110 protein-coding genes, 4 tRNA genes and 1 pseudogene (2 of these 115 only partly in view) are annotated in these 112,092 nt (G+C 67.8%); 58 read left to right on the top strand and 57 right to left on the bottom strand.

Going from position 1 to position 112,092, the window contains the following annotated elements:
- Positions 1 to 846: the 3' portion of an MFS transporter gene (locus tag AB0F17_RS10995; protein WP_358019753.1), read on the top strand. 537 nt of this gene lie to the left of the window's left edge; 846 of the gene's 1,383 nt are visible here — the last part of the coding sequence; the start codon falls outside the window, past its left edge; it ends in the stop codon at positions 844 to 846.
- A gap of 14 nt (positions 847 to 860) precedes the next feature.
- On the opposite strand, the gene AB0F17_RS10990 is transcribed toward AB0F17_RS10995, so the two are convergent.
- From AB0F17_RS10990 to AB0F17_RS10975, 4 genes are all read right to left on the bottom strand, one after another.
- Positions 861 to 2,405: a three-helix bundle dimerization domain-containing protein gene (locus AB0F17_RS10990; protein ID WP_358019750.1), complete on the bottom strand. Its 1,545-nt coding sequence runs from the start codon at positions 2,403 to 2,405 to the stop codon at positions 861 to 863.
- 116 nt (positions 2,406 to 2,521) lie between these two features.
- Complete coding sequence (locus tag AB0F17_RS10985) at positions 2,522 to 3,898, bottom strand: extracellular solute-binding protein (protein WP_358019747.1); 1,377 nt, start codon at positions 3,896 to 3,898, stop codon at positions 2,522 to 2,524.
- Positions 3,899 to 3,941: 43 nt separating this feature from the next.
- On the bottom strand, positions 3,942 to 4,856 hold the full coding sequence (locus AB0F17_RS10980) for a carbohydrate ABC transporter permease (protein ID WP_358019744.1): 915 nt from the start codon (positions 4,854 to 4,856) through the stop codon (positions 3,942 to 3,944).
- Complete coding sequence (locus tag AB0F17_RS10975) at positions 4,853 to 5,764, bottom strand: sugar ABC transporter permease (RefSeq protein WP_358019741.1); 912 nt, start codon at positions 5,762 to 5,764, stop codon at positions 4,853 to 4,855. Before AB0F17_RS10975 ends, AB0F17_RS10980 begins: the two co-directional genes overlap by 4 nt.
- A gap of 393 nt (positions 5,765 to 6,157) precedes the next feature.
- On the opposite strand from AB0F17_RS10975, the gene AB0F17_RS10970 reads away from it, so the two are divergent.
- Together AB0F17_RS10970 and AB0F17_RS10965 are read left to right on the top strand one after the other, a co-directional pair.
- Positions 6,158 to 7,156, top strand: a complete 999-nt coding sequence (locus AB0F17_RS10970; protein ID WP_358019738.1) for a LacI family DNA-binding transcriptional regulator — start codon at positions 6,158 to 6,160, stop codon at positions 7,154 to 7,156.
- Positions 7,157 to 7,226: 70 nt separating this feature from the next.
- The gene (locus AB0F17_RS10965) at positions 7,227 to 9,290 is read left to right on the top strand and encodes a beta-galactosidase (protein ID WP_358019735.1); all 2,064 of its coding nucleotides are present in this window, start codon (positions 7,227 to 7,229) and stop codon (positions 9,288 to 9,290) included.
- Between the two features lie 82 nt (positions 9,291 to 9,372).
- On the opposite strand, the gene AB0F17_RS10960 is transcribed toward AB0F17_RS10965, so the two are convergent.
- Positions 9,373 to 12,942: a hypothetical protein gene (locus AB0F17_RS10960; RefSeq protein ID WP_358019733.1), complete on the bottom strand. Its 3,570-nt coding sequence runs from the start codon at positions 12,940 to 12,942 to the stop codon at positions 9,373 to 9,375.
- A gap of 104 nt (positions 12,943 to 13,046) precedes the next feature.
- Between AB0F17_RS10960 and AB0F17_RS10955 the strand changes: the two genes are divergently transcribed.
- Entirely contained in the window at positions 13,047 to 14,036 is a 990-nt protein-coding gene (locus tag AB0F17_RS10955; RefSeq protein WP_358020860.1) for a S66 peptidase family protein, read from the top strand.
- Between the two features lie 45 nt (positions 14,037 to 14,081).
- On the opposite strand, the gene AB0F17_RS10950 is transcribed toward AB0F17_RS10955, so the two are convergent.
- Both AB0F17_RS10950 and AB0F17_RS10945 read right to left on the bottom strand, forming a co-directional pair.
- Positions 14,082 to 15,524, bottom strand: a complete 1,443-nt coding sequence (locus tag AB0F17_RS10950; RefSeq protein WP_358019730.1) for a sulfatase-like hydrolase/transferase — start codon at positions 15,522 to 15,524, stop codon at positions 14,082 to 14,084.
- Between the two features lie 14 nt (positions 15,525 to 15,538).
- Positions 15,539 to 16,984: an extracellular solute-binding protein gene (locus AB0F17_RS10945; RefSeq protein WP_358019727.1), complete on the bottom strand. Its 1,446-nt coding sequence runs from the start codon at positions 16,982 to 16,984 to the stop codon at positions 15,539 to 15,541.
- 131 nt (positions 16,985 to 17,115) lie between these two features.
- Between AB0F17_RS10945 and AB0F17_RS10940 the strand changes: the two genes are divergently transcribed.
- Genes AB0F17_RS10940 through AB0F17_RS10925 form a run of 4 tightly spaced genes read left to right on the top strand, consistent with a single transcriptional unit; the run spans position 17,116 to position 21,724 of the window.
- Positions 17,116 to 18,153, top strand: a complete 1,038-nt coding sequence (locus AB0F17_RS10940) for a LacI family DNA-binding transcriptional regulator (RefSeq protein WP_358019724.1) — start codon at positions 17,116 to 17,118, stop codon at positions 18,151 to 18,153.
- A complete protein-coding gene (locus AB0F17_RS10935; RefSeq protein ID WP_358019721.1) occupies positions 18,150 to 19,067 on the top strand; it encodes a sugar ABC transporter permease in 918 nt (305 codons plus the stop codon). Before AB0F17_RS10940 ends, AB0F17_RS10935 begins: the two co-directional genes overlap by 4 nt.
- Positions 19,064 to 19,903 (top strand): carbohydrate ABC transporter permease, encoded by an 840-nt coding sequence (locus AB0F17_RS10930; RefSeq protein WP_358019718.1) that lies wholly within the window; start codon positions 19,064 to 19,066, stop codon positions 19,901 to 19,903. The genes AB0F17_RS10935 and AB0F17_RS10930 overlap by 4 nt, the downstream gene beginning before the upstream one ends.
- 18 nt (positions 19,904 to 19,921) lie before the next feature.
- Entirely contained in the window at positions 19,922 to 21,724 is a 1,803-nt protein-coding gene (locus AB0F17_RS10925; protein ID WP_358019715.1) for a sugar-binding domain-containing protein, read from the top strand.
- Positions 21,725 to 21,806: 82 nt separating this feature from the next.
- On the opposite strand, the gene AB0F17_RS10920 is transcribed toward AB0F17_RS10925, so the two are convergent.
- From AB0F17_RS10920 to AB0F17_RS10900, 5 genes are all read right to left on the bottom strand, one after another.
- A complete protein-coding gene (locus AB0F17_RS10920; RefSeq protein WP_358020858.1) occupies positions 21,807 to 25,613 on the bottom strand; it encodes a beta-ketoacyl synthase N-terminal-like domain-containing protein in 3,807 nt (1,268 codons plus the stop codon).
- Positions 25,613 to 26,671, bottom strand: a complete 1,059-nt coding sequence (locus AB0F17_RS10915; protein WP_358019712.1) for a ketoacyl-ACP synthase III family protein — start codon at positions 26,669 to 26,671, stop codon at positions 25,613 to 25,615. Before AB0F17_RS10915 ends, AB0F17_RS10920 begins: the two co-directional genes overlap by 1 nt.
- 37 nt (positions 26,672 to 26,708) lie before the next feature.
- Positions 26,709 to 27,758 carry a ketoacyl-ACP synthase III family protein gene (locus AB0F17_RS10910; protein ID WP_358019709.1) on the bottom strand — a complete coding sequence of 350 codons (1,050 nt, stop codon included), beginning with the start codon at positions 27,756 to 27,758 and terminating at the stop codon, positions 26,709 to 26,711.
- Between the two features lie 69 nt (positions 27,759 to 27,827).
- Entirely contained in the window at positions 27,828 to 28,697 is an 870-nt protein-coding gene (locus tag AB0F17_RS10905) for a phytanoyl-CoA dioxygenase family protein (protein ID WP_358019706.1), read from the bottom strand.
- Positions 28,690 to 30,240: an FAD-dependent monooxygenase gene (locus AB0F17_RS10900; protein ID WP_358019703.1), complete on the bottom strand. Its 1,551-nt coding sequence runs from the start codon at positions 30,238 to 30,240 to the stop codon at positions 28,690 to 28,692. The genes AB0F17_RS10905 and AB0F17_RS10900 overlap by 8 nt, the downstream gene beginning before the upstream one ends.
- Before the next feature lie 268 nt (positions 30,241 to 30,508).
- On the opposite strand from AB0F17_RS10900, the gene AB0F17_RS10895 reads away from it, so the two are divergent.
- Positions 30,509 to 31,723 (top strand): cytochrome P450, encoded by a 1,215-nt coding sequence (locus AB0F17_RS10895; RefSeq protein WP_358019701.1) that lies wholly within the window; start codon positions 30,509 to 30,511, stop codon positions 31,721 to 31,723.
- 9 nt (positions 31,724 to 31,732) lie between these two features.
- Positions 31,733 to 32,686, top strand: a complete 954-nt coding sequence (locus AB0F17_RS10890; protein ID WP_358019698.1) for an aldo/keto reductase — start codon at positions 31,733 to 31,735, stop codon at positions 32,684 to 32,686.
- A 90-nt stretch (positions 32,687 to 32,776) separates the two neighbouring features.
- Here the strand turns inward: AB0F17_RS10890 and AB0F17_RS10885 are convergent, their stop codons facing one another.
- The 4 genes from AB0F17_RS10885 to AB0F17_RS10870 all read right to left on the bottom strand — a co-directional run bounded on the left by AB0F17_RS10885 (position 32,777) and on the right by AB0F17_RS10870 (position 37,239).
- Complete coding sequence (locus AB0F17_RS10885; protein ID WP_358019695.1) at positions 32,777 to 34,192, bottom strand: hypothetical protein; 1,416 nt, start codon at positions 34,190 to 34,192, stop codon at positions 32,777 to 32,779.
- Between the two features lie 208 nt (positions 34,193 to 34,400).
- Positions 34,401 to 35,246 carry an acyl-CoA thioester hydrolase/BAAT C-terminal domain-containing protein gene (locus AB0F17_RS10880; protein ID WP_358019692.1) on the bottom strand — a complete coding sequence of 282 codons (846 nt, stop codon included), beginning with the start codon at positions 35,244 to 35,246 and terminating at the stop codon, positions 34,401 to 34,403.
- 226 nt (positions 35,247 to 35,472) lie between these two features.
- Positions 35,473 to 36,210 (bottom strand): hypothetical protein, encoded by a 738-nt coding sequence (locus AB0F17_RS10875; protein ID WP_358019689.1) that lies wholly within the window; start codon positions 36,208 to 36,210, stop codon positions 35,473 to 35,475.
- 327 nt (positions 36,211 to 36,537) lie between these two features.
- Positions 36,538 to 37,239: a hypothetical protein gene (locus AB0F17_RS10870; protein ID WP_358019686.1), complete on the bottom strand. Its 702-nt coding sequence runs from the start codon at positions 37,237 to 37,239 to the stop codon at positions 36,538 to 36,540.
- 225 nt (positions 37,240 to 37,464) lie between these two features.
- Between AB0F17_RS10870 and AB0F17_RS10865 the strand changes: the two genes are divergently transcribed.
- Positions 37,465 to 38,163: a hypothetical protein gene (locus tag AB0F17_RS10865; protein WP_358019683.1), complete on the top strand. Its 699-nt coding sequence runs from the start codon at positions 37,465 to 37,467 to the stop codon at positions 38,161 to 38,163.
- 224 nt (positions 38,164 to 38,387) lie between these two features.
- On the opposite strand, the gene AB0F17_RS10860 is transcribed toward AB0F17_RS10865, so the two are convergent.
- Entirely contained in the window at positions 38,388 to 38,510 is a 123-nt protein-coding gene (locus tag AB0F17_RS10860) for a hypothetical protein (protein WP_358019680.1), read from the bottom strand.
- Between the two features lie 370 nt (positions 38,511 to 38,880).
- Between AB0F17_RS10860 and AB0F17_RS10855 the strand changes: the two genes are divergently transcribed.
- Together AB0F17_RS10855 and AB0F17_RS10850 are read left to right on the top strand one after the other, a co-directional pair.
- Positions 38,881 to 39,825 (top strand): class 1 isoprenoid biosynthesis enzyme, encoded by a 945-nt coding sequence (locus AB0F17_RS10855; protein WP_358019677.1) that lies wholly within the window; start codon positions 38,881 to 38,883, stop codon positions 39,823 to 39,825.
- Entirely contained in the window at positions 39,826 to 41,781 is a 1,956-nt protein-coding gene (locus AB0F17_RS10850; protein WP_358019674.1) for a hypothetical protein, read from the top strand.
- Here the strand turns inward: AB0F17_RS10850 and AB0F17_RS10845 are convergent.
- The 3 genes from AB0F17_RS10845 to AB0F17_RS10835 form a co-directional block, all read right to left on the bottom strand.
- The gene (locus AB0F17_RS10845; RefSeq protein WP_358019671.1) at positions 41,693 to 42,373 is read right to left on the bottom strand and encodes a hypothetical protein; all 681 of its coding nucleotides are present in this window, start codon (positions 42,371 to 42,373) and stop codon (positions 41,693 to 41,695) included. The genes AB0F17_RS10850 and AB0F17_RS10845 overlap by 89 nt on opposite strands.
- A gap of 137 nt (positions 42,374 to 42,510) precedes the next feature.
- A complete protein-coding gene (locus AB0F17_RS10840) occupies positions 42,511 to 42,939 on the bottom strand; it encodes a type II toxin-antitoxin system VapC family toxin (RefSeq protein ID WP_358019668.1) in 429 nt (142 codons plus the stop codon).
- Positions 42,936 to 43,172 carry a hypothetical protein gene (locus tag AB0F17_RS10835; RefSeq protein ID WP_358019665.1) on the bottom strand — a complete coding sequence of 79 codons (237 nt, stop codon included), beginning with the start codon at positions 43,170 to 43,172 and terminating at the stop codon, positions 42,936 to 42,938. Before AB0F17_RS10835 ends, AB0F17_RS10840 begins: the two co-directional genes overlap by 4 nt.
- 188 nt (positions 43,173 to 43,360) lie before the next feature.
- Here AB0F17_RS10835 and AB0F17_RS10830 point away from each other — a divergent pair, with 188 nt between their 5' ends.
- From AB0F17_RS10830 to AB0F17_RS10800, 7 genes and pseudogenes are all read left to right on the top strand, one after another.
- Positions 43,361 to 43,939 carry a hypothetical protein gene (locus AB0F17_RS10830; RefSeq protein WP_358019662.1) on the top strand — a complete coding sequence of 193 codons (579 nt, stop codon included), beginning with the start codon at positions 43,361 to 43,363 and terminating at the stop codon, positions 43,937 to 43,939.
- 219 nt (positions 43,940 to 44,158) lie between these two features.
- Positions 44,159 to 45,028 carry a DUF1963 domain-containing protein gene (locus AB0F17_RS10825; RefSeq protein WP_358019659.1) on the top strand — a complete coding sequence of 290 codons (870 nt, stop codon included), beginning with the start codon at positions 44,159 to 44,161 and terminating at the stop codon, positions 45,026 to 45,028.
- Between the two features lie 52 nt (positions 45,029 to 45,080).
- Positions 45,081 to 45,542: a hypothetical protein gene (locus tag AB0F17_RS10820; protein ID WP_358019656.1), complete on the top strand. Its 462-nt coding sequence runs from the start codon at positions 45,081 to 45,083 to the stop codon at positions 45,540 to 45,542.
- 179 nt (positions 45,543 to 45,721) lie between these two features.
- A pseudogene (locus tag AB0F17_RS10815) lies at positions 45,722 to 45,952 on the top strand (NUDIX hydrolase); the annotation flags it as partial.
- A gap of 65 nt (positions 45,953 to 46,017) precedes the next feature.
- Positions 46,018 to 46,551: an RICIN domain-containing protein gene (locus AB0F17_RS10810; protein ID WP_358019653.1), complete on the top strand. Its 534-nt coding sequence runs from the start codon at positions 46,018 to 46,020 to the stop codon at positions 46,549 to 46,551.
- Between the two features lie 115 nt (positions 46,552 to 46,666).
- Complete coding sequence (locus AB0F17_RS10805) at positions 46,667 to 47,149, top strand: NUDIX domain-containing protein (RefSeq protein WP_358019650.1); 483 nt, start codon at positions 46,667 to 46,669, stop codon at positions 47,147 to 47,149.
- An 805-nt stretch (positions 47,150 to 47,954) separates the two neighbouring features.
- A complete protein-coding gene (locus AB0F17_RS10800) occupies positions 47,955 to 48,443 on the top strand; it encodes an NBR1-Ig-like domain-containing protein (RefSeq protein WP_358019647.1) in 489 nt (162 codons plus the stop codon).
- Between the two features lie 54 nt (positions 48,444 to 48,497).
- On the opposite strand, the gene AB0F17_RS10795 is transcribed toward AB0F17_RS10800, so the two are convergent.
- From AB0F17_RS10795 to AB0F17_RS10775, 5 genes are all read right to left on the bottom strand, one after another.
- Positions 48,498 to 49,439 carry a SpoIID/LytB domain-containing protein gene (locus tag AB0F17_RS10795; protein WP_358019644.1) on the bottom strand — a complete coding sequence of 314 codons (942 nt, stop codon included), beginning with the start codon at positions 49,437 to 49,439 and terminating at the stop codon, positions 48,498 to 48,500.
- Between the two features lie 35 nt (positions 49,440 to 49,474).
- The gene (locus AB0F17_RS10790) at positions 49,475 to 50,368 is read right to left on the bottom strand and encodes a peptidase inhibitor family I36 protein (RefSeq protein WP_358019641.1); all 894 of its coding nucleotides are present in this window, start codon (positions 50,366 to 50,368) and stop codon (positions 49,475 to 49,477) included.
- 66 nt (positions 50,369 to 50,434) lie between these two features.
- Entirely contained in the window at positions 50,435 to 51,280 is an 846-nt protein-coding gene (locus AB0F17_RS10785) for a peptidoglycan-binding protein (protein WP_358019638.1), read from the bottom strand.
- A gap of 439 nt (positions 51,281 to 51,719) precedes the next feature.
- Positions 51,720 to 52,364 carry a response regulator transcription factor gene (locus tag AB0F17_RS10780; protein WP_358019636.1) on the bottom strand — a complete coding sequence of 215 codons (645 nt, stop codon included), beginning with the start codon at positions 52,362 to 52,364 and terminating at the stop codon, positions 51,720 to 51,722.
- Entirely contained in the window at positions 52,361 to 53,488 is a 1,128-nt protein-coding gene (locus AB0F17_RS10775; RefSeq protein WP_358019633.1) for a sensor histidine kinase, read from the bottom strand. The genes AB0F17_RS10780 and AB0F17_RS10775 overlap by 4 nt, the downstream gene beginning before the upstream one ends.
- A 112-nt stretch (positions 53,489 to 53,600) precedes the next feature.
- Here AB0F17_RS10775 and lgt point away from each other — a divergent pair, with 112 nt between their 5' ends.
- On the top strand, positions 53,601 to 54,419 hold the full coding sequence (gene lgt, locus AB0F17_RS10770) for a prolipoprotein diacylglyceryl transferase (RefSeq protein WP_358019631.1): 819 nt from the start codon (positions 53,601 to 53,603) through the stop codon (positions 54,417 to 54,419).
- A 493-nt stretch (positions 54,420 to 54,912) separates the two neighbouring features.
- On the opposite strand, the gene AB0F17_RS10765 is transcribed toward lgt, so the two are convergent.
- Both AB0F17_RS10765 and AB0F17_RS10760 read right to left on the bottom strand, forming a co-directional pair.
- Entirely contained in the window at positions 54,913 to 55,065 is a 153-nt protein-coding gene (locus tag AB0F17_RS10765; RefSeq protein WP_358019628.1) for a hypothetical protein, read from the bottom strand.
- A 168-nt stretch (positions 55,066 to 55,233) separates the two neighbouring features.
- Complete coding sequence (locus AB0F17_RS10760; RefSeq protein WP_358019625.1) at positions 55,234 to 55,581, bottom strand: hypothetical protein; 348 nt, start codon at positions 55,579 to 55,581, stop codon at positions 55,234 to 55,236.
- A gap of 714 nt (positions 55,582 to 56,295) precedes the next feature.
- Between AB0F17_RS10760 and AB0F17_RS10755 the strand changes: the two genes are divergently transcribed.
- The 5 genes from AB0F17_RS10755 to AB0F17_RS10735 all read left to right on the top strand — a co-directional run bounded on the left by AB0F17_RS10755 (position 56,296) and on the right by AB0F17_RS10735 (position 60,196).
- Positions 56,296 to 56,616, top strand: coding sequence for a hypothetical protein (locus AB0F17_RS10755; protein WP_358019622.1), 321 nt, complete (start codon positions 56,296 to 56,298; stop codon positions 56,614 to 56,616).
- A 50-nt stretch (positions 56,617 to 56,666) separates the two neighbouring features.
- On the top strand, positions 56,667 to 57,914 hold the full coding sequence (locus AB0F17_RS10750) for an FG-GAP-like repeat-containing protein (RefSeq protein ID WP_358019619.1): 1,248 nt from the start codon (positions 56,667 to 56,669) through the stop codon (positions 57,912 to 57,914).
- A gap of 180 nt (positions 57,915 to 58,094) precedes the next feature.
- Positions 58,095 to 58,433 (top strand): hypothetical protein, encoded by a 339-nt coding sequence (locus AB0F17_RS10745; protein ID WP_358019616.1) that lies wholly within the window; start codon positions 58,095 to 58,097, stop codon positions 58,431 to 58,433.
- Between the two features lie 133 nt (positions 58,434 to 58,566).
- A complete protein-coding gene (locus AB0F17_RS10740) occupies positions 58,567 to 59,223 on the top strand; it encodes a siderophore-interacting protein (protein WP_358019613.1) in 657 nt (218 codons plus the stop codon).
- A 34-nt stretch (positions 59,224 to 59,257) separates the two neighbouring features.
- Positions 59,258 to 60,196 carry an alpha/beta hydrolase gene (locus AB0F17_RS10735; protein ID WP_358019610.1) on the top strand — a complete coding sequence of 313 codons (939 nt, stop codon included), beginning with the start codon at positions 59,258 to 59,260 and terminating at the stop codon, positions 60,194 to 60,196.
- On the opposite strand, the gene AB0F17_RS10730 is transcribed toward AB0F17_RS10735, so the two are convergent.
- Complete coding sequence (locus AB0F17_RS10730) at positions 60,180 to 60,713, bottom strand: chorismate-binding protein (RefSeq protein WP_358019607.1); 534 nt, start codon at positions 60,711 to 60,713, stop codon at positions 60,180 to 60,182. The genes AB0F17_RS10735 and AB0F17_RS10730 overlap by 17 nt on opposite strands.
- 116 nt (positions 60,714 to 60,829) lie before the next feature.
- On the opposite strand from AB0F17_RS10730, the gene AB0F17_RS10725 reads away from it, so the two are divergent.
- The gene (locus AB0F17_RS10725; RefSeq protein WP_358019604.1) at positions 60,830 to 61,804 is read left to right on the top strand and encodes a hypothetical protein; all 975 of its coding nucleotides are present in this window, start codon (positions 60,830 to 60,832) and stop codon (positions 61,802 to 61,804) included.
- A gap of 540 nt (positions 61,805 to 62,344) precedes the next feature.
- On the opposite strand, the gene AB0F17_RS10720 is transcribed toward AB0F17_RS10725, so the two are convergent.
- Positions 62,345 to 62,417, bottom strand: a tRNA-Lys gene (locus tag AB0F17_RS10720).
- Between the two features lie 56 nt (positions 62,418 to 62,473).
- Positions 62,474 to 63,628, bottom strand: coding sequence for an acyl-CoA dehydrogenase family protein (locus AB0F17_RS10715; protein WP_358019601.1), 1,155 nt, complete (start codon positions 63,626 to 63,628; stop codon positions 62,474 to 62,476).
- A 99-nt stretch (positions 63,629 to 63,727) separates the two neighbouring features.
- Here AB0F17_RS10715 and AB0F17_RS10710 point away from each other — a divergent pair, with 99 nt between their 5' ends.
- Positions 63,728 to 64,024, top strand: coding sequence for a PspC domain-containing protein (locus AB0F17_RS10710; RefSeq protein WP_358019598.1), 297 nt, complete (start codon positions 63,728 to 63,730; stop codon positions 64,022 to 64,024).
- On the opposite strand, the gene AB0F17_RS10705 is transcribed toward AB0F17_RS10710, so the two are convergent.
- Together AB0F17_RS10705 and AB0F17_RS10700 are read right to left on the bottom strand one after the other, a co-directional pair.
- Entirely contained in the window at positions 64,025 to 65,290 is a 1,266-nt protein-coding gene (locus AB0F17_RS10705; protein ID WP_358019595.1) for an MFS transporter, read from the bottom strand.
- Positions 65,291 to 65,399: 109 nt separating this feature from the next.
- Positions 65,400 to 65,741 carry a metallopeptidase family protein gene (locus AB0F17_RS10700; protein ID WP_358019593.1) on the bottom strand — a complete coding sequence of 114 codons (342 nt, stop codon included), beginning with the start codon at positions 65,739 to 65,741 and terminating at the stop codon, positions 65,400 to 65,402.
- 60 nt (positions 65,742 to 65,801) lie between these two features.
- Between AB0F17_RS10700 and AB0F17_RS10695 the strand changes: the two genes are divergently transcribed.
- The 5 genes from AB0F17_RS10695 to AB0F17_RS10675 all read left to right on the top strand — a co-directional run bounded on the left by AB0F17_RS10695 (position 65,802) and on the right by AB0F17_RS10675 (position 67,888).
- Positions 65,802 to 67,346 carry a metallophosphoesterase gene (locus tag AB0F17_RS10695; protein ID WP_358019590.1) on the top strand — a complete coding sequence of 515 codons (1,545 nt, stop codon included), beginning with the start codon at positions 65,802 to 65,804 and terminating at the stop codon, positions 67,344 to 67,346.
- Positions 67,347 to 67,419, top strand: a tRNA-Glu gene (locus AB0F17_RS10690).
- A gap of 81 nt (positions 67,420 to 67,500) precedes the next feature.
- Positions 67,501 to 67,575, top strand: a tRNA-Asp gene (locus AB0F17_RS10685).
- Between the two features lie 5 nt (positions 67,576 to 67,580).
- Positions 67,581 to 67,654, top strand: a tRNA-Phe gene (locus AB0F17_RS10680).
- A gap of 108 nt (positions 67,655 to 67,762) precedes the next feature.
- Positions 67,763 to 67,888 carry a hypothetical protein gene (locus tag AB0F17_RS10675; RefSeq protein ID WP_358019587.1) on the top strand — a complete coding sequence of 42 codons (126 nt, stop codon included), beginning with the start codon at positions 67,763 to 67,765 and terminating at the stop codon, positions 67,886 to 67,888.
- Between the two features lie 223 nt (positions 67,889 to 68,111).
- On the opposite strand, the gene AB0F17_RS10670 is transcribed toward AB0F17_RS10675, so the two are convergent.
- From AB0F17_RS10670 to AB0F17_RS10655, 4 genes are all read right to left on the bottom strand, one after another.
- On the bottom strand, positions 68,112 to 68,873 hold the full coding sequence (locus AB0F17_RS10670) for an SDR family oxidoreductase (protein ID WP_358019584.1): 762 nt from the start codon (positions 68,871 to 68,873) through the stop codon (positions 68,112 to 68,114).
- 50 nt (positions 68,874 to 68,923) lie between these two features.
- The gene (locus AB0F17_RS10665) at positions 68,924 to 70,261 is read right to left on the bottom strand and encodes an MFS transporter (protein WP_358019581.1); all 1,338 of its coding nucleotides are present in this window, start codon (positions 70,259 to 70,261) and stop codon (positions 68,924 to 68,926) included.
- A 93-nt stretch (positions 70,262 to 70,354) separates the two neighbouring features.
- The gene (locus AB0F17_RS10660; RefSeq protein ID WP_358019578.1) at positions 70,355 to 70,933 is read right to left on the bottom strand and encodes a TetR/AcrR family transcriptional regulator; all 579 of its coding nucleotides are present in this window, start codon (positions 70,931 to 70,933) and stop codon (positions 70,355 to 70,357) included.
- A 44-nt stretch (positions 70,934 to 70,977) separates the two neighbouring features.
- Positions 70,978 to 72,384: a hypothetical protein gene (locus AB0F17_RS10655; RefSeq protein ID WP_358019575.1), complete on the bottom strand. Its 1,407-nt coding sequence runs from the start codon at positions 72,382 to 72,384 to the stop codon at positions 70,978 to 70,980.
- 43 nt (positions 72,385 to 72,427) lie between these two features.
- Here AB0F17_RS10655 and AB0F17_RS10650 point away from each other — a divergent pair, with 43 nt between their 5' ends.
- On the top strand, positions 72,428 to 73,003 hold the full coding sequence (locus AB0F17_RS10650) for a hypothetical protein (protein WP_358019572.1): 576 nt from the start codon (positions 72,428 to 72,430) through the stop codon (positions 73,001 to 73,003).
- A gap of 39 nt (positions 73,004 to 73,042) precedes the next feature.
- Complete coding sequence (locus AB0F17_RS10645; RefSeq protein ID WP_358019569.1) at positions 73,043 to 73,606, top strand: hypothetical protein; 564 nt, start codon at positions 73,043 to 73,045, stop codon at positions 73,604 to 73,606.
- A 9-nt stretch (positions 73,607 to 73,615) separates the two neighbouring features.
- Here AB0F17_RS10645 and AB0F17_RS10640 read toward each other — a convergent pair whose 3' ends face one another.
- A complete protein-coding gene (locus AB0F17_RS10640; RefSeq protein ID WP_358019566.1) occupies positions 73,616 to 75,655 on the bottom strand; it encodes a cellulose binding domain-containing protein in 2,040 nt (679 codons plus the stop codon).
- Between the two features lie 313 nt (positions 75,656 to 75,968).
- Between AB0F17_RS10640 and AB0F17_RS10635 the strand changes: the two genes are divergently transcribed.
- Both AB0F17_RS10635 and AB0F17_RS10630 read left to right on the top strand, forming a co-directional pair.
- Positions 75,969 to 76,346: a hypothetical protein gene (locus AB0F17_RS10635; RefSeq protein WP_358019563.1), complete on the top strand. Its 378-nt coding sequence runs from the start codon at positions 75,969 to 75,971 to the stop codon at positions 76,344 to 76,346.
- Positions 76,347 to 76,555: 209 nt separating this feature from the next.
- Positions 76,556 to 76,831: a hypothetical protein gene (locus AB0F17_RS10630; protein ID WP_358019560.1), complete on the top strand. Its 276-nt coding sequence runs from the start codon at positions 76,556 to 76,558 to the stop codon at positions 76,829 to 76,831.
- Positions 76,832 to 76,889: 58 nt separating this feature from the next.
- Here AB0F17_RS10630 and AB0F17_RS10625 read toward each other — a convergent pair whose 3' ends face one another.
- Both AB0F17_RS10625 and AB0F17_RS10620 read right to left on the bottom strand, forming a co-directional pair.
- On the bottom strand, positions 76,890 to 78,044 hold the full coding sequence (locus AB0F17_RS10625) for a CU044_5270 family protein (protein WP_358019557.1): 1,155 nt from the start codon (positions 78,042 to 78,044) through the stop codon (positions 76,890 to 76,892).
- Positions 78,041 to 78,562, bottom strand: a complete 522-nt coding sequence (locus AB0F17_RS10620; RefSeq protein WP_358019554.1) for an RNA polymerase sigma factor — start codon at positions 78,560 to 78,562, stop codon at positions 78,041 to 78,043. The genes AB0F17_RS10625 and AB0F17_RS10620 overlap by 4 nt, the downstream gene beginning before the upstream one ends.
- Before the next feature lie 158 nt (positions 78,563 to 78,720).
- On the opposite strand from AB0F17_RS10620, the gene AB0F17_RS10615 reads away from it, so the two are divergent.
- Both AB0F17_RS10615 and AB0F17_RS10610 read left to right on the top strand, forming a co-directional pair.
- On the top strand, positions 78,721 to 79,356 hold the full coding sequence (locus tag AB0F17_RS10615; RefSeq protein WP_358019551.1) for a hypothetical protein: 636 nt from the start codon (positions 78,721 to 78,723) through the stop codon (positions 79,354 to 79,356).
- 33 nt (positions 79,357 to 79,389) lie between these two features.
- On the top strand, positions 79,390 to 80,262 hold the full coding sequence (locus AB0F17_RS10610; protein WP_358019548.1) for a hypothetical protein: 873 nt from the start codon (positions 79,390 to 79,392) through the stop codon (positions 80,260 to 80,262).
- Between the two features lie 9 nt (positions 80,263 to 80,271).
- Here AB0F17_RS10610 and AB0F17_RS10605 read toward each other — a convergent pair whose 3' ends face one another.
- Together AB0F17_RS10605 and AB0F17_RS10600 are read right to left on the bottom strand one after the other, a co-directional pair.
- Entirely contained in the window at positions 80,272 to 81,477 is a 1,206-nt protein-coding gene (locus AB0F17_RS10605) for a HAMP domain-containing sensor histidine kinase (protein ID WP_358019545.1), read from the bottom strand.
- A complete protein-coding gene (locus tag AB0F17_RS10600; protein WP_358019542.1) occupies positions 81,474 to 82,118 on the bottom strand; it encodes a response regulator transcription factor in 645 nt (214 codons plus the stop codon). The genes AB0F17_RS10605 and AB0F17_RS10600 overlap by 4 nt, the downstream gene beginning before the upstream one ends.
- A gap of 123 nt (positions 82,119 to 82,241) precedes the next feature.
- Between AB0F17_RS10600 and AB0F17_RS10595 the strand changes: the two genes are divergently transcribed.
- The 11 genes from AB0F17_RS10595 (at position 82,242) to AB0F17_RS10545 (ending at position 89,202) form a co-directional block, all read left to right on the top strand.
- Positions 82,242 to 82,772 (top strand): hypothetical protein, encoded by a 531-nt coding sequence (locus AB0F17_RS10595; RefSeq protein WP_358019539.1) that lies wholly within the window; start codon positions 82,242 to 82,244, stop codon positions 82,770 to 82,772.
- Entirely contained in the window at positions 82,769 to 83,818 is a 1,050-nt protein-coding gene (locus tag AB0F17_RS10590; protein WP_358019536.1) for a peptidoglycan-binding protein, read from the top strand. The genes AB0F17_RS10595 and AB0F17_RS10590 overlap by 4 nt, the downstream gene beginning before the upstream one ends.
- Complete coding sequence (locus tag AB0F17_RS10585) at positions 83,815 to 84,570, top strand: ABC transporter ATP-binding protein (protein WP_358019533.1); 756 nt, start codon at positions 83,815 to 83,817, stop codon at positions 84,568 to 84,570. Before AB0F17_RS10590 ends, AB0F17_RS10585 begins: the two co-directional genes overlap by 4 nt.
- A complete protein-coding gene (locus AB0F17_RS10580) occupies positions 84,567 to 85,763 on the top strand; it encodes an ABC transporter permease (protein ID WP_358019530.1) in 1,197 nt (398 codons plus the stop codon). Before AB0F17_RS10585 ends, AB0F17_RS10580 begins: the two co-directional genes overlap by 4 nt.
- Before the next feature lie 305 nt (positions 85,764 to 86,068).
- Positions 86,069 to 86,320 carry a hypothetical protein gene (locus AB0F17_RS10575; RefSeq protein WP_219532534.1) on the top strand — a complete coding sequence of 84 codons (252 nt, stop codon included), beginning with the start codon at positions 86,069 to 86,071 and terminating at the stop codon, positions 86,318 to 86,320.
- The gene (locus AB0F17_RS10570) at positions 86,286 to 86,786 is read left to right on the top strand and encodes a DUF6879 family protein (protein WP_358019527.1); all 501 of its coding nucleotides are present in this window, start codon (positions 86,286 to 86,288) and stop codon (positions 86,784 to 86,786) included. Before AB0F17_RS10575 ends, AB0F17_RS10570 begins: the two co-directional genes overlap by 35 nt.
- A 31-nt stretch (positions 86,787 to 86,817) precedes the next feature.
- Positions 86,818 to 87,678 carry a helix-turn-helix transcriptional regulator gene (locus AB0F17_RS10565; protein ID WP_358019524.1) on the top strand — a complete coding sequence of 287 codons (861 nt, stop codon included), beginning with the start codon at positions 86,818 to 86,820 and terminating at the stop codon, positions 87,676 to 87,678.
- A gap of 61 nt (positions 87,679 to 87,739) precedes the next feature.
- A complete protein-coding gene (locus AB0F17_RS10560; protein WP_358019521.1) occupies positions 87,740 to 88,144 on the top strand; it encodes a hypothetical protein in 405 nt (134 codons plus the stop codon).
- Positions 88,141 to 88,770, top strand: a complete 630-nt coding sequence (locus AB0F17_RS10555) for a hypothetical protein (protein WP_358019518.1) — start codon at positions 88,141 to 88,143, stop codon at positions 88,768 to 88,770. Before AB0F17_RS10560 ends, AB0F17_RS10555 begins: the two co-directional genes overlap by 4 nt.
- Before the next feature lie 10 nt (positions 88,771 to 88,780).
- Positions 88,781 to 88,921 (top strand): hypothetical protein, encoded by a 141-nt coding sequence (locus tag AB0F17_RS10550; RefSeq protein WP_358019516.1) that lies wholly within the window; start codon positions 88,781 to 88,783, stop codon positions 88,919 to 88,921.
- Positions 88,922 to 89,079: 158 nt separating this feature from the next.
- The gene (locus tag AB0F17_RS10545) at positions 89,080 to 89,202 is read left to right on the top strand and encodes a hypothetical protein (RefSeq protein WP_358019513.1); all 123 of its coding nucleotides are present in this window, start codon (positions 89,080 to 89,082) and stop codon (positions 89,200 to 89,202) included.
- Between the two features lie 175 nt (positions 89,203 to 89,377).
- Here AB0F17_RS10545 and AB0F17_RS10540 read toward each other — a convergent pair whose 3' ends face one another.
- From AB0F17_RS10540 to AB0F17_RS10515, 6 genes are all read right to left on the bottom strand, one after another.
- Complete coding sequence (locus tag AB0F17_RS10540; RefSeq protein ID WP_358019511.1) at positions 89,378 to 91,108, bottom strand: hypothetical protein; 1,731 nt, start codon at positions 91,106 to 91,108, stop codon at positions 89,378 to 89,380.
- 386 nt (positions 91,109 to 91,494) lie between these two features.
- A complete protein-coding gene (locus tag AB0F17_RS10535; protein WP_358019508.1) occupies positions 91,495 to 92,418 on the bottom strand; it encodes a hypothetical protein in 924 nt (307 codons plus the stop codon).
- A 22-nt stretch (positions 92,419 to 92,440) separates the two neighbouring features.
- Positions 92,441 to 92,929: a hypothetical protein gene (locus AB0F17_RS10530; protein WP_358019506.1), complete on the bottom strand. Its 489-nt coding sequence runs from the start codon at positions 92,927 to 92,929 to the stop codon at positions 92,441 to 92,443.
- 44 nt (positions 92,930 to 92,973) lie between these two features.
- Entirely contained in the window at positions 92,974 to 93,159 is a 186-nt protein-coding gene (locus AB0F17_RS10525) for a hypothetical protein (protein ID WP_358019503.1), read from the bottom strand.
- Between the two features lie 527 nt (positions 93,160 to 93,686).
- Entirely contained in the window at positions 93,687 to 93,935 is a 249-nt protein-coding gene (locus AB0F17_RS10520) for an HNH endonuclease signature motif containing protein (protein WP_358020855.1), read from the bottom strand.
- Between the two features lie 887 nt (positions 93,936 to 94,822).
- On the bottom strand, positions 94,823 to 95,026 hold the full coding sequence (locus AB0F17_RS10515; RefSeq protein ID WP_358019500.1) for a helix-turn-helix domain-containing protein: 204 nt from the start codon (positions 95,024 to 95,026) through the stop codon (positions 94,823 to 94,825).
- A gap of 217 nt (positions 95,027 to 95,243) precedes the next feature.
- Here AB0F17_RS10515 and AB0F17_RS10510 point away from each other — a divergent pair, with 217 nt between their 5' ends.
- Both AB0F17_RS10510 and AB0F17_RS10505 read left to right on the top strand, forming a co-directional pair.
- Positions 95,244 to 95,864 (top strand): hypothetical protein, encoded by a 621-nt coding sequence (locus AB0F17_RS10510; RefSeq protein ID WP_358019497.1) that lies wholly within the window; start codon positions 95,244 to 95,246, stop codon positions 95,862 to 95,864.
- Between the two features lie 10 nt (positions 95,865 to 95,874).
- Positions 95,875 to 97,068: a tyrosine-type recombinase/integrase gene (locus tag AB0F17_RS10505; RefSeq protein ID WP_358019494.1), complete on the top strand. Its 1,194-nt coding sequence runs from the start codon at positions 95,875 to 95,877 to the stop codon at positions 97,066 to 97,068.
- A gap of 61 nt (positions 97,069 to 97,129) precedes the next feature.
- Here AB0F17_RS10505 and lpdA read toward each other — a convergent pair whose 3' ends face one another.
- Positions 97,130 to 98,509, bottom strand: a complete 1,380-nt coding sequence (lpdA, locus tag AB0F17_RS10500; protein WP_358019491.1) for a dihydrolipoyl dehydrogenase — start codon at positions 98,507 to 98,509, stop codon at positions 97,130 to 97,132.
- An 89-nt stretch (positions 98,510 to 98,598) separates the two neighbouring features.
- Between lpdA and AB0F17_RS10495 the strand changes: the two genes are divergently transcribed.
- Positions 98,599 to 99,282, top strand: a complete 684-nt coding sequence (locus tag AB0F17_RS10495; RefSeq protein WP_358019488.1) for a hypothetical protein — start codon at positions 98,599 to 98,601, stop codon at positions 99,280 to 99,282.
- Here AB0F17_RS10495 and AB0F17_RS10490 read toward each other — a convergent pair.
- Entirely contained in the window at positions 99,279 to 99,653 is a 375-nt protein-coding gene (locus tag AB0F17_RS10490; protein ID WP_358019485.1) for a tautomerase family protein, read from the bottom strand. The two genes, AB0F17_RS10495 and AB0F17_RS10490, sit on opposite strands and share 4 nt — an antisense overlap.
- A gap of 45 nt (positions 99,654 to 99,698) precedes the next feature.
- On the opposite strand from AB0F17_RS10490, the gene AB0F17_RS10485 reads away from it, so the two are divergent.
- Together AB0F17_RS10485 and AB0F17_RS10480 are read left to right on the top strand one after the other, a co-directional pair.
- The gene (locus AB0F17_RS10485; protein WP_214643540.1) at positions 99,699 to 100,751 is read left to right on the top strand and encodes a quinone-dependent dihydroorotate dehydrogenase; all 1,053 of its coding nucleotides are present in this window, start codon (positions 99,699 to 99,701) and stop codon (positions 100,749 to 100,751) included.
- Positions 100,752 to 100,883: 132 nt separating this feature from the next.
- Entirely contained in the window at positions 100,884 to 101,663 is a 780-nt protein-coding gene (locus AB0F17_RS10480; protein ID WP_358019481.1) for an aminoglycoside adenylyltransferase domain-containing protein, read from the top strand.
- Between the two features lie 7 nt (positions 101,664 to 101,670).
- Here AB0F17_RS10480 and AB0F17_RS10475 read toward each other — a convergent pair whose 3' ends face one another.
- From AB0F17_RS10475 to AB0F17_RS10460, 4 genes are all read right to left on the bottom strand, one after another.
- Positions 101,671 to 103,269 carry a beta-N-acetylhexosaminidase gene (locus tag AB0F17_RS10475; RefSeq protein ID WP_358019478.1) on the bottom strand — a complete coding sequence of 533 codons (1,599 nt, stop codon included), beginning with the start codon at positions 103,267 to 103,269 and terminating at the stop codon, positions 101,671 to 101,673.
- Entirely contained in the window at positions 103,266 to 104,111 is an 846-nt protein-coding gene (locus AB0F17_RS10470) for an N-acetylmuramoyl-L-alanine amidase (RefSeq protein WP_358019475.1), read from the bottom strand. Before AB0F17_RS10470 ends, AB0F17_RS10475 begins: the two co-directional genes overlap by 4 nt.
- An 86-nt stretch (positions 104,112 to 104,197) precedes the next feature.
- On the bottom strand, positions 104,198 to 104,446 hold the full coding sequence (locus AB0F17_RS10465) for a hypothetical protein (RefSeq protein WP_219532555.1): 249 nt from the start codon (positions 104,444 to 104,446) through the stop codon (positions 104,198 to 104,200).
- 127 nt (positions 104,447 to 104,573) lie between these two features.
- Positions 104,574 to 105,566 (bottom strand): LacI family DNA-binding transcriptional regulator, encoded by a 993-nt coding sequence (locus tag AB0F17_RS10460; protein ID WP_358019472.1) that lies wholly within the window; start codon positions 105,564 to 105,566, stop codon positions 104,574 to 104,576.
- Between the two features lie 281 nt (positions 105,567 to 105,847).
- Here AB0F17_RS10460 and AB0F17_RS10455 point away from each other — a divergent pair, with 281 nt between their 5' ends.
- Entirely contained in the window at positions 105,848 to 106,435 is a 588-nt protein-coding gene (locus tag AB0F17_RS10455) for a TetR/AcrR family transcriptional regulator (RefSeq protein WP_214643535.1), read from the top strand.
- Between the two features lie 128 nt (positions 106,436 to 106,563).
- Here the strand turns inward: AB0F17_RS10455 and bldC are convergent, their stop codons facing one another.
- Positions 106,564 to 106,767 (bottom strand): developmental transcriptional regulator BldC, encoded by a 204-nt coding sequence (gene bldC, locus AB0F17_RS10450; protein ID WP_013133571.1) that lies wholly within the window; start codon positions 106,765 to 106,767, stop codon positions 106,564 to 106,566.
- A 322-nt stretch (positions 106,768 to 107,089) separates the two neighbouring features.
- Positions 107,090 to 107,953 carry a hypothetical protein gene (locus AB0F17_RS10445; protein ID WP_358019469.1) on the bottom strand — a complete coding sequence of 288 codons (864 nt, stop codon included), beginning with the start codon at positions 107,951 to 107,953 and terminating at the stop codon, positions 107,090 to 107,092.
- Positions 107,954 to 108,064: 111 nt separating this feature from the next.
- Here AB0F17_RS10445 and AB0F17_RS10440 point away from each other — a divergent pair, with 111 nt between their 5' ends.
- Both AB0F17_RS10440 and AB0F17_RS10435 read left to right on the top strand, forming a co-directional pair.
- Positions 108,065 to 109,144, top strand: coding sequence for a Glu/Leu/Phe/Val dehydrogenase dimerization domain-containing protein (locus AB0F17_RS10440; protein ID WP_358019466.1), 1,080 nt, complete (start codon positions 108,065 to 108,067; stop codon positions 109,142 to 109,144).
- A 151-nt stretch (positions 109,145 to 109,295) separates the two neighbouring features.
- Positions 109,296 to 109,520, top strand: coding sequence for a DUF3073 domain-containing protein (locus AB0F17_RS10435; RefSeq protein ID WP_214643532.1), 225 nt, complete (start codon positions 109,296 to 109,298; stop codon positions 109,518 to 109,520).
- A gap of 263 nt (positions 109,521 to 109,783) precedes the next feature.
- On the opposite strand, the gene purM is transcribed toward AB0F17_RS10435, so the two are convergent.
- Together purM and purF are read right to left on the bottom strand one after the other, a co-directional pair.
- A complete protein-coding gene (gene purM / locus AB0F17_RS10430) occupies positions 109,784 to 110,809 on the bottom strand; it encodes a phosphoribosylformylglycinamidine cyclo-ligase (protein ID WP_358019463.1) in 1,026 nt (341 codons plus the stop codon).
- Positions 110,806 to 112,092: the 3' portion of an amidophosphoribosyltransferase gene (gene purF / locus AB0F17_RS10425; protein ID WP_358019460.1), read on the bottom strand. 150 nt of this gene lie beyond the right edge of the window; the window shows 1,287 of its 1,437 coding nt (coding positions 151-1,437); its start codon lies off the right edge, out of view — the gene reads right to left on this strand; it ends in the stop codon at positions 110,806 to 110,808. The genes purM and purF overlap by 4 nt, the downstream gene beginning before the upstream one ends.

Here is a 112,092-nt window from a genome sequence, read left to right as displayed (position 1 = left end):
CTGGCGGCCTCCTCCACCGGCTGGCGCTTCCTGCTGGGCTTCGGCGGCCTGGTGCTGCTGGTGCTGCCGCTGGTCAACAAGAACGCCCTGGTGGAGTCGCCGCGCTGGCTGGTCGCGATGGGCCGTGCGGAGGAGGCCGACCACATCGTCCGCCAGATGGAGTCCCGCGTCGGCCTGCCGCCTGGGGGCACCGTGCCGCCCGACGACCTCATCGGCCAGGAGAGTGTCCCCGCCGAGGAGGAGGTGTCCGCCCGGGCCCTGTTCAAGGCCCCGTACCTGGGCCGCATGCTCATCGTGCTGGGCTTCTGGTTCATCTTCTACGTGGCCATGTACGGCTACGCCAGCTACCTGCCGCTCATCCTCGAAGGCATCGGCATCTCGACCTCCAAGGCGATCCTGGTCACCGTGCTGGGCCGGGTCATGCCGCTGATCTCTGTCCTCGCGGCCGTGCTGCTGGTGGAGCGGATGGAACGCCGCACCATGATCGTCATCGGCACCCTGGTGTTCGCCGCGTCCCTGCTGCTCATCACCTTGGACCTCGGCGAGGCGGTCGCCACCGCCGGTGCCCTGTTCAGCTCGTTCGGCATCGCCTTCATGGCCACCCCGGCCTACACCTACACCGCCGAGGTCTTCCCCACCCGCGCCCGCGGCACCGCCTCGGCCATCGCCGACGGTGTCGGGCACCTGGGCGGCGCCGTCACACCTTTCGTGGTGCTCCCCATCCTCACGAGCCTCGGCGCGCGACCGGCGTCCTTCGTGATGGTCGCCCTCCTCGTGATCGCCGCCGCCATCATCCGCCTCGGCGTCCGAACCCGCGACCGCTCCCTGACGGACATCGCCGCCTGACCCTGGGCGGTTCGCTAACCGTACGATTTGGCGACACCGCTGAGCAGGTGCTCAAGCGTGTCATAGGACGGGATGTCGACCACGTCGATGAGATCTTTCGCGACGGGCACGTGGTGATCCGCGGCGACCTTGGCGAACTGGGTGGCGTCACCCGAGCGGAACCCGTGCTCGGCGGCGAGCCTCTGCAACTCCGGATCGGTGCTCAGCAGGCGTCCGACGCGGTCGCCGGCCGTGGTGAGCGGCACCAGTGTGTGCCTGGACAGCACGGTCGGCGACGGGTACATCAGCACCATCTCCGGCTTGATGCGCCCGCGCGCGGCGGCGTCCACGAACTGCGCCTCGTAGATCCAGACCATCGGTGTCGGGCCCATGCCCACCGTGAGGTATTGGTCGAACGGGCCCTCGGAGGTGTTGTCGGTGTAGCCCTGGCTGGTGAAGAGCCGAGTCACCAGAGGCAGCACGTTCTTCTCGTCGGTGGCGCCGTGCACGATCTTGCCGCCGTTCGCGACATAACTGGCGATCGCCAGGTACATGGCCGCGGAATTCGACGTGCGAGGGTCCGTCGTGGAGATCAGAATGTTCTTGTCGACGGGATAGACGGTGTTGCCCGTGAGCTGGGCCCACTTGACGTCTGTGGTGAGCAGTTCGAGGTAGCGGTCGACGTTGAAGGTCAGGACGGCGCCCTGTTTCACGACGCCCGCCTTGGTCAGCAGGTCCGCGATCGGCTTGAACGTCGCGATCGCCATCGGCGAGGAGAACGGCGTGTATTTCGCGCTGACATGACGTTGGCGCTGGATCAACTCGCCCGCCGGTGCGCTCGACGGAAAGGCGAAGTCGTACCGTCCGAGGTCGATCGAGGTGGCGATCTGGCGTGAGCCCGCCGGTTCGACTTCGACCTTCACCCCCTTGTCGGCGAAGGCCTTCAGTACTTGTGGATCCTCGAAGAAAGCCTTCTTCTCGGAGCCGATCACACCGCGCACGGTCGTGAGCGGACGCGGTGTCTCCGCCTGCCTGAGATTCACGATCACCACGGCGGCGATCACAGCAAGCGCGACACCCAGGATTAGCAAGAGAAATCCCTTGCCGCGGATTCGCGATTGTCGATCGTTTTCTGGAGTGGGTGAATCAGGAGTGTCCGGCGCCGTCGTGAGGTGGGTGTCCGCGGCGGCCTCCGGCGGGACGTCCACGGACGCCTCTGACGGCGCTTGGGCGGCCGCCGCCGCCTCTGCCACCAGCTCCCCGCGGACGATGCGTTCGACCAGGACAGGGATGAAGTCCCTGACGGGATAGCCGTCGAAGCGGCGATGGACCGCTTCCATCACGTCCTTGACGTGCTCGGCGGAGTGGGTGCCGGCGAAGACCTGGACCAGGCGATCGGTCGCCCGGCGTATCGCCTGGTCTTCGCGGTGGGTTTCGCCACTCACCAGTATCTCCTCGACCCAGATATCGCGGCGAAGCCGCCGTGTCTGCCCGCGCGCCGCGCGCCCAACCTTATAGGGATTTCGGCCGGGCAGATAACCCGAAGTCAACCGCCCATTCAAAGCCGCAGTCGCGTTCACCGGTCAATCATTTTTCATTTATCAAAAGGAGAGTGCGAGTTATTATTCGTTCACAAAAATGCGTGAAGCGGCCCGGCGGGAGAGTGTCTCCCGCCGGGCCGCCGGTCGTCATGGGGTCAGCTGCCGCTCAGCGTGAATCCTTGCTCGGTGCCGAAGGCGGTGATCCGGTCCTGCCAGGTTTTCAGGGCCGCGGACAGGTCGCCGCCACCGTCGACGGCCTGTCCCACGGTGTCCTTGAAGATGCTGTTGGCGTACACCTGGAAGGGGAGGTACTGCCAGTCGGCGCGGACGGCGGCCGAGGCGTCGCCCAGGACCTGGTTGATCTTCTGTCCGCCGAAGAATTCCTGCGGGGTGTCACGGAACGCCGGGTCGTCGAGCAGCGCCTTCGTGGCGGGGAACAGCCCGGCCTCGGTGTTCAGCGACTTGACGGCTTCCGGGTCGGAGTTGAGCCACTCCGCGAAGGCGACGGCGGCCGGGATGTTCTTGCTCTGCGGGATGACCGCCACCGAGGAGCCGCCGTTCTCGGCGTTCATCGGCTTGGCCGCGTCGTACTGGGGCATCGGGGCGACCGCCCACTTGCCCTTCGTCTTGGGAATGGAGTTGATGATGCCGTTCGGGGCCCAGGCGCCGGTCAGCCAGGCCGCGTACTTGCCGGAGCCCATGCCCTTCCACCACTCGTCCGTCCAGCCGGGCTGCGGGTCCACCAGCTTCTCGCTGAGCAGGGTGTTCCAGGTGCCGACCCACTGCTTGACGCCTGGGTCGGAGGCGAGCGTGACGCTGACCGAGCTCTCGCCCGAGGTCTTGAACGGCGCGCCGCCCGCCTGCCAGATCAGGCTGTCCACACCGCCGGCGTCTCCGGGGTCGATGGAGGTGAGGAAGTTGTCCGGGTTGTCAGCCTTGATCTTCTTTGCTGCCTCGGTGAACTCCGCCCACGTCGTCGGCGGCTTGATCTTCAGCTTGTCGAAGATGTCCTTCCGGTAGAACATCGCCATGGGGCCGGTGTCCTGCGGGATGCCGTAGACACCACCGTTGATCGCCACCTGGCCCCATGCCGCGGGGGCGAACTTGTCCTTCAGCGCGGCGGCGCCATGGTCGGCGAGGTTGACCACCTGCTTGGCGAGCGCGAACTGGGGCAGCGCGAAGTATTCGATCTGGGCCACGTCGGGCGCGCCGGAGCCGGCCTTGATCGCGGTCTGCAGCTTGGTGTACTGGTCGGCGGACTGACCCGCGTTCACCACGTTGACCTTGATGTTCGGATATTTCGCCTCGAAGCGAGCGACGGTCTTGTCGACCCCCGTGACCCACGTCCAGAACGTCAGCTCGGCCGGCTTGGACAGCGCGTCCTGGACCGCCGCCGACGCGCTCGGGGCGGCGGCGGCCGGGGCGGTGGTGGCGCCCCCACCGGTGCCGCCGCCGCACGCGGCCAGGGCCACTGAAAGGGCCGCTGCGACCCCGGCGGTCACGACACCGCGCCGCGATGGAAGTGTTCTCATGACGTTTCCTCATTCACAGGGATTCACTGGGATTCACGGAGGGTTACTGCTTGACGCTTCCGGTGGCGAGGCCCGACTGCCAGAACCGCTGGAGCGCCAGGAAGGCGATGATCAACGGCACGATCGACAGCAGGCTGCCGGTCAGGATGAGCGAGTAGGTGGCGTCACCGGCGCCGGAGGTGCCGCTGTTGGCCTGGGCGTTCCACTGGTTGAGCCCGACGGTGAGCGGGAACCAGTCCGGCGAGTTCAGCACGATCAGCGGCAGGAAGTAGTTGTTCCACGTCGCGACCAGCGCGAAGAGCAGGACCGTGACGAATCCCGGGGCGAGCAGCCGCAGGGCGATGGTGCGGAAGATCTTGAACTCGCTCGCTCCGTCGATGCGGGCCGACTCCAGGATCGAGTCGGGCACCGCGTCGGCCGCGTAGACCCGCATCAGATAGAGACCGAACGGGCTGCACAGCGACGGGATGAGCACCGCCCAGGGGGTGTCGACGATGCCGATCTGGCTGAACAGCAAGTACGTCGGCACCGCGAGGGCCGTCCCCGGGATGGAGATCCCGCCGAGCACCACCGCGAACAGCAGCTTGCGGCCCGGGAAGTCGTACTTCGCCAGGGCGTACCCGCCGATGGTGGCCAGCAGGGCGGCCCCGCCCGCGCCCACCACGGAGTAGAGCACGGTGTTGCCGAACCAGCGCACGAAGATGCCGTCGTTGTAGCTCAGGGTGTCGCCGATGTTGGCGAACAGGTGGAAGTCCCCGCCGAACCAGAGTCCGAAGGTCGAGAACAGGTCCCCGCCGCTCTTGCTGGCATTGGCCAGCAGCCAGAACAGCGGCAGGACCGCGTACCCGAACATCACCAGCATGATCACGGTGAGGACGGGGCTCTTCCCCCGTTGCCTCGCCTTGGAGTGCTTGGAGGATGGGTGCGCGACCCGCGGGCGTGCGGCAACGGCCGTCACAGGGTCTTCTCCCTTCTCGCCGTGAGGATCTGCACCGCGTACGCCACGATGACGGTGACCAGGCCGAGCACCACGGCGACGGTCGCCGAGTAGTTGATCTGCTGGCCGTTGAACGCGAGGCTGTAGGCGTACATGTTGGGCGTGTAGCTCGTCGTGACCACCGCGGGTGCGAGCTTCTGGAGGATGTTCGGCTCGTTGAAGAGCTGGAAGCTGCCGATGATCGAGAAGATCGTCGCCACGAGCAGCGCGGGGCGCAGCGCGGGCAGCTTGACGCTCCAGGCGATGCGGATGGCTCCCGCTCCGTCCATCTCGGCGGCCTCGTAGAGCTCTTCCGGTATGGCGCGCAGCGCGGCGTACAGGATGATCATGTTGTAGCCGACGAACTCCCAGGTCACCATGTTGCCGATGGACCCGAGCATCCAGGAGCGCGACATCAGGTCGGGGACGGCGACGTCCAGGGCGTCGCCGATCTGCCCCACCAGGCCGAACTGGTCGCCGTAGATGTAACCCCACATGAGGGCCGACACCACGGCCGGCACCGCGTAGGGCATGAAGATCGTGATGCGGAACAGCGACGGCCAGCGCAGCCTGCCGCTGTCGATCGCCAGCGCGCAGCCCAGGGCGATGAGCAGCATGACGGGCACCTGCACCACCAGGAAGAGCGCGACGCGCAGCAGCCCGGCTCCGAACAGCGCGTCGCCGATGGCGCGGGTGTAGTTGGCCAGGCCGGAGAAGACCGTGCCACCGATCATGCGGTCCTGGAAGAAGCTGAGGTAGATCGCGTACGCCAGCGGCGCGACCACCGTGACCAGGAAGACCACGAAGAACGGCAGGAAGAAGGCGTAGCCGGCGACACGCAGGCGCAGGAAGGGCCGGGGGAGACCCGCGCGTACGGCAGGCGCGGTCATCTCGTGCTCCTGCCGCGCGATGTTCGCGCTGCCACGAAGACGAACACTGAACCCTCCTTGAAGCCACACTCCGACCTGCGCTGCCGTGTTCCGCTCAGGGCCAGGAGGCGGGGTGATTGCGTGTTTGCGTAAACATGTTGGGGACGTTCCGTAGTCTGGAACGGGTCGCGAGACGTGTCAATAGGTAACCCAAAGTTAACAGCGATGCCTGATTTATACATATTTGGGCGCTGCGATCGCCAAGGGCGGGTGCCATTGACGGATGGGTCGTGTTTACGTAAACATCATGCGAGAGTTTGCACGGACAGCAGGCCGATCCGACGACCAGAGGTGACAGTGGACGGGGCGACCCAGGAAACGGCGTCAGGGCGGCGCCCGCGCAGGCGGCCGTCCATGGCTGATGTCGCCTCGATGGCCGGGGTCTCCAGCCAGACGGTCTCCCGAGTGGTCAACAACCGCAGCAACGTCGAGGAAGAGACCCGCCAGCGTGTCCTGTCGGCCATGCGCGTCCTCGGATACCGGCCCAACACGGCCGCGCGTGCCCTGGTCACCGGGCAGTTCCGCACCTTGGGTCTGATCAGCTTCGGGCTCGGCAACTTCGGCAACGCCCGCACCGTCGACGCCATCACGAGGGTGGCGCAGCGGGCCGGCTACACCGTGAACATGATCGCCATCGAGTCGCAGACCGAGCGGGCCGTGCACGAGGCGTTCGACCAGCTCACGATGCAGGCAGTCGACGGCATCGTGCTCATCGAGGCGCAGATCCTCGACACACCGGCACTCCGGCTGCCACCGGGCGTGCCGGTCGTGATGGCCGACGGCGACGCCAGCCACCGCCACCCCATGGTCGACACCGACCAGGCTCTCGGCGCCAGGCTCGTCACCCGTCACCTGCTCGACCTCGGCCACGAGACGGTCTGGCACGTCGCCGGGCCCGAGGACTCCTATGCCGCGCGGCGCAGGGCCGAGGCCTGGCACGCGACGCTCAAGGAGGCGAAAGCCGTGGTCCCCCAGGTCGTGTTCGGCGACTGGAGCGCGGCCAGCGGCTATGAGGCGGGCCGCGTCCTGGCCGAGCGGCCCGGCGTGACGGCCGTCTTCGCGGCCAACGACCAGATGGCACTCGGCGTGATGCGCGCGATGATCAAGGCGGGATGGCGCATCCCCGAGGACGTCAGCATCGCCGGTTTCGACGACATCGACGAGTCGGCGTACCTCTCCCCGCCGCTCACCACCGTCCGCCAGGACTTCGACGTGGTGGCGGAGCGGATCGTCTCGCTCATGATCGGCCAGATCGAGACCGGCACCGCCCCCTCCGCCACCGCTTTCATCACCCCCGAGCTGATCGTCAGAGAGAGCACCGGCGCACCGCCGCCGAAGCCACCAACACCATGAGAAGGGAGGAGCGGCGCCCTCGCCTGCCGAGACCGCCGCGCCCACAATGAACGCCGTACCTCGCGATGTCATGCCGGTCTCCGGGACCGCCGGCGCCCCGTCCCCGGGCGACCGGTTCTGGCGCCGGCTCGGCGGCGTGGCCTTCGGCGGTGACTACAACCCGGAGCAGTGGCCGGCCGAGACCAGGGCGGAGGACCTGCAGCTCATGGCCGAAGCCCGGGTGAACCTCATGACCGTCGGGGTGTTCGCCTGGGCCCGCGTGGAGCCCGCGCGCGGAGCCTACGATTTCTCGTTCTTCGACCAGGTCCTTGATGACCTGCACGCGCACGGCATCACCGCCGACCTCGCCACCATGACGGCGTCACCGCCGCCGTGGCTGGTCCACGAGCACCCGGAGATCCTGCCGGTCACCGCGGACGGGACCGTACTGGGACCCGGCGGGCGCCAGCACTTCTGCCCGTCCAGCCCGGTCTACCGGGAACGGGCCGCGCTGCTGGTGGAGCGGCTGGCCGCGCACTACCGCGACCACCCGGCCCTCGGGCTGTGGCACGTCGGCAACGAGTACGGCTGCCACATCGCGGCCTGCTACTGCGAGGTGTCGGCGGACGATTTCCGCCGCTGGCTGCGGGAGCGGTACGGCGACGACGTCGAGGCGTTGAACGACGCCTGGTCGACGGACTTCTGGTCGCAGCGCTACGCGTCCTTCGACCACATCCGGCCGCCCCGCACGGCTCCTACGTACCCCAACCCGGCCCAGCAGCTCGACTACCTGCGCTTCAGCAACGAGGCGTTGCGCGACTGCTTCGACCTGGAGGCCGGCATCCTGCGGCGGGTCACTCCCGAGGTGCCCATCACCACGAACTTCCTGGGCGGCCTGAAAGCCGTGGACGTCTTCGACTGGGCGCCGAGGCTGGACATCGCGGCGGTCGACTCCTACCCCGACCCCCAGGACGAGCAGCCGCATCTCGCCCCCGGCCTGGTGTACGACACGATGCGCGGCTCCAGGGGCGGGGATCCCTGGATCCTGATGGAGCAGGCGCCGAGCGCGGTCAACTGGCGGACCAGGAACCCGATCAAGCAGCCCGGCCAGATGCGCCTGTGGAGCTGGCAGGCGGTCGCGCACGGCGCCGACGCGATCCTGTACTTCCAGTGGCGGCAGTCACGCGGCGGCGCCGAGAAGTTCCACTCGGGCATGGTGCCGCACGCGGGGGCCGACAGCCGGGTCTACCGCGAGGTCGTGGCGCTCGGCAGGGAACTCGCCTCGGTGCCCGACCTGGCCGGCACCCGGGTCCGCAACCAGGTGGCGATCCTGCTCGACTGGAACAGCTGGTGGGCGCTCGAGCTCGACTCCCATCCCTCGGACGGCGTACGCCAGCAAGACCGCCTGCTGGACCACTACGGCCCGCTGTTCGACCTCGGCGTAGGCGTGGACGTGGTGCCGCCCTCAGCCGACCTGACCGGCTACGCCCTCGTCGTCGTACCGAACCTGTACCTCCTGTCGAACGAGGACGCGGGGCGCGTCTCGACGTACGTCTCCGGCGGCGGCGCGCTGGTCGTCTCCTTCTTCAGCGGGATCGTGGACGAGTACGACCGGGTCCACCTGGGCGGCTATCCCGCGCCGCTCCGCGAGGTCCTCGGGGTGCGGGTGGAGGAGTTCTGCCCGGTGTCGGAGCAGGAGTCGTTCCCCGTCCGCGGCCGCGGGGCGCTTTCGCACCTCGAGGGAGTCGCCGACCTGTGGCGAGAGGACCTGCGGCTCGTCGGCGCCGAGGCCGAGGTCGCCTTCGACACCCACGACTGGGCCGGCCGCCCGGCCGTGACCAGGCACGAGTTCGGCGAGGGGACGGCCCGCTACCTCTCGACCCGCCTCGACCCGCCCAGCATGCGGGCGATCCTCGGCCTCGCCCTCGCCGAAGCGGGAGTGACCCCCGTCGTCGAGAACCTGCCCTCCGGGACTCAGGCGAGCGTCCGCACCGGACCTGGCCGCCGCTTCTTGATCCTGCTGAACCACACTGGCGACAAACACGACATCACCCTCACTGGCGAGTGGGCCGACGCCCTCGACCCATCGGGCGAGACCGTCGGCACCGCCACACTGCCCCCCTTCGGCGTCGCAGTCCTCCGCGCCGCCGGCTAGAACGCGATCGCAGGTCACGCCGGGCAGGCCGACCGCCCTATTAACCTGCCCGGTCCGCACGACGCGGCGTTCCCACGAGCGGTCAGTCGACGACGGAGGTGTCCCAGGCTTCCTGGCGCACCTCCAGGTGCGGCGAGTCGCGTAGGTCACGGAGAATCTCCCGCCACGGGGCCGCCCAGTCGGTACGCCTCCCGCCGACCTGGGTGAGCGTGAGTGCGAACAAGGCCCCGGCCAGGTCACCCCGGGCTGTCAATTGCCGAGCCGAGGGCATTGCGACCGCGATCGGCATGGCCCGCCGTCGGCCGTAGTCGCTGAACAGCTCCGAGATCTCCTGGTCCGCCGTCCGAGCCGCGAGAACCGGCCGGTCCCGGAGCAGGTCGGCCAGCGCGCACAAGGCGTCACCGAACCCCGCAGGCTCGCCGTCTCCGTCCATGTCCGTGGGGAGCAGGGCCACGGCGAGCCGGACCACATGAGGCAGCAGGAGCGGCTGAACGGCGAGCACGCCCATCGCGTCACGGGCGAGCCGCCGCTGCCATGGCTCCGCCTTGTCCTGCATCGCTGCCAGGCTCGCGGTGATGGCGGCCACACGTCCCCGCGCCGGCGTCCGAAAGCCCTCACCGGGTACGGCGGCGGCCAGCCGGGCGAGGACGTCGAGCGTCTGGAACCGGATCGCCCCGGCCCGCAACAGCGCCAGGAACACCTCCATGACCTGCTCGTTCGCCCCCGGATCAGCCGCGGCCTCGATGATCTCTTCGAAGCCGCCGCGGTACCAGTGCGCCCACAAGCCGAACGCCTTCGACCCTCGGAAGCGCACCCCGGGCAGGTCGGCGGCCATGAGCAGCCGACGTACCAGGTCCGCGTAGCGGGGACGGACGCCGGGGGCGTACTCCATCGGGTGGGCCTGGAACAGCGTGCGCAGCATCAGCTCGTCGGCGTGCCGGCCGACGGCCTCCCCGAGCGCGTCCAGGGTCCGTGGGTCCTCGGGCATTCCACGCAACACCGAGGCCACGGCCACCCGTACGTCCTGGTGCAGCCCGGGGTCCGCCCATGCCCGGAGCAGCACGTCCACCGCGCCCGGCGGGCGGTTGTGGCCCAACTGGCGGGCGGCCAGCTTGCGCAGGGTCACCTTGCTGCCGGGGGCGGTCAGCGCTCGCTCCAAGAGCGGGCCGAGCTGGGACGGGGGGACCGCCTGGCAGCATCGATTCAGCGCGGCCACCGCGACACGGGAGGCCTGGCCGCCGGCCTGGTCCAGGAGCGCGGCCACCGCCTGGGCAGGCGCGCCGGTCACCGCCCGGGCAGGACCGCCGGCCTTCGCCATGGCGGTGATGGCGGCTTCGGCCAGCACCGTCTCCTCCCGGTTCGCCCACGCGGTGAGGAGGTCCAGATCGTGGCTGATTCGGCCGGTCGCCTGGACGGCGGCCACTCGGGTGGCGATGGTCAGCTGCTCGTCCTGGACGGTGGCGGCGAGCCTGGCGCGTATCCGGTCGCGCTGGTCGGGGGTCCATCGGCTCGCGTCGCCGACGCCGATCGGCGGCACCCACGCGAGGTCGGCGAACCGGCCGCCGTGGTTCCCGTCCAGCAGGGGCAGCAGGAGGTCGGTGCGGTGGCGGGCCACCGTCCGCCAGACGGCGGGCAGCGTGATGGCAGACGGATCCTCGCGCACAAGCTCGACTACCCGCTCCGTCCGATCGACTACCCGCTCCGTCCGATCGACTACCTGCGCCGTCCGATCGGCTACCCGCTCCGCACGCTCGACCACCTGCGCCGTCCGATCGACCACCCGCTCCGCCCGCTGAGCTGCCGCATTCGCTGGGCGGCGGCCGTGCGGGCGGGTCAGCCAGAGGTCGGCGGCCTCGCGGGCGAGGGGCTCCGGCGCCGTGCGGATGGCGGCGCGCAGGTCGTCCTGGAGTTCGGCCAACGCCCACGAGCGGCGGCCGAGCGCGTGCGCGAGGGCCACGGCCAGGGCGAAATCCGCCCGCTCACGTGCGGCGCGAAGGTGCGGGCGCAGCACCGCGAGCAGGTCGTGCTCCTGACCGGCGCGCAGCACCCGATCCAGACGGTGCGACCCCGCGGGAGCATAACGATGGCGGCGGGCAGGGGAAGGCTCGGGCGGCAGCCCGCCCGCGCCATGCCGGGCCACCAGCTTTCCGTAAGCGCCCAGTGCCCACGCGGTCAGCGCGGGCGCGATGGCCGGGTCGTGGTGCCGCAGAATCCGTCCGGCCAAGCTCCGGAGCGCCTCCTGCGTGGCAGGAGAGGAGTCCGGGGCTTCGACCGCATCAGTGGCGATGCGGTCCAGCGTCCCGGCGCAGGAGTCGTCGAACAGCACCGGCGAGACGTCCCCCAGAGCGATCAGCAGGTCCCGGCGGAGCAGGTCCTGTTCGTTGACGGTGCGCTGGGCCAGGTCGGCCAGAAGCGCATGGAGCGCCGCCCGGTCCCGGGTGCGGGCCGTGCATTGCACCAGCAGCGTCCTGGCCGGCCCGCGCCGCCGCGGGTCCCCGCCCACAGCGGCCGCACGCAGCGGGCCGACGGCCTCCTCGTACGGCAGGTAGGAGGTGAGCTCCAGCGGAATTTCCGGATTGTCCAGGCGGGAGCGGGACGAGTGCCACACCGAGTCGTGCCAGGCGAGCATGCGCCTGGCCTCGGCCGCCGCCGACTCGGCCGGCAGCCACCTGAGCAGCGGCATCGCCCACAGCCCGGTGGAACCGCCTCTCTGCTCGGCGCCCGCCTCGAAGATCGCGGCCCGGCGAGAGGGCGGCAGCCACCGCAGCACCAGGCCGAGCCGATGATCGGCCGAGGCGAGGCGCAGGATCTCCGCGTCCGAGCCCGACCGCAGGTGGCGAAGCAGCGCTTTCGGCGGCCCCGCCCAGCTGTCCGACGAGGCGTCGACGAGCAACCTCATGGCACGTGCGGAGTCCGCCCTGAACAGCGCGTTCAAGACCGTGCCGGGAAACCTGAGGAGGTTGTGGCGCAGGTCGTGCCGTTCCAGCAGGGCCAGCAGGCGAGCCGGCTCGGCGAGCGATGCGAGCTCCACGCCCGCGCCGCGGCGGCGCCACCACGTCCACGCGTGAACGCCCGTGGACAGCTCCTCCTCGGCCACCGCCATGATCGCCCCCGCATGCCGTTTGGCCAGTGCCGTCCAGGACGTCACCGCGTGGGCGAGCTCGGGCAGCCATCGCGCGACGATCCTGACGCCGCAGGCCGGCAGCAGCGCGGCGGCCTCCCGGTCCCCCCACCGAGCATGGACCTCCGGCAGCAGGGACTCGGCCAGCGCCGGCCGGCGGCCCTGCGCCAGCGTTCGGTACAGCGCGAGCCGCAGCTCGGTGGGCGCGTCCTGAAGCGCGGCGGCGACCGCCGGATCCGGCACGGGAAGGGTACGCACCGCGCGCAGGGCCGCGCGTCGCAGCCCCATGTCGGGTCCGGCCAGGACCTCCTGAATGAAATCGAGGTCACGTGCCGCCATGGCCACGTGCAGTGCCGTGCGCTGGTCCTGCGCGGACAGCTCGACCAGGAGGACCCGCAGGTGGGAGGTGCCTGCTAGGCGGCGGGCGTGGAGTGCCAGCGCCCGCATACGCCGTGGGTACGGCAGAGGTTCGAGACGCGCCAGCAACGCGGCGGCGGAGATGTCGGAGGCCGGCTCCTCGGCCGGCTCCATGGGCCTCAACGGCCTGGGCGGAGAACGCCCTTTCCACTAGTCATGCCGACGATGGTGACCGATCATCCCCTTGCCGCGCAAGTCGCGGTTAGGCTTCGGCGGTGATGGATGCGATCTTCCCCCGCAAGCTGACCGCGGGCGACGTCATACGAGTGGTGGCGCCGTCCAGGTCCCGCGCGATGGTGATGGAGCACGACCACACCGACGTCATCAGGTCTCGGTTCGCCGAGCTGGGCCTGACGCTCTCGTACGGCGGCCATGTCGATGAGCGGGACGCGTTCGACTCCTCCAGCATCGCCTCACGGGTCACCGATCTGCACGAGGCCTTCGCCGATCCGTCGGTGGCCGCGATCCTGACGGTCATCGGCGGCTACAACTGCAACGAGCTCCTGCCGTTCCTGGACTGGGAGCTGATCCGGGCCAACCCGAAGATCTTGTGCGGATACTCCGACATCACCGCCCTGCAGAACGCCATCCTCGCCCGAACCGGGCTGGTCACCTACTCCGGTCCCCACTGGTCGACGTTCGGCATGCGAGACCACTTCGAGCAGACCCTGCGCTGGTTCACCTCGGTCATGTTCGACACCGCCCCGATCATCCTGGCCCCGGTGGCGCACTGGAGCGACGATCTCTGGTTCCTCGACCAGGACGAACGCGACCTGACCCCCAACGACGGATGGTGGCCGATCCGGCCCGGCACCGCCGAGGGACACATCGTCGGCGGCAACCTCTGCACACTGAACCTGCTGCAGGGCACCCCCTTCATGCCCTCCCTCGACGGTGCGCTCCTGATCCTCGAGGACGACCTCGAGTCGCACCCGGCGACCTTCGCCCGCGACCTGACCTCACTGCTGCAGCTTCCCGACGCTCCGGGAGTCCGCGGACTGGCGATCGGCCGGTTCCAGCACGCCAGCCGCATGACCCGCCCACTGCTGGAACAGATCATCGACGCCCAACCGGCACTGACCGGCGTCCCCGTCCTGGCCAACATCGACGTCGGCCACACCCACCCGTTGGCCACCTTCCCGATCGGCGGCCAAGGCCGGCTCGCCATCACCGACACCCGGCCAAGCCTGACACTGCTCCACCACTGACCCATCGCGTCGTCGGCTCGCCGGGAGCCCCCGATGACGAGAGCACTAGTGCCAGTTGTGTGGTGCGCGTTTGAGGGTGTAGGCCGCCTCCGGCAGGTCGTCCCGGACGCGGATCATCCAGCGGGCGAGATCGGTGGTGAGGTCGGCACGGATTGTGGCGAGCGCGGGATCGTCGTACCGGTTGTCCAGCTCCGCGGGGTCGGCGTCCAGGTCGTAGAGTTCGCCGGTGCCGCGCTCGTCCAGGAGCAGCTTCCACTGTCCGCGCCGGAGCATCACCGTCGTGCCGGCCTGGGTGACGGTGTTGAGCTCGTCGAAGGTGCGGCCTTCGTACGGAAAATGCAACGAGGGGCGCTCGTCGACGTCGTAGGAGAGCCCGCCGAACCCGCGTTCGCCGTACCCGCTGGCGAACTCCCCGGCCGGATACGGAGCTCCGGTGAGCATGGGCCACAGGCTGCGGCCCTGGACGCCGACCGGGATCTCGACGTCGAGCGCGTCGCAGATCGTCGGGAACAGGTCGGCGAGCGAGACGAAGTCGGTGCGGTTGACCATCGGCCGCACGTCCGGTCCGGCCACGGCGAACGGGATGCGCATCAGGCTCTCGGACATGCCCGCGCCCTTGCGTTGCAGGCCGTAGTCGCCGGCGTAGTCGCCGTGGTCGGCGACGAAGAACACCAGGGTGTCCCGCTGACCCAAGTGTGCGAAGAACCGGCGCAGTTGGTCGTCGATGAGCCGGAGCATCCCGCAGTAGTTGGCGCGATATCGCCGCCACTCGGCGTCGTAGCCGGGCCGTTTCTCCTCGATCAGCCGACGCAGCCAGGTGTAGGTGCCGCCCTTGCGCTCGGCGCCCTCGGGCCCGACCAGCCGCTCGGGCACCTGGTCCGGCGCGAAGAGGCTGAAGTACGGCTCCGGGACCTGGTAGGGGTTGTGCGGTTCGGGGAACGACAGCCAGGTGAAGAACGGCCGGTCGGCAGGCGTCCGGTCGATCGCGTTGATCGCACCGTCGACGATCCGGTACGGGAACTGGCACTCCAGCGGAAACGGCGTCGGCTCACGGCTGACCGAGTGGTCGAGCGAGCCGAGCCACTGCTCGAACAGCGTCTGGTCAGGCGTGGCCATCGGGCCGCGATCGTGCCAGTACGGCGCGGCGAACGTGTCGAAGTCGGCGGGCTGCCGGTAGAAATGCGTCTTGCCCGCCAGGTGCAGCGCGTAGCCGGCGGCACGCAACACGTCCACCAGGTCGGCTCCGCGCAGCACGTGCTCCGCGGCGCTGTTCTGCCGGACTCGGTGCGCGGACGGATATCGTGCGGTGAGCAGGCTGACCCGGGCGGGCACGCACAACGGCGATGTGGTGTACGCCCGCTCGAACCGGGCGCCGGTGCTCATCAGCCCGTCGAGGAAGGGCATGGTGTCCAGGGGGAAGCCGCTCGCGGCCGTCCAGCCGGCCCGCTGCTGGTCGGTCATGATCAGCACGATGTTCGGTCGGTTCACGGGTCGGGCCTCCGCTAGCGCTTCGCGTACATCGGCTTGAGGTAGTCCGCCCGCGGCTTCCAGTTGGGGAAGGCGAAGTCGTCCAGGCCGACCTGCGCGCCCTTGCTCTTGGCCGCCGCGATCGCCAGGTCCCGCTGCTTGGCGCTGTCGCTGGACAGCTTGGTCAACGCCGCGCGGACGTCGGTGACGTCGCCGGTCAGCGCACCCTGGACGATGTCCCCGAGGGTGGGGGTCACCGGCTTGAGCTCGGCTTGCACCCGCTTGATGTCCTTGTTGCCGGCGATCGGTTCGGGGGCGAGGAAGACGCTCTCCTTGAACCAGCCGATCAGTTTCTTGTACGCGGGGTGCGCCTGGGATCGCTCGACGACGGAGATGTCGCGCGGGGGCTGCGACATGGTCCCGGCGATCGTGCGCGAGTACTCCTCGGTGGTGAAGTGGTCGCTCAGCAGCTTGTTCGCCGCCGCGGCCTTCTTGCTCGTCGGCGACAGCCAGTACTCTCCTGGCTGCGGCACATGGTAGGTGGCCACGGCGGTGCCCGCGTCAGGCACCAGAATCGGCCCCACGCCGAGCTTGTCCCCGAAGCCGGGCGTGTCCTTCAGCGCCACGCCGGGGCACCAGGGACCGTCGAAGTAGTACGCCGCGAGTCCGGCGGTCCATCGGGCCCGTGCCACGTCGTCGAGCCAGGAGTTCGCCCCTGGCACGAGCACCTTGTCCTGGCGCAGCGAGACCAGGAACTCGATCACGTCGAGGTATTCGTCGGCGTGGTAGGCGTACTCGCCGGTCTGGTACCTCACTCCGGCGCCCCCGGGGAACCCGGCCGCCTGCGCCAGGTCGTGGACCTGGTCGCCCAGCCGGATCGGCATGCCGATGTTCCACACCCAGCCGTACGTTCCGCCGCCGGCCGAGCGCTGCACCGCGCCGGCCGCGGCCCGGAACTCGTCGTAGGTCTTCGGCGGCGCCTGCGGGTCCAGCCCGGCGCGCGCGACCAGCTCCGTGTTGAACCACGTCACCGTGGAGTAGGTCTGATGGCTGAAGATGGGGAACGCGTAGATCTTGCCGTCGAAGACGTGCAGGCCCTCGATGAGCGAGTCCTGGACCCGGGCCTTCGCCTCATCGCTGAGGTTCAGCGGCTGCGCCCACCCGGCGGCGACGAGCGTCGCGGCAGGAAGGTTGAGCCCGGCGTTGGTGCGGATGTCCGGCAGTTGGCCGCTCTGCTTGGCCAGTTGCAGCGCCTGGCCCATCTTCGCCGGGTTGTAGTAGGTGTACTGCACGGGAACGCCGCCGGGGCTCTTGGCGAACTCGGCGAAGATCTCCGCCTTCGCCTTCTGGAGCTGGTTCTGGTGGTCCCACCAGGTCAGCGAGTTGCCGCCGGCACCGGCACCACCGCCGCCACCGCAAGCCGTCGCGGCGGCCAGAGTGCCCGCTGCGGCGAGGAATCCCCGCCGAGTCATCGCGTCCATCGGTCCTGCCTTCCACCCCGCGGCCGTGTGAAGGTCTCGTTAAGCAATGTTGCCGCGTGGCAAACTCATTCTTGCCACGCGGCATGCCGCGCGGCAAGACTCTTCATAGCAACTAAGGAAGGTGAGCGACCGTGGTGACACAACGTGACGTGGCGCGGCGGGCGGGAGTCTCAGTGCGGACCGTCTCCAACGTCGTGAACAACTTCGCCTACGTGGCCGAGGAGACCCGCGCCCAGGTGCAACAGGCCCTGGACGAGCTCGACTACCGGCCCAACATCGCGGCGCGCAGCCTGAACCGGGGGCGGTCCAACCTGCTGGCCCTCGTCCTGCCGCTGGACGTGCCGTACTTCACCGAACTGGCCGCCCACGTGGTGGACCGGGCCGAGGAGCGCGGATACACGGTGCTCATCGACCGCACCGAAGGCGCGGCGGAACGCGAGCGGCAGATCGTCATGCGGCGGGACCGGTCGGCTCTCTTCGACGGGTTCATCTTCAGCCCGCTCGGTCTGACCGAGGACGAGCTGCGCCGCTGGGCGGGCAAGTGCCCGACGGTGATGCTGGGCGAGGTGCGGGTGGACGGCGTGGACCACGTCGCCATCAACGACACCGCGGCCGCCAAGGCCGCCACGGGGCATCTGATCTCGCTGGGCCGGACCCGTGTCGCCGCCATCGGCGTGCCGCACGTTCCGAAGAAATCGTCCAGCCCGCCCGCGAGGGAGACCGCGGCGCATCGATCGGCCGGATACGAGGAGGCGCTGACCGAGGCGGGCCTGCCCATCCGGCCCGAACTCGCCGTACGGGTACAGCGCTACCAGCGCCAGGACGGCCGGCTCGCGATGGACCGCCTGCTCGATCTGGCCGAGCCGCCGGATGCGGTGTTCTGCTACAACGACCTGCTCGCGCTCGGGGCGATGCGGGCGGTGCTGGCCCGCGGGCTACGGGTGCCGCAGGACGTCGCCGTGGTCGGGTTCGACGGCATCGAGGAGGGCCGGTTCGCCACCCCGCCGCTGACCACCATCGCGCCCGACAAGGAGCGGATCGCCGAGCTCGCCGTGACCCGCCTGCTGGAGCGCGTCGAGGGTGACAAGAGCCCGGCCGTCCAGCTTGAGGCGCCGTGGCGGCTGATGGTCGACGAGAGCACCACGGGCGTCGCCGGAGCGGGCGGATGACGGTCGCGATCCCCGCCGCCCGTTCCCGCACCACCCTGTACATCTGGCTGTTCCTGACCCCGACCGTGCTGCTGTCCGGCGCGTTCACCGTCTACCCGATCGTCGGCAGCTACGTGTACTCGCTCACCGACTGGAACGGGTTCGACGCGAGCCCGTCGTTCATCGGCGTGGCCAACTACCGCGAGGTCCTCGCCGACCCGATGTTCTGGAGCTCGTTCCGGCTGACGCTGACGTTCATGCTCTTAGCGGTGCCCGTCCAGGTGCTGGCCACTCTGCTGCTGGCGATCGTCCTCAACTCGCCCCGCATGCCGCTGCGCAAGCTGTTCCGTACGGCCCTGTTCCTGCCGGTGGTCACCACCACGGCGATCGTCGGCGTGGTCATGCAGTTCGTCTTCGACCCGGCCAGCGGCCCGGTGAACCTCGCGTTGCGCGAGGCCGGTCTGGCGCCGGACGGCATCGACTTCCTCGGGCAGTCCGCGACGGCGCTGGGCACGACGATCGGCGTGTACGTGTGGAAGTGGTTCGGGATCACCCTGATCTACTGGCTGGCCGCGCTGCAGACCGTGCCGAACGAGGTGTACGAGGCGGCGCGCCTCGACGGAGCCGGCGCGCTGGGCACCCTGCGGTACATCACGATGCCCCTGCTCAAGCCCTTCCTGGTCATCATCACCCTGTTGTCGATCGAGGCGTCGTTACAGGTCTTCGACCTGGTCCTGACCATGACCGGGGGCGGTCCGTTCTACTCGACCGAGGTGATCGAGGTGTACATCTACCGCTGGGCCTTCGCCGCGACGATCCCCCGGCTCGGGTACGCGTCCGCGGCCGCCGTCCTGTTCGGCCTGTTCGTCTGCCTTGTCGGGCTGCTGCAACTGCTCGCGATACGCGCCACCCGCCGGGCCAGGAGGGCGGCATGAGGAGCGGACTGTTGCGCCGGCTGCCCTGGTGGCTCGCCGCCGCCGCGCTCGCCATCGGCTGCCTGATCTGGATCTACCCGTTCCTGTGGATGGTCGCCGCGTCGCTGAAGACGTCGGCCGAGGTGTTCACCAAGGGGCTCGACCTGCTGCCGGGCAACCCGCAGTGGGAGAACTACGAACGCGCGTGGGAGGACGCGCGGTTCGGGAAGTACCTGCTCAACACCGTGATCGTCACGGTGTTCACGGTGCTGGTCGTGGTCGTCCGGTGCGCCATGGCCGGCTACGTCATCGCCCGCCACGAGTTCCGCGGCCGCCGGATCGTCATGGGCGTCCTGGTCGCCACGCTGTTCGTCCCGGCCGGATACACCATCATCCCGCTGGTCGACGTCGCCCAGCGGCTCGGCATGCTGAACTCGCTGACCGGCATGATCCTCGCGATGTCGGGCGCCGCGCACGTGGCGGCGATCCTGCTGTACGTCGGGTACTTCCGCGGCATACCCAAGGAGCTGACCGAAAGCGCGCTCCTCGACGGCGCCGGGTTCGCGACCGTCTTCTTCCGCATCATGCTGCCGCTGGCCAAGCCGGTGACGGCCACGGTCACCGTGCTGACCTTCCTGTCCACCTGGAACGCGTTCTTCCTGCCGCTGGTCTTCACCTTCTCCCGGCCCGACCTGCGCACTGTCAGCGTCGGCATGCTCGCGTTCATCGGCGAGAACACCACCGACTGGTCGGGCATGGCCGCCGCGGCGACGATCTCGCTGCTGCCGGTCGTCGCGCTGTTCATCGCCCTGCAGCGGTACTTCGTCGAGGGCATCGCCGGTGCCGTCAAATCCTGAAATTTCCGGAGAAAGCGAGTGTTTGTGCAGACCGTCATTCCCCGCCCGGAGTACCCGCGTCCGCAGTTCGTCCGCACCGCATGGCAGTGCCTGAACGGAGCCTGGCAGTTCGAGCGGGATCCCGGCGACTCCGGGCTTGAGCGTGGCCTGGTCGACCGGGACCTGATCGGCGAGATCGTCGTGCCGTTCTGCCCGGAGTCCGAACTGTCCGGCATCGGGGACCCGGACTTCCATCCGGCCGTCTGGTACCGCCGTACCGTCCGGGTGCCGGAAGACTGGGCCGGGCGGCGGGTGCTGCTGCACTTCCAGGCGGTGGACCACGACACCACGGTGTGGGTGGACGGTGCCGAAGCCGGCAGGCACCGGGGCGGGTTCACCTCGTTCAGCTGTGACCTGGCCGCCGCGGCCGACCCGGCGCGTGCGTACACCGTGGTCGTGCGCGCCAGGGATCCGCGCACCGGGCCACAGGCGCGCGGCAAGCAGGCGACCACCTACCAGGGCCACGGCGCGCTCTACGGACGCACCACCGGCATCTGGCAGACGGTGTGGTGCGAGCCCGTGCCCGACGCGCACCTCGGCCGGCCGAAGATCACGCCGAACGTCGCCGCGTCCGCGTTCCGGGTCACCGTGCCGGTGTCGGCCAACCGCCCGGGGCACCGAGTCCGGGTGACGGTGTCGGACCAGACCGGTGAGGTCGTGCGGGCGCAGGCGCGCGCCGACCTCGACCTCGCCCCCGAAGTGTGGCTGCCGCTGCCGGACGACCGGGTACGGCTGTGGTCCCCCGAGGACCCGCACCTGTACGACCTGCGCATCGACCTGCTCGACGGCGACGACGCCGTGGTCGACACCGCCACGAGCTACGCCGGGCTCCGCTCTGTCACCATCGACGGGCGGGCCGTCCTGCTCAACGGCGAGGTCCGCTTCCAGCGGCTCGTGCTCGACCAGGGCTACTACCCCGACGGCCTGATGACCGCGCCCACGGACGAGGCGCTGCGCCGTGACATCGAGCTGGCCGTGGCCGCGGGGTTCAACGGCGCCCGGTTGCACCAGAAGGTGTTCGAGGAGCGGTATCTGTACCACGCCGATCGGGCTGGGTTCCTGGTCTGGGGCGAGTTCGGGGACTGGGGAGCCAACACCTACGGGCCTCCCGGCGACAACCAGCAGCCGACCGCGTCGTTCGTGACCCAGTGGCTGGAGGCGGTCGAGCGCGACCACTCCCACCCGTCCATCGTCGGCTGGTGCCCGCTCAACGAGACCTGGCAGCGGCGGACCGACCAGATCACCGTGCTCGACGACGTCACCTGGGGCATGTACCTGGCCACGAAGGCGGCCGACCGCACCCGCCCGGTGCTCGACGCGTCCGGCTACGCGCATCGTGTTCCGGGCGCCGACGTCTACGACTCACACTGCTACGAGCAGGATCCCGAGGCGTTCGGCAAGCTGATGGCGGGCCTGGCCGACGGGACGCCGTACGTCAACGCCGATCCCGACGGCACGGCATGGTCGGTGCCGTACCAGGGCCAGCCGTACTTCTGCAGCGAGTTCGGGGGCATCTGGTGGAACCCGGACATACGCCCCGAGGAGCGCTCCTGGGGATACGGCGAACGCCCGGCGAGCGAGGAGGAACTCCAGCAGCGGTTCGCCGGGCTGGTCGGAGTCCTGCTGAACGACCCTCGGATGTTCGGCTACTGCTACACACAGCTCACCGACGTCTTCCAGGAACAGAACGGCATCTATCGCTTCGACCGTACGAACAAGCTGGACGTCTCGCGGATCCGCGCGGCCCAACTACGTCCGGCCGCCATCGAGGAGGCCGAGTGACCGAGCAGGCCAGGGGCGCGGTGGCGAGCGCCCCTGGCCGCGCCCGCCGACTTCATGCACCACGCCACTGACCGTGCGGGACTCACCCAGCGTCACCGTTCCCGTTACCGTTCGAGGCGGACACCAGACCGGCGATGTAGTCGGAGACCGCAGCGACGGTCGGTTGCCGCCACAGCAGGGTCGTCGGCAGCGAGCAGCGGAACCGCTTCTCCAGCCGCCGCCGGACGACCACCGTCAGCACCGAGTCCAGCCCCTGCTCGACCAGCGGCCGGTGGGGCGACAGGTCGGCGGGGGCCAGCCGCATCTCCTGGGCGATCTGCGCACTGACCTCCTCCAGCAGGAACGCACGCAGCTCCACCGGCCCCAGGCCGGCGATCGATTCGGCGGGCCGTACGCCTTCGGTGCCGTTCTCCGAGGGGGTCGGCACGTCGATCACCGGGTACCGCAGTCCCGACAGCCAGCCGACGACGGCACCGGCGTCGTCGGTCACCCGTACCTGCACCGTGTCGGCGCGTTCGGGGTCGAGCCACACCTCGATGTCCACCGTGGCCGGTGGCTCTCCGACCGTGACCAGCCGGTCGACGTGCGTCACCATGCGGAGCAGCGGGTCACCGGGGAACGCGCTCGGCGCCACCGACATCGCCGCGTCCAGCACGGGTGCCCAGGTGGCGGCCGGCCCGCACTGTACCCGGGCGCGCAGTGCGCCGTGGCCGCGCAGCAGTTCCTTGACCATCCAGTCGAACCCGGTCTCGGGTACGCCGACGGCGGCGAGCCGCTCAATGACCAGGCCCGGCTCCGCCGACGTGAGCGGCAGCGCCGGGGAAGACGGCGCCTCGCCCGGTTCGGCGAGCGCCGTGGCGGTGGCGATCATCTGCCAGGCGGCGTCCGGTTCGCCCGCCGCACGGGCGGCCAGCCGCAGCCCGGTTCCCTGCCGTACGACCTGGACCTCGCGCCGGTCTGCGGTCAGCAGTGGCGCCGACATCGTCACCTCGCCGAGCGCCTGACCTCCGGCGGCGGCGAAGAAGGTCGCCGCGAGCACCGCGGCCGGCACGATCTCCACGCCCTCGATGGCATGGCTGCCGGGATAGGGCCGGGTCTGGTCGTCCACGCCGGTCCGCCAGAGCCGTACGTCGGTGCCCGCGAGATCGAGGCCGTCGCCGAGCAGCGTGTGCGTGTCGGGATCGTGGCCGCGACCGGCGGTGTCCGGGGCCGACGGCGTACGCCAGTGCGTGCGGTGCTGCCAGGGATAGGAGGGGAGCACGACCGGCCCGCCGGCCGGCTGCAGCCGATGCCAGTCCACCTCGATGCCGGCGCAGTGCGCGGCAGCCACACTGGTCAGCAGGGTGGCCCGCGTGGGCCGGTTCCGCCGCAACGACGCGCCGACGAAGATCTCCTCGTGCCCGCCCGCGCCCAGCGTCTCCAGCACCGAGTGGGTGACCACCGGGTGCGGGGAGAGCTCGACGAACGCGCGGTATCCGTCGGCCGCGGCCGACGCGATCGCATCGGCCAGGCGTACCGGCCGGCGCAGGTTGACCGCCCAGTACGCGCCGTCGAAGCCGGGGCTCGCCTGCGGATCGTCCAGCGCCGTCGAGTAGACGCGGATGTCAGGGACACCGACCTTGAGGTCGGCCGCGGCGGCGGTCAGGTCGGCCAGGAGCGGATCCATCTGCGGCCCGTGGAACGCCACGTCCGAGGCGACCCGGCGGGCCGGGATGCCCTCCTCGATCCAGCCGGTCAGCACGTCGGCCACGGCGTCCGGATCACCGGAGACGACCGTCGAGCCGGGCGACGACGCGATCGCGGCGACCACGTCGGTACGGTCCCCCAGCAGCCGCGCCGCCTCGGCGAACGGCAACTGCACCATGGCCATCGCCCCGTGGCCGGCCACCCGCCGCAGCAGCAGGGACCTGCGGCAGATCAACCGGGCCCCGTCCAGGCGGCTCAACGCCCCGGCCGTCACGGCGGCGGCGATCTCGCCGACCGAATGGCCGATGACCGCGTGCGGACGAACCCCGTACGCGCGCCACAGCTCGACGAGGCCGAGCTGCATCGCGAAGATCATGGTCTGGATCCGGTCCACCTCGGTCAGCTCATCCTCGGTGAGCACCTCCCGTGGCGAGAAGCCGATCTCGGCGGCGAACACCGGCTCCAGCTCGTCGATCACCGCGGCGAACGCCGGCTCGGTCGCCAGCAGCTCCCGGCCCATGCCGGCCCACTGCGAGCCGTGTCCGGAGAACACGAACACCGGGCCGGGACCGGGATCGACGAGCACCCGCCCGGTGGTCACCGCGTCGTGCGGGGCGCCGCTCGACAGGGCGCGCAACCGGTCGGCCAGCGCGGCCGGGTTCTCCGCCGCCACCACCGCCCGGTGCGGCAGGTGGGCTCGGCGCAGCGCGAGCGTGTGCCCGGCATCGGCCGGGGGCAACTGGCCGACGACGCTGGCGAGGTTCCCGGCGGCCTGCCGCAACGCCGCCCGCGACGCGGCGGACACCGGATACAGCCGACGCGCGGTCCCGTTGGCGGACACCGGAGACGGCTGGCCTGCGGTCCCGTTGGCGGACACCGAAGACAGCCGGTCCGCGGTCCCCTCGGCCGGTGGGGCCTGTTCGAGGACGACGTGGGCGACGGTGCCGCCGTAGCCGAAGGCGGAGACCGCGGCCCGGCGCGGATAGTCGGAGGCGGGCCACGGCGTCGGCGCGTCGACCACCCGCAGCCCGTTGCCCTTCCAGTCGATGGCCGGAGTGGGCGTGTCGAGCCGGCTCGGCGGGAGCTCATCGCGTTCGAGCGCCAGCACCGCCTTGACCAGGCCGGCGACGCCGGCGGCCCCTTCGAGGTGGCCGATGTTGGACTTGGCCGACCCGATCAGGCACGGCTGCTCCGCCGGCCGGTCCGCCCCGTACACGGCACTCAGCGCGCCGGCTTCGAGGGGGTCGCCGACCGCGGTGCCGGTGCCGTGCGCCTCCACGTAACCGACCGTGCCCGGCTCGATGCCCGCCTGCCGCAGCGCGCGGCGCATGACGTGCTCCTGCGCCTGGCCGCACGGCGCCATGATGCCCGCGGTGCGGCCGTCCTGGTTGACCGCGCTGCCGCGGATGGTGGCGAGGATGCGGTCCCCATCCCGTACGGCGTCGGCGAGCCGCTTGAGCACCACGACCGCCGCGCCCTCGCCCCGCCCGTACCCGTCGGCGGCGGCGTCGAACGACTTGCTCCGACCGTCCGGTGCCAGCGTGCCCGCGGCGTCCAGGGTCAGCGTCTCGCCGGGAGACAGGATGAGGTTGACCCCGCCGGCCAGCGCCACGTCGGTCTCTCCGGAGCGCAGGGCCTGTACGGCCAGGTGGACGGCGACCAGCGACGCCGAGCAAGCCGTGTCCACCGCCATACTCGGGCCGCGCAGGTCGAGCGCGTACGACACCCGGTTGGCGACCGCGCAGGCGGCGGCACCGATCCCGGTCCACGCCTCGATGTCAGGCAGGTCTTCCAGCAGGCGATGCCCGTAGTCGCCGGTGCAGACGCCCACGTACACGCCCGCGTCCGTGCCGGCCAGCGCGTCCGGCGACACCCCGGCGTGCTCCAGCGCCTCCCACGCGGTCTCCATCACGAGGCGCTGCTGCGGGTCCATCAGCTCCGCTTCGCGCGGCGAGAGCCCGAAGAACTCCGCGTCGAAGTCGGCCGCCCCCTCCAGGAAGCTGCCGTACGGGACGGTGCGGCGTAACGCCGCCGCGTACGAAGGGCCGCGATCGGCGTAGTCGCGCCAGCGGTCGGCGGGCGCCGGTCCGCTGGCGTCCCGGCCCTCGCACAGCAGGTTCCAGTAGTCGTCCGCCGAGCCGACACCGCCAGGCAGACGGCAGCCGATCCCGATCAGCGCGATCATCTCGACCGGTCGATCCATCACACATCGCCTCCCCGCATCAGCGCCCACATGGGCGACTCGAGAATCTCCACAACGGCGGCCGAGATGGTCACGCCTGGACCGAAGCCGAACATCAGCAGGTGATCGCCGGGTCCCAGGGCGCCGCCGTGGATCAGGTGCTCCAGCGCCAGGATCTGGTCACTGGCCCCGCAATGGCCGATCGTCCGGCCGAAGTCCCACACCGACCGGGACGCCGGAATGCCCAGCCGGTGCTCGCAGATCTGGTCGGCGATCTCCTGGGAGGTGTTCATGCACGCCACCCGGGTCACGTCATCCGCCTTGATCCCGGCCTCCGACATGGCCTGGTCGATCACTTCGCCCATCCGCTCGTCCAGCGTCACCAGCACCTTGGTCCCGTCGCCTTCGACCATCGCGCGCCGCCGGAACACGTCGTTGTGCGCCGCGAAGTCCACCGTGCGACCCTCGGTGACGCCGGGCGGGAACAACGGCTCGGCGCAGCGGTGCATCTCCTCGGCCTGCGACACCGACATCGTGCACACCGACGCCAGCCGGGCGAACCCCGGCTCGGTGTCGAGCACGAGGGCGCTGCCCGCGTCACCGGCGACGGCCCCGGGCAGCATCCGCCACCGGTCGACGAGCGGAGTTCCGTAGTTGTCGGCGGCGACCAGCAGCGCCGCCTGGCGGCCGGGCGCGCGCAGGTAGCTCGCGGCCAGCTCCAAGGCGGTGAACATGCCGTTGCAGCCCTGCTTGAGCTGAGTCGACAGGACATCGTCGCCGACCAGATGACGCTGCACGTACGCCTGCGGAGGCCATCCCTCCGGGCCCTGATGCCAGGTCGAGACGTACAGCAGCAGGTCCAGATCAGTGGGGGAGCGCCCGCTGCGGGCCACCGCGCGCCGAGCCGCGCGCAACGCCATCTCCGGCGGCGGGACGTCACCGGCCACCGCGACCGCGGCGAGCCGGTGCAGCTCGACCTCCTCGGCGGAGTACCAACCCGCCGCCACGGCGTGCTCCACGCTCACCGTGGCAGGCAGGTACGACCCGACTCCGCTGATGTACATGTCCGCCGTCTCCATGCCGCCTCCACAGTCGATCGTCGATGTGCATGCCCGCTCAGCCGGGCCCGTCGGAGGCGTACTCCCTGGGGATGTCGAGGATCCGCAGGACGGCGCAGGCCATGGTGGTGCCGGCGCCCAGCCCGATGAGCAGCACGTAGTCGCCGCGGGCGAGCGCCCCGTCGGCCAGCAGATGGTCGAGGGCGACGAACTGGTCGCTGACCCCGAGGTGTCCGATGCCGGCGCCGTACTCCCAGGTGGTGTCGGCCAAGGTCAGCCCGAACCAGTTCACCCCCCGGTTCTCCAGGTCGTCCCAGCGCCCGTGGGGGAAGGCGACGCGCGCCACCTCGTCGAGCGTGATCCCCGCCTCCTTGAGCGTGCGCTCGACCAGGTCCATCAGCGTCGACTGGATCGCCAGCATGATGTCGGCTCCGTCGCCGGCGAAGAGTCGCTTGCGGAAGTCACGGTTGCGGGCGGCGAAGTCGAGCGGCCGGCCCACGGTCGCGTCCGGCGGGAACATCGGCACGCCGCCGTCGTTGACCGACTCGGCCTCCGGCAGCACGATAACGTTTACCGACCGCAGCTGCGCGAACCCCGTGTCGGTGGTGACCAGCAGCGCGCACCCGGCATCGCCCATCACGTTGCCCTCGATCATGCGCCACCGGTCGACCAGCGGGGTGCCGTGGTTGTCGGCGCCGACCAGCAGCGCGGAGCCGCCCGGCCGCAGATACCCGCAGGCGAGCTGCAGCGCGCTGAACAGCCCGCAGCACCCGTGCCGCACCTCGACGGACAGGACGTCGCCGCCGATGAGGTGCTGCTGCAGGTAGTACTGCGGCTGCCAGCCCTCCGGCCCCTGATGCCAGACATCGGCGTACAGCATGAGATCCAGATCGCGCGGCGACATCCCGCCGGAACGCTCGAAGGCGTGCCGGGCAGCGCGGAGCGCGAGCTCCGGAGCCGGTACGTCCCCGGCCACCGCCGCGCCGCCGAGGCGGAAGTACTCCATCTCGTCGGCCGGATAGCGGCCCTCGGCGACGGCCGTCTCGATGCTGACCACCGGCGGCAGATGGACGCCGATACTGCGCAGGTAAATGTCAGAGGTGCGCATCCGTCCTCCTTGCTGAATCAGCGCGGCACGCCGCGGCGCGGGGCGTGGTGGCACGAAAGTCGTCGGGTCTCACTGGGTGCCGGACATCGCGGGGTTCTCCGGCCCGTCGCGGAGCAGCAGCATCGGATCGCTCAGCTCGTACAGGCCGCACATGGGAGGGCAGGCCTCGTAGCCGAGGAGCCGCTGGATGTCCTCGGGGTAGCCGCGGACCGTGTCCAGCGGAAGGGACAGGTAATGGTTCTCCTCCTGGCGGAGGTTGCCGAGGTCGTAGGCGTACGACAGGCCGGTACGAGGCGCGTCGGAGGCGTTGACGCCGGCGCCGTGGTAGGTGCTGCCGAGCCAGAGCAACGCGGAACCGGCCCGCATCTCGGCGGGGATCGCCTCGTCATCGCTGGGGGCCCGCTCGTCGTCCCATCGGTGGCTCCCCGGAATCAGCCGGGTGGCGCCGTTGTGCGCGGTGAAGTCGCTCGCGGCGACCATGACCTGCACCCGGCTCTCCGGACCCGGGTGGCTACGGAGGTGGGCCGTGTCGTCCCGGTGCAGCCCCTGGATCGGCACACCGGGCTGGATCTGGATCACCCGCGAGATGCCGAGCTGGATCGTCGGGACCAGCTCCACGCGCTGTTCGCCGAGCCAGGCCCGCACCGGGCGCTGCAGGAAGTGCCGCGCGCTGCCCAGGAAGTGCGGTTGCCGCATGATCGTGATCGAGTGCTCGCTCCGGCGTACCAGCCCGGGCAGGATCCGGGTCTTCTTGCCGACCAGCCGCCCGTCGCCGTCCTCCTGGCGTTTCAGGGCCGGGCCCAGGTCGTCCCACAGGCCGCGGAGCGTGGCGGCGTCGATGAAGTCCTCGATGATCACTGTTCCGTCGCGCTCGACCACCTCGATGGCCTCGTCGACCGGGGCCGACGCGGGCAGTGTGGTCAGCTTGCGATCACTCATTCCGGCCTCCGGAGGCGCTCGGGTGGTCAGACGGTCCGGGCGGCCCGAACCATCGGGTGAGGGCGGCCAGTAGTGACGCCTGGTCCGCGGGTGTGCTCCAGGCGACGAAGCCGTCCGGCCGGATCAGCAGGGCGTCCGCCGGGGCCTCGGCGCATTCGGCCGTGACCACGTCGACCCGGTCGGCCCAGGGTTCGGCGAGTGCGCGCAGCTCAGGATCGGCGGCGAGGTCGAGCAGCAGCGGCCGCCCGCTGCGTTGCAGCTCCGCGACCCGTACGGTGCCGTCGGCGCACCGTAGCCGCAGGTCCGGACTGTAGCGCCCGACCAGCGGACCGGTCAGCGACGGGTCGCCCATGTCGTAGCTGATGTGCAGGTCGTCGATCAGGGCGGTGAGCTGCCGGTTCGCCTCGTCGCGAAGCAGCACTTCCGTGAGCAGCCGGCGCAACGCGTCGACGTGCTGTCCGGGCCGCATCAACGCGATCGAGGCCCGCTGGACCTCCAGCGTCTGCTCGCCGATCGGGTGCCGCTCGGAGGTGTAGGTGTCGAGCAGGTCTTCGGAGCACCAACCGCGCGCGACCGCGGCGAGCTTCCAGCCGACGTTGAGGGCGTCTCCCATCCCGAGCCGTAACCCCGGGCCGCTCCAGTGCGAGTGGACGTGCGCCGCGTCGCCGACGAGCACCAACCGCCCGCTGCGGTACGTCTCGGCCTGCCGCGCGTTGTCGGTGAACCGGGTGATCTTCTTGACCTCGGTGACCGTCACCTTGGTGCCGCTGAGCCGGCGCAGTGCCTCCTGGAACTCCTCGAGCGTGATGGCCGCGTCCCGATTCGCCGGTGCGCCGTCGAACTCCAACGTGATGAACCGGGGCGGTCCCTCCTCGTACACGAGGAGCCCGCCGTCCTTGCGGAACCAGCCGGGGAGGTGGAATCCGGGGTCGTCGATCTCGGCGAAGGCACGGTAGCCGGTCGTGATGCCGTCCGTTCCGGGAAAGGCGATGCCGGACAGCTTCCGGATCAGGCTCCGGCCGCCGTCGCAGCCGGCGAGCCATTCCGCCTCCATCCGGTACGGCCCGTCAGGACCGTCGACCTCGAGAAGCACCCGGTCGTCGTCCTGGGTGAAACCGATTACGGTGTGGCCGCGCCGTACCTCGATGCCGAGCTCCACCGCGCGCCGCGCCAGGTCCTCCTCCAGGAGCTGCTGGGGCACCAGCAGGTCGGGGGACTCCGGGCGGAGCAGGAACATGCTGGCGAAATGCCGCGCGCCGGGGAACGCCTTGGGGAGCAGGCTGTCCGGCCGTTGCTCACCTGCGGCGATGCGTTCCTGCTGCTCGGCCGTCGGTGGCGTGGCAGGCGCCTCGGTGACCCCGATCATGAGACCGCGACGGTCCATGATGTCGATCGCCCGTCCAGTGATGCCTTCCGCCTTCGGACGCCATTCGATCTCGGGCAGTCGTTCGAGCACCACCACCGGGACGCCGTGGAGAGCCAACTCGCACGCGAGTATGAGCCCCACCGGACCCCCGCCGACAACCGCGACCTGTGTCGCCACGTGCGCCATTCACACCTCTGCTGGGGAGAGAAAAGAGCCTGCTGGAAGAGCTGTCGGGTTGCTCATCACAGACCGGCGTTGCGTACGGCGGTCTCGCAACCTGAGTGTTGACAGATGTGTCCGGGCGGTCAGCGCCGATGTTAATCGGAGGGTCCATATATGACTAGTGGTGTCATTTTTCGGACCAACCATGCATAATCTTCAACGCTGATGATCAATGGTGTGCCGGGGTCGGTTCCTGCTCCGGTGCCCAGGTGGGAGACTGCGGATGAGTGATGGCCGGCAGGCCCAGCCGTTGGAGACCGACCGGCCCAACCCCTTCGACCCACCGGTCGAGCTGCGGAACCGACCGCTGCTCAGCCGGCTCGCCTATCCCGACGGGCACCTCGGCTGGGTGGCGACCGGATACACCGTCACCCGCGCCATCCTGGCGGATCCACGCTTCAGCACCCGGCGTGAGCTGCTGCACCAGCCGGTCGGCGGTGAGCGCGCGCACGAGCGGCCGACACCCGCGCCGCCGGGCATCTTTCCGCACATGGACCCGCCTGACCACACCAGGTACCGCCGCCTGCTGAGTCGCCACTTCGGGTCTCGTCGCGTCGCCGAGCTGACGCCCGCGATCCGGCGGTACACCGCGCAGGTGCTCGACGAAATGGCGGACAGCGGGTCGCCCGCCGACCTCGTGGTGTCGTTCGCCATGCCCGTTCCGGCGCTGGTCATCTGCGAGTTGCTCGGTGTCCCCGCACAGGATCGGCACCTGATCCAGGCGGCGACCGCGGTGATGAACAACCTGGACTCCACGCCGGAACAGACCTTCGGTGCCGTGCTGTCGATCACCGAGACGGTACGCGGCATCCTCGCGCGCCTGCGCGCCGAATCCAGTCCGCCGGACGACGGGCTGCTGGCGCACGCCGTGGCGACCGGTGACCTGACCGACGACGAACTCACCAACCTCGGGATGGTGCTGCTGGCCACCGGCCATCTGCCCACGTCGAGCATGCTCTCGCTCGGGACGTTCGCGCTGCTGACCGACCCGGTCCAGCGGGCCCGTCTGGCCGCGGACCCGGAACTCACCGGACCGGCGGTCGAGGAGCTGCTGCGGTACCTGTCGATCCTCCAGTTCGACGTACGACGCACCGCGCTGGTCGACGTCGAGATCGATGGCCAGGTCATCGCGGCCGGCGAGACCGTGGTGCTGGCCCTGCCGGTCGCGAACCGGGATCCGGAACGCTTCCCCGACCCGGACAAGCTGGACATGGACCGCTCGGCGACCGGGCACCTGGCGTTCGGGCACGGCATCCACCAGTGTCTCGGGCAGCAGCTCGCGCGGGCCGAGCTCCGTATCGCACTGACCGCGCTCTTCGAGCGCTTCCCCGACCTGCGCCTGGCCGTTCCGGCGGCCGAGGTGCCGACCCGTGACCGCATGGCGGTGTACGGAGTGGACCGGCTGCCGGTCGCCTGGGGCCGTTCTAGCGGAAGGTAGCTTTGGATCATGCGTTACAGGACCTTGGGCGACTCGGGCCTCCGGGTGTCAGTGATCGGGCTGGGCTGCAACAACATCGGTGCGCGCATCGACGTGACCCGTACCAGGGCGGTGGTGGACGCGGCGATCGAGGAGGGTGTGACGCTCTTCGACACCGCCGAGTCGTACGGCGCGGTGCCGGGCGCCTCCGAGGAGATACTCGGCGAAGTGCTGGCCAGCCGACGGGATGAGGTGGTCCTGGCCACCAAGTTCGCCAGCCAGGGCAACCGCCCCGACTACGGCCAGGGTCAGGCGCGCGGAACACTGGGCGGCCGGTCGTACATCAGGCGAGCGGTGGAGGGGTCGCTGCGCCGCCTGCGCACCGACTACATCGACCTTTACCAGTACCACTTCCCCGACGGCGTCACCCCGATCGAGGAGACGCTGGACGCCCTGACCGAACTGGTGCGTGAGGGCAAGGTACGTTACATCGGCAGCTCCAACTTCGCCGGCTGGCAGATCGCCGAGGCCGCGCACGTGTCCCGCGAGAGAGGATGCGCGGCGTTCGTGTCGGCGCAGAACCACTGGTCGTTGCTGGAGCGTGGCGCCGAGCGCGAGGTGGTGCCGGCGGCCCTGCACTACGGGGTCGGCGTGCTGCCGTACTTCCCACTGGCCCATGGGCTGCTGACGGGCAAGGTACGACGCGGGCAGGAACCGCCGGCCGGGACCCGGCTCGCGGAGCGTCCCCACCTCGTCACACCGGAGAAGCTGGACCGGGTGGAGACACTGAGATTCTGGGCCGACGAGCACGACCGGTCCCTCCTGGACGTGGCCATCGGTGCGCTGGCCGCACTGCCCGGCTGCGGTTCGGTGATCGCCGGCGCGACGAGCCCGGAGCAGATCCGGGCCAACGCGGCGGCCGGCGACTGGGAACCGACCGCCTTGGAACTGGCCGAGATCACTGAGCCGGTGCCGCTCTCCTGAAGGTCTGACAGAAAAGGTCAGGACGACCACCTGCAATGAATACAAGGAGTCGTCGCGCCGGGACAATCAGTTCGATCCGCGGGTGACCCGTCAGACGGCGGAGAAAAGTTTGCGCATGATGCCCAGCACCTCGTCCTGGCGCTCCTTGGTCATGGGGATCTCGTTACGGCGCAGCTCGTAGACGGCGGCGTACGTGTCTCCCGCTATCGGCGTCAGGGCCAGGGACGTGATCACGTGGCTGTGCCCGGAGGTGGTGTCGTAATGCTCGGTGGCGTTCGTGGTGCAGTCGGTGTAGGCGAGGACTGCTCGCTTGATCCACCGGGCCACGAGCGCGCCCTTGTCTCCCAGGACGGCGTTCTTGATCCCGTCGAGCTCCATGGGAAGGATCTTCTGGCCCTGGATGGCCCGCCGCTCCGTCTCCGCGATGGCCTTGGCCTTGCCCTGCACGCCGTCGGATCCCTGGGACAGCTCGTTCTTCGTCATGCTGGTCTCGAGCGCGAGCGCGTCGCAGCTGTTCCAGATCAGTTCGCCCATGGCGTCGGCGGCGGCGGTGACGTTCGCGCGCAGGGTGGTCATGTACGTGTCCGCGATCGGGCGCTGGGCGACGGCCAGCACGTAGTCGTTGCGGCGCGACTTCGGGAAGAGGCGCTGCATGTTCTTGTCGGCGGCCTGGCCGATGGTGTCCGCGTGGCGACTCATCGCCGACGCCATCGCGTCGTTGAGGATCATCAGCATGACCAGGCCGACCTGGCTCTTGGACAGCAGGATGCCCCCGACACTGGCGATCGCCGTGGCCTGCTTGGTGAGCTCCTCCAGCAAGGTCTGGGCGGCGGCGTGGCTGGAGCTGCCGACGGTCTCGTATTTCGCCTTGTGCATCACTCCCGTGGTGCCGGCCACCACTTCGACGTCGTCGCCGGGCTCGATCTTCTTGCCCGGCAGCCATCTGGCGGCGTTGATCAGGCAGATGCGGGTGATGGTGGCGAGAGTGCGGTACTGCACGGTGATCTGAGCGGTCCCGGTGGCCGCCGGGGCCGCCTTGCGGTAATAGAAGAGCCCTTGGGCGCCGGGTGGGTACAGGTCGGTCGCGGCGCCCGGGGCCAGGACGATGAGATTCGTCGCGCTCGTCGCGGCCTTCGCCTCGTCGACCGTCTGCTTGATCTGCTGCCGCAGGGCGATGAGCGTGCCGATGTCGTCCTTCATGTTCTTCATCATCGTGTCGACGGTCAGGCCGTCGACCTCATGAGCCTCGATGACCCATTCCGCGGAGAGGGTGTCGTTGGTGAGCTTGACCCGCCCGCTCTTGCAGACCTGGTGGTCGCTGCTGCGCGGGTTGCCCAGCCAGGCGTCGTTCGTGGGGTCGATGCTGTAGACGCCGATGTTCTGACCGCCGATGGACAGCGTTCTCTCCGGGGCGACCGCGTGGCCCGGATTCACATTGCCCTCGCAGGACACCAGATTCGTGAGGTTGGAGTCCTCCGTGTACTCAAGACCGCCGTAGATGCTCAATGCCCTGACCCCTTCGATGCGGACCGTCTGTCGCGCGCACCCGTGCGTGCAGGGCCGCCGGGGGGCTGGAGTCGCGCTTTCGCCGAAGCCGCCTCATGTTATGCCCGGCCGCTGGAGCCGACCAGGCCCGGATTCCGCGCCGACGGACCTGTCCGGCCGTCGAGCTTCGGCTTCGATCGGACCGGTGATGGCATCGGGCCGGATCGTGTCAGCCGCGCAGCAGGTTGAGGATGTGCGGCCAGGCGGCAGCCCCGAGCTCGGCGTCGGCGACAGCGTCACCGCCGTAACGGAAGTGCGGCGACGCGGGAGCAGGACTTTCCCCTGGAAGACGCGGACGATGCCCGGCTTCGGCCAGGCTGATCAGACGAGCTGTACGACCAGCGGTATGACGACGGACGACAAGTCGCTCGGCGAACGGGAGGGACGGCCACATCGCATCGTCCCCTCCCGCCACCAGCAGCACGTCGGCCTCGGCCTCCTCGACAGGGATCTCGGCGGTGTGCAGTAGGTCGGCGAACGTCCGTTGGCTGCGCTCGTACCAGCCGCGCACAGCGACCGGACCGTTCGCCGGTTCGGCAGCCGTCCAGTCATCGTCGTAGGGGACGAAGGGCAGCGGCTGTCCCTTCCATGTCCAGGACGACCGGTAAGGGCGTTGCCGCCCGTCTCGCCCTGCACCGACATTGCCCCATACCACCGAGGTGGGCGACAACGCCACGACGCCGTCAACACGCGGGTCATGAACGGAGGTGAGCAGGGCGGCCTCCGCCCCCTTGGACGACCCCAGCAGGCAAATGCGCCGCACTCCGGTGGATCCGAGCAGATCGACGGCGGACACGAACGTCTCCAGCGGAATCTCGCAGATGCCCGGTGATTGTCCGGGACCGCCGAACCATCGAATCGACATCGCGGTCATCCCCTCCTGAGCGAGGATGCGGGCCCTGTCCCGTTCGATACGACCGCTCGACCCCGCCAGAACAAGGACGCCGGTGTGACTGATGGAGCCTGGAGAGATCAGGACGCCTTCCCACGGCTCGGTCAGTTCCCGCTCATCCATGTCCACCCTCACCTCTCAGCACTCGGCGGACCAGCACTTTACTGGGGTCGCGCCCTCTCAGCAGTTCCGCACCGCCCCAGGGCTTCTGTCGACGGACCGCAGCCGAGCCGGGAGGCTGGTAAGCATCGTGCGCGACCTCTGCCCTCGGCCGACTCAATCGAGTCGGCCGAGGGCAGAGGTTAGGCCATGCTGTGTGCCGCGAGCCAGCCGTAGCGATCGGAGGGCGTTATTGGTTCTTGCGGTCAGGGTCGTTGAAGGTCGGGATTGGCTGGTTGGTCTTGGCGTCGAGCATCGTCACACACTCTGGTCTGATGAATCCCCAGCCATAGTCTTCGTCCAGGACGACGACGGCTTTTCCGTCGAGCGTTTGGAAGCGGTAATTGACTTGACCTGACCTTTTTCCTATTTGCTCGCTGGGGTGCGCTGGGTCGCGAAGTGCTCCGCGGGTGAAGTTCGTTCCGGTGAAGTAATTATAGTAGAGCCTGCAGTCTTTTCCCTGGCCGGTTGCTACCTTGATGGAGACTCCGCTGTGCTTTTTGGTGCCTGCTGGTGCGCTGAACTTTCTACCGATGTGCGTACGTTGCCACATGGTGTTGGCCGTGGCAGTGGAGCAGCTGTTTGGACGGGCTCCGGTACGAGCGCCACGAGCACTCAGGTGGATCCATCCGCACATGTTGACTCCGGACCCCTGGAGCCGGCCGTAGGCGTGGTTCAGCTGGCTAGGGCCTACTTGGATAAAAGCGGACTGGGGCATTATGCGGCCGATGTAGTAGCCGAATGGGCGGTTCGTTATCCGAGCGCCGGCGCCTAGCTCATCCTTGCCCTCGTTAGGGCTGGGTATAGCGCCGTCCTTAGTCGTGTAGGCGGTCCCCGCCAGCGCTACGGGTGCCGACAGGAGTGATATCGCCAGGGCACCCGTTATTGCCGCGAGTCGACTGCATGTGCGGACGTCGATGAAGCTCATTTTCATTTCCTTTGCGGTTCAGAGACGGGCGCGTCCGGTGGTACATCAGCCGGACGTATTCCACGGCTGGGTGTAGCGGAGAATTCACCCCGTCGGTACGCGGTGACCGCAGGTCGCGTGGCGATCGAGTAGACCGGGCACCGACGCGAACCCCCGATCACCAAGGACAGACGCACGGCGCTTCGGTGTGAACCGATCGGGGTGAGATAAGCGGAGTCATCTGGGCGCTGCCGCGTTCATTAGCGCCCTCCTGAGCTCTCCGACGAGAACGCGGCCCGCCTGGAAGGCCGATGGGCCGCGTTCCGGTCGAGGCGGCTGCTTGGTTGGCTACGACAGGGCGACTCGCTCGATGTAGCCCCAGCGGTTCAGGGCCGGCACGTATACCTTGATCCACCAACTAGTGGGTGACGGTGTCGCCGTGAGGTCCACCTGCCAGGTGGCCGGTACATTGCCCAGCACGAAGTGGGCGGGGTCGCGCAGGGTGGCGTTCCGTGTCACCTTGACGCCTCGCCGGACGATGGGGCTGGGCGGGACGTTCCACTGCACCGGACGCCATCCGTCCTCCTGCTGGGAGCGTCCCGTCTGGATCGAGCTCGGGACGGGGACGCTGGCGGGGTAGTCCTTCTGCTTGATGGAGTTGCCGAGGCAGGAGCGCTGGGTGACGCCCCACCAGGGAAACCCGACGGAGTCCTTGCGTGACGGCTGGGAGATCATCGCCCAGGTGGCGTCGATGTTGTAGCGCCACACCAGATGGGTACCCGCCGAGGTCTGCCAGGCGACGGCCGGCTGGCCATAGTTTGTCATGATGGTGCAGGGTGCCGTGGTGTCGTAGAAGATGAGCAGCTTGTCCCGCTCCGTTTCAGGAGCCGGGTCGGAGGCCGTCCCGGCGAGCGCTGTAGGTGCGGCGCTGGCCGTCAGTCCTGCGGCCAGGAGTACCGATAGGGCGGCGAGTACGGCGGTTCGCAGTCGTGCGGAGACCTTCACGAACATCCCCTCCTTGTTCTTCGCAGCCGCCACCAAACGCGACATTCTCCACCGAATGGTGAATTGTCAGGAAATTGGTGGGGTGTGGATTGCGTATCAGGAAATGTCGCCGCTGCCGGGCGACCGTGGAAACTTTGGCAGTCGACCGCTGCGGGTGCAAGGCGAAATCCGAAATGCCCGGCGAATCGCGCCGAGTCCGCGCGATTCGCGCGCTAATCATCCCGTTTGTCCAGGTAGCCATGTTGCGCCAGTTTTGGCAGACTGCCGTCCATGCTGTCCGACCCGGATCCGATCAACGCCTTCTATGATCATTTAAAGCGCCTCATAGACTCCAAGGGAAAGGGGACGCTTCCCAAGCTTCAAACGTATAGCGAACGAAACTCGCCAGAACTTCGCCTAAAGGCCAGCACCCTACGAGGATGGCTGAAAGACCGCAAGACCGTCCCAGAATGGGACAAAATCGCCCTCATTTTGGACTACTTTAAGATCGCCAATAGGCAGGAATGGTACGAACTATGGACGGGCGCACATGACACCCACGCCGACCGGCTCTCAGTCGGAACTCCCGAAAGCCCTCCGCCGCAGGAAGCGCCTCTACCAGGGCGTTCTCATCGAGGGTTACGCACGCTCTCGTCCTGGTCGATGCGGACGAAGATCCTCGCTGCCGTAGCTCTTCTGGTGGCAATCGCGACAGGTGCGATGATGTGGCTGTGGCCTCTCGTCGGGGATGACGCCGGTCAGATCTGGCCCGTCGAGGGACAGCCCGTGTATCGCCAGTGCTCACCCCGGGACCGGTCGATTCTGAGCCAGCCCGGTCAGGTGCGTGGTGGTCAGTTGCTGGGACACTTGCGCGTCGGCGAGAGGTTTGTGATCAGCAAGCGGACGACATACTGGCGCTTCGGACAGGTCGAGGGCGATGTCAAACGCGAGGGGTGGGTTATGGCCAGCTACCTCTGCCTCGTCGGCTAGAGGCCAGGTTCAACATCAGGGGCGACTATGCCGCAGGCGACGAGTTCAGCGCCACCTTGGAGCGCCAGAAATTGGAGGGCGCCCAGCACCGTCCATCGCCCACGCCTTGAGAGCGACCCAGTCGGTGACCGGTCTAACGGTGAACGCTGCTGGATGAGCGCTGCTTTCGCAGTGAGCCCCGCCGTTCGTCAATGCCGTGGTGGCCTGGTTGCGGTGTCCCACCCCTATTGGGCGCCGTCGGTGTCGACCACCGCCCCCGGTTGCAGGTAGGTAGTGGCGTACTCGACTGGGACGGCTCGGCCGTTGGTGCTCAGGTCGCAGACCGTGATGTGTCTACGGTCGGCCATGACTGTGACCGAGCCCCAGCCGGCGTCGTCATTCCATCCACTGGGCGCGGACGCAGCAGTTGACGACGTAGCCAGCACGGCGGCGAGGGCGGTGTTCTTTGATCAACATGACAAGATCAACGATGTCCAGGGCTGAGGAACGAAGCGGCGTGGGCCACTGATGAGATCCACGTGCACCTACTGCCGCATATGCGCGCCGCCTGAACATTGTGCCCGCGCTGGCCCGAGATCCGGGCGAAGAAGACCCAGCCGACGCGATGTCGCGGAGAAATCGAGGTGAATGCGCGGGCTGTCAACACGGAAAGCCCCCGTATTTACCGTAGCTCGGCGCCATGTCATCATGCGCTCACCGTCTGCCGATGGGAGCGCAGTGATTCGCGACCTATTGACCGTTCTGCGTTGTGCCCGGCTGGCGATAGCCCTTCCCATCGCGCTCAAAGACGCGGTCGCCTGCGCTCCCGACGCCGTGCGTGACTTCGAGCGGGCCGTGGAACCGATCGTCCGCGGCACGTTCTCCGGGCCTGAGCGCGAGGCGATGATCGCCTCCCTGCGCGGCACCGCGCTGTCCTTCAACGTCGGTATCCATGCCTACGCCAGGATGGCGGGGCGGCCCTGCGACGGCGAGCTGGTCATGCTCGCCGGATCGGTCGCCCGGCTCTACGACGACCTGATCGACAACGACGGCGACCCGGAGATCGACTCCTGGGTGACGTCCCTGTTCAAGGCCGGCGAGCATGCCGTACCACGTGATCATTACCGACGCCTGCTGGCCGCGCTCTACGCGGAGATCCACCGCCGTGCGCCCGGCGAACTCTGGCACACCGCACTGCTCGAACTGCACGACTACCAGATGCTCTCCCGTACGCAGCGCGATCCCGCCACCCCGCCGGCGCAGCTCGGCAAGATCACTCGGGGGAAGGGCGGGCTGGCGGGCGTCGTGCTGTTCGGCCTGGTGCATCCGGACATGAGTGTGGTGCAGCGCGAGGCGGTGATGGAGGCGGGGGAGGCACTGCAGCTCCTGGACGACTACCTCGACCAGGACGCCGACCTGTGCGACGGCATCGGCACCCCGCTCAACCGGGGTGAGGTGAGCCTGGCCGAGGTGGGCGCCCGGCTGCGGGCGCTGCGGCCCCGGCTGGCCGCCTGCTACGGGGCAGCCGCCGCCCGGCCGTTCACCGCGACGCTCCTCCTGGTCCTGCTGGCTGACGTGCTCAAACACCACGGGAACAGACGCGCCACGAGAAAGGGAAACACCTCGCTGGGGCTGTTGCTCGCCGGCGGCACCCACGCCATCCCCCCGAAGAGAGCTTCGTAGATGCGCAGGCTGCAGACGGCGGTTCTCGTCATCCTCCCGCTGGCGTTCGTCATCCTGGCAGTCGTACGGCTGGCGGTGGGCGGCTGGTCCAACGTCGAGGCGGTCATCGCCGCGGCCGCCCTCGTCGTGGCCTACATCGGCACCCTGCGCGGCGCGGGGCCCTCGGACGACTCCTCCGACCTGGCCGACCGGCTGGCCGACGAGGTCATGCAGGCGGCCAGGCGGGAGGCGGGCAACCGAGACGTCCCGCACAGCCGCGGCATCCCGATCCGCTGTAAGTCCGGCCACCCGCTGCCCGGAACGATCGAGGAGCTGGCCGACCACCTGCTCACCACGAAAGGGCGCGTGGTGGTGACCGGCGAGCGGGGCTCGGGCAAGACCACGCTCGGCCTGCTCCTCGCGTTGCGGATGTCCTCGGTGCAGCACCGGCCGATCCCGGTCACGCTGCCGCTGTCGTCGTGGGAGCCACAGCTGGCCCTGCGCGAGTGGCTGGCGCTGCGGCTGGTCGCCGAGTACCCGTTCCTGCGGGCCGCGCCCCTCGCGTTGGAACGGCTGATCAGGAGCGGCAGCCTTCTGGCCGTGTTCGACGGCTTCGACGAGGTGCCGCCGGCGCGCCGTGCCGAGGTGGTCAGGGCCATCGACGAGGACTGGTCCGGCTCGCCGTACGTGCTGACCAGCCGCGTCGAGGCGTTCACCGGCCCCGTCACCCGCAGGCTCGCCGGGACGCCGGTCGTACGGCTGCTGCCGGTGGACGCCACCGGGGTCGCCGGATACCTGGAGTCGCGCTCGGGCGACGTTCCCGAGGCCGCCGCGCTGGTCGCCCGGCTGCGCGCGGAGCCGGACGGTCCGCTGGCCGAGGCGCTCGACACCCCGCTGATGATCTTCCTGGCGGCACGCATCTGCGAGAGCGGCCACCCCCCGCGCATCGACGGCACCGCCGCGCGGATCAGGCAGGGCCTGGTCGCCGGGTTCGTGCCGGCCGTCTACCGGCCGGAACCGGAGGCCGACCAGCGATGGAGCCCCGACGAGGCGGCCCGCTACCTTCGGTTCTTGGCCGATTTCCTGCACCGCCGGGGGACCGGCGACCTGGCCTGGTGGGAACTGCACCATGCGGTGCCCCGCGCGGTGGTCCCCGTCTTCCAGGCCGTGCTCGGGATGGCCATCTTCGGGCCGCTCTGCGCCGCCGTGTTCACGCTGTACGGGTTGGGCCAGATCGGCTGGTGGTTCGGCCTGGCGATCGGGCTGGCCGGTGGTTTCGCGGTGTCGCTGGCCAGGCAGCACTACCCGCGTGAGGCGCGGCCGAAGCTGCGCAAGACGCTGACCCGGCGCTACCTGCTGCGCCGCCTCGGCCAGGGCCTGGTGTGCGTAGCGCCCGGCATGGTGATCGTCCTGGTGCTGTACGACGGGGTGACCTTCGCGCTCACCGAGGGCGCGGTGTTCCTGCTCGGCTTCCTGACCGCCTCCCTCGCCCTGGCCCCCGCCAACGCCGACAAGGCGGGCACGCCTGACGGCTTCCTGCGTAACGACCGGGCGGCCGTGCTGCTGGCCTTCACCGCGGGCGGCTTGGTCGGGCTCGCCGTCGGCGCCTACCTCGGCTGGTGGATGGAGGCCGGGTTGCGGGTCAGGGACCACGTGCTGCTGCTCACCCTTGACCGGTGGCAACAGACGCTCATCGGCGCCGCCTGTGGCGTGGTGCTCGGCGCGGCCGGGTTCGGCGTCACGATGATGGCACCGAGCGCGTGGGGGCGGTTCATCAATGTCCGGATATGGTACGCGTCGCGGCGGGTGCTGCCGCTGCGGCTGATGGCCTTCCTGCTCGACGCCTACGAGCGCGGGGTGCTCCGCCGTACAGGACCCTACTACCAGTTCAGGCACGAACTCCTGCAGGATCAGGCCGCAGCTGAGCTGAAACCGCCGGAGTCAGAAGCGCCCGCCCGACCAGCGACCAGGCCGTGACCCGGCCGCTCGCGCCGATGACGTAGCTCGCCTCGGGGAAGCGCACCCGGCCGCTGTCCGGCGCGAAGCGCGCGTACCGTATCTCCAGCTCCGCGCGCCTGCGGCGGACCCGTTCGACCGAGACGCGCCCGCTCGCCGCGGGCCGGTAGCCGAACTCCAGCACCACCTCCGCGTCAGGCGCGGCCCACGTCAGCGCCGCCACGTCGCCCGGCCTGGTCAGGTCGCAGACCCGCCCGCCGACCGTACAACGCAGGATGTCGAACCCGTGCCCGCGCAGCACCCGCGTCTGCGCGGCCAGCCAGGCAGGCTCGAATCGGCGCTGGGCCCGAGCCAGCAGCCGTAGCGTCACGACCCGCGCCACCACGTACCCTGCGGCCAGCCAGGTGGCGGCCGAGAAGGCCGGATGCGGCACAAAGGTCGCCGCCAGCGCGAGCATGGCGGTGAGCAGCGCCCAGCCGAACGTCGCCGTGGCGGCGCGCTCCGGCGACGGCCCGCCTAGAACTCGGCGGACTGCCACGGGCACCCCGGGCAGCGGCACGAGCGGGACCGGCAGGTCGGGGCGGGAGTATTCGGGCCCGTAGGTGACCGGCATCCTGCCAGTATCACCCGAGAAGCCGCCCGGTGTTTACTGACCTGCCGGTTCATCCTCCGGTATGAACAGGAGCCCAGGGACTCACGATCAGATGAAGCGACGCTTTCTTGAAGGTGAGATCACGGCCGTCGGCTGCTTCAGGCGGCAACGACCCGGACTTGTGAATCCAGCCCTGCGAAGTCGTCGGGGTTGCGGGTCACCAAGGGGAGATTGTTCGCTACGGCGACCGATGCGATGAGAAGGTCGGCGAGGCGCTTGCGGGGCTGGCGGCCAAGGCTCAGGACGAGGGCGTAGATGATCCCGTAGGAGCGGGCTGCGTCTTGGTCGAATGAGATGGGGTCGAACGTGGATTCTGCCCATTGCAGCCTTGCTTGTCGTATGGCTCGCTCGTCGGAGGTCTTGGCGGCGTGTGGACCGGCTGCGAGTTCGGCCATGGAGATGGAGCTGATGGCCGGGCGAAGATCGCCGGGTCGGCAACCGAGGCTGTCGGCGACGCGCTGGTCGTCGAGCCGCTCGAGGTCGATGATGGCGGAGGTGTCCAGCAGGACGTTGATCGGGTTGTTCACCGATCGTCACCGAGCAGGATGTCTTGGTCCAGCGTGGCGTCGACGTCGCTACGGAACTCGGCGTGGTCGACGTGTGGCAGGTGCTTGGCGGTGCGCTTGACTTCGCTCCACGGCACGAAGGTCCGCCGACCGGTGACCAGCCGGAGCGCATGGGCGCGGACCTCGACGAGTTGGTCGGGGGTCAACTGCTCGACGAGGTGGTGTACGTCGTCGTAGTCATGGGCGGCGGTCATGTCTTCGAGTGTACGCGCGGCCCTTGTCCCAAGCGGGGGGAAGCGCCGGGGTCAAGGATCTGTTCAATGGCAGCCACCAGGGCTTCCTCGTTCCAAGGTTGGGGATGCGTGCCGGGATTGGCAGCTCAGCCGGGACGCCACGGCTATCGTGCCCGAACGGACGAGTGGCCTGCCCGAGGAGTGAACCGGTGAGTAGTAAGCTGGCGACCGATCTGACGGCTCTCCGAAGCGCCGTGAATGATCACCTGGCAAGTACGGCGGGAGCATGGGCCGGCGGGGCTACCGCTGTTGACGGGTTCCTTCGGCGGGTCGTCGCTGATCTCGATCGAATGCCGACGTTGAGCGTTCATCATGCTGAGTTCCGGCATTATGGCGCTGGATATGCATCCTACGTCGATATCTTCATTACCAAGCGCGACGGATCGATGCGCCGCTCCGAGAACGGCTGGACTGACGTTGAAGGGTTGACCTTGGCGCTGTGTCGGCTCGCTCCACTGGCAGCACTCTTCAAGCTCGACGTCCAATCATCGGGGCCTGGCGGTGCTGGTAGTCGCGGCCTGCCGGATCTGTCGCTGGTCACGGATACCGCTCTTCCGGGGTGGGAGGAGGAGTTTCGGCAGATTGGTCAGGCGCTCGATCGACACGATATCGCCCTGCTCGATTCTCAGGTCCTCAGCCTGCCGATAGGGGCCGAGCTTCGGGTGGAAACAAATCTCGGCGATCCGCCGTACAGCGTGTTCGATGCCTGGTTCCACTGGATGGATTGATACATCGAGTCCGTGCCATGAGCTTGGGAACTGTATCGGTCACGGCCTGATGAGGCGCTGAGCTGGGCAACAAATAGGGTCCTGAGTGACCGTGATCGACCCCTCGTTCCCCTTTTTAGTGGCCCGGTGATCAGTCCAGTAGGACGCAGATTCCATTCTGTCGGAGCACTGCCCTACGGTATGCGGGCCATGGGTTCGTGATGATCGGAGTGAGAAGGCGTGCAACTGACAACCCCGCCTGCGCCAGTGGATGTGGCGGCGCTCTTTCCGGAGTTGGCCGGCCAGGGCAGGACAACGGTCCGGCTGCACCCGCGCCGTGGCGCTCCGGCCGTCACGGATAGTTCCATGGGCGGTCCTCTACTGTGGCCCGCCGACGAGGCATGGCCGTACTGTGAGGCTTCCCAGCACGCGGACCCGTCAGGGCTTTGGGGCGGGGTGGCGATGGTACCCGTCCTGCAGATTTACGCCCGCGATGCCCCAGAGTTGCCGTTCCCCGCCGGAGCGGACCTGTGCCAGGTGCTGTGGTGCCCGGTGACCCACCAGCCCGATCACGTGCCTGTGCTGCAGGCGGTCTGGCGGGACTCGCGGCTCGTTGCGAAGGTCCTCACCAAGGCTCCTGAACCGATGGAGAGCGAGGAGGAATACCTTCCCTCGCCATGCGTGCTGTCCCCCGAACGCGTGCGAGAGTATCCGTCCGCATGGGTATTGCCAGCGAAGCTGGACAAGAAGATCGTCGAATGGAGCATGTCTTCGCAGAATCCCGAGAAATGGAGCTACCAGTATCACCTGTCCACGGCCCCGGGAACCAAGGTCGGCGGGTGGGTCGACTGGATTCAGGACCCGATCTCGATGGAGTGCGACCGCGGACACGAGATGTCGCACCTGCTCACCATCGCGAGCTGGGAGCACGATGGGGAGCCATGCAAGAGATGGACACCACTGGAAGAGCAGCACCGGCTGGGCCCCTACCAGGTCTCCGAACTCTTGGAACCCGCAAACATCATGATCGGTGATGCAGGATCGATGTACGTGTTCACTTGCTTGGAATGCCCTGACCGACCCGTGGAGACAGTCAGCCAGTGCTCATGACCTGACGCCCAGCGCGCCTCAGGCGACGACATGTATCGAGAAAAGCGGAACAATGAGCAGCATCCTCCATGCGGTCGCAGGCGAGGTGAGACCCGAACACGGACTCCTCGCCGTGGCCGGCGTCATTGACGGCCAATTAGTAGGTTCGGCGGTCGAGGGGGACATGGAACCGCCAGACGATAGGATTGCTGCGGGTCAAGACGGGCTCATCATCCAGACGGCGTACCTCTACCACCTGCATACGATTCATGCCCGGTTCGAGCGGTGGGACGGGCCGCCACCCGTGGATGCCTGGGAAGAACTGTGGACCGGGCGGCTCATTCTGAGGTCCGAGCGGGTTGGCGTCGAAGCTTGGGCGGCTGACTATCCATACCATTTGGAGTTCGATCTGCGGCAAGGCGGGACGACCTGGTCTGCACGGGTAACCACCAAAGTCCTTCAGACCGAGCAGGAAGCCGGCTTCCCCAAAGCAATAGCCCAGGTCGAACTGTACAAGATCCAGTTTTGGACATGAGGACTGCATTAATCGTGTACGAGCTGTCTCGCGCGCCGTCAGTCCTACATCCGTTGATGCGACGGGACGGGTCAGCCGTGGGTCGTGGTCGAATCCGTGCTTCCCGGGGGCAGTCACGAGCTTGAGGACGCCTACCCCTTTCGTTAGATCTCCGGTTCCTCCGGCGCAGCCCCGGTGTCACCTGCGTCATGTGCGATGCCGGAGGCCGGCGGGGGTCGGCGTGTCCCGGGCACCACTACGCGGTTCTTCCTGGAGGCCACGTGGAGGATGGCGAGTCGTCAGAGAACGCGGCACTTCGTGAACTTCGCGAGGAGACGACTCTCACCGGCACGATCGACCGGCTGCTCTTCGCCGGCTCACACAACGGACGGCCGGCCTTCCGACACGCGGAGGGCTCGCACGGAGAGTAATTGATCAAGGACTGTCGGTCATGGAAGGGTGCTTGAGTCCTGATCAACTCTCCTGGGAGCCAATCATGCTTGCTCGCCGTCTGCTGGCCGTCGCCGTCATCTCCACCGCGATGGGTGCGGTGATCACCCTGCCCGCCGCCGCTTCTACTCACCAGCCCGCCAGTCGCGCCGCCCTGGGCTGGCCCGCCATGTGCGTCGACGCCAGCAACAACCGTGGCAACGGCACCCTGATGTACCAGTGGCAGTGCGAGAGCAACAACACCAACCAGAAGTTCGTCATAGAGGACGGCCTCATCAAGGTGGAAGACACCATCGGCAGGAGCCCGGTGATGTGTCTGGACTCCTCCAACGGCCGCACGAACGGCACCCGGGTGTACCAGTGGCAGTGCCTGAGTAACGCCAACCAGCTCTGGGTCGTCCAGAGAGGCGCGATCATCCTCAAGTCCACCCTCAACACAGGCAACCCCCTTTGCCTGGACGCCACCAACGGCCGCGGCAACGGCATCCAGGTGTACCTGTGGCAGTGCGACAGCAACAACACCAACCAGAAGTTCGTGATCAACAATGGCCAGATCGCGATCAAGGACACCTTGTCCTGATCTCTGGTCACACCCGGCGCCTTCGCACCGCGGGCGTCAGCGGCAGGCAAGTTTTTGATCGACGGCCCGGCGGAACGCATCCGACTCCGCTGGGCTGAATCGTATGATCCACTTCATGCCGATCCCCCGAGCGGTCGCCGTAGTCGTCGACGGCATCCGAGTCCTGGTCATCAAGCGGTTCCTCCGGCGCGGCCCCGGCGTCACCTGCGTCATGTGCGATGTCGGAGGCCGGCGGGGGCCGGTGTGTCCCGGGCACCACTACGCGGTTCTTCCCGGAGGCCACGTGGAGGATGGCGAGTCGTCAGAGAGCGCGGCACCTCGTGAACTCCGCGAGGAGACGACTCTCACCGGCACGATCGACCGGCTGCTCTTCGCCGGCTCACACAACGGCCGGCCGGCCTTCTACTTCCTCATGCGTGACGTCCACGGCGTCCCGTCACTCTCCGGCGAGGAGGCTACGGAGGACGGCCCGGACAACAGCTTTGGACTCCGATGGGCGACGGTCGCCGAGTTCGAGCAGCTGAACCTGTACCCCGTTGATGTGCGCGGGCCGCTCACGGAGCTGCTTCGCAGTGAATGTGACCGAGCGGACTTCTGATCATGAAGGCCGGGGAATCCACCCAGGTCATTGAGGTAGGACACTCGGGGCGCGAACCCGGAACCCACGGATTGAAAGTCGACTGACTTTATGTCGCGCCGTGCCGCGGCATATCTATATGTAGCGCTCTGTCGGTTAATGCCGCTTTCAAAATGTTCAAGAATGTCGCCCGGTGTTATGGCCTGGCTTCGCGCCGTTACCGGTTCGAGTTGAGGGAAGACCGTGGTGCTGTTACCTTCACACGGTGGACGACAGGCGTGCACGGGCGGAGGCGATCGAGGACTTCGCGGCGACCTTGCGAGAATTGCGTAACGTAGTCGGCAACCCACCTTTCCGTGAGATGTCCGGCCGTTCAGGGGCAATTTCTCACACGACGTTGCACGAAGCCACGAAGGGTAACCGGCTCCCGAGTTGGGAGACCACCGTCGAGTTCGTCAAGGCGTGTAACGCGGACCCGGCCGCGTACCGCGACCGCTGGGAGAAAGCGAACCTGGCGGTCAGATCGGCGAGCGCCGGGGATCCCTCGATCCGCGCGGACACCTTGGTGGACCATCCGTCTCGTGGACTCGCAGCCTCCGCCACAGGCGCCGCGGAACTCCGTACCATGCACCTCGCCATCGGGTCGCAAGCGCCCCAGTCGGCCGGTGAGATCTCGGTATCCGCGCCTACGCCGCCCCGCGACGAGATCGTGGGCCACATCCAGCCTCTGCTCCCCGCGCGAGGGAGCAGAGGGCGATCACGGCTGACCCACCCGGCCGCGTTCGCAGCAGCGGCCGTCACTATGGGGGCCGCCGTGGTTCTCATCGTGGCCGCCGTCAACCGCGACTCCACGCCCGACGAACACAGCCACCCGACCGGCAGCCCATCGATTGCCGCGCTGTCCCCGGCCGGTTGCCCGGTGCGTTCGACCAACCCGCCTCCGGCCCTGCCGTTACACGCGGGCGACGCGGCCATGTTCATCGCGGACGTCACGCTCCCCGACTGCACGCACGTCGACGCCGGCCAGACCATGGCCAAGGTATGGCGGCTCAAGAACGCCGGAACCGTGCCGTGGAAGGGATATTCGCTGCGGCGCCTCGACCTCACGCAGCAAGCCGATCAATGCCAGACCATTTCCGACGTGCCGATCAAGGACACGAAACCCGGCGAGATGGTCGACATCCGGACTGACATCACCACGCCGAGGAAGCCGGGCTTGTGCTACGTGCGATTCAAGATGGTGGACGCTTCGGGAACGGTCGTGTTCCCCGGAAGCCGGCCGATCAACTTCCAGATCATCGTCGACGCACCCTGATTCCCCGCCGCGCATGACACGGCGGGGAATCAGAGTCGGACGGTCTCAGGGGGTTCAGGAGCCGATAACGATCCCCGTGTAGTAGTTCTTGAGGATCCTGGAGTAGCTCCAGCCCGCGTTGGCCTTATCGCGAGAGCCGTACTGCGACATCCAGTCCCCGGTGACCCAATTGCCGCACGCCGTCGTCGTGGAGCAGTATTGGGCCCGGAAGATCTTCCCGCTGCGCGTCAGCCGGGTGCCCCATGTCGCGTCCACCGCGGCGTTCGTCACCGCCTTCGCGGAGCCGGGCTTGTACACCTGGCTCGACGTGTGGTCGTAGACGTCGAAGCACTGGCCGCTCGGCGTCTTGCTGGCGGAGTGCAGCGCCCAGTACCAGCCGAAGTTCTTCACGGCCATCGCCCCGGCCTTGAGGGACTCGCTCGGCCAGCTCGTCACCCACTCGTTGGGCAGGACGTTCTTGACGTAGGTCTTGAAGTCCACCCGCTCCACGCGATTGAGGGACTCGCGGTACACGAGGATCGTCGTGGGCAGCTTGCTGTCCGTGCCGTCGGTCTTGCATTGGGTCGGCGGCAAGGAACTACCCAGGAACTCGTGCGAGGCGTTCTGGTTCTTGAGAGTGGAGTTGAGGTTGGCCTTGGCGCCTGGGGCGAAGTCCTGGTAGGTGCCGGTGAGGCCGGTGTTGAAGTAGACGCGGACCTTCTTGCTGCTGCGGTTCCAGGCGGAGGCGGCGGCGTTCTTGATGCACTTGCCCTTGCCTTCGCCGGGGCCCTTGAAGTCGTAGCAGCTGGGCTGCGTAGTGGAGTAGTCGGGGATCGATGTGGTGAAGTCGGAGACCGATCCCTGGTTGTTGCTGTTGAAGTAGTAGCAGAACTCGCCGGTGTCGCAGACGCCGTCGCGGCTGGCCGCCGAGGCGGGCGTCGCGGTGGCCAGCATGGTTCCGCCGAGCGCCATCGTCGCGGTGAGCCCCGAGATCAGCCGTACAGTTCGTGAAGGCACAGGTGTCTTCCTCTTTTGTCAGCGGTCAGGGTTCGTTATCGGACGTTGTAGCCCTGGGAGTTCCAGAACGAGGTCGGGTTCGGGTTTTCCAGGGTCGGGTCGCCGACGCTCTTGGACGCCCGCGTCTGGCGTCCAGGGCGCATCTCGACGTGGGTGTGCGCGGACGAACTGGTCGAAACCCCGTGCCACGACTCGTCAGCGATGATCTGGCCGCGGCTGACCGTCTGGCCCACACGCAGGGAGGACCGCGGAGCGGAGTGCAGGTAGATCACGGTCTTGTTCGCCGCGGAGTTGTAGACGGCGATCGTGGACAGTCCGGCCCGGCCGGTGGATCCGAACTGGACATTGGTGATCGTGCCTGCCACCAGGTTGTGAACATCCGAGCCGATGCCGCGCGCGATGTCGATGCCCTCGTGCCGGCCGGAGGTGGAGGTGTAACCGTCGAAGCCGCAGCTGATCCCGCCGCCGGAGGTCGCGTACAGCGAGAACGACATGTTGGTGCGCGTTGTCGACGACGGGTTGAACTCGTGCGAGGCGTTCTGGTTCTTGAGGGCGGGGATCAGGTTGGCTTTGGCACCCGGGGCGAAGTCCTGATAGGTGCCGGTGTTGCCGGTGTTGAAGTAGACGCGGACCTTCTTGCTGCTGCGGTTCCAGGCGGAGGCGGCGGCGTTCTTGATGCACTTGCCCTTGCCTTCGCCGGCGCCCTTGAAGTCGTAGCAGGTGGGCTGCGTGGTGTCGTAGTCGGAGACCGATGTGGTGAAGTCGGAGACCGAGCCCTGGTTGTCGCTGTTGAAGTAGTAGCAGAACTCGCCGGTGTCGCAGACGCCGTCCCGGCTGGCCGCCGAGGCGGGCGCCGCGGTGGCCAGTACCGTCCCGCCGAGCGCCATCGCGGCGGTCGTCGCGGTGAGGATCCTGGTGAAAGTACGCATGGTGTTCTCCTTTGTCTGCGGTGCTTCTAGGTCTCGGATGGTCAGCGGAGCTTGGTTTCGGAGGACTCAGCGGCGCTGGTAGTCCTCCCAGGTGCGGATGGTCACCTTCGGGCCGTCGTCCGGCCCACGGCCGGCGAGCCCGTTCTGGCCCAGGTAGTAGTCACCGATCTGGTGCTGGGCCTGGCTGGAGAGGCTGGTGTCGTTGATGGCGGCGGCGTGGATGTGCCACGGCCAGTCGCCTTGCTGGGGGCTGCGCACCCAGGCCGCGAAGCCGACACGGCGCAACGCGCGGCAGACCGCGGTGCGGGTGGCGGCGGTCATCCCCTTTACCGAGACGTCGATGACGCCGCCGCCATCGTGGGTGCCCACGGACGTCGGGTCGCCGCCGGGGTTGTACGAACCCTGATCCAGCGCGAGATCGCGGCCGAGCAGGCGCTTCGCCTCGGCCAGCATGTTTCGGGTGCGGGTGTTGATGACGGCGGTGCCGACGGACACCCGGGCGCCCGGGTCGATGCTGCTGGTGACAGTGAAGCGGCCGGCTCCGAGCTTGGCGAGCGACCCCTTGCCCGGTAGGCCGTTGGCGTCGAGACCGGTGAGGCCGAGCGACTTCTGATATTTGGCGAAGGCGGTGACCGTTGTGCTGCCGAAGTAACCGTCGACCCACTTCGCGTCGAGGAGCTGCCGGTCCTGCAGCGCCTGCTCAACGAGGAGCACGCTGGCCTTGGCACCCGGGGTCAGCGTGCTGTCGGGCCGCCGCGGGTCGATCTGGGCCGCCTTGACAGTGGCTTCCATGTTCACGCTCGGAAGGGCCCCAGCGTCGGCCGCCTGTGCCGCCGACGCCCCGAACACTCCAGCCAGCGAAGCGAACAGGGCGGCCGGTATGAGGGCAGCGGCGTGTGAGGGCAACTTCATGCGTTACTCCTGGTTCAGGGGCTGGGGCCGATTCCTGTGCGGCGTAATCCAAGGTTTCGGTTTGTTCACATGTCCGCAAGAAGATCGGTGTTGTCAGCCTGTTCGACAGGCTCCCTCGTACAGGCGTACGCGCATTTGACAGGTGATCCGATGGCGAGTGAGACGCGCAGTCCGCAACCGGACGTCGGTCTCCGCGGCGGCCTTCCGGGCGCACGCCACGGAGATCGCCGGGCTATCCAAGAAGTCGCTGACCCCGGGTGTACGACACCACGATCATCAAGCTGTACGTCGCGTTCGAGACCTCGAGCGACCCCATGACGCTCACCACCAACCCGGAGGCACATGGATGGCTCGGCATCGCCGTTTGATCGAACGCTCGTGGACCTGTCTGGTTGTCCGAGGACAAGGACGGAGGTCCAGCGAGCACGAAAGAGCTGCCTTAGCCGCCCAGGCGGATGATCCCCCGCGTGGCCGCCACGGTCACGGCGGCGGTGCGGTCGTCGACGTCGAGCTTGGCGAAGATGTGCAGCAGGTGGGTCTTGACCGTGGCCTCGCTGATGCACAGATGGGCGGCAATGGCCTTGTTGCTCATCCCCTGGGAGACCGCGCCCAGGACCTCGATCTCCCGGCCGCTGAGGGCGCCGGGCGCGTCGGCGCGCGCCCACGACAACACCCGGGTCGCGATCGCCGGCGACAGGGCGCTCTCCCCTCGGGCCGCCGCCCTGATGGCGTCGAACAGCTGCTCACGGCGGGTGTCCTTGAGCAGGTAGCCGATCGCTCCGGCGTCGATGGCACGGGAGATGTCGCTGTCGGTGTCATAGGTGGTCAGGACGATCACCCTGGCGCCGGGGTCGTGCTCGCGGATCCGGCTGATCGCTGCCGCGCCGTCGAGCTCGGGCATCTGCAGGTCCATCAGCGTGACATCCGGCCGCAGGTCACGCGCCAGCCGTACCGCGTCCGAGCCTGAGACCGCCTCGCCGACCACCTCCAGATCGTCCTGGGTGCCGAGCATCGCCCGGATGCCGTCACGGACCACCGGGTGGTCGTCGGCGATCAGGACCCGGATCGCGACCCGCACGGTCATCGCGCCACCGCCGGGAGGCTGGCCACGACCGTGGTGCCCTCCCCGGACATGCTTTCCACGAGGAGCGTGCCGCCGAGTTGCTCCATCCGCTCAAGCATGATCAACAGGCCGTGGCCGGCGGCGGCCCGCTCGGGATCGAAGCCGTCGCCGTCGTCGTGGACATCCAGCACGACCAGGTCCTCCATGTACGACAGGGTCAGGGTGACCTGCTCGGCATGGGCGTGGCGGCGGGCGTTGGCCAGCGCCTCCTGCGCCACCCGCAGCAGTTCCCCCTGGATGTGCGCGTCCAGGGGGCGTAGCGCCCCGGTGATCACGGTGCGCGCGTCGATGCCGGTCTCGTCGGACAGCCGGCCGGACAGCCGCCGCAGCGCCTCCGGCAGGCCGCCGTCGTCGAGCTCGCCGGGCCGCAGCGCCCGCACCACGCGGCGGCTCTCCGCGAGGTTCTCCCTGGCCGCCCGCAACGCCTGGGTCAGGTGCCGGTCGTCCGGCAACCGCTCCTGCGCCGCCTCCAGCAGCATCACCACGCTGGCGAACCCCTGGGTCAGGCTGTCGTGGATGTCGCGAGCCAGCCGCTGCCGTTCGGCGGCCACGCCCGCCTGCCGTTCGGCCGCCGCCCGCGCCTCCTGGGCGGCCTGCAACTGGTCGATCAGCTCCTTGCGCCCGGCGCTCTGCCGGGCCACCGAATAGAAGTACCCGACCGAGGTGGCCGCGCTGATCGCGATCAGCGCGGTGATGGCGATCTCGGTCCAGGTGATCGACCCGCCTTCGTGGTAGCTGTGCCACAACCAGCCTCCGGCGCACGACAGCACCGCGACCAGCCCGACGCGCACGGCGTCCATGCAGTACGGCACGAGCACGCTCAGGCAGACCACAAGGAAGGACGAGTCGATCGCGAACAGCCCCAGCCAGAGCAACCCGCCGCCGACCACGTACGGCAGGGGCACCTCACCCGCGGGAGGCGTGCGCAGCACGAACCACACCGCATACCAGGCGGCCAGCCCGGCCACGAGCGCCACCGGCAGGACCTGACCCACCTCCATCAGCGGCCCGGCCGAGGTCAGCACCAGCCACGAGGCGAAGAAGGCGTGCTGCCACCGCCGCCGGAACCGCTCCCAGGACTCCACAGCACCGACGATAATCAGCCACCCGCCGGTCCGGCATCAACCAGTCGACTGACCCGGCTATCGGTGTCCCGCTCGATGTGCGCGCAGCCACCCCGGAACCAGACTCGACGGCGTGACAGCCATCCCCAGCCCGTCCCAAGCCGTCTGGTACCTCGGCCCGCTGCCCATCCGCGCCTACTCCCTGCTCATGGTGCTCGCCGTCGCCGTCGGCATCTGGGTCACCCAGCGCCGCTGGACCGCCCGCGGCGGCGAGCGTGGCGCGATCGAGGACATCGCCGCCTGGGCCGTGCCGTTCGGCGTGCTCGGTGCGCGGATCTACCACGTGGCCACCGACTGGCAGCAGTACTTCGGCCCCGGCAAGGATCCCCTGCGCGCCTTCGCGATCTGGGAGGGCGGGATCAGCATCTGGGGCGCCGTCGCCGGCGGCGCGCTGGGCGCGTGGCTGGCCTGCCGCCGGCGCGGCATCCCCCTGCGCGACTTCGCCGACGCCGTCGCGCCCGGGATCGCCCTCGGGCAGGCGATCGCCCGCTGGGGCAATTGGTTCAACCAGGAGTTGTACGGCAGGCCGACCACCCTGCCCTGGGCGCTGGAGATCGACCCCGCCCACCGGCCGCCGGGCATGGAATCCACGGCTACCTACCACCCGACCTTCCTTTACGAGTCGCTGTGGGACCTGGGCGTGGCCGGCCTCGTCCTCTGGGCCGAGCGACGCTTCCGGCTGGACCGTGGCCGGGCGTTCGCCCTGTACGCCGCGGCCTACACCGCCGGCCGCGCCTGGATCGAGTGGCTACGCGTGGATCCCGCCCCTCACATCCTCGGGCTGCGCTTCAACGTCTGGACCGCACTGCTGGTCTTCGGGGCGGCGGTCACCTACCTGACCGCCACCCGCCAGACGCCGACCACCGACCGCCTGCCTGCGGGACGAGGTTGACCGGGCTCTTGGCGCCCAGGGTCCCATAGTGCGATCAGCGGGCTTCGTAGCTGTTGATCTCGCCGACCTTGGCGTTCGACCTCATCGAGGAGGGATGACTGCTCTCATATGAGTGACGGCCGGCGCGGGCTCGCGATCGTCATCTTTCTCAACGGCGGCTGGGACCTGATGGCCGATCAGCCGGGCTCACCCGTGAGCGATCTTCGCCTCGGCCGCTGGATCGGGTCTCTCTCACCCTGAAGGGGGCCGAGGGTGGGCGCCGCCGACCCGGGGCAGGACGGCACCACATTCGGCCAGACCTTCTGCTGATCCAACCTGGAAAGGTGCTGGATATCAGCAGACCGTCCAGAAGCGGGCGTCCCAGCGGCTGCCAACCCCGGTGTCGTTGATCCTGCTCGGCGCCATGCTTGAGTTAAGAGGTCCCGCGCCTGCTCGTGCGACTGGGCGATCACGGGAGCGGGGTCGAGCACGTCGATGCCATACACCTGGACCATCAGGTCATCGCGCATGAGCAGCGGCTTGGGCGGGGCGACGGCCATTCCAGCTTGGTCAGCTCGACGTAGAACTGCTGCGGAGCGGCGTACCCGAAGCCGGCGACACCAGCCAGAGGACCCCGCTCCGTGCTTGCACTCTCTTCGACGATCATCTGGATGATGATCGCTGGTCCGGGTGAATGTCACCAGTCCCTTTGTCGACAGCTAACGCGGACCTCGGTGCGACAGCGCCGGCCGGCCTGACTTGCCTCGAGCAACCAGGCTGTTGGGCGCGCGGGCGCCGGCGGGGGCGTCGTAGAAGTCGATCCGGCGAGACATCGTCAGCTTTCTTCGGCCTGGCGCTCAGTGCCGGTGTCGAAGAATGTGCTCAGGTAGTTCTCTGGTGTGAGGTCGCTGTCACGCAGCAGGGAGAAGACTTCCGCGCCGGGCTGGATCGCTTCATCACTCAGGTGGTAGGCCTGTGCCAGGTTCAGGTAGTCGAACGGGCCGGCCTCGCAGTACTCGGCGGCCTCCTGTTCGGCCAGTTCGATGGCCTCCTCCTGGGAAGTGGCCCGCCAGACGGTGATGCGTTCCTCGTAGCTGTCGTACGGCTCCCGCCAGCGGAAGATGCACCGCACCGCGTACCAATCGGCCTTGCTCTTCTTCGGCTTCTTGCCCCGTTTGCGCATTTGAGGAGCTTATCGGGGGTGGCGTCGGCCCAGGCTCGTTCGAAGCTCTCGACGTCGCCGCCCTCGACCTTCTGGGGGTGGAAGACGAGAGCGTTGGCGGCGGTCGTGCCGTACATGTGGGGAGCTGATCGTCGGCGCGGTAGATCGAGTTGTAGAGCACCCGTGCGGTGCAATCGGATCTCGACGTTCTCCCGCCCGCACAAAGGCCGGTAGAGGACCAGGACGTTGCTGATCCGGGCGGCCATTCCGTCGTCGATGCCCTCTCGCGCAGTATCCTCACGATCCCGGCATCGTCGGCGAGAAAGAGTCCGCCGTAGACAAGGATGCCGATGTCCTGAGACGCCTCGGCGAACAGTCGTCCCTCGGGACGGCCCAGCGGTGCGGATACACCCGCACCAATTCACTCTCCGACGCTGACGCCCCTGCGTGACCCACCGCTCCGCCGTTTTCGGGTCCACCTGGACCGCCTCGACGCTGAGCCCTTCCCCTTCAAGATCGAAGAGCCGGTAAATGTCCGGTCGCTTGTCCTGGCTAAGAAGGTGTTGGCAGGTCGAATATCGGTATACGCGAGACAGGTGAGTCTGCCGCGAGGCGCGGAAGGAGGAATGTCGATCGGCCTGATTTGGTCAACGGGGTCGGACATGATTCTGCGTCGCTGGAACGTAAGACGGACAAGACCATCGTATGAAGACCATGGGGACAGTGTCAGCGGTCATGGCTACAACCGTGTTGGCATCAGCCATGGCCGCCTTCTCTGCAGAAGCGCATGGGTTTAACGCATCAGGAGACGAGTTTGTTTTCGTGGACCTCAGAACCGAGCGCGGCCATTCGTACGGAAAGTTCACTCTTCTGGGTGGCGGGCATAGTGCATCCGATCCGACCCGTCGATCGACGAAAGCGAAGCTTTGGGATGCCGAAGCGGCCCGCTCGTCTGCGTGGCGGCACATTCGCTTGAGGCAATTCCAAGATCAGCCCGCCGCTCCAGTTGCATCCATCATCGCATCAGCCCAAATCTGTCCGGAGGAAAACGGATGACTTCAACTCGACGGAGGCGATATGCCTTCACAAGAATCATTATTTTATCGGTGGCCGTACTGGTCGCCGCGCTCGGCCTCGGCCCGGCCGCGTCCGCTGCCCCGCAATCAGCTGATGCGACCGCGGCCGCGTGTTCTGGCGACGCCTGCGCCGGTCAGGACCCAGAGGCCCAGGGGTGCGACACCGATGCCCATACTCTCGACGATCTCGTAGTGCGCGACTCTCTCGCTTCCAGAGCGTATCTCGTCGAGCACCGGTATTCGCCGGCCTGTCAAGCAAGCTGGACCCGCATATCGGTCCGCGATGATCAGCCGGATTGCCTGTTCGGCGGCCAGCAGGCTTGGCACGAGGCGATCATCGGAGTCGGCGGCGCCCCTCAAGTGGTCAAAACCGCACCGGTAACCACAGGACCAGTCTGCTCTGCGAACACGACGATGATGAGCAGGGCCGCAGGAAGGCTGTACCGGGCGTGTGCCCACAATGGCGGCTCTGACGGCCTTGACTACTGCACCGAATGGACCACCAGGATCGGGCCGAAAGATCGGACCTCGGATTTCAGCGGTGACGGCGCTGCTGACGTCCTGGGTGTGGATGCAGCCGGTGGTCTGTGGTACTACCCCAACAACGGCACCGCCCTCAACAGCGCTAACCGGGTGAAGCTCGGTACCGGCTGGGGTGACTGGGGGCAGGTGATGGCGGCCGACTTCAGCGGTGACGGCGCTGCTGACGTCCTGGGTGTGGATGCAGCCGGTGGTCTGTGGTACTACCCCAACAACGGCACCGCCCTCAACAGCGCCAACCGGGTGAAGCTCGGCACCGGCTGGGGCGACTGGAAGCAGGTGATGGCCGCTGACTTCAGCGGCGACGGCTCCGCCGACGTCCTGGGAGTGGACGGCGCAGGCGACCTGTACTACTACCCGAACAACCACTATTCCCTCAACACCGCCAACCGGGTGAAGCTCGGCACCGGCTGGGGCGACTGGGGGCAGGTGATGGCGGCCGACTTCAGCGGCGACGGCGCTGCTGACGTCCTGGGCGTGGATGCAGCGGGCGACCTGTGGTACTACCCCAACAACGGCACCGCCCTCAACAGCGCCAACCGGGTGAAACTTGGGACCGGCTGGGGCAGCTTCCGGCACGTGTTCGCCGCCGACTTCAGCGGCGACGGCCACGCCGACGTCCTCGGCGTCGACAGCGTGGGCGACCTGTACTACTACCCCAACAATGGCAACGCCCTCAACGTCGGCAACCGGGTGAAGCTCGGCACCGGCTGGGGCGACTGGCGACACGTCTTCTAAGCGCCTGAAGACCTCCTCTTCGCGGCAGCCGCCGACTCGAATGTCTGCGGCTGCCTCCCAACCCCGGCGTCGGCGGGTCGTCCTTGTCATCAGCCGGTTCGGTCAGCCGCGGATGCAGCACAACGCTTGAGCGATTCCGCCCCTCAGCCGTGCATGCCCGAAAATCTCTCATCACCCTTCTTGTTGTGGTGGGCGCCGGTTCCCGCGATCGCCGAGCCCCCGAAGCCGCCGCCCCAGAGTGATCTGGCCGTCCCGGCCGCGCCGGCTGTCGCGCCGCAGAGCATCGACTCGGCCAAACGGGCCGAGGTGCTGGGCGGCGGCTCGGAGAAGTCGTCCGATCGGGCCGTGACCACCGCGGGTGACACCACCGGCTTCCACGTGCCGGTGGCCGACTCCAAGGACGGCTACCGGTGGCGGACGGCGGCCTCCCTGTCGGAGCCCGGTTTCGACACCGACGCGTGGATCGGCAACATCTGCGTGACCGCCTCCGGGCAGAAGGCTGTGATCGTCCAGCCGTAGAGCGGCATTCCAGAAGTCTCAAATTTAGGTTAGCCTAACCTTGCAACGCGCGGCGGATGGTCGGCTGCGCTTGACAGCCTCCAGCGGATGCCTGCTCTCAGCGGTTGTAGCCATGCGGCGAAAGGAACCGATCGTGGTCAAGACCAACATCAGGGCTGTCCGTGTCAAACCCGAAGTGTCCGAACCGCTCATCCTGCGGGTGCAGCGCACGGCGCAGATCTCTCCGCACTTCGTGCGGATAACCTTCGGTGACGGCGACATCGAGCGGTTCACCCCCATGGGTTACGACCAGTGGTTCCGCCTGTTCATCCCCGCCCCCGGCAAGCCGCTGCCACGCCTTCCGGACAAGCTGACCGTGGCGTCCTACCTGAGATACCTGACGATCTCCAAGCAGGACCGCCCGATCCTGCGCAGCTACAGCGTGCGGGCCTACCGCTCCGAAGGCCCCGAGATCGACGTGGACTTCGTCCTGCACGACCCGCGTGCGGGCCACAGCCCGGGACCGGCCGCCTCCTGGGCGCGGACATGCCGGCCAGCCGATCAGGTGGCGATCCTCGACGAAGGGGTGACCTTCAACCTTCCTGCCGACACCAGCAGCGTGCTGCTCGTGGCCGACGAGAGCGGCCTACCGGCCATAGCGGGCATCCTTGCTTCACTGCCGCGTGATATCAGCGGTCGCGCCTTGGGCGAGCAGGCTCTGCCCGTTGGTCTTCGCCGCCACTGGATCGCGGCGGGCCTGCCGAAGGATCGGATCGTGTTCTGCGGCTACTGGCGGGCCGGCCGAGGATGAGCCGGGCCACTGTTTCACGTATCGACGAGCCAACGTGGCTGCTCTCGACCAGCCGCCCGGCACCTACTTGGAGATCATAGGAATGCCGACCGAGCATGAGGAGTTGGGCCACGTTCAGGGCCGGTCAGAGTGGGTGACCACTCGCGACGGGCGGCGCCTGCACGCCATGGTCCTGACCGGGCCCGGCCCGCGCACCCCGACCGTCGTGTTCGAAGCCGGGGCTGCCGCCACCCGCTCGTCCTGGGCGCTCGTCCAACCTGCCGTGGGAGCATTCGCCCGTGCGATCGTCTACGACCGCTCCGGCCTCGGCCGCTCCGTCCCCGACCCCGTCTCCCGGACGCTCCAGCGTATGGCCGACGACCTGATCGATCTCCTCGACCACTACGGACAAGGACCCTTCATCCTTGTCGGCCACAGCGCCGGCGGCCCCATCGTCCGCCTCGCCGCTGCCGGCCGAGCCGACCGAATCGCTGGCCTCGTACTCGTCGACCCCACCGACGAAGCCGCCGACGTACTGTTCACTCCTGCCTTCCGCCGCGTGGAACGCGCCGCTATCCGCGTCAACATGCTCTTGGCGCGTACGCGCCTGCTCGCGTGGGCCTACCGATTCACGATCTCGGCGCTGCCCGACGACGCCCGACGCGACATGCGGCGCGAGGGCTTCACCATCGGCGTCGTGCACACCCATGCCGCCCAAGCCCGCACCTTCCTTGACGAACTCGCCACCTGGCGCACCACCCCGCCCAGCCTCGGCGACATTCCCATCACCGTCATCTCCGGGGGCCGCGCCGGAGACGGCATGCCCACCCGGCTCCGTGCCCAAGCCAACGCCTCCCACGCCCACCGCGTCAGGCAGTCCGTGAACGGACGCCACGTTATTGCTGAACACTCCGGCCACTACATTCCGCTCACCGAACCCGGCGTCATCATTGAGGAGATCAACCGCCTCGCCCGGGTCACGGCGACGGGTTGACGCCCAGGACGACGCTCCTCCGGCGGGAACTGCGGCGCCCCTTCGCCAAAGGCGAGTGGGCTTGATCCGGTTTGACGCACATCCCATTACGGCAAGCCGCGTGAGGCACTACTTCCGGCGGCCGACCGATCGGGGCGCTCGTCCAGTTCGCGGAGACTCCGTCGGGCCTTAGCGAGGCCAGCGCGGACCGCTCGCAGTGCTGACCGGCTTGCGCAGCAGAGCCCCGACGCTGATGCCGCGCCACTACCTCCGGCACGTCGCCCGTGCTGTCGCACCAGCCGACGAGCCCGCTGTAGAAGCCGCGTTCCACCGGCTCCAAGGTGCTGATGAGGCGGCGCGTCTCGGCTTCGGGGGTGCCGCACACGGCCGGTGTGGGGTGCAGCGCGGCCAGGTCTTCGGTCACCCACACATAACCGCAGTTCGGGGCACGTAGCCCAATATTCGAGCGGTACACCTTACGGACCTGCGGTATGTCGCGAGTATGTCGGCCATCGTGCGACCTGGGCGGCGTTCCCATAGATCTCCATCACTTTGCGTGTTGGGCGGCTACCTAGCGTGTGCGCAGGTGTTTGGATCATGATGCACGCGCGGTCCCTCCGCGGTGCGTCTGATCGGAGCCGACGCAAAGGAGAGATGACGATGAACTCGGGCATCTCACGTCCCTTGATGATGGCGGCGCGGGTGTTGGTGGCGCTGTCGCTGACCGCCCTGCCGGGCACAGCCGCGGCATCCACCCCGCACCCAGGAAGCGTGGATGAAGGTGGCGGCGGGTCGGTCTCCGGACCGCGCGAGAAGGTGCGGGAACTGCGGTTGCCGACCGTGGCGGAGCCCAAGACGGCGCCCCGATCGGCCCGTTCGAAAGGGGCGGTCGCCGGTCGTCAGATCGTTCACTACGGTCCGATGACGGTGCCGGCGGGCATGGTGTGGCGGCAGTGGGTCTACTGCCCGTCCGGGATGCGGGCGGTGAACGGCGGGGAGTCCAACTCCAGCCCCGGCGGGGTCCGCCTCATCCACACCGGCCCGCTCACGCCGAGCACCGCCGCGGGCTGGATCGTGAATGTCCGGAACCTCTCCGGCAGCTCCGCGAGCATGACCGTCTACGCGGTCTGCGACTCCAACGTCAGCGACTACCTCTTCACCGAGGGCGCACATCGGATCGCCGAGCCCGGCGTCTACCGCGCCGCCTCCGCGACGTGCACCGACGGCCGCAAGGCCGTGGGCGGAGGGTTCTGGCCGGTGCCCAACACCGTGAACGCTCCCGCCCTCGCGCCGGACTCCACCGGAGACACCTGGACCAACTACGTGCGTAACACCGGTGTCGAGAACGTGGACGTGTGGCCGTACGCCGTCTGCGTGCGAGGCACCGGGCCCTACCAGGTCGTGGAGGGCCAACTCGGCACCGTCGGAGTGGGTGAGCTCCGCTCGGCCACGGCGACCTGCCCGTCGGGCTGGCGTCTCATCGGCGGTGGCGTGCTCCAGCCGCACAACAGCCCGGTGGGCGCCGTCACCGACACCTACCCGGAGTCGGACTCCTCCTGGCAGTCCTACGTCTACAACGACTCGCCGTACGAGACGAGAATCCAGGGCATCGCCTTCTGTACCTTCTGACGTGCATCGGTGTGTGCGGCCCAGGGGCCGCACACACCACTCTGTGCTTCCACGGAGATCCCTTTCCTTGCCTGCCGGCCGCCAGGGACTTCGGGGGGTCGAGTGCGGTTCGGTCCCGAAGACCGGATCCTTATGAACGATGGCGCAAGCGAACTTGAACTGCATGGACGAATTTTCGGCAGGCACAGAGCTCTACCCGACCCTGCCGAGGTCGACAGCACGGTCATCCGACATGATCACCTCGGCGGCCTGATCCATGAAATACGCGCAGGTCGCTTAGCACGGCCGAGTTTCTGGCACCCACAGGCGCGATCTCGGGATCCCGGTCGGGGTGCCGGTCCTGGTGGTCGAGCGGAGCGGGAAGGCCGCCGAGGTGCTTCCCGCCGATCGGAAGATCGTCCGGATCACTTTCGGGGAGTAGGCCCGCGCCCGGTCGCGTACTTCCGCGAGGTTCCGCAGGGCTTTGCGCTGTCATTTTGTGCTGTCACAGGGGCACGACCGTTGATCAATCTTAGGGTGTTTTCCCTGGTAAGGAGGTAGTAGGGCGCCCGGGGCTCGAACCCGGAACCTACGGATTAAAAGTCCGCAGCTCTGCCAATTGAGCTAACGCCCCCAGCAACAGCAAGGGTACAGAGATTACCGCCCCCCACGCGACGCCCTTTCGCCCCCTCACCGGTAAGCCGCGAGCCCCGTCAGCGCCTCGCCCAGCACCAGTGTGTGGATCTCCTGGGTGCCTTCGTAGGTGAGCACGCTCTCCAGGTTGTTCATATGCCTGATCACAGGGTACTCCAGCGTGATCCCGTTCCCGCCCAAGATCGTCCGAGCTTGGCGGGCGATGTCCAGTGCCGCCCGTACGTTGGCCAGTTTGCCGAAGCTGATCTGCCGGGGCTCCAGCTTTCCGGCTTCCTTCAGGGCGCCCAGATGCAGGGCCGTCAGGCCCGCCTGGGCCGTCCCGACGTACATCCACGCGAGTTTCTCCTGCGTCAGCTGGAACGCCCCGATCGGCTTGTCGAACTGGATGCGTGTCTTCGCGTATGAGACCGCTGCCTCCAGGCAGGCGCGGGCCGCGCCCACGACGCCCCAGATGATGCCGAAGCGGGCTTCTGAGAGGCAGGAGAGAGGGCCTTTGAGGCCGGACACCTCGGGAAGTACGGCGGAGGCGGGCAGGCGTACGTCGTCGAAGTACAGGGACGAGGTGATGGAGGCCCTAAGGGATAGCTTCTTGTGGATCTCAGGGGCGGAGAAGCCGGGCGTATCGGTCGGTACGACGAAGCCGCGGATGCCGTCGTCGGTCTGGGCCCATACGACGGCCACGTCGGCGATCGAGCCGTTGGTGATCCACATCTTGGAGCCGTTCAGGATCCAGTCGGAGCCGTCTCGCTTGGCGTACGTGCGCATGTTCGCGGGGTCGGAGCCGTGGTCGGGCTCGGTCAGGCCGAAACAGCCGATCGCCTCACCGGCGGCCATCGCGGGCAGCCATTGATCTTTCTGCTCGGAGGACCCATAACGCCAGATGGGGAACATCGCCAGCGATCCCTGAACCGAGACGAAGGACCGCAAACCCGAGTCTCCGGCTTCCAGCTCGCGGCAGGCCACGCCGTACGAGATGGCGTCCGTGCCGGCGCAGCCGTACCCCTTGAGGTGCATGCCGAGCAGGCCGAGCGAGCCGAGTGCGGGCGCGAGTTCGCGGGCGGGGAAGGTGGCCTGCTCGAACCAGTCGCCGACGTACGGCAGGACGCGGTCGTCGACGAAGGACCTGACCGTGTCGCGGATCAGCCTCTGGTCGCCGTCGAGCTGGTCGTCCAGGCGCAGCAGATCGTCCATCGAGCGTCCTTCCGTGACGAAGGGCCGTAAGGGCCTACCAGGGTTCTACCAGGGGGAATCCTGATGCGCGAACGCCGGGCCGAAGGGCAGTCTTGAGGCATGAGCGAATACAACGTCAAGAAGCTTCGTCGGACCAACAACGGCCGGATCGTCGCGGGTGTCTGCTCGGGTATCGGGGAGTACGTCGGCATCGACGCCAACCTGATCAGAATCGGCCTGGCGATCGTCACGCTGTTCGGTGGGCTCGGGGTCGGCGTGTACGTGGCCGGCTGGCTGCTCATGCCGGAAGAGGGCCGGGACACCTCGATCGTCCAGGACCTGTTCGACAAGCAGCAGGCCAAGTCCACCTGGCAGGACCACACCGACTACAGCGGCGAGCAGAAGCCGCAGCAGTGATCAGGTGGGGGCGGGGGTCTCGACGCGGGACTCGGACCAGAGGATGGCGAGCACGGCCGCGGCCGTCACACCGATGACGCCGGCCAGCGCGACCACCGGCTCTGGGCCGAGTCTCTCCGCGGCGAACCCGCCGATCAGGATCCCGATCCCCTGTACGGCCATGAGCCCCGACTGCACCAGGCCGAACGCCTGACCGCGTCGTTCCGCCGGTACGCACTGGACGAAAGCGGCATTCGCCGCGAGCTGGTACGCCCCGCCGACCCCCGACAGGAACCACGCGGCCAGCACCACGGCCAACGGTGGCCGCAGCGCGGTCACGACCAGCGGCAGACAGCTCAACATGGCCATCCACCCCATCATGCGCAGGCGCCGCGGCGGCGTGACGAACCTGCTGAAGAAGAACGCCCCCACCGCGGTCCCCGTCGGCATCGCCGCCATCAGCAGCCCGGTGACCACCGGGAGTGACAGGGTGCCGGTGCTGAGCTTCGCCGCATAGGGGACGGCCAGGCCCTCCGGCAGGATGTAGAAGCCGCAGAGCCACGCGAAGAGCACAAGGGTGCGGAGTTTTCGGTCGCCGAAGACGAGAAGGGCGCCCGCCCTGGTCATGGCCCACATCGACGGCCTGGCGCCGTCGCGGGCGGCCGCTGGACGTGGTCGTACGCGGATGACCAGGATCAACGCGGAGCCCAGGAACGTGATCGCGTCGAGCGCGAGCGCGCGGTAGGGACCTATCGTGGCGATCATCGCGCCGCCGGCCGCGAAACCGAGCATCTGGATGCCCTGGTTCGTCATGTTCTGCAAGGCGGAGCCGACGACGTACCGGTCACCTTCGAGCACCTCGGGCAGCAGTGCCGCGCGCGCGGCCGAGAACGGCGCGCTGAGCAGCACCACGAGGAACACCAGCCCGCACAGCACGGGGAACGGAACCCCCGGGAGCGCCATCACGCCCACCAGGGCCGCGCGGATCAGGTCGCACGTCATCATGACGCCCCTGCGCGCGAACCGGTCGGCCAGGCCGGCCAGCAGCGGGCCGCCGACGATCGTCGGCAGGTAGGTCAGCGCGTAGACGGCCGCGGTCGCCAGCGGTGATCGGGTGCGGTCATAGACAAGTACGGCCAGTGCCACCTGGGCGAGCTGGTCACCGAGCAGGGAGAGGCCCTGGCCGTACCAGAGCGCGCGAAACTCCCTGATGGCGATGACCTCGCCGTATGTGGCTTGGCGTTGGAGGGCGCGGCGATGCCGTCCCAGCAGCCGTCGCGTCCGCATGGCCCCCATTGGACTCCGCTGTGCCTGACTCAGAGTGCTCGCTATGTCACCTAAGGTGCCCGATCATTTGACGGCCCGCAACCCAAAGAAGCCAACCCATTGCGAACGGTTACCAGCCTAGTTCATGGAGCCGGGCGTCATCGATGCCGAAGTGGTGCCCGACCTCGTGGACGACCGTTATGCGTACTTCGTCGACCACGTCGTCTTCCGTATCGCAAATCTGGCATATCGGATTCCGGTAGATCTCAATGCGGTCGGGCAGGACTGCGGAGTACCAGTCGCCGCGCTCTGTGAGGGGGATCCCGGTGTACAGGCCCAACAGGTTGGGTTCGGGCGCATCGTCGACGACCGTGACGACGACATTGCTCATCGCCCGGGTCAGACCTGGGGGAATCGTGTCCAGCGCCTCGGCTACGAGTTCCTCGAACTTCTCCCGCGAAACCTCGATCACCCTTGCCATTCTGCCCCGCTGGTCGGGTAAGCAAGAAACTGTATGAAGTTCACTGACAGATTGACGGCAGTCCTCCAGTCCCGGGTGTCCAGGGTCGTGGCCGTCCTCATCGTGGCCGCGGTGGGCGCCTGGCTCGGCATTTTCCTCAGCGGGACCCTCAAGGCTCAGATCGGTCCGGTAGAGACGGGTATGTCGCTCCGGCCCGCCTGGGACGGCGAGACGGTCGTGGACGCCAGCCCGCTGGGCACGCTCACGTTCCGCACTCACGACGCCCCGCTAAGGCTCCGCATCTCGCTCGAGAACATCGACCAGGAACGTGCCAAGGCGCTCCTCGAGGACCCGCGCCTGGCGGACCGGCTGCCGGAGATCATCGAGCGCGACCTGCTGGACGGTGTCCGCTTGCTGCTGATCCGCTCGATGCTGTGCGCGGGGGCGGGGGCGCTGATCGCGAGCCTGCTGGTGTTCAGGCGGCCGCGGGTGGCGTTGCTCGGCCTGCTGGCCGCCTCGGTGGCGCTGGCCGGCACGAGCGCGTTCGCCGCGCTCACGTTCCGCCCCAATTCGCTCGTCGAGCCCAGATACTCGGGCCTGATCGCGGCCGCGCCGTCGCTGGTGGGCAGCGCGGAGTCGATCGTGACGAAGTTCGAGTCGTACCGGTCGCAGCTCACCAAGCTGGTCACGAACGTCTCGAAGCTGTACGACACGGTGTCGAACCTGCCGTTGTACGACGCGGACCCCAGATCCATCCGTGTCCTCCACGTCTCGGACATCCACATCAACCCGATCGCCTGGAACGTCATCCGCTCCCTGAAGGACCAGTTCAAGGTCGACATGATCATCGATACGGGCGACATTTCCGACCACGGCACCAAAGCCGAGAACAAGTTCGTCGACGAGATCGCCACCCTTGGCGTCCCTTACGTCTACGTTCGCGGCAACCACGACTCGATGATCACTCAGAAAGCGGTCGCCAAGCAGAAGAACGCCGTAGTTCTGGATGACAAGACCCAGAAGGTGGCAGGCCTGAACATCTACGGCCTGGGCGATCCCCGCTTCACCCCCGACAAGACCGTCGTCGTCGACTCGGACCCGGCCGTTCTGGCGCAGTTCGGCCGCTCACGCGTGCCGCGGATGGGGAAACCGGACGTGGTCGCCGTCCACGACCCGGAGGTCGGCCGCGGTTTCTCCGGCGCCACGCCGATCATCCTCGCAGGTCACACCCACGAACGATCGACGACCGTGCTGCCCACGGGCACCCGACTGCTGGTCCAGGGCTCTACGGGCGGCGCCGGCCTGCGTGCCCTCGAACACCCCCAGCCGACCCCCGTACAGGCCTCCGTCATGTACTTCGACAAGGAGACCAGACGCCTGCAGGCCTGGGACGACATCACGCTCGGCGGCCTCGGGGAGCAGTCGGTGTACATCCAGCGTCACGTGGAGCGTGACCCTGGACGTATGATTTCTCCAGCGCCAACGAACGCCCCGTCGCCAACGGGATCGATCACTGGCACGACAACGCCGGCCGCCGGTCCGCCACTTTGGCATCAGGGGCAATCGTCCCCTATGCTTCAGAGGTCTCCGACGGAAGGCGACAGGGAAAGTTCCTGAGCCCCCATCGTCTAGCGGCCTAGGACACCGCCCTTTCAAGGCGGCGGCACGGGTTCGAATCCCGTTGGGGGCACCGCAAAGCGCACCAAAAAACGGTTGGTCGAAGGCCACCGAAGAACTGGTAAGCTAAGCGAGTCGCAAAGCAAGAAAGCAAGGTCCTGTAGAGCAGTTTGGAGTGCTCGCCACCCTGTCAAGGTGGAGGTCGCGGGTTCAAGTCCCGTCAGGACCGCTCTGGGTCAGGTAGCTCAGTTGGTACGAGCGTCCGCCTGAAAAGCGGAAGGTCGGCAGTTCGACCCTGCCCCTGACCACATTTTTTTTGCCCCGAACGGATCATCGTTCGGGGCTTTTTGATCTTCTGGGACGGTTCATGGGGCGCGTGGATTCCGTCCGGCCGAAATTCTTTCTGATCGACGAGGATGATCGGGTTCTGCCTCGATGCGGACGGCTTCTTCGCTGACCCGAGCGAGGACGTCACGGTCGAGCCCTTCCCCTCCGCGGCTCGGGTGGACATCGTCGCTCTGTGGGGGTCCGACAGCCCCTGACAAGGGCCTTGGGGGAGGCTCCACCCTATTTCGAGATCATCCAGACGATCTTCGCCGAACACGATCTGGAGGTGGCCTCGTACACCGCCTGCGGCAGGCCGAGGCAGCGTGCGAGACCGTGCCGGACGCAGAGCCTTGTGGCCCCGCGCGGGCAGGGCATCAAGGCGGAGGGGAGCCCGGGGCTGTACAGCCGCCCCGGACCCCGCCCCAGCTTGCTTCGTGGTCAGGCGGTGGCGCCGCCGTCGATGACGAGGTCGTGGCCGACGGCGAATCCGGACTCGGAGGAGGCGAGCCACAGCACGGTGGAGGTGACCTCGTCGAGTGTGCCGACCCTGCCGAGCGGAATATACGGAGCCATACGGGCGTCGCGTTCCTCGCGGCTCTCGCCGGGCAGCGAGGACATCGGGGCGTCGCTGGCTCCGGGGCTGACCGCGTTGATACGGATGCCGTCATCGATGTGGTCGAGTGCCGCGGCGCGGGTCAGGAAGCTCACACCCGCCTTGGAAGTGGCGTACGCGCTCGCCCCGCGAAGCCTGCGATGGGCTCCGATGTTGGAGGAGGTGTTGACGATCGTGCCGCCGCCATGGGAGCGCATGTGCTGGATCTCGTACTTCATCGACAGGAACACGCCGGTCAGGTTGACGTCCAGCACGTTACGCCAGCCGTCGACGTCGAGGTCGGCGAGCGGCGCGGCCTGGCCGAAGACACCGGCGTTGTTGTGCGCGACGTGCAGGCCGCCGTGACGCTCCACGGTCGTCGCCACCATCCGGGCGACGTCCTCCTGCCTGGTGACGTCGGCGATGACGAGGCTCGCTCGCCCGTTCTCGGCCTCGATCAGCTTGACCGTCTGGTCGAGGTTCTCCGCGTCACGTCCGGAGACGACGACGGTGGCGCCCTCACGGGCGAAGGCGCGGGCGGTCGCCCGGCCGATGCCGGAGCCGCCGCCGGTGACGAGGACGACCTTGTCGATGAATCGAGCGGTCATGATGTTCTCCTTCTTAATCGAGGGCTTAATCGAGGGCTTTGTCGGGGGCTTTATCGAGGGGTGCGCAGGAGCAGGGCTGCGATCGGGGCCATGAGGATGAAGGCGACAGCGGCGATGGCGAGCGCGAAGCCGTAGCCGGAGGTGGCGTCACCGGCTTGTGCGGCGGCCAGCGACACCAGGACGGCGAGGCCGAGAGTCGGTCCGATCTCCATCGCCGTGTTGACCACGCCACCGGCGAGCCCGGCCTGCTCGTCGGGCACGTCGGTGACCGCGGCCACGGTCGCGCCGGCGAACGTCAGGGCGATGCCGAACGGCAGGACCAGCAGGCCGGCGATGAGGGCGCCGTCGAACCTGCCGACCAGGAACAGTCCGGCGGCGGCCGTGATCAGGCCGGTCGTGAGAACGATCCGGACGCCGAAGCGCGCGAGCAGCCGCCCGGCGACCGAGCCCGTACCGATCAGAACCGCGCCGTACGGCAGGAACGCGGCAGAGGTCAGCAGCGGAGACAGGCCGCGAACCTGCTGGAGATGCAGGGAGAGGAAGAAGAAACTGGTGGCCATGCCCGCCGAGCCGAGGACGATCGCCGCCAGGGCGACGGCTCTTCGCGGTGCGGCGAAGAACGCCGGCGGCACCAGGGGGGCGGCCGTACGGGACTCCACGATCATGAAGGCGAGCAGCAGGACGGCTCCGCCGATGAGCGGGCCGTACGAGCTCTCCACCAGCCCGTAGCTCAGTGTGGAGAGTCCTGCTGTCACCAGTACGGCGCCGAGGATGTCGATGCGAGCACGCGGTACCGGCCGATCGGCGGGGAGCAGCCGGGGTGCCGCCACGATGGCGAGGGCCGTGGCGATCAACGGCACGCCGAATGCCCACCGCCATGACGCCCACTCGGCGAACACACCGGACAGCAGCATGCCCCCGGTCGCACCGATGCCCGCCAGACCGCCCCAGACGGCGGTGGCCCGGGCCCGCCTGTGAGGGTCGGGAAAGAGCACACCGAGCAGCGCCATTGCCGAGGGAGCCGCCAGGGCGGCGCCGACGCCCTGGGCGAACCGCGCGGTGAGGAGAAGGGCGAGCCCCGGGGCCAGGGCGGCCGCGGCCGAGGAGACCCCGAACAGGCCGAGGCCCAGCATGAGCACCCGGCGCCTGCCGTACAGGTCCGCCAGCCTGCCGCCGAGCAGGAGCAACCCGCTGAACGCCAGCCCGTACGCCGTGCTGACCAGCGCCAGGTCGCCACCGCTGAGCCGCAGCTCATCCTGGATCGCCGGCAGAGCGACGGCGACGACGGTGATGCCCGAGATCAGCATGATCTGGACGGTGCCGAGCAGCGCGAAGGCGGGGGCGGTCGGCCTGGTGGGTGCGGGCGGGACGGCCACGGGGGTGGTCACGGACTCCTCTTTTCCAGATCGATCGTTCCAGTATGAAGACGCGAAAATGCGCCGTTTCACGGCGTGAAGGGGCCGCGCCAGAGGAGGTCGGGGCTAGTCGAGAGCGCGCAGCGCCTGGGCGGCGGCGTCGTAGAGGCGCTCGGGGTCGTTGGAGCTCTTGCCGATGACCCGCATGCCCTGCATCAAGGTCAGCAGGAAGCGGGCGAGCGCCCGAGGGTCCTTCTCCTCGGCCAGCTCACCCTGGGCGCGGGCCCTGGTCAGCGCCGAGGTCAGCGTGGTCTCGATGTAATCCCAGTTGGACTCCACGCGCCGGGCCAGCACGGGGTCGTGCGGCGCCACCTCCACGGCGGTGTTGACCACCAGGCAGCCGAGGCGTTTCTCGTCGTGCGCGGATTCATCGGCGAACCGCTCGACCAGCGCGCGTACGGCGGGCAGCACCGGCCCCGGCTGTGACAGCAGGCCGATGAAGTCGATGCCGTTCTGCAGGTAGCGCTCGTAGGCCTTCAGGTAGAGGTCGCGCTTGTTGCCGAAGGTGGCGTAGATGCTGGCTCTGCCGATCCCCAGGTGCTCGACGAGGTCGGCCATCGACGTCGCCTCGTACCCCCGCTCCCAGAACAGCTCCAGGGCTGCCTGCAGCGCCACGTCAGGATCGAACTCCTTGGTCCTTGCCACGGCGCCGAGCCTACGGTTTTCTAGAACGACCTGTCAAATATGGATCACTTCTGACGTCTCCAGAGCTTGCCCGTCGCCAGGTCGAGGTAGTAGACGCGTTTGCTGTTGTAGGTGCGGACCAGGAAGGGGCCCTCCTTCGACCAGCCAAGGCCGATGTCGAGGAAGTCGGCGTCGGGGATTTTGGGAACAACGCTGGACACACGCTTGCCGGTCCGTGGGTCGAAGGTCTCAACAAGCGTCTCATCGCCTCGGACGACCACGAAGCGGCTTCCGTCCGATCGAAGGTGGTACGTGTCCTCGGGAGCAACATTCTTGATCTTCCTGAGGGGGAGGGCCATTCTCGTCTTTCCCCGATGGTCCAGAACGAGCACCTGAGACGCCGTCGTGACCACGATCCCGCTCTCGTTGAGGTCATGGACCTGTTGAGCGCCGGGGATCGACAGCGTGGTCCAGGTCCTGGTGTCGATGATCTGCGCGCTGTTCTTGGCCAGGGCGACATACCTGCTCTGGACGGCGAACGTGGGCGTGGGCACCACAGTGTCAGCCAGGCTGCCGGTGAGGTAATGGATGCCCCCGGCGTCCTGATACACCATGCGGCGATCGTGTCTGCCCAGGTAGACGACGGCCTTCTTGTCGGGGCTGCGGACGAACGGCGCCCGCTGGGGTGCTCCGCCTTTTCCGACGATGTACGGCGCGGCCTGGGAAAATAGCGCCTCGTTCACCAGCCATGACCGGCAGGGGTCGTCCATCTGATTGGTCCACGCGCAGGTAGGCCCCTTGTATTTGTCCACCGTCTCGAAAGTCCCCATATGTTCTGGAAACGACTTGGGCATCGAGTATTCGGGCAGTTCGCGTTGTGGTGGTTGCCCAGGGATGAGCAGTGCCCCTGACAGGACGGTCGCGGTTCCCGCGAGGTAGAGGGTCCGTGTCGACCATTGGCCGATGGCGAGTTCGGCTTGGGCTATGTCATCCGAGGCTTCAGGCGCCGGTCTGGCGCTCAGTTTCCGGGCGGCAAGTGGTACGGCTGCCGCCACGACAATCACGATGACGGCATGGGCCAGACGAGCCGGAGTGGCGCCCTGGGTCACCAGTAGATAGCCGTCTGCCACCACGGCGCCGCCCAAACCGAGCAGCCATGCTTGCCGATAGATATTCGCGTCGTCGTGAGCATGAAGTACCGGGACCGGCAGTCGTACATCGCGGAAGACGGAAACGGCACACCACCCCAGGACCAGATAGAACAGGTCATTGGTGAGGCAGGCCAAGGGAACAGCGAGGGTGAGGGCGATCAGCCGCCACCGGCGCAAGCCGGAGAAATGGTCGATGATCTGGCGGGCGTTGGTCTCTGTGACGGAAAGGCCAATCAGCGCGGCGAACGTGTTGAGTCGCTCTCGCGTGACCGGAACGGCTGCCGTCAGCAGGGTGATGGCGGAGACTACCCAAGCGATCATCGGAGGTATCGTCACGAAGTGACACCATATATGGTTCTATATCGTGAGTTCGGACGATATATGGCAGCAATTTGGCATCGCCACGTGGCGTGCCCGGCGTGCGCGATTACTGGTCGTGGTGTTCATTTGGCTGTCGCTCGTGATTATCGCCGCGGCCCCGTGGTGGTCAGCGGCGATTACACCGCATATCCGGTGGGAGATCGACCCGTTCTTCGTCCATGCGGACGTGGACGAGAATGGTGTCCTGTCCACCAGGGCGTTCATCGAGTTCGAAAACGAGGGACTGGCGCCCGTCACCCTCACCGATATCTCGGCGGAAATGCCGGGCCTCCGCTTGCTGCCCGCTGACAAGGCGGACGAGGAAAGTTCCGTGGTCACCCTGGAGGGCGGTAGCTCGGCGACCATGCATAGGCGCATCGTCATCACTGACTGCGCGGCTGTGCCACACGAGCCCCAGCCGATGCGCTTCACTTACCGAACCTGGACGGGTTCAGGGTCAGCGGAGGCGCCGGGGGGCTCATGGCAGCTGACAGGACCCACGGGAAGTATCCCGCTCGCCTGGCAGCGGGCTCTCGCCGACGACGTGTGCAACGACGCGGTGAGCCCGCGTTGGCCCTGACCGTCAGCTCATCCGTGGACAATTGGAAGGTTGCGCCGTATGCCGCCCGTCTCGAAGATCGCCCTCGGTTTCGTGTTCGCGTTCGGTGCCCTCCGTTTCAATGGCTTCGACCTGCTGTTCGACCCCGTCGGATGGGGATTGTGCGCGGCCGGACTGGCCGAGCTGCAGCGATCCGTCGACGACCCCTTCAGCCGGGCCAGGTCCTTTGCCGTCGCTGTGGCGTGCACGTCGTTTGTCGCCCTGATCGCGTTCGGCGAGCCCTCGAGCCATCCCCTGACGGTTCTCTCCTTCTCGCACGTGGTCGGCCTCGTCAACACGGTCGGTGCCTTGGTCACCGTCTGGCTGGTGGTTGACGCCGTCATCAGACGGATTCGTCCCTATGAAGACAGCTCCAGGGTCACCCTCCTCGACGTGCTGCGCTGGGCCGTGGTCAGTCTGGGAGTGCTCGGCCTGTTGTCCGGGTACGGCTACGCCGACCTGGGAGTTGTCACGCCCATCGCCTGGTTCGCGACCGTCGTGGCCCTGATCGTCGTGCTCTACCGTTCGGCCGGCCTGCCGTCCCTGTCCCCGACGTGGGCAGCCGTGGCCGATCGCGTGCCGTGACGAGCGCTGCTACTGGGTCGTGCAGACGGTTCCGTTGAGGGTGAAGACGGCAGGCAGCACGTTCGGGCCGTTGTAGTTGCCGACGAAGCCGATCGAGGTCGACCCGCCGGTGGGCAGCGAGCCGTTTCCGGCCTCGTTGACGGCCTTGACGTCCGATCCGTTCTGCGTCCAGACGGCGCTCCAGCCGCTGCCCAGGCTCTGCCACGTTCGGGGCCAGCCGAAGTTCAGGGTCCAGCCGTTGATCGGCGCGCCGTTGTTGGTGATGTCGATGGTGCCGACGTAGCCGCTGGCCCAGTCGGTCTGGATGGTCAGCCGTACCGCGCAGGCGCTGGAAGCGGGTGTGCCGGTGGTGAACGTCAGCGGCGGGGAGGCCCACGAGAGGCCGCCGCCACTGTCCCGGGCGAGCACGTTGAGCGTGTAGCGGGTGCCTGGGGTGAGGTTGTTCACCGTGAGCGAGGTGCCGGCGGTCTCGCCGAGTTGCTCGCTGATGGCTCCGTTCTGGCGGTGCAGCTCGTACTTGACGATCGGGCGCGCGCCGGAGGCGGCGGTGGGCCAGGAGATCGTGGCGGTCTTGTCCGTGACGTTGGTGGCGGTCGGCTGTCCCGGCGTGCCCGGACGTCCGGTTTGGGGGGTGGAGGGGTGCAGGACGATCGTGGTCAGCGAGAGCGGCGCCAGTGTCTGGCTGGTCGCGCTTCCCGCTGTCGAACTGGTGATGCTCGTGGCGCCGTTGGTGTGCGTCAGTACGGCCGGCGCGCCGGACGCCGGGCTGAAGCCGGAGTAGCTGATCGTGACGGGGTAGGACGTGTCGGACGACTTATTGATCAACAGGACGGACAGATCCCCGTTGGGGCGGCGGGTGGCGTGCGCGGTGACCTTCGCCTGGTCGGTCGCGGCCCGGATGAACTGGTCTCCGGGGCGGGCGAACCTGCTCGTCATCTGGAGCGCGTAGTACGGCGCGAACGGTGTGTTCAGCGTCGGCTCGCAGACGCTGCCGTCGGAGGTGCACGTGGCGCTCGACAGCAGGCCGAAGTCTCCGTAATCGGTATGTCCTTCGACCTGCGTGACGTTGCCGATGCCATTGTGGACGTTCCACCAGTTGACGGTGAAGACCCCGTTCGCCAGCAGTGTCGCGTAGGCGTCGGCGGCGGCCAGCGCCCCGGGCTGCGTGTTGGTGCCGGCGCTGCTCGACCCCGTGTTGAACTCGGTCATGGCGATGCCGATCCGATCGGAGCCGGACCCGGCGTACTTCGCGATCTGCTGGCGGGTGAGCTGGATCATGTCGGGGACGTGGGCGGCCTTGTCGAGGGCGCCGGGGTACCAGTGCAGGATCACGAAGTCGATCTTCGGTCCGGCGATCGACAGGACGACCTTGTTCCAGGTGCCGTTGTCGCCGTCGGCGACGATGGCGTCGGGCCAGTTGGCGGCCGTGGTCAGCACTGCGCCGATCTTGATGGTGGGGTCGGCCGCCTTCATCGCGTCCGCGTAGGACACGACGTGGCGGGCGTACTCGGCCGGGCTCTTGTCGGCGTGGTCGTCCGCCTCCCAGGCGGAGCCGTAGTGGCCGTTGCCGTAGTTCTCGTTGCCGATCTCCCAGTACTTGACGCCGTAGCCCTTGGTGACGTTGGCGCTCCGTACCCAGGCCGCGGCCTCCTCGGCGGTGCCGGTGCCGTAGTTGGCGGTCACCATCGGCTGGGCCCCGGTGCGCCGCACACCACGCATGAAGGTGTCGAAGTCGGTGTTGGGCGCCACGTAGCCGCCGGGAGCGGTGTGGTCGGCCCAGTGGTAGATGTCCGAATAGGAGCCGCCGGGATAGCGCAGCAGCTTCACGCCGGCGTCCTTGAGCAGGTCGGCGGTCGCGTCGGTGCCCAGATTGGTGTCCCAGATCGCCTGGTTGGTGGCGATGCCGGTGTCGGGGACGGTGGCAAGCGCGGCGCGGGCGTTGACGGTCACCGCGACCGGGGTGACCTCGTCGGCGTACGCCGCGGGGATGTTCAGGGCGGTCAGCGTCAGCAGGACGGCGGACGCTGCTCTTAGTGAGAATTTCGGCATCGGCGCACCTCACCATGGATAGCGGCATTCACTCGACGCCTCCTTCCGACCCAGGAGGCATCATGATCGTGAGGGGTGGCGCCAGGCCCGTCAAACAACGGTGAAACTTTCACAATGACCGATGGGAAAAGTCCAGCTCATTCACTGAGGCATCGTCGGAGGTAAGTAATTATCAACTGCGTCTCGGTATTAGTGGTGCGCGACAAATACCTTGACAGCCGACCGGAGCGGGCGCTTTGCTTGGCCCAAGATCCGCTAAGGTGCGCGCCCGCACATGATGGAGGCCTCCGTGCATCCTGCTCAGACTGAGGTCATGCCCGGCACGGTGCGAGCCGCCCGGACGATCATGTGCGTTCAGATGGTCCTGACGCTCGTCATGACCGCCATCCTGGCCCTGCTGTTCGTACAGGTGGGCTGGAGCGCCATCGTCCTTCTCCCCCTGCTGTTCGGAATCGCCACCGCCGTGGTCATCGTGCTGGTGGTGGTCAAGATGAAGTCGCGCAGGAAGTGGGTGCGCTGGACGGGGATCGGCATCCAGGGCGTGAACGTGATCAGCTACGTGGTGGGGGCGTTCACCGGGTCGAACGGGTTCGCGACGCCGAGCGCGGGAGAGTTCCTGGGGCTCGGGCTGTCGGTGGCGGTCATCGCGCTGCTTCTCGTGCAGTCTTCCGCGGCCTGGTTCGACGCCTGATCGCTTCTCGCCGCGGCTCCCTGAACGCGGTGGCCGCCATCACCGCCACGGTTGCCGATTTTCGACCTGACACTAATTTGACCCCCTGACTCATCAGCCGCGATTTTCGCGAGATGTCCGCATGTGGACACGCCTGGTCGGCAACCCGATCAAGGCATTGGTCGTCCCAGATTAGTCCTGTTTTATCGGTACTTATCTGGGAGCGCCTGTTGCTCAAACGTCTGCTCGTTTCCGCCGCTCTTATAGGCTCGGCGCTGGTCGTGCCCGTCGTGGCCGCTCTGCCTGCTTCCGCCGTCCAGGCGCACGTCAACGCGACGGCGACCGCCTGCACCTATCAGCGATCCGGTAACCACTGGAACTGCGTCACACCGGGCGCGTACTGCCCGAAAGCCGCGCACCGCCGGTACGGATTCGCGAAGGTAACCAACCGTAAGTATCAGTGCAGCCAGTACAGCAACGGGCAGTGGCGGTGGAAGCGGGTCTGAGCCCCGCGTGAAACGACCGCCCCCGCCGAACAGGCGAGGGCGGTCGTTTTCTTAAGGCTCAGGATGACGGCTTGCTGTCGGTCCAGCCGGCTTCCAGTACGGCCTGCGAGTTCCACACGGTGCCGGGCTCGAAGTCGCTCTGGAAACCGCCGGGCTTCACCACGACGTTCTCGTTCGCCAGCCCCCGCCCGGTCGCCTGGTCGAAGATCAGCCGGTTCTCCAAGACGCCGGAGCCCTTGATGCGCTCCTCGATCGCCACGGCCGTGCCTTGGCGGCCCTCCGCGTCCGTGACGTTCTCGATGACGTCGACGGTGTCGAGGTCGGCGAGCATACGGAAGGCGGCGCCGCGTACCTGGGGCGTGACCGGCATGTCGGTGATCAACCCCACGCTCACGGTGAAGAGCCAGATGTTCGCCGGCATCGGGTCGCTGCTGGACTCGGTGCCGTGCCCCTCGTACGAGCGCAGCAGCCACGCCTTGAGCTTGGCCGGGTCGGAGGGCAGGCCGCGCAGGTCCTTCATGGTGACGTTCCGGCCGAGCCAGAACACCTTGTCCCCGTCGACCAGAGGGCTGTGGCTGGTGCTCGCCTTTCCGGGAGAGGTCGAGAGGGTCAGCGGGCGTGGCTTGCCCGGCACCTTGACCGGGATCTCGGCCGGGGAGCCGGCCTGCTTCCACGCCTCCTCGTCCGCGGCGGTAGCCGGTCGGGCGCCGAGCGGCCTGGTGCTGCCCCACTGGTCGCCTCCGGTGGCGCTGGGCGTCCAGCCCTCGTTCCGCTGCTGGTCCATGACCAGGTAGTCCGCGTCCTCGGCCGCGAACAGGGTCCGCTGCACGGACGCGGTGTGCCAGTAGGCGCCCGTCCCGGCGGGCTGGCGGGCCGCCTTCGCGGCGGCGGTCAGCAGGATGTCCCGAGCCGACAGCTTCACCTTGGGTGTGGACGAGGTGGGCGTGGACGAGGTGACCGTCGCCGGGGCCGCAGCGGGCGCCCGCGGCGTCGTGCCGCCGGTGCCGGAGACCACGACGGCCACGGCGGTCGCGGCCGCGGCGGCGCCGACGAGGCTGAAACCCCACACCGGTCGTACGGTCCTGCGCTTACGCCGCGCCGACCGCGGCCGGGACATGGCGTACGAGAGCTCCGCGGCCCTGGTGCGTTCGTCGACCGGCGTGTCGCCGAGGTGTGCGGGCCGGGCGGCCCGTAGTTCGTCGATGGGGTTCATGACCACTCCTCGCTGAGGTTCCGTACCCGGGTCCGGGACTGTCCCGCTGGTTCCATCACCTGCTTGAGCCGCTTGCGCGCACGATGCAGCCGTACGCGGAAGGCGGCCGACGAGCAGCCGACGACACGGGCCGCGTCCTTGGGGGACAGGCCCTGCCAGGCGATCAGGAGGAGGACCTCCCGGTCGTCCTCCGGCAGCTCGGCCAGCGCCCGCAGTACGCCGAGCCGTTCGGTCACCTGGTCGGCCACGTCGCCCTCGGTCCAGGCCCGCAGCTCGGCGTTCAGCGCCTCCCGCCGGGTCTCCGCGCGGATGTTGTCCCGCAGGACGTTGCGGGCGACGCCGAGCAGCCATGGCAGGGCCGGTTCCGGTACGTCGTCCAGCCGCCGCCAGGCGATCGCGAACGTCTCGCTCACCACCTCGTCCGCCACCTGCCGGCCCGCGCGACTGACCACGTAAGCCCACACACGTTGCCGGCATTCGTCGTACATGCCGGTGAACCGGTGCGCGTCATCCGTCACCGCCTCAGCCCCTTAATCCCGGACATCGTTCTTCTGACACCAGGAAGTGGTCCGAGCCTCCTCGTTGTTACGGCAATCCTGAAATATACGGACAGCCTCCCGCGCAGAAAGGGCCCCTATACGCTCGATGCCCAGGCAGCCGAGGGCGGGGGACGAACGTGGACGAACGGATCGAGCGAGCCAGATTGCTGTACGAGCGCGCCGTCTTCGACGGCGATGCCACGGCACTGGAGACGGCCGACCGGGAACTGGACGCGGCCGAGGCGGATCTCGCCCTGGCCCGCGGCCGGATCATTCACGGGCGATCTCTGGACGAGGGGAAAGAGGACCCGGCCGAACTGGCCCTTTTCGAGTGCGCGGCGCGGCTCTACCAAGCGCTCGGCGACGTGCGCGGCGAGGGCGAATCGCTGTTCTGGATCGGCGTCTTCCACCAGGTCGTCCGCCAGGACAACGGCACCGCGGTCCCCGTCCTCGAACGCTCCCGCGAACTCGCCGCCCAGGTGGGCGACAAGCTGACCATGTCGTACGCGCTCAGGCACCTGGGCATCGCCGAGCATGTCGCCGGCCGGCTGGGCCCGGCCCGCGAACGGCTGGAGGAGTCGGTACGCCTGCGCCGCGAACTCGGTTTCCTGCCCGGCGTCGCCGCGAACCTGATCGGGCTGGCCTACATCACCGCCGCGGAAGGCCGCCGTGACGAGGCGCTGAAGGTGCTCGACGAGGCGGGCGAGCTCGCTGAGGCCACCGGCGCCCACGGCATCCTGCGCTCGGTCGAGGAGGCACGCGAGACCCTTTGACCACACTACGTTCTACGTACTATGGTCCTGGGCATGCGGAAGAGATCACTACTGGCTTTGGCGGCCCTTGTCGTGCTGACCGGGTGCGGCGACACCAGCGCCTCGGCCCGGCCGTCGCAGACTCCCAAACAGGACAACAAGCAGCGGATAGAGGCGGTCAAAGCAGACTGCATGAAGGGAAAGGGCTTCCGATACACCCCCTTCGTGCGCGAGAAAATCTTGCTCGGTCCGGACCTGGAGAAAGCCGGCACCGGCGACTACGCGGCGATGAAGGCCCACCGGTCGAAGTGGGGCTTCAACGTGTTCTCCAACTTGGTCTACCGCAAGGAATTGGAGGCGGACAATCAGTCCGGCGGGGCGGACCCCAACGTCATGACCAAAAAGGATCTCTCATCTGCCCAGCAGAAGGCGTACAGCAAGGCGCTGGCGGCCTGCCAGGCTCAGGCGATCAAGCAGATCACCGGCAAGAGCGTGAAGTCGCAACAGGACTGGTTCGAGCAGGCGGACAAGCTGCTGGCCCAACGCAGAACGCGTGAGCTCGACGGCGACGCGCACCTCGTGGAGCTCGCTTCGGCCATGGCCGACTGCATGACGGGCAAGGGTTACCAGCCGGCCGCCAAGAATCCGACCAGCATGGAGAGCTGGGGCCAGCTGACGTTCATGAGGGAAATGCACGAGCTGGCCCGCAAGGAAGGTGGCCGTGACATTCCGCCTTACACCTCCGCAGGGCCGTTCTACCAACCGACCCACCTGGCGGATGCCGACGCGCGGCGCTATCTAGCCAAGGAGGTGAAAATGGCCCTCGACGACCTTGAGTGTGGCAAGGACTTCTATGCCGCCTACCTCCCCAAATCCGGGGAGGTCGCGCAGGCGGCCCAGGCCGAATTCGGGATCGACCCTGACTGACAGCGCAACTCAGGGGGCGATCTCCAGCGATTGGCTTCGTGCGCGGCCGGGGGTCGCCTGAGCGACGCCCGCCAGCCGTACGGTCACCGCCAGGCCGCCTTCCGGCCTGGCCGCGGCCGTGACCGTGCCGCCGTGCGCGTCGACGATGGCCCGCACGATCGACAGTCCCAGCCCCGACCCCCTGGCCGACCGCACCCGATCGGCGTGCAGCCGGTGGAACGGCTCGAACAGGTCGTCCACCTCGTACGGCGAGACCGGCGAGCCGGTGTTCTCCACCACGATGACGGCACCGCCACCGTCGGGGCGGACGCTCACCCACACCTCGCCGTCGCGGACGTTGTACTTGATCGCGTTCTCCAGCAGGTTGAACACGCAGCGCTCCAGGAACAGCGGGTCGCCCCCGGCGACGGCCTGACGCAGGTCCTCGTGCACGGTGACGTGCCGCTTCCCGGCCGCGAGCTCGATCTGCTCCAGCGCGATCCGGACGATCCGCGGTAGCTCCACGGGCTTGCGGACGGCGAGCTCCTGCTCCGACTGCGCGAGCAGCAGCAGGCCCTCGATCAGCCGTTCGTAACGGGCGTTGGTGCCCAGCAGCGCCCGGGCCAGCGCCTTGAGATCCGGCGAGGCCGCCGGCTCCTCCAGCGACACCTCCAGAATCGTCCGGTTGATCGCCAACGGCGTCCGCAACTCATGCGAGGCATTGCCGATGAACCTGCGCTGCGCCTCGAACACCCGATGCAACCGATCCAACATCGCGTCGAACGTATCGGCCAGCCGCCTGACCTCATCATGCGGACCCCGCAACCCGATCCGCTCATGCAACGTACTCTCCGACAACCGCCGCGCCGTCTCGGTCACCCGATCCAACGGCCGCAACGCCCGATCCGCCACCAGGTAGCCGAGCACGAACGCGATGACCCCGATCAGGATCATGATGACGACCGAGGACCGCAGCATGTCATTCAGCACGGTGGCCGCCCCCTGTTCCACGTCGACCCGTACCTGCTGCATGGTGGGGCCGCCGATGGGCGGCTCCTTCGAAACGGCGATCATGGAGCCGCCGAACCTCGTGACGAAGTGTGTGTTCAGCGCCTTGGCGGTCAGCAGGTAGGTGACCCAGAGCAGCATCGATCCCGCGACGAAGAACAGCCCGCCGTACAGCAGGGCGAGCCGCATGCGCAGCCCGAGCCGGTCCCACGGCCGGGCCCGCGTCACAGCCGGTAGCCCTTGCCGGGCACGTTCTGGACCGCGAGCGGCGCGCCGAGCTTCCTGCGCAGCGACGTGATCGTGACGCGCAGCACGCCGGTGCCGGTGTCGGCGTGCTCGTCCCAGACGCGCCTGCGCAGCTCGGCGGAGGTGACGAGGTCGCCGCCGGCCAGCAGCAACTGCTCCAGGACGTCGAACTCCTTGCGGTTCAGCGCGACCGCCCGCTCGTCCCTGGTCACCGTACGGCGGCCGGGATCGAGCCGGATCCCGGCCCGTTCCAGCGCGGCCGGCACGACCCGGGAGGACCGGCGGGCCAGCGTCCGGATCCTGGCCACCAGCTCGGCGAACGCGAACGGCTTGACCAGATAGTCGTCGGCGCCCAGTGACAACCCGTCCACCCGGTCGCGGACCTGCCCGGCGGCGGTCAGCATGAGGATCCGGCTGGAGCTGGCCAGCTCGCCGCAGACCTCGTCGCCGTGCACCTCGGGCAGGTCGCGGTCGAGGACGACGACGTCGTAGTCGACGTACGAGGCCAGGTTCAGCGCCTCCTGCCCGTCGTAGGCCACGTCGACGGCCATCGCGTGCAGCCGCAGGCCGCGCGCGACCGCGTCGGCCAGCTCTTCCTCGTCTTCCACGACAAGCACTCGCATGTAGTTGAGCGTGGCGGGTCGGGTGTTAGCCGCGAGTAAGCGCCTTATCCGGGTTTAGCACGGGTGGGAGTGGAGTGGGCCCCGCATCCCGGGCGAGTGACCCGGGCTGCGAAGGAGCGGGTCATGAGAGTTCGACTGCTGCCTGTCGTACCCCTGCTGGTGTTAGCACTGGCGGCGTGCGGACAGCGCGGCACCGCCGACAACGGGATCGCCAGCGCGGGCAAGAGTACGGCCACGCCCACCGCGTCGAGTTCGGTGTCAGAGGCCGACCGGAAGGCGGCGCAGGTGAAGTTCGCCCAGTGCATGCGGGAGCACGGCGTCGACATGCCTGACCCCGCCGCCGACGGCAGCGTGCTGTTCAGGCAGAAGAAGGGCGGGGACCCCAGCAAGATGAACAAGGCGATGGAGGCGTGCCAGCCCCTGATGAAGGACGTGATCGGCGACAGGGTGAACCAGCCGATGGATCCGAAGCAACGGGACCAGATGGTGAAGTTCGCCCGCTGTATGCGGGAGCACGGCGTGGACATGCCGGACCCGGGGCCGCAAGGGGAGATCAAGATCAAGATGCGCGGCGGCGAAAAGAAGCTCCAGGAGGCGCAGGAAGCCTGCAAGAGCCTGGCTCCGGGCTTCGGTAGCTTCCGGGCCAAGCCGTGAGGCGCCCCCTGGCCATCGCCGGCGCCGCCCTCCTCGCGGTCGCCGCCGCCTGGACGGTCCTGACCGTACTGAACCAGAGCGGCGGCACGGGCGCGGCGGCGCCGGGCAAGTCCTCGGTGTCCGCCACCGCGGAGATCACCAGGCAGGACCTGGTCGACACCAAGACCGTCAGCGGCGCGCTCACCTACTCCGGCGAGCGCGACCTCGCGGCCGGCTCCGCGGGCACCGTGACGTGGGTGGCCGCGGAGGGGGCGGTGATCCGCCGGGGACGCCCGCTGATCAGGATCGACCGGAAACCGCTCGTCCTGATGTACGGCAAGCTGCCGCTCTACAGGACGCTGCGTTCCGGCATGTCGGACGGCCCCGACGTCGAGCAGTTGGAGCGCAACCTCAAGGCGCTCGGCTACGGCGACGACCTCACCGTGGACGACCACTTCAGCTACGCGACGCGGCTGGCCGTCAAGGAGTGGCAGGACGACGTGGGACTGTCCGAGACCGGCGAGGTGGACGCCGCACAGGTGACGTTCCTGCCCTCGGCGGTACGGGTGACCCAGGCGAAGGCCGCGGTCGGCGGCAAGGCCGGCCCCGGCCGGACGGTCCTCACGGTCAGCGAGCTGCGGCGGCTGGTGCACGTGGACCTCGACACCGGCGACCAGGCGCTGGCCAGGAAGGGCGCCAAGGTGAGCGTGGAGCTGCCGGGCGGCGAGCAGGCGGCCGGGAAGATCAGCGAGGTCGGCACGGTGGCCGAGAGCCAGGAGGACAGCACCACCATCGACGTCGACATCACGCTGAACAAGCCCCCGAAGTCCAAGCTGGACCAGGCCCCGGTCGAGGTGGAGCTGGTCAGCGAGCGGCGCGAGAACGTGCTGAGCGTGCCGGTCGAGGCGCTGCTGGCGCTGCGCGAGGGCGGCTTCGGCGTCGAGGTGGTCGAGGGCGGCGCGACCCGCGTCGTGGAGGTGAAGGTCGGTGGCTTCGGCGGCAGCCGGGTCGAGATCAGCGGCGCGGGGCTGGCCGAGGGCATGAAGGTCGGGGTGCCCGCGACATGAGCGTTGTGGAGCTGCACGACGTGACCAAGGTCTACGAGGGTCACGTCGAGGCGCTGCGCGGGGTTGACCTGACGGTCGAGCGGGGTGAGCTGGTGGCCATCGTGGGGCCGTCGGGCTCCGGGAAATCCACCATGCTCCACATGATCGGCACCCTGGACCTGCCCACCACCGGGACTGTGCGCGTCGCCGAGTACGACGTCGCCGAGCTCTCCGACCGGGAGCTGTCCGCGCTGCGGGCGCGGCATCTGGGGTTCGTGTTCCAGCAGTTCCATCTGGCTCCGGGAGTGAGCGCGCTGGACAACGTGGCCGACGGCCTGCTGTACAGCGGCATCGGGCTGCGGGCCAGACGCGAGCTGGCCGCCTCCGCCCTGGAACGGGTGGGCCTCGGCCACCGGCTGGGACACCGGCCGAACCAGCTCTCGGGCGGCGAACAGCAGCGGGTGGCCGTGGCCCGGGCCGTCGCCGGTGACCCGCCGCTGCTGCTGGCCGACGAGCCGACCGGGAACCTGGACTCCGCCTCGGGCGCCGAGGTGCTGACGGTTCTGGGCGGGTTGCACGCGGCCGGTACGACCATCGCGATCATCACCCATGACGCGGAGATCGCCGCCTGGTGCCACCGCCAGGTCAGGCTCCGCGACGGCCGGATCGTGGCCGACCTCACGCGGGCCGCCGACCTCACAGGCGTCGCCGACCTCACGCGCAACGCCGACCCAGAGCGGGCCGCCGGTTTCGAGCAAGGAGCTCCAGAGTGACGCGTAACCGGCTGACGCCCGCCCGGCTCGGCTTCGCCGACGTCCTGCGGGTCGGCGCGGCCGGGCTCAGCACCCGCCCGACGAGAGTGATCCTTTCGGCGCTCGGCATCGCCATCGGCATCGCGACGATGATCGCGGTGATCGGCATCTCGGCCTCCTCCCGCGAGCAGCTGCTGCGCCAGCTCGACCGGCTCGGCACCAACCTGCTGACCGTCTCGGCCGGCCAGACCATGTTCGGCAAGGAGGCCGAACTGCCCACCGGCGCGGTCGCCATGGTCGAGCGCATCGGCCCGGTCCGTACGGCCGGCGCCACCGGAGCCATCACCGCCACCGTGCGGCGCACCCGCTACATCCCCGAGGAGGTGACCGGCGGCATCGCCGTACAGGCGGCGACCACCGGCCTGCTCGCCACGCTGGAGGGCGGCGTGTCGAAGGGCGCCTGGCTGAACGCCGCCACCGAGCGGCAACCCGTCGTCGTCCTGGGCGCCAAGGCCGCGGAGACGCTCGGCATCTCCAGGACCGGCGTACGGGTGTGGATGGGCGGCCGGTGGTTCACCGTGGTCGGCATCCTGACCCCGATGCCGCTCGCTCCGGAGATCGAGCGGTCGGTGCTGGTCGGGTTCCCCGCCGGGGCGGAGCTGCTGGGCTTCGACGGCCACCCGTCGACGCTCTATGAGCGGTCGACGGAGGAGTCGGTGGAGGGCGTACGAGGAGTGCTCCCGCGTACGGTCAACCCGGAGAACCCGGAGGAGGTCAACGTCAGCCGGCCGTCCGACGCGCTGGCGGCCAGGGCGGCCGCCGCGGGCGCGTTCACGAACCTGCTGCTCGGCCTCGGCGCGGTCGCGCTGCTGGTCGGCGGCGTGGGTGTGGCGAACACCATGGTGATCTCGGTGCTGGAACGACGCAGCGAGATCGGCCTGCGCCGCTCGCTCGGCGCGACCCGTGGGCAGGTGCGGGTCCAGTTCCTGGCGGAGTCGCTGCTGCTGTCGGTGCTGGGCGGGGTCGTCGGGGCGGCGCTGGGCGCGCTGGCCACCACCGGCTACGCGCTGTCACGTGGCTGGCCGGCCGTGGTGCCGCCGTGGGCACTCGGGGGCGCGATCGCCGCCACACTCGTCATCGGCACGATCGCCGGCCTCTATCCGGCCATGCGTGCCGCCCGCCTGTCCCCGACGGTCGCCCTGACGACCACTTAGTGATCGGCACAGCACCGGCCGTACCGATCACTTGGTCGCTACATGTTGATCATGTGGTGTGGTTTTCGGTAGCACGCCACCTGTGACCTCGTCAAACAAGAGACTTAGCCCCAGCTCACGGCACTTTCCGGGAGTCTGGGGCTTCTTGTTGTTCCGGGTTGATCACCACTGTTGTCAGCACCGGTGCTGACGTTGTGCTGACCCGTGATAACCCCACCCTCTAAGGGCCTCTTGACTACCCTCCCGAGTGCGTTCAGGCTCGCATATGCGCAAGGAGCCGCAAACCACACAGGTAGGAGACCACCGTGGCGATAACGTTCTACGGCAAGGACCCAACCAATCCGGGCAACAACTGTCCGGCCGTATTCCGGGACGAGGCAACGGGTGACTTCTTCTTCCAGGGGGAGACCGTTGTTGACCCAGAGATCCTTGCGAGGGTCACAGCCGACAGCCCCATCCTGGATACGGAGTCGGTAGTGCGACTCCCCGAGCGCATGATCGAGATCATCATGGAGGCATGCCGTGACAGAGTTCGGCGAGCTGCTGGCGAAGTGTGAGCACACAGCCTTCAAGCTGGAGTTCAGAGACCAGTACATGACCGGTGATCCCGGCTACCTCGCTTGGGAGGCCGGAGATCTCGCCGAAGCAGTGCGGCTGTACTCCGAGTGGACCACCACCGCCCGTACGGCAATCGTGCGGGGGGTGGACATGCGGAGAGTCCGCGTGGTGTCCGAGCCGGTGAGCACCTACATCGCCTTCGAGCATGCCGTCACGCCAGGGGTGAACCTGGCGGCGGGTGAGGCAATCAGATGGCTACCGAGGCACCTAGCTTCGGATCTGGCTCTGCCGGGAAATGACGTGTGGGTCTTCGATGACCGCATGGTGCAGTTCTGCCACTTCGCGGGCGATGGTGCATGGGTCTCAAATGATGAGACCGATGATCCGGCCACCGTAACGCTGTGTTCGTCAGCGTTCGCGGCTGCCTGGGACCGCGCCATCGACCATGAGGGGTATCGGATCTAGTCGCCCCGCTGATCACGTCTCGCACAGGCTCATGTCCACCCCGCATTCTTCCAGCTCCAGCGCTCAGGCAGCCAGACAAGCCCTTGCCGCCCGACTGCGCGACCTACGACTTGACGCGCACCTGACTTCCCGAGCACTGGCAGCTCTGGCGGGGTGGCATGAGGCCAAAACCTCGCGAATCGAACACGGCAAGAAGCAGCCATCCGAGGGCGACATAGCAGCTTGGGTGCAGGCATGCGGAGTGCCCGGCCTGCTCCCTGAGCTGATCGCCGAACTCCGCGCCGTGGATTCGGCTTGGCTGGACTGGCGGCGAGCTGAGAAGTCGGGCCTTACCCACCTGAATGCCGCCGTCCGAGAGTTGTACGAGCGGACCAAGCTGTATCGCTCTTACTGCCAGGACGTCATTCCTGGGCTCCTTCAAACGGCCGGGTACACCACGGCCACCCTGGCGGCGATTCGGGACGGCAGGCGCGTCCCTGTCGATGATGTCGCCGAAGCCGTCGCCGAGCGGATGGCTCGGCAACACATCCTCTACGAGGGCAACCACCGGTTTGTGTTCATCCTGGAGGCAGCGGTGCTGACCTACCGGCGCGGCGGCCCTGAGGTGATGATTGGACAGCTCGGTTACCTGCTGGAAGCGATGGCGCTTCCCTCTGTGTCACTGGCGGTGATCCCGCCCAACGTGGAGCGGGCGGGGCGGTGGCCTGTCGAGAACTTCTACATCTTTGATGACGCGCAAGCGAATGTGGAACTGGTGTCTGGCTTCCTCACGATCACGCAACCGAGGGAGATCGCCATGTACGCCGAGACGTTCACTCGGCTCCATGAGATAGCCGTTTTCGGACGACAGGCGCGTGCCCTAATCAAGGCAGCGATGGACTCCCTAGAGTAGGTGCCCGCAAGTATCCGCAAGTTTCTGGTGCTCTGGGATCACTCGCTCCTAGCGTCGAGACATGGCCGTCACACACACAACCGCATCAGCCGAAGACCTGTTGGGGCAGCCGATCCGGGAGGCGGAGGCGGCAGCCCAGAACGTCGCCCTCGACCGGGTCCTTGAGCATCTGACGGCCGAAGGCGTGAACGCGCAACTGATCAAGCGGCTTGTGATCGAGTGTGGGGCGCATCCTGGCCCGTTCGTCGAAAAGCTTCGGTATCCGCCTCAGCTCGTCATCTACGCCGATGCGGGTTGGCGGGTCGCCACGGTGACCATCGGGGTTCGCTCGGGCGCCTACATGGTCGAGCTGGCACGCGGAGGACCTGACAACGAGCTGCGGGCCGACAGGGTGGAGGTCGTACCGGCGGCGCAGCCGGGCCGCGTTGCTCTGCTGGTAGCGCAGAACGCGGGAGCAGCCGCATGAGCAGAGCCAAGGTGAGTGAGACAGCGTTCCGCTACCCGTACGTGATCGGGTGGACAGGCGAGACTCAGAACCCTCCGCTGAAGTGGGTACCGCGCCGTGGCGGGCTGCGGCTGGGCTACGTCGTGCCGCACCGCGACGACTTCGGCAACGGCGTCCTTCGACTGCGGCAGAGTCAGAACCGAGCCGGGCGGCCCGACTTCAAGACGGTCAACACGCTGCGGCAGTGGCGCTGCATGGAAAAGCGGCTGTGCCAGGTATGCGCCCGCTCTGCTGTGGATCGGGCCACGGGGCGGATTTGGTGGCTGCTGTCTTCTGGTTATGGCGGTGATGGCGACGGCTACACCAATGCGCCCCCGACGTGCCCGACTTGCATTCCGGAAGCGATCTCCCAGTGTTCGCACCTGCGACGCAACGCGGCCGTCTTCACCGTGGGCGGCTGCTCGCCGTACGGGGTGCGGGCAGATGTGTTTGTTCCTTACTTGCCGCCGCTGGTCCCGTTCGAGCGGAACGCCATCCTCAGGTTCGATGACTACGACATGCATCACGTGCTCGCCCGTGAGCTGTTGATGCGGCTACAGGACGTGCAGCCGGCCGTGACAGAAGGTGATGCGCCGTGGACGGCGTAGCGATGTCCAGATGAGCTTGCACATGCTGCGCATGACCGCCGCCTACCCGGCCCTCTGCCCGCTGCTGGGCCTGGCCGCGCTCATCGTGCAGTCGTTCATGGACGACTGGAGCCGGGGCTGGCGTCCGTGGAAGAGCGGAGAGCGCCCGTAAAGACAGCCCCGGTTGAGGTGTTCTCGCTGGTTCTCCCTCAGCCGGGGTGCAGTACCCCCGGAGGCTTCCCCACCGGGGGCGGGTTCCTGGCCGTCCTTTCGGTCCCCATGGTTTGTACGGCCAGGACTCCGCAGGTTCCGATCAACGAAGGAGTGCCCATGATCGCCCCGCCCAGACCCCTTGCCGAGACCAAGCCCGAGCCCGACGAGGCCGACGCCGTGACCATGGATGAGGCCGAGGCTAACGTCGCCGAGACGGCCGAGGAGGAGAACGACCAGTAGAGCGGCAAGACGCCGACCATCGTTCACGGCCCCGCCTGATAGCGAATGAGGAGCCCAGGCGGGGCCTTGGCCCGGCCGGGACACGCGTACGTCTGCCATTTCACGTACCGGCCTTCGGGGATGACGTACCAATGGACAGGCCCCGACCGTAGCCGGGGGCCTGTCCTACGGGACGCTAGGCCGCTACTTCAGGAGCCTGGAAGAGCGCTTCGGGGTTGCCCTTGGCCCGGCTCCTCCGAGGAGCCTTGGCCTTGGTCACCGTGGCCGTTTGGGGTGCGCTGGCCGCAGTCTGCTTAGCCATCATGGACATCAGGATCTCCTGGAGCATCTCCGCCCCAGCAGGAGAGGATAGGAACGCTTTCACGGCCTCCTCCGAGACGGTGGGCTCTTCGGTGGCCTGGGCCACCGGCTCAGGCTCAGTCTCAGTCATGACGTTCGGCACGGCGTCGATCTCGTCCCACTCGTCCGCGCTCAGGAAGGGCAGGAAGGTGGGAGCCTCTTGCGCGGGCGCGGTCTCCTCTACCGGAGTTGCCTCCTCCTCGGAGGTAACAGCCTCGGCATGCTCCATAACGATCTCGGGGGTTTCCTCGGCATCGAGGTCAGTTAGTTCGTTAGTTTCCTCGGACGGTTCCTGCGTCACGTAGATGTAGCGCATGCTCGGGCGTCCACCAGTGCCCTTAGCGCTCTGCCCCTTCACGATCTCGATTGTGTCGAGCTGGGCCACGACCTCCCGAAGGTCGCTCGCCTTGATGGTGAGTGCCCGGTAGATCTCGGTGGCCGTACGGCCAGTCTCCCCGGCCTCCCTGATGTAGTTCTCCACCTTGACCGACAGGGCGGTTTCCTCGGAAGCCTCAGCTTCCGGCAGGACGTAGGCGATGGTCTCGATGGAATAGCAGACCAGGGCCAGGGCGGCGTCAAAGTCACGCTCGCTGATCTCGTCTCGCCGCTCCGACAGGGCGAACAGTCCGGCAAGACGGATCATGTACGCCATGGCCCGCTCGGCGTACTGGCTCATGGCCTCGGTGGAGATCATGGCTTCCACGATGGGCCGGTGCTTGGCCTCAAACACGCGGGCCACGTGCGCAGGCACGGTCACCGTGTCCACCTGGCGGGCGTAGTCGCCAGCCTGCCGTAGAGCACGCGCGGCCTGCCGGATGACCTCATGAGCGTCGGAGGACTCGAACACTGGCAGCGTCTTGGACTGCTCGACCCATAGGGGCAGGAGGCGGTTCCAGGTTCCTCCGGTCGCGTCCTTGCCGCCCGCGACCGCTGCCCAGTTCTTTGGCTGTACGTGCATCGTTAGTCCCAGGTGCGGACGCCGCACTCTCAGGTCATCCACCTTGGTCTTGTGGGCGATGGTTTGGGCGTCGAAGGACTTGCGCAGGTAGATGCCCACCTTGGCGTCACGACGCGCGTTGGACAGTAACGCGTCTCCCTCCTCCTCGATGAACCAGACCGGATTGGCCAGCGAGCCCTCTGCCCGGTCGGCCAACTCCGTGATGAACCCCAGGCCCGTGGCCGGGAGTCCTTCCACCACGCTCTCCTCGGCGAAGGTCGCGAACGCCCCCTCGACCACGCGCCTCGCGATGCCCGTAGCAGTGCCCTTCCTGCCGACACCGCTACGCCCGACCAGGACGCCCCACAGTGCCAGCGGGGAAGAGCCCTTGCCGGTCTCGACGGTCGGTCCGTAGCCGATGTAGGCGCTGTAGGCCGACATGAGAGACACCATGACGCCGACCTTGGACCCTTCCGTGTAGGGGTCGAGTGCATCGGTGATGCGACCGAAGAGTCCGTGGAATGCCTCGTTGGAGATGACAGGAGCGTTGCTCTGCATGGCTTGATAGCCTTCCTCTGCTGGCCCCAGAGCGATTGAGACGCCAATCCTGACGCTCTGGGGCTGGTCCATGTCTGACGCTGGTCTCTCAGTCCCGAGTTAGTTCTGTTTGCTCGGTTGAATCGAAGCCAGCGCCGAGAAAGCTAGCCATTCGAGTTTCATCTGTCAATAAGAAAACCAAAGAAACTACGAAACCCCAGAAAAATCGGGGTTTGTTAGTTCATTGTCTCGACCTGGGGTAATGCACTTTCCTTCTCCTTGGTAGACCCCGAGGGGGGTGGTTCCTCCGACCAGGTACGATTCTGGGACTTTCCGAAGAAGGCATTAAACGTACTCCGACCTGGAGTATCACCCTCTCGCGAGGGTGGAAGAACTTACAAAACCCGCAGCCCTGAAAACAAGAAAATCCCCGAACTCTTCCATTGAGTTCGGGGCCTTCTTGAATCGTCAGAATTAACTTAGGCGGTCCACTTCACAGCGGCCTTCACGAGGCCCTCGGAATCCTTCACGGCGACGTTCGGCGCGGTGGGCTGCTTCCCGCCAGGGAAAGACAGAACCCGTGCGCCGTACAGATGCAGAGCGTCAATCTGGTCGCGGCGGTACTTCTCCACCGGCTGACTCCGGAAGTCGGTGAACTGGCTGGCGAACGTGGTGAACGACCTTTGTCCGGCCAGAATGTCCACGCCGGTCGGCATGGCCGTGGTGGACAGGAGCGTGAACCCAGCCAGGCGGGCAACCACGCCGTTGGCCGTTGCGCCAGCCTCGCCCAGGGCGGCAGCGTTGGCCACGTCAGGGGCACGCATCAGGTAGCGCTTGGCCTTGGGACCGACAACAACGTATCGACCGTCCGGCACCTTGCCAGTGTCGAGCTTTTCCATCATGTCGAAGATGGCTTCTAGCAGCGCCTCGCCCTTGTCACGGCTGTCAGTCTGGGCGCTTACGTTCACCTGCGGGAGGCTGGTAGCCGAGGCCGCAATGGTCGCGCCAACGAACGCGTCCGTAGAGGCCGCCAGAGCACGGATGGACTCCAGAGCGGCCGGTGCCGCCAAAGCGCCGGCCACCTGAACCGTCTCGATGTTTCTGACGAACCAGGCCACGTAATCGGCTTCGGAGATGTCCACGTACTGCTCAACGGTCTTCAGATCTTCGATCGTCATCCCGGCCACGTCATCGTACTTGCCGACGTTGGGCCTGATGAGGCCGTTGACCACCATCCGGTCGCCCTGTGTGGTGATGTCGCCTTCATAGTCGGTGTTCACCACCAGGGGCGAGGCCCAGACCAGCAGCGGATCGAACTGGGTGAGTAGCTCGCTGCTCCACTCGGTGGGAACGAACGCATGCGTACCTGCGTGCGCGTATGCGGGGATTGGAGTAATTGCCAAAGAGAAATCCTTTCAGTAATGGTTAGCGGCGTGCTCGCGCGTCCAGAGGAACGCCACGTTCAACAGGTGCGCCTGAGCTGTGAGGGCCGATACCCACGTCTTGGGGATACGTGGGCTTCTTGGCCGTCGAACCGAGCGAAGTAACAAACCCCGTGATCGCGTCAAGGTCTGCCGTTCCTTCCTCGCTGAGGAAGGCGGACATGTTGAGCTTGGACATCGCCTCTGGGGCCAACTCCATGCCGCGCTGTTGGGCGGCATGCTGGAGCTGGATCTCAGCCAGCGTCAGAGCATGTTCTTGCTGCATCGCTGTCATGGCCTGTTCCAGTTCCGCGCTCTTGGCGGTTGCGGCCTCCAGTTCGGCGCTGGCGGCCTTCCAGCGGGCTTCATTAGTCCGGCTGAGGCTCTTCCATTTATCGGTCTCAGAGTCGATCTGAGAGCCTTCTGAGGGCGCTTCGGCCACCGGCTCCATTTCGGTGGTGGCGTCAAGCGTGTTGCTTGGTGAGTCGTCCATTTCGGCTACTCCTTCGATAGTCAATGCGTGGGTGCGTGTCGGGGCTACCAGGTGCGCATACGCAGCTCGTCATGCTCAGGCGTCGCCTGCCACGCGTAGGTAAGCGACCTCGGGTTGTCCAGGTCGCCGCTCACGGACACGATGCGAATGGCAGGGTCCAAGTTGCCTTCACGCCAGGCGGAGAGGATCTCCAGGGCGCTCATGTTCTCAAGCTGGACGTGGGTAGTCATCAGTTCTCCAAACGGGGTGTGGTGTGGCCTGAAGAAGGCCCCCGACACGAGGTCACCGAGGGCCTTCAACAACCTCTACGTGAATGAGGAGGGTCGAAGAGTCCCTCCCTACCCTCTATTAGAGGGGTGGATAAGTTATTTGTGCGAGAAGCCTCAGCTCACGGCCGTCCGGATCTCCCACAGCACATCATCACAACGCAGTGAGCAGTACGGATCGAACTCTTCGGCATCGATCTTGAGTCCACACTTCAGGCACAAGCCTTTGCTGAGACGGTAGCGCTCCTGCGCTTTCTCTCGATCTCGTACACGCTTGGCAGCCTGACGACACTCGGCCGAGCAGTAGCGACGCCAAGGCCCAGGACGACCCGAACCCAGCTTCCTGGTCTCCTTACACAGCTTGTCGCAGTATCCGCACTTGAACACTTGGGTGAGAGATAACCCCGCTGGAAGCGCCATGACACATTTACCCCACATCTGCCGCGCTAAGAGCAGCGGCTTGCCAACTAACGAGCTAACGAACTAACGAATCATCGTGGGTTCGTTCGGCGGGCTCTTCCGGCCCGCTCCCGAAGGGTCTTGGCCTGATGGCAGGCCCGGTGAGCGGCGCGAAGGTTGTCGTACTCCCAGCCGCCGCCATCGGCTACGGCCGTCACGTGTTCCAACTCGTTGGCACCGGCCTGACCACATAAATAACAAACTTCAGCATCACGCTTGAGAGCCGCCCTGCGGCGGCGATTCCAATCCTTCGGCCTAGACAGATTCCTCTGGGACGTCACCGCCCACGGTTTACGGCGGTGGGCGGAACACTTGCCTTCGCCGCGAACGGCGATCTGATGACAACCACTCTCATTACAAATCTTGTTAGCCAGGGCCAACGGCCCTCCAATCGTCTAAGTAACTATCAATCCATGGCAGCCCTCAAAGGCTGCCTTATGTAATCAACTAGTCGCAACTAATTGGGCCTTCCGGCTAGGGCCTCCAGGCCCTCTAGATAACTGGTTGAAGTAGGGGCCAGTCTCCAAGCTGGCCCCTTAATCATTCCTTCGTCTGGTTCGTCGTCCCTCCTCGCCTGCCGAAGGAACATAAGAATAGAGAGGAAGCCGTATTGGCACAGGTCAGAGGCATGGTCGAGTCCAGAATCTTCGGATCAACGGGTCTGGATTCGTAGGACTACCACATCGGTCCAGCATCATAGGACTCATGGGCCATGGTCGAATCGACATTCGACACATAGCCCGACTCCCACGTTTGATGAACGGGACACATTGCGCCCTTATTTAATCCGCGTTCCCAGAATTCTCGCGGAAGCCATACGCAGGTTTCCCCGCCGCCGGGCAGTACGAGCCCTGCCAAGCGAAGCTTTTTCAATGTGTCGTAAACGGTGGACCGCGAAGCGGGCTTTACGCTCCCGTCCCGTTTCTCTCGGCTAAGGATCTGCCGCAGCTCTCCAGCTTCAAATACAGCGTGTCCCGTGTTGTTGGCGCGAGCGACGGCGATCAAAAGGAGTCGGGCATCTAGGGAAAGATTGCGCCCCTGACGAGCCACACTACCCGCATATCGCTGAAAAACCTTGCCAAACTGATGTTCAGGAAACGTCAACTCGGTCCCCTTGTCATATCTATTCCCAACTCATTAGTGATCAAATTTCCCTCTGTCTCGATGGTCAATGGATGACTTGGCTGTCAATCCAGGTCTCCACGTTCCGCACTCGGAATCTGAGGTGCTTGCCGATCCGGTAGCCCGGCAGCTCCCACTTCTTCCAGCACGCGTAGACCGTGCTTTCCGGCACGTCCATGTAGGCGGCCACGTCTTTCACCGACATCAGGTGGTTGCTTCCTCCGCTGCCCAAATCGCTCTCCTCTCTCATGTGCGGGCACGCTGTGCCCGCAAGCTGTACGCCTCGCGTCGTGTCCGCTGTGCAGTTGTCAAAGGCATGCCAGGACCGCCCCGGCCGGGCGTGACCTTGCGGCCCTTCCCGGCCCGGCGCGGCGGGCAACGACCACCATCGCATGTTCATGTTCAGAGCGTCAAGTTATACATGAACACACTTCCACGCTGTCCGTGAATGGTGTAGCGTCATCGCCATGACCAAACAAGAGGAACCGCGCGTACACACGCACGCGAGGGAAGAGGTGCGGCCCGACCAGGGCCCCGGCTACCACCTCCAGCACTGGTACGACGGCTGGCAGGTGGACATGTGGTGGTCGCCCAATAGCACGGGCGGCCCCAGCGAACTGCGCATCACCACCAACAACCCCGAATTGATCGCACGGGGCATCACCACAGGCACGCTGCGATCCATTCCGTTGGCCGAGATCTCACGGGAGTTGAAGAGCGACCTTCAGCGCCTCAGCCGCGATCAAGACATTTTCCATGTGCTCGACCCGCATACCGAGTGGGCGAAGCGCCACATCCGGCAGACAGCCAGCGACAACCCCAAGCCAGGCCGAAGCGGACGGCCGGAGTCCTTCCACCTCGCCGTAGCCGTGCTCTACGCCTGGTACGTACTCATGCGCGAGCCCAACCCCGTGCAGGACCTCGCCGAGATCGTCAGCGCGGACCGAAGAGCAGCAGCCAACTGGATCTCCCTGGCCCGCAAGAACGGCATGCTCACCGAGGCCGCCGAACGCCAATCGGGCGGCACCCTGACCGACAAGGCCGTCTCACTGCTCAAGGCGATGAACGAAATCGAGGAAACGAACTAACGTGGCCAGCTTGATCAAGAAATGCGAGTGCGCCGACACCAAAGCCGGGCGCACACTCGACCTACGCACGGCCGACGACCGCAAGACCGCCGAACGATCCTGGGGCAAGTGCGGTCACTCCTGGGTGGTCCGCTACCGGCTCGGCGGACGCGGCACCAAGCAACAGGAGCAGTCCTACCCGCACAACATGAAGAAGGACGCAGAAGCGTTCATTCTGGAGATCAAGTCCGACAAGGTGAGCGGCTTACGCCGCACCATCGATCCCAAAGCCGGAGCGATCACTTTCGCCGACTACGCGGACAGCTGGCTCTCAGGCCGTGTCGGGCTGTCGGCCAAGAGCGTTGAGATCTACGGCAATGCGCTGAAGAACCAGATCAACCCGACTCTCGGTCACCTTCGGCTGAATGCCATCACAAGGCAGACCATCAAGAACTTCATCTCAGCCCTGATCAAGGCAGCGTACGCGCCGAACACCATCCACAGCGCCTACATGGTCGTGGGCGCGATCTTCAGCGAGGCCACAAAGGACAAGCTCATCCCCGAGTCGCCCTGCACGGACATCGAACTGCCCAGCGCCGCGCAGAGACAGGAGTTTCTGGTTCCCTCCTGGACGCAGATCAGCAAGCTCGCCGACTCCATGCCAGCCCGCTGGGCGGCGACGGTATGGCTCATGGCCGGATGCGGTCTCCGGGTATCTGAAGCGTTTGCCGTCGCCGAGGGAGGCGTGATGTTCGGCGGCCGGAGACTGCGCATCCATGAGCAGGTGACCAGGAAGCGCGTGTTAGGCCCACTCAAGCACCGTGAGGAAGGGGACTACCGGGTCATGCCGCTGCCGCCGTTCGTTCACTCCGCCATCACCACGCACATCGAGAGCCACGGCACCGCCGACGGGTACCTGTTCCAGGCGGCCAAGGGAGGTTGGGTGGGGTACGAGACTTATCGGCTGGCGTTCGCCGCCGCAGCCAAGACGGCGGGCCTTCCCGAGGACTTCACCCCTCACGGACTGCGCCACTCCTACGCATCCATGCAACTCGCCCAGGGCATCCCCATCACGGACGTGTCCCGATGGCTGGGACACCAGGACATCGGGATCACATTCCGTACGTACGGCCACCTCGTGGACGAGGCATGGGACAGGGCGCTCGACGTGATGCAGGCCGGTTATCAGACGGGCATCGCCGAAGTCCCGGCAGCCGCGTGCTGACTTCGTGCTGACCACGAAGACCCATAAATGCCTGTCTACCTCGGGCTTTTGCCCCCAGCGATCACATGTTGATCATGTGGCCGGAGAGGCCGTGGATCGCTTCCTTGACCGCTTCGCCGAGCGTGGGGTGGGCGTGCACGTTGCGCGCGACCTCGTGCACGGTGAGGTCCCACTGCTGGGCCAGCGTCAGCTCGGGCAGCAGCTCCGTCACCTCCGGGCCGATCAGGTGCGCGCCGAGCAGCTCGCCGTACTGGTTGTCGCTGATGATCTTGACGAAGCCGTTCGCGTCGCCCAGGCCGTGCGCCTTGCCGTTCGCGGTGAACGGGAACTTGACCACCTTCACGTCATAGCCCAGGTCACGGGCCTGCGCCTCGGTGTGGCCGAAGCTGGCCACCTGCGGCTGGCAGTACGTGGCCCGGGGGATCATCACGTAGTCGAGCTCCATGGTCTCCGCGTCGCCGATCGTCTCGGCCGCGATGATGCCCATGGACTCGGCGGCGTGCGCCAGCATCAGCTTGGCGGTGACGTCGCCGATGGCGAAGATGTGCGGCACGTTCGTCCGGCAGCGGCCGTCGATCGCGATCGCGCCCCTGTCGGTGAGGGCCACGCCGGTCTTCTCCAGGCCGTAGCCGTCGACGCGCGGTGCGAAGCCGATGGCCTGCAGCACCTTGTCGGCCTCCAGCACCTGCTGCTGCCCGTCGCGGGTGACGGTCACCTTGACCGAGGCGCCGTTGTCGTCGATGCCGTCGACGCGGGTGGAGGTGAGCACCTCGATGCCGAGCCGCTTGTAGCGCTTGGCCAGCTCGGCCGAGACCTCCTCGTCCTCCAGCGGGACCATGCGGTCGAGGAACTCCACGATCGTCACCTTGACGCCGTAGTTGTGCAGGACGTACGCGAACTCCACCCCGATGGCGCCCGCGCCCGCGATGATGATGCTGCCGGGGAGCTGATCGGTCATGATCTGCTCCTCGTACGTCACCACCCGCTCCGACAGCGACGTGCCCGGGATCAGCCTGGTGGTGGCTCCGGTGGCGATGATGCAGGTGGCGAAGGTGATCGTCTCGCCGTTCACCTGGATCGTGTTGGCGTCGAGGAACGTGCCGCGGCCGTCGTACTCCGTGATGGCGTTCTTCTTCATCAGGTAGTGAACGCCCTTGACCCGGCCGTCGGCCACCTTGCGGCTGCGCTGGAAGGCGGCGCCGTAGTCGAAGCTGACCTCGCCGCTGATGCCGAAGGTCTTGGCCTCGTGGTGGAAAATGTGCGCGAGCTCGGCGTTGCGCAGCAGTGCCTTGGACGGGATACAGCCCACGTTCAGGCAGACGCCACCCCAGTACTTCTCCTCGATGACCGCTGCGCGCAGCCCGAGCTGGGCGGCGCGGACCGCGGCCGTGTACCCTCCGGGACCCGCGCCGAGAACGACGACGTCATAGTGAGTGCTCATGAGTCAGACCGTACCGTCCACCTAGCGCTACCCTTGAACCTCGCCCCTGTGCCAATGACCCGGCCGATCGCGCTCGGTTGGATCTAGGCATGACCGAATTCCCGGGACGGTGGGCCGAAGGCGTCAGCCTCGTGATCGCGCCGGTCCTCATGCTGGTGGGCGTGCTGCTGCGCCTGCCGTACGACGCCTTCTTCCCGCGCCAGCTCGCGGCCTTCGCCGGGAACCCGGCGCTGATGACCGCCTCCTACAGCTGTTTCGCCGCGGGCAACGTGCTGCTCTGGCCGGGCGTGCTCGGCCTCGTGCGGCGCTCGCCCGGCTCGCGGTGGGTGCTGTGGGGCGGGGTGATGGTGATGCTGGGCCTGTTCGAGCGGGCCTTCCACGCCGGGGTCAGCCATCTGGCGTTCCAGCTGGTCTCCGTGCAGGGCCTGCCGGCCGCGCAGCGGGCGGTGGCGGACTCCTATGGCGCCTTCCACGTCTTCGCCTCGCTCAGCGTGGCGCTGTTCTTCGGCTGGATCGTGCTCGCCGTCGGCCTGTGGCGGGCCGGCACGCTGGATGTCGTACGGGCGGTCGCCCTCGGCCTCATGTCCGCGCTGCCGATCGGCGTGCTCAAGGGCACCGGCGTGATGTCGATCGTGGCCACCGCGGGCCTGTGCGTCGCGCTCGTACCCTTCGGCGTCAAGGTGCTGCGCGACGGCCCCGCGCCGAAGTGGTGGGCGTTCCCGCTGGCCCTCGCAATCGGCGCGGGCGCGGTGGTGCTCGGCACCCTCGGCTAGAACTCCACCTTGTACGGCAGCGCCAGCTCGTCCGCCGGGACCCCGCGGATGCCCCAGTTGACCTTGGGCATCTCGATGATCGTGATCTCCAGGTCCTCGGCGGCGAGCCCCGACCTCTCGTAGATCGTCCGGATCAGCGCCCGCTTGGTGTCGTCGCTGCGGCCGGTGAAGCAGACCACCTCGATGATCAGGTAGTCCGCGCCGCGCTGCGGGCACACGAAGTCCTCGGCGTCGAGCAGCAGGAACCGGTGGAACCGCTTGTCCTCCGGCAGCCCCCAGGCGCTCACCATGCAGGAGTGCAGGAGGTCCGAGAGCTCCCGTTGCCGGCCGGCCCACACGTCCCGCCGACCGTAGATCTTGAGCTGTGGCATGCCGGTCAATATAGGGGGTCGCCGCGATTGGTAGCCTGACCCCTGATGTATCGCCTCGTGTTCACGCAGGTCTTGCGACGTTTCGACGCCGAGGCCGTGCACCATCTGACTGTCAGGGCCCTTGCGCTGCTCTCGGCGCTGCCCCTGCTCAAGCGGCTGCTCTATCGAGCGCTCGCGCCGCACGACCCGGTTCTGCGCGTCAGCGCGTTCGGCGTGCACTTCCCCGGACCGCTCGGCCTGGCCGCCGGGTTCGACAAGGACGCCGCCTGCGCCGAGGGCGTCGCCGCCCTGGGCTTCGGCCATGTCGAGGTCGGCACCATCACCGCGCACGCCCAGCCGGGCAACCCCCGGCCCCGGCTGTTCAGGCTGGTGCCGGGACGGGCCGTCATCAACCGGATGGGCTTCAACAACGCCGGGGCGGTGGCCGCGTCGCGCCGCCTGCGCCGCACCCGGGGGCTGCCGGTCGTGGTCGGGGTCAACATCGGCAAGACCAAGGTGGTGCCCGAGGCCGAGGCCGTCGCCGACTACGTGGCCAGTGCCAAGGAGCTGGCGTCGCTGGCCGACTACCTCGTGGTCAACGTGAGCTCGCCCAACACCCCCGGACTGCGCGACCTGCAGGCCGTGTCGCTGCTGCGCCCGCTGCTCGCCTCGGTCAAGGAGGTCGCCGACGGCACGCCGCGACGTACCCCGCTGCTGGTGAAGATCGCCCCCGACCTCGCGGACGAGGACGTCGACGCGGTCGCCGACCTGGCGCTGGAGCTGGGACTCGACGGGATCATCGCGACCAACACCACGATCCGGCACGGCGGCGAGACCGGCGGGCTGTCGGGCCGCCCGCTCAAGGCGCGCTCCTTGCAGGTGCTGCGCCGGCTGCGGGCCCGTGTCGGCGACCGGCTCACGCTGGTCTCCGTGGGTGGCGTGGAGGATGTCGACGACGTGTGGGAACGCCTGCTCGCCGGGGCCACGCTGGTTCAGGGCTACACCGGGTGGATCTACGGCGGGCCGTTCTGGGCCGCGCGCATCCACCGGCAGCTCGCGCGCCGCGTCCGCCGCCACGGCCTCACCTCGATCTCGGAAGCGATCGGCCGTACGGCCTGAAGCCGTTCGTCCTGAAGTCGTGCGGGCTGAAGTCGTACGGCCTGAAACGGGTGGGCGGCCTGGAGCCCACAGCAGGTGGAAGAACGAGCCAACTGTGACAGTACGTGTTCCCGGCGTTGCTAGGGTTCCCGGATGCTCGATGATCTGCATGACACACCCGCGCGCCTGTGCCGGGACTACCTCGAACTGGCCGATCGCCACGCGCCCGGTCTGATCGAGGGGCTGTATCTGCAGGGATCGATCGCGCTGGGCGACTACCGGCCGCGGGTGAGCGACGTCGACTTCGTCGCGGTGACCGGCCGGCCGCCCGATCCCGCCGCGCTTCGTACGATCCACGCCGAGCTGAAGACCCGTGGGGCCAAGCCGCACTTCGACGGCCTCTACGTCACCTGGGACGACCTGCGCAAGGACCCGGCGCAGGCGCCCGATGGGCCGTCGGTGCACGAATGGCGGCTGACCGAGTCGGGACGGTTCGAGCGCGGCCTGGTCACCTGGCACGTGCTGGCCCAGGGCGGTGTGGCCGTGAGAGGGCCGTCGGCGGCCCAGCTCGGCATCCACACCGACTGGGACAAGCTCGCCCGGCAGACCAGGGCGAACCTGGCGACGTACTGGACCAGATGGGTACAGTACAGCGCCCGACCGGCCTCCCGGCCGGGCGTGCTCGCGCTGAGCGAGTTCCAGACCGCGTGGGGCGTGCTCGGCGTCACCCGCCTGCGCCAGACGCTCGCGGTGGGCGAGGTGACGTCGAAGACCGCCGCCGGCGAGTACGCGCTGGAGGCGTTCGACACGCGCTGGCACCGGATCGTCCGCGAGGCCCTGCGGATCAGGCTCGGCGGGCCCGCGCTCTACCGCAATCCGTTCCGGCGCCGGGCCGATCTGCTGGCCTTCATGACCATGGTGCTGGAGATGTGACGGACGGTCACACGCTGGGTCTGGTCGACTCCGCGTCGTGGGTCATCGAGTCCACCCGCTGCATCAGCTCGGCCACGCGTACCGTGGCGGGCCGGTGGGGTCTGCGCCGCTGCCACGGCTTGGGCCCGTCCAGCGGCCGGTACTCCACCCCGATCGCGTCGAGCCGGCCGAGATGCTCCTCCAGGCGGGCCGGGAAGTCGGCCCCCGCCGAGCCGGACCACGCCACCTCCGCCAGGGCGCACGCCCGCGGCCACACCCGGTAGTCGAGCGTGCGAGAGTCGGGGATGCGCTCGGTCCAGAGCTGGGCCTGGGCCCCGACGACCCGCGACCGCTCCTCGCCGGACCAGTCGTCCGGGGCGGGGGAGAAGGCCGCGACGTCGGCGACGGTGATCGCGTCACCGATCGCCATGGGCTCGTCGGCCGACGCCGACTCCGCGTAGTCGAAGTACAGCGGGAACACCGGCGTCGCGATCACGTCATGGCCCGCCGCGGCGGCCCGCCGGCCGACGCCCATCCCGCGCCACGGCATCACCAGCGTGTCGTGCCGCAGCTCGCCGCTGACGAACGCCTCGTCCCACACGACCGCCCGCGCGCCGCGGTCCGCCAGCACGTCGGCGAGCCGGCGCAGGAACCACGCGTGCAGCTCGCCCATGGACGACAGACCCAGCGAGTCGCGGTAGGCGGTGATCTCGGGGGAGGCGGTCCAGTGGTCGAACACCACCTCGTCGCCGCCGATGTGCACGTAGGGGGTCTCGCCGATGGCGCCGATCAGCTCGTCGAAGATCGTGGTCAGGAACTCGACCGTGGGCGGCATGGGGGACAGGATGGCCGGGGTGATGCCCCACCGCTCCAGCACCTGGTAGTCGTCGTCGGAGGAGCCGAACTCCGGATAGGCGGCCAGGATCGCCTGGGCGTGCCCCGGCACGTCGATCTCCGGCACGACGATGACCGCACGGGCCCGCGCGTAGGCGGCGATCTCCGTCAGGTCGTCGAGGGAGTAGTAGCCGCCGTGCGGGATCTCGTCGTAGGCGTCGGGCTCGCGGTAGTAGTTCGTCGCGGTACGCGAGCGGTGCGAGGCCACCTCGTGCAGCCGCGGGTACGCCCTGCTCTCCACCCGCCAGCCCTGGTCGTCGACCAGGTGCAGGTGGAGCCGGTTCAGCTTGTGCGTCCCCATCAGGTCGATCAGGCGGAGCACCTCACGCTTGGGGAAGAAGTGCCTGGCCACGTCGAGGTGCAGCCCACGCCAGGAGAAACGGGGAGCGTCCTCGATCCGGACCCCCGGAACGGTCCACGCCGCCTCGGCCGCGAAACGGTAGGACGCGGCCGGCAGCAACTGGTGCAGCGACTGCCCCGCGTAGAAGGCGCCCGCCCGGTCACCCGCCGTGATCTCCACCCCGCGCGACCCCACGACCAGCCGGTACGCCTCCGGGCCGAGGGCCGGGTCGTGCCGCAGGTCGACGGCTCCCGCGTCGCCCGGCCGCAGGTCGAGCACCGGCAGCGCCAGGCGTACGGCGTCGACCAGGTCCTCGGGCCCCGAGACGGCCGCGCCCGAGGTCAGCTCGTAGGAACCGGAGAGATCGTTCAGCAGGTTGGGGCGAGGAATCATGCTCTGAGATAGTGCTGCAAACCGTCGGCCAGCGCTACCGCGATCCGCTGCCTGAAGGCGGAATTCTGGAACTTGGCCGCCTCAGCCGGGTTACGCATGTTGCCGCACTCGATGAAGATCTTCGGCACGGTCGACAGGTTGAGGCCGCCGAGGTCGTCGCGGTAGTCGAGGGCCTTGCTGCCGATGTAGGTCGAATAGGGCAGGCCGGTCTCCTTCTTGTACGCGTCACGCACGGCCAGGCCCAGCCTGCGCGAGTCGGCCACGACGGGGTCGACCGGGCCGTTGATCTTCTTCGGCATGATGACGTGGAAGCCGTGGTTGGCGGCCGCAGCGCCGTCGCCGTGCACGGAGATGGCGGCGTCGGCCTTGGCCTTGTTGCCGATCGCGGCCCGCTCGGTGATGCACGGCCCGACGCCGCTGTTGTCGGCCCTGGTCAGCTTCACCGCGGCACCGCGGGCCTTCAGGATCTTGACCATGCGGTTGGAGACGTCCCAGGTGAAGGCGGCCTCGGTGTAGTGGCTGTTCGTCTCGGTCCCCGTCGTGTCACACGGCTTCCATTTGGTCAGCACGTTGACCTTGCGGTTGACGGCCTTCGGATCGCGGTAGTTGCCGCCGTTGTGCCCCGGGTCGATGACGATGGTCTTGCCCTCCAGCGGCCGCGCCGCGGCCTGGGGCTTGGCGCGAGCCTGAGGCGTGGTACGAGCCTGAGCCGGGGCGGGGGCCAGGGTCGTCGCGGCCGCCTGGGCGGCCTGACCTGCCGCGGCGCCACCGCTGCCGGTGCTGCCGCACGCGGTGGCGATCAGGCCGCAGACAGCGAGGAGTGACGCAGGAAGAGCACGCATGCGTTCCAACTTACGTCAAGAGCGGTCCTCGCCTGATGCTTATGTCCAGAGCGGTCCCCGCCGGAGGCTCACCTCAAGGGCGGGCGTCACCAGACGTGTTCGCCCACCTCCTGCCGTTCGAGCAGTGCGGCCAGCTCCCGTGCGTCCTCGGCGTCGAGACCGAGAACGACGCGGGGACGGCCCCATGGGTGGTCGAGGGAGTGGGCGACGTAGCTGGCCACGGACTCCGCGCCGACGTCGGTACCCCTGTCCCTGCCCGCGCGCCACTGCGCCCAGGCGCGTTCGAGCTCGGTCGCCGCGCGCTGGGCGCAGGACACCAGTTCCGGATCACGCATGGCTGTCCCCCCGGATCAGATCGTGTCGCTATGACCTGACGAGTAAACCTCCGTGCGGCGCCGCCGCCGCACGGGTTGACCCAGCTTTGGCCGTCTCTAAACGCGACCCGTGCTCCTTCGGCCCTCCCTAAGCGGGTCCGGTGCTTCGCCGAACGATCAGTTCGGGGGTCACCTGGCGCAGCCGGGCGACTTTCGAGGGGTCTCCGATCCGGTCGCTGAGCAGGGCCGCCGCGGACCGGCCCATGGTGCGGCGCGGTTGGTCGACGGAGGTCAGAGAGATGTGGTGCGAGGCGGCCAGGTGGGTGTTGTCGTAACCGACCACCGACAGGTCGTCCGGCACCTTCAGGCCCAGTTCCGCCGCGGCCGAGAGGACGCCGAGCGCCACCACGTCGTTGGCGGCGAAGATCGCCGTGGGCCTGGGTTCGCGGCTGAGCAGGGCGAGGGCGGCCTGCCGGCCGTCCTCCTCGGTCGACTCCGCGGCCTCGACCATGATGTACGGCGCCAGCGAGTGCCTGCGCATCGCCACGAGATAACCCTCGCAGCGTGACGAACGCGGACCCTCGATGTGCGCGATCCGCTTGTGGCCGTGGTCGACCAGGTGGTCGATGGCCAGACGGGCACCGAGCTGGTCGTCGTCGACGACGATGTCGACGCCCTCGAGCTCGATGTCACGTTCCCCTACGACGACCGTGGGCGTGTAGGCGGTCGCCTCGATCAGCGTCTCGCTGGTCGGCGCGATGCCGAGCAGAACCAGCCCGTCGACCCTGAGCTCCAGGAAGGCCTCCACGGCCTCGTCCTCGAAGGCGGGGTCCCACTGGCTGTTGCCGATCAGCATGCGCAGTCCGTCGCCGTGCAGGCTCTCCTGCAGACCGTCGAGGAACTCGGCGTAGAACGGGTTGTGCAGGTCGGCGACGAGCGCGCCGACGAGATGGGTACGGCCTTCGACGAGGCTCCGCGCGACCGCGTTGGGCCGGTAGCCGAGCTCGCGAGCCGCCTGCAGTACGGCTTGCCGCCGGTGCTCGCTCACGTGCGGGGATCCGCGCAGTACGAGTGAGACCAGCGATTTCGAGACGCCGGCTCGCTCGGCGACGTTGCGGATGGTGGGCCTTGGCCGAGGCACCGCGTCTACCTCGCGGAGCTCGGCAATAGTTGAAGTGTTGACGGGTGGTCCTGACATGTGTCTCCCCCGCGATGCGAAGTTGGGCACCTGTCTGACCAAACGATCGAGTTCGCCACAGGGTACGGCTTCAGGTTAGGGAAGGCTGATATTGACCAGTTGGCTACATGTCCGCTATTAGGCAGGGGGTCGGATACTGTGCAGTTGTGACACTCGGGAAGTCAGCCGAAGCGGCCCGACCGGCTCGGCGCAGGCTCAGCGTGGATCGCCGTCGCGAGGAGCTCATGGCCGCGGCACTCGAGCTCTTCAGCACACGCGACGCGGAAGACGTCTCGATCGACGACGTGGCCTCGGCCGCCGGCGCTTCGCGGGCACTGGTCTACCACTACTTCGGCGGCAAGCAGGAGCTGTACGTGGCGGCGCTGAAGAGCGCGGCCGAGCAACTGGAGTCGCGGCTGCGCCCGCAGGGCGGCGGCAGGCCGCTGGACGAACTCGCCTCGGGATTGCGGCGCTACTTCGACTTCGTCGAGGAGCACGCGGCCGGCTTCGCGGCGCTGCTGCGCGGCGGCCCCGCCAATCGGGCGGGGGAGATCGGGGAGATCGTCGACGGTGTACGGCAACGCCTCTTCTGGCTCATCCAGCGGCAGATGCGGGTCGAGCGGCCGAGTCCGGTGCTGCGTACGACGCTGAGATCGTGGATCGCGTCGGTGGAGACCGCGGGCCTGGACTGGCTGGAGCACCGCGACATCGAGCGCGCGACGCTGGAGAAGATGCTCGTCGATCACATGGTGGCGCTACTCAGAGTAGCCGCCGGCTATGACACGGAGGTCGACGGGCTGCTGGATCTACTGACCAGGGAACAGCTCGCCTAGGGAAGGATGGCGCCGGGCGGGCGGCGCCAGCTTCCCACTACTACGACATGACGTCGTCACCTGGGTGGACCGGGCTGTCCAGCACGGCCCACCATTCAACCCCCCTGAGGTTCGTGACGACCCCGGCACTACTCCGAACGCTGCTGCGGAATGCCCGCCAGCAGTGCCCGGACCTCGGTCTCCCGGTAACGCCGGTGACCGCCGAGGGTACGAATCGACGTCAACTTGCCTGCCTTCGCCCACCGGGTAACGGTCTTGGGGTCGACCCTGAACATGGTCGCGACCTCAGCGGGCGTGAGCAGCGGCTCGGCCTCGGGTGTACGAGCTGACATTTGTGCGGCCTCTCCTCCGTGTGGACCGGCTCAGCGATCCTGTGACTCCCTTTGCGCGTGTCACGGATGTCCCCCTATAGCCCAGAGCGTGCGGCTTTTCTGAGCCATATGCGGCATCACCCGAAGTGACCATACCGCCACGCAGAGCGATTTGCGAGCCCTTCTTTGACCCAACTGCCCGCTCACATGGCGATGTCACGCTCGGTGATTCTAGCGACACGTTTCGTGGTATCGCAGTGAAAACGGCAAACTACTCAGTTCGCAGAAGAGAGCAGCCGCGAGTCATGACCTACTTATGCAGGTCAGACAGTTGTATTGGGGTTCAGTTGGCAGATTCCAGAAGTTGCATTGACTTCCAGCGCAGGATCACCCTCTGATACATGGCGTAGGCAAGCTCTTCTTGACCCGTGTCCAGTCCCGTGAGGGCCGCGGAGAGCTCCGCGACGGACTGATCCGCTTGCAGAGCGTCATCATTCATAAGGTGCACCAACCCGCCGTAATCAAGCTCAACCAGCGAGTGCGGATGGAACTCCTCGAGCCACCTGGCCACGTCCTCCACGTCGAAGTTGGCCGACACCTCGCCCAGGTGCCTGCGCAGCACCTGCAACGCCCGCGCGGAACGCCTCCTGGCCTGGGCCATGGAGGTGACATAGATGAGGTTGCGTCCCGTCGTGGTGGTCACGTCCTGTCCCGGGGTGGAGGAGCCGAGCACCAGCCAGCGCTCGTTCCCGTCAAAGGGCACGAACCACGCGGGTGGCACGTGCCACGCCGTGGTGCGGATGTGGGTCCGGAGCGCGGAGGAGTCGCCCGTGCGCTTGTACCGGTCGAAGTCGTCGACGGTCTGCTCGGCGATCGCCTTCGGGACGAGCCGGTCCATGAGCTTCGCAGGAGTGCTGCCACGCAGCCTTGAGAACGCCAGCCACGAGCGCAACCGCGTCTGCCACGGACAGACATAGAGCCGGTCCTCAACGCGCCGCAGATAGGCGTTGGGGCTCTCCTGCGCGGGTGCCGGGTGGGGCGGCATACCGAGCAGGCGCCTGACGGCCTCGTCGTGCTCGGCGTTGAGCGCGGTGGCCCGGCGGGGGCGGTCGCGCGATTCGGCGTACTCGGCCCAGACCTTGCGCTCGGACTCGGCGAACGCGGTCAGCGGCTCGTAGACCCGGAGGTAAGCGGCATAGGGCAGCACGGAGGCATCGTGTCATGAAGACAACCTGCTCGCACCGTCGCGGCTATTACGCTGAGAAGCGATATCCGTCGCGACGGAGCGACGGACTGTAACGGACAGGGAGTCACTACCGTGACCGATGTCTTCGGCTCGTCCCACAAGGACGTCCATGAGCAGGTCGTATTCTGCGCGGACGAGCAGAGCGGCCTGCGTGCCATCATCGCCATCCACAACACCGCACTCGGGCCGGCCCTGGGAGGCACCAGGTTCTACCCCTACCCGGACGAGCAGGCGGCCCTGGCCGACGTGCTCAACCTGGCCAAGGGCATGGCCTACAAGAACGCGCTGGCCGGTCTCGACCTCGGCGGCGGCAAGGCCGTCATCATCGGCGACCCGGCCCGGGACAAGAGCGAGGCGCTGCTGCGCGCCTACGGCCGCTTCGTCGCGTCGCTCGGCGGGCGCTACATCACCGCCTGTGACGTGGGCACCTACAGCGAGGACATGGACGTCGTCGCAAGGGAGTCACGCTTCGTGGTCGGCCGCACCCTGGCCCACGGCGGCGCCGGCGACTCCTCGATCCTCACCGCGTTCGGCGTCTTCCAGGGCATGCGGGCCTCGGCCGAGCGTGTGTACGGCACGCCATCGCTGCACGGCAGGCGGGTCGGCGTCGAGGGCGTCGGCAAGGTCGGCCACCGACTGGTGGACCTGCTGTGCGAGGACGGGGCCGAAGTGGTCGTCTGCGACGTCGACCCCAAGGCGGTCGAGCGCGTACGGCAGCGCCACCCCGAGGTGGCCGTCGTGGCCGACGCGGCGGCGCTCGTCGCGGCCGACATCGACGTGTTCGCCCCCTGCGCGCTGGGCGGGGCGCTCGACGACCAGGCGTCGGCCACGCTCCGCGCCAAGATCGTCTGTGGCGCGGCCAACAACCAGCTCGCCCATCCCGGCGTCGAGAAGCAGCTCGCGGAGCGCGGCATCCTCTACGCGCCCGACTACGTGGTCAACTCGGGCGGCGTGATCCAGGTCGCGGACGAGCTCGAAGGCTTCAGCATGGAACGTGCCAGGGCCAAGGCGACCCAGATCTATGACACGACTCTGAAGATCTTCGCGATCGCGGCCGAAGAGGGCGTCCCTCCGGCGGTCGCAGCAGATAGGCTGGCCGAGCGCAGAATGTCGGAAGTCGGGCGTATTAGGGGCATTTGGCTGGGCCACTGACGCCCCACGCCCATACGGCGTACCGAGCTGGGCACAAAACAGGTACGGTAATAGGCGAACGATAGGCTGACGCCCAAAGTCAGGCGGCGTCAGTGTGTGGTGCGTTAGCGACGAGGGGTCGGGGACGACCCCACACGAGGGGGTCGAGCCAATGGGGCGCGGCCGAGCAAAGGCCAAGCAGGTCAAGGTTGCTCGCCAGCTGAAGTACAACAGCGGTGGCACGGATCTTGATCGTCTTCGCGATGAACTCGGGGTCGGAGACTCCAGTGACAACGACGACGCCGACGACCTCAGCGATGAGCTGGCGGATCGCTATGCCGATTACGCCGATGACTACAGCAACAACGACGACGATCGTTCGTCCGGACGTTCGTAGTCGTTCTTCTGGTTGAGCGAGTCCAGCCCCACGGCACCCACCCGTGGGGCGCATTTTTTGCTATTTGGGGTTACGGCACGGCCAACCTGGCCGCCACCCGCCGTTCAGGGCAGGGGGCCTCCAGGAATACGGCCGCTGAGCCCGCACGTGGCCGGGCGCCGTAACAAGACGGTGGGACCATCTGGGTGGCGAATCGGCGGCCGGTGTTCCTCTGAGCGGTACGACGTGGCAGGTGTCGCCGACGGCAACCCCTGCCACCTGTGTCAGCGATAGCTGGCTTTGCCGGTGCCCTCGGTGATTTCGCCCAGGACCCACGCTTCCAGGCCACGGTCGGCCAGGAGGCGCAGAGCTTCGTCCGCTGACTCCTGCGCCACGATGGCGGCCATGCCGATGCCCAGGTTGAAGGTCTTGTCCATGTCCTTCTGTTCGATGCCGCCGTGGCCGGCCAGGACCGAGAAGATCGGTGGCGGGGTCCACGACGAGCGGTCGAGGGCGGCGTCCAGGTGGTCGGGGAGTGAGCGGGACAGGTTGCCCTCGATGCCGCCGCCCGTGATGTGGGCGTAGGCGTGCACGTCCACCGCGCGGGCCAGCTCCAGGCAGTCGAGCGAGTAGATCCGGGTGGGCTCCAGCAGCTCGGCGCCCAGCGGCCTGCCCAGCTCGGGGAGGTCGGCGTCGAGCGACAGTGACGACTCGCGCAGCACGTGGCGTACCAGCGAATAACCGTTGGAGTGCACTCCCGACGACGCCAGGCCGAGCACCGCGTCGCCGGCCCGCACGCGAGAGGCGCCGAGCATCGCCGACGCCTCCACGACGCCGGTGCCCGCGCCCGCCAGGTCGTATTCGTCGGGCCCCATGGCACCCGGGTGTTCGGCGGTCTCGCCGCCGAGCAGGGCCGCCCCGGCCAGCCGGCAGCCCTCGGCGACGCCGCCCACGATCTCGGCGATCCGCTCGGGCACCACCTTGCCGCAGGCGATGTAGTCGGTCATGAACAGCGGCTCGGCGCCGCACACCACCAGGTCGTCGAGGACCATGGCGACGAGGTCGACGCCGATCGTGTCGTGCTTGCCGTATCGCTGGGCGAGCATGACCTTGGTGCCCACGCCGTCGGTCGAGGTGGCCAGCAGCGGGCGCTGGTAGCGCAGCAGGGCCGAGGCGTCGAACAGGCCGGCGAAGCCGCTGGCGTCGTCGACCACCTCGGGCCGGCGGGAGCGGGCCACCTTCGCCTTCATCAGTGAGACGGCGCGCTCGCCCGCCTCGATGTCGACTCCGGCGGCCTCGTACGTCGTCACGCCTTGCTCTCCAACACGAACTTGCCCACGTTGTCCTGGTCGATGGGGATGGGATAGGAACCGTCGAAGCAGGCCCGGCACAGGCGTTCGGCGGGGATGGTGGTGGCCTTGGTCAGGCCCTCCAGCGAGATGTAGCCCAGCGAGTCGGCGCCGAGCGAGGCGCGGATCTCCTCGACGGTGAGCGAGCCCGCGATGAGCTCGGCCCTGGTGGCGAAGTCGATGCCGTAGAAGCACGGCCAGGCCACGGGCGGCGAGGAGATGCGTACGTGCACCTCTTTGGCGCCGGCCTCGCGCAGCATCCTGACGATCGCGCGCTGGGTGTTGCCACGGACGATCGAGTCGTCCACGACGACGAGGCGCTTGCCCTCGACGACCTCGCGCAGCGGGTTGAGCTTGAGCCTGATGCCGAGCTGCCGGATGGTCTGCGAAGGCTGGATGAAGGTGCGGCCGACGTAGGAGTTCTTCACCAGGCCCTGGCCGTAGGGGATGCCGCTCTCCTGCGCGTAGCCGACGGCGGCGGGCGTGCCGGACTCGGGCGTCGGGATGACCAGGTCGGCCTCGACGGGGTGCTCGCGGGCCAGCTCACGGCCGACCTCGACCCGGGTGACCTGGACGCCGCGCCCGGCGATGGTGGTGTCGGGGCGGGCCAGGTAGACGTACTCGAACAGGCAGCCCTTCGGCTCGGCCAGCGCGAACCGGCGCGACCTGACGCCGCGCTCGTCGATGGTGAGCATCTCGCCCGGCTCGATCTCGCGGGTGAAGGTGGCGCCCACGATGTCGAGCGCGGCCGTCTCGGAGGCCACCACCCAGCCCCGCTCCAGGCGGCCCAGGACCAGCGGGCGGATGCCCTGCGGGTCGCGGGCCGCGTAGAGGGTCTTCTCGTTCATGAACACCAGCGAGTAGGCGCCCTTGACCTGCGGCAGCAGCTCGGCCGCCGCGTCCTCGATGGACCGGTCACTGTCCTGGGCGAGCAGCGTGGTGAGCACGTCGGTGTCGGTGCTCGCCCTGGTCGCCCCGGGGGCCAGCCGCTGGGCCAGCTCCGGGGTGTTGATCAGGTTGCCGTTGTGGGCGAGCGCGAGGCCGCCGACGTCGGTGGAGCTGAGCGTGGGCTGGGCGTTCTCCCACACACTGGAGCCGGTCGTGGAGTAGCGGCAGTGGCCGATGGCCAGGTGGCCCCGGAGTGTGCCCAGCACCGACTCGTCGAAGACCTGGGCGACCAGGCCCATGTCCTTGTAGACGAGGATGCGGCTGCCCTCGCTGACCGCGATGCCCGCGGACTCCTG

Source organism: Nonomuraea sp. NPDC026600 (genome assembly GCF_040638335.1).
In the GTDB taxonomy this organism is placed as follows: domain Bacteria; phylum Actinomycetota; class Actinomycetes; order Streptosporangiales; family Streptosporangiaceae; genus Nonomuraea.
The sequence above is the reverse complement of the archived record's forward strand: the minus strand, read 5'-3'. Positions and strand labels throughout refer to the sequence as shown.

Excerpts from the sequence above, each read along its gene's own strand:
- bldC (WP_013133571.1), bottom strand. The coding sequence starts at position 106,767 with ATGTCAGCTCGTACACCCGAGGCCGAGCCGCTGCTCACGCCCGCTGAG.
- AB0F17_RS10960 (WP_358019733.1), bottom strand. The coding sequence starts at position 12,942 with ATGGAGCCGGCCGAGGAGCCGGCCTCCGACATCTCCGCCGCCGCGTTG.
- AB0F17_RS10915 (WP_358019712.1), bottom strand. The coding sequence starts at position 26,671 with ATGGAGACGGCGGACATGTACATCAGCGGAGTCGGGTCGTACCTGCCT.
- AB0F17_RS10985 (WP_358019747.1), bottom strand. The coding sequence starts at position 3,898 with ATGAGAACACTTCCATCGCGGCGCGGTGTCGTGACCGCCGGGGTCGCA.
- AB0F17_RS10935 (WP_358019721.1), top strand. The coding sequence starts at position 18,150 with ATGACGGTCGCGATCCCCGCCGCCCGTTCCCGCACCACCCTGTACATC.
- AB0F17_RS10955 (WP_358020860.1), top strand. The coding sequence starts at position 13,047 with ATGGATGCGATCTTCCCCCGCAAGCTGACCGCGGGCGACGTCATACGA.
- AB0F17_RS10510 (WP_358019497.1), top strand. The coding sequence starts at position 95,244 with ATGACCAAACAAGAGGAACCGCGCGTACACACGCACGCGAGGGAAGAG.
- AB0F17_RS10710 (WP_358019598.1), top strand. The coding sequence starts at position 63,728 with ATGAGCGAATACAACGTCAAGAAGCTTCGTCGGACCAACAACGGCCGG.
- AB0F17_RS10705 (WP_358019595.1), bottom strand. The coding sequence starts at position 65,290 with ATGCGGACGCGACGGCTGCTGGGACGGCATCGCCGCGCCCTCCAACGC.
- AB0F17_RS10540 (WP_358019511.1), bottom strand. The coding sequence starts at position 91,108 with ATGGACCAGCCCCAGAGCGTCAGGATTGGCGTCTCAATCGCTCTGGGG.
- AB0F17_RS10875 (WP_358019689.1), bottom strand. The coding sequence starts at position 36,210 with ATGAGCTTCATCGACGTCCGCACATGCAGTCGACTCGCGGCAATAACG.
- AB0F17_RS10945 (WP_358019727.1), bottom strand. The coding sequence starts at position 16,984 with ATGGACGCGATGACTCGGCGGGGATTCCTCGCCGCAGCGGGCACTCTG.
- AB0F17_RS10930 (WP_358019718.1), top strand. The coding sequence starts at position 19,064 with ATGAGGAGCGGACTGTTGCGCCGGCTGCCCTGGTGGCTCGCCGCCGCC.
- AB0F17_RS10545 (WP_358019513.1), top strand. The coding sequence starts at position 89,080 with ATGATCGCCCCGCCCAGACCCCTTGCCGAGACCAAGCCCGAGCCCGAC.
- AB0F17_RS10435 (WP_214643532.1), top strand. The coding sequence starts at position 109,296 with ATGGGGCGCGGCCGAGCAAAGGCCAAGCAGGTCAAGGTTGCTCGCCAG.
- AB0F17_RS10755 (WP_358019622.1), top strand. The coding sequence starts at position 56,296 with ATGGCTACAACCGTGTTGGCATCAGCCATGGCCGCCTTCTCTGCAGAA.
- AB0F17_RS10515 (WP_358019500.1), bottom strand. The coding sequence starts at position 95,026 with ATGAGAGAGGAGAGCGATTTGGGCAGCGGAGGAAGCAACCACCTGATG.
- AB0F17_RS10555 (WP_358019518.1), top strand. The coding sequence starts at position 88,141 with ATGAGCAGAGCCAAGGTGAGTGAGACAGCGTTCCGCTACCCGTACGTG.
- AB0F17_RS10610 (WP_358019548.1), top strand. The coding sequence starts at position 79,390 with ATGCGGAAGAGATCACTACTGGCTTTGGCGGCCCTTGTCGTGCTGACC.
- AB0F17_RS10965 (WP_358019735.1), top strand. The coding sequence starts at position 7,227 with ATGCCGGTCTCCGGGACCGCCGGCGCCCCGTCCCCGGGCGACCGGTTC.
- AB0F17_RS10785 (WP_358019638.1), bottom strand. The coding sequence starts at position 51,280 with ATGAAGTTGCCCTCACACGCCGCTGCCCTCATACCGGCCGCCCTGTTC.
- AB0F17_RS10655 (WP_358019575.1), bottom strand. The coding sequence starts at position 72,384 with ATGATCGCTTGGGTAGTCTCCGCCATCACCCTGCTGACGGCAGCCGTT.
- AB0F17_RS10870 (WP_358019686.1), bottom strand. The coding sequence starts at position 37,239 with ATGTCGCGTTTGGTGGCGGCTGCGAAGAACAAGGAGGGGATGTTCGTG.
- AB0F17_RS10600 (WP_358019542.1), bottom strand. The coding sequence starts at position 82,118 with ATGCGAGTGCTTGTCGTGGAAGACGAGGAAGAGCTGGCCGACGCGGTC.
- AB0F17_RS10550 (WP_358019516.1), top strand. The coding sequence starts at position 88,781 with ATGAGCTTGCACATGCTGCGCATGACCGCCGCCTACCCGGCCCTCTGC.
- AB0F17_RS10920 (WP_358020858.1), bottom strand. The coding sequence starts at position 25,613 with ATGGATCGACCGGTCGAGATGATCGCGCTGATCGGGATCGGCTGCCGT.
- AB0F17_RS10560 (WP_358019521.1), top strand. The coding sequence starts at position 87,740 with ATGGCCGTCACACACACAACCGCATCAGCCGAAGACCTGTTGGGGCAG.
- AB0F17_RS10805 (WP_358019650.1), top strand. The coding sequence starts at position 46,667 with ATGCCGATCCCCCGAGCGGTCGCCGTAGTCGTCGACGGCATCCGAGTC.
- AB0F17_RS10475 (WP_358019478.1), bottom strand. The coding sequence starts at position 103,269 with ATGATTCCTCGCCCCAACCTGCTGAACGATCTCTCCGGTTCCTACGAG.
- AB0F17_RS10635 (WP_358019563.1), top strand. The coding sequence starts at position 75,969 with ATGCCCGGCACGGTGCGAGCCGCCCGGACGATCATGTGCGTTCAGATG.
- AB0F17_RS10865 (WP_358019683.1), top strand. The coding sequence starts at position 37,465 with ATGCTGTCCGACCCGGATCCGATCAACGCCTTCTATGATCATTTAAAG.
- AB0F17_RS10565 (WP_358019524.1), top strand. The coding sequence starts at position 86,818 with ATGTCCACCCCGCATTCTTCCAGCTCCAGCGCTCAGGCAGCCAGACAA.
- AB0F17_RS10810 (WP_358019653.1), top strand. The coding sequence starts at position 46,018 with ATGCTTGCTCGCCGTCTGCTGGCCGTCGCCGTCATCTCCACCGCGATG.
- AB0F17_RS10675 (WP_358019587.1), top strand. The coding sequence starts at position 67,763 with ATGATCGGGTTCTGCCTCGATGCGGACGGCTTCTTCGCTGACCCGAGC.
- AB0F17_RS10835 (WP_358019665.1), bottom strand. The coding sequence starts at position 43,172 with ATGACCGCCGCCCATGACTACGACGACGTACACCACCTCGTCGAGCAG.
- AB0F17_RS10760 (WP_358019625.1), bottom strand. The coding sequence starts at position 55,581 with ATGCGCAAACGGGGCAAGAAGCCGAAGAAGAGCAAGGCCGATTGGTAC.
- AB0F17_RS10715 (WP_358019601.1), bottom strand. The coding sequence starts at position 63,628 with ATGGACGATCTGCTGCGCCTGGACGACCAGCTCGACGGCGACCAGAGG.
- AB0F17_RS10585 (WP_358019533.1), top strand. The coding sequence starts at position 83,815 with ATGAGCGTTGTGGAGCTGCACGACGTGACCAAGGTCTACGAGGGTCAC.
- AB0F17_RS10670 (WP_358019584.1), bottom strand. The coding sequence starts at position 68,873 with ATGACCGCTCGATTCATCGACAAGGTCGTCCTCGTCACCGGCGGCGGC.
- AB0F17_RS10495 (WP_358019488.1), top strand. The coding sequence starts at position 98,599 with ATGACCGAATTCCCGGGACGGTGGGCCGAAGGCGTCAGCCTCGTGATC.
- AB0F17_RS10780 (WP_358019636.1), bottom strand. The coding sequence starts at position 52,364 with ATGACCGTGCGGGTCGCGATCCGGGTCCTGATCGCCGACGACCACCCG.
- AB0F17_RS10645 (WP_358019569.1), top strand. The coding sequence starts at position 73,043 with ATGCCGCCCGTCTCGAAGATCGCCCTCGGTTTCGTGTTCGCGTTCGGT.
- AB0F17_RS10895 (WP_358019701.1), top strand. The coding sequence starts at position 30,509 with ATGAGTGATGGCCGGCAGGCCCAGCCGTTGGAGACCGACCGGCCCAAC.
- AB0F17_RS10625 (WP_358019557.1), bottom strand. The coding sequence starts at position 78,044 with ATGAACCCCATCGACGAACTACGGGCCGCCCGGCCCGCACACCTCGGC.
- AB0F17_RS10860 (WP_358019680.1), bottom strand. The coding sequence starts at position 38,510 with ATGGCCGACCGTAGACACATCACGGTCTGCGACCTGAGCACCAACGGC.
- AB0F17_RS10910 (WP_358019709.1), bottom strand. The coding sequence starts at position 27,758 with ATGCGCACCTCTGACATTTACCTGCGCAGTATCGGCGTCCATCTGCCG.
- AB0F17_RS10890 (WP_358019698.1), top strand. The coding sequence starts at position 31,733 with ATGCGTTACAGGACCTTGGGCGACTCGGGCCTCCGGGTGTCAGTGATC.
- AB0F17_RS10820 (WP_358019656.1), top strand. The coding sequence starts at position 45,081 with ATGAGCAGCATCCTCCATGCGGTCGCAGGCGAGGTGAGACCCGAACAC.
- AB0F17_RS10845 (WP_358019671.1), bottom strand. The coding sequence starts at position 42,373 with ATGCCGGTCACCTACGGGCCCGAATACTCCCGCCCCGACCTGCCGGTC.
- AB0F17_RS10850 (WP_358019674.1), top strand. The coding sequence starts at position 39,826 with ATGCGCAGGCTGCAGACGGCGGTTCTCGTCATCCTCCCGCTGGCGTTC.
- AB0F17_RS10790 (WP_358019641.1), bottom strand. The coding sequence starts at position 50,368 with ATGCGTACTTTCACCAGGATCCTCACCGCGACGACCGCCGCGATGGCG.
- AB0F17_RS10880 (WP_358019692.1), bottom strand. The coding sequence starts at position 35,246 with ATGGATGAGCGGGAACTGACCGAGCCGTGGGAAGGCGTCCTGATCTCT.
- AB0F17_RS10490 (WP_358019485.1), bottom strand. The coding sequence starts at position 99,653 with ATGCCACAGCTCAAGATCTACGGTCGGCGGGACGTGTGGGCCGGCCGG.
- AB0F17_RS10530 (WP_358019506.1), bottom strand. The coding sequence starts at position 92,929 with ATGGACGACTCACCAAGCAACACGCTTGACGCCACCACCGAAATGGAG.
- AB0F17_RS10480 (WP_358019481.1), top strand. The coding sequence starts at position 100,884 with ATGCTCGATGATCTGCATGACACACCCGCGCGCCTGTGCCGGGACTAC.
- AB0F17_RS10470 (WP_358019475.1), bottom strand. The coding sequence starts at position 104,111 with ATGCGTGCTCTTCCTGCGTCACTCCTCGCTGTCTGCGGCCTGATCGCC.
- AB0F17_RS10465 (WP_219532555.1), bottom strand. The coding sequence starts at position 104,446 with ATGCGTGATCCGGAACTGGTGTCCTGCGCCCAGCGCGCGGCGACCGAG.
- AB0F17_RS10525 (WP_358019503.1), bottom strand. The coding sequence starts at position 93,159 with ATGACTACCCACGTCCAGCTTGAGAACATGAGCGCCCTGGAGATCCTC.
- AB0F17_RS10485 (WP_214643540.1), top strand. The coding sequence starts at position 99,699 with ATGTATCGCCTCGTGTTCACGCAGGTCTTGCGACGTTTCGACGCCGAG.
- AB0F17_RS10905 (WP_358019706.1), bottom strand. The coding sequence starts at position 28,697 with ATGAGTGATCGCAAGCTGACCACACTGCCCGCGTCGGCCCCGGTCGAC.
- lpdA (WP_358019491.1), bottom strand. The coding sequence starts at position 98,509 with ATGAGCACTCACTATGACGTCGTCGTTCTCGGCGCGGGTCCCGGAGGG.
- AB0F17_RS10725 (WP_358019604.1), top strand. The coding sequence starts at position 60,830 with ATGACGATGAACTCGGGCATCTCACGTCCCTTGATGATGGCGGCGCGG.
- AB0F17_RS10595 (WP_358019539.1), top strand. The coding sequence starts at position 82,242 with ATGAGAGTTCGACTGCTGCCTGTCGTACCCCTGCTGGTGTTAGCACTG.
- AB0F17_RS10455 (WP_214643535.1), top strand. The coding sequence starts at position 105,848 with ATGGCCGCGGCACTCGAGCTCTTCAGCACACGCGACGCGGAAGACGTC.
- AB0F17_RS10640 (WP_358019566.1), bottom strand. The coding sequence starts at position 75,655 with ATGCCGAAATTCTCACTAAGAGCAGCGTCCGCCGTCCTGCTGACGCTG.
- AB0F17_RS10730 (WP_358019607.1), bottom strand. The coding sequence starts at position 60,713 with ATGGGAACGCCGCCCAGGTCGCACGATGGCCGACATACTCGCGACATA.
- AB0F17_RS10970 (WP_358019738.1), top strand. The coding sequence starts at position 6,158 with ATGGCTGATGTCGCCTCGATGGCCGGGGTCTCCAGCCAGACGGTCTCC.
- AB0F17_RS10975 (WP_358019741.1), bottom strand. The coding sequence starts at position 5,764 with ATGACCGCGCCTGCCGTACGCGCGGGTCTCCCCCGGCCCTTCCTGCGC.
- AB0F17_RS10765 (WP_358019628.1), bottom strand. The coding sequence starts at position 55,065 with ATGATCGTCGAAGAGAGTGCAAGCACGGAGCGGGGTCCTCTGGCTGGT.